97 protein-coding genes, 2 tRNA genes and 4 pseudogenes (1 of these 103 cut by a window edge) are annotated in these 109109 nt (G+C 53.1%); 70 read left to right on the forward strand and 33 right to left on the reverse strand.

The features are described from left to right. The 9 genes from HYD27_RS08780 to HYD27_RS08820 all read right to left on the reverse strand — a co-directional run. A protein-coding gene (locus HYD27_RS08780) for a nucleoside recognition domain-containing protein (protein ID WP_219213768.1) crosses the window boundary here: on the reverse strand, positions 1–863 show its 5' portion. Its footprint begins 547 nt before the window's first position; the window shows 863 of its 1410 coding nt (coding positions 1–863); it begins with the start codon at positions 861–863; its stop codon lies beyond the left edge, outside the window. After that, the gene (locus HYD27_RS08785) at positions 841–1572 is read right to left on the reverse strand and encodes a FeoB small GTPase domain-containing protein (protein ID WP_219213772.1); all 732 of its coding nucleotides are present in this window, start codon (positions 1570–1572) and stop codon (positions 841–843) included. The genes HYD27_RS08780 and HYD27_RS08785 overlap by 23 nt, the downstream gene beginning before the upstream one ends. Continuing rightward, positions 1569–1823: a FeoA family protein gene (locus HYD27_RS08790; RefSeq protein WP_219213775.1), complete on the reverse strand. Its 255-nt coding sequence runs from the start codon at positions 1821–1823 to the stop codon at positions 1569–1571. Before HYD27_RS08790 ends, HYD27_RS08785 begins: the two co-directional genes overlap by 4 nt. Before the next feature lie 341 nt (positions 1824–2164). After that, positions 2165–3262 (reverse strand): GerAB/ArcD/ProY family transporter, encoded by a 1098-nt coding sequence (locus tag HYD27_RS08795; RefSeq protein ID WP_219213778.1) that lies wholly within the window; start codon positions 3260–3262, stop codon positions 2165–2167. Positions 3263–3269: 7 nt separating this feature from the next. Continuing rightward, a complete protein-coding gene (locus tag HYD27_RS08800) occupies positions 3270–3503 on the reverse strand; it encodes a hypothetical protein (RefSeq protein WP_219213781.1) in 234 nt (77 codons plus the stop codon). Between the two features lie 12 nt (positions 3504–3515). Further along, a complete protein-coding gene (locus HYD27_RS08805; protein ID WP_219213784.1) occupies positions 3516–4748 on the reverse strand; it encodes a Ger(x)C family spore germination protein in 1233 nt (410 codons plus the stop codon). Then, entirely contained in the window at positions 4745–5848 is a 1104-nt protein-coding gene (locus tag HYD27_RS08810; protein WP_219213787.1) for a GerAB/ArcD/ProY family transporter, read from the reverse strand. The genes HYD27_RS08805 and HYD27_RS08810 overlap by 4 nt, the downstream gene beginning before the upstream one ends. Beyond that, the gene (locus HYD27_RS08815) at positions 5845–7467 is read right to left on the reverse strand and encodes a spore germination protein (protein WP_219213789.1); all 1623 of its coding nucleotides are present in this window, start codon (positions 7465–7467) and stop codon (positions 5845–5847) included. The genes HYD27_RS08810 and HYD27_RS08815 overlap by 4 nt, the downstream gene beginning before the upstream one ends. Positions 7468–7707: 240 nt before the next feature. Further along, positions 7708–7920, reverse strand: a complete 213-nt coding sequence (locus tag HYD27_RS08820) for an ATP-binding protein (protein ID WP_309242038.1) — start codon at positions 7918–7920, stop codon at positions 7708–7710. A 495-nt stretch (positions 7921–8415) separates the two neighbouring features. On the opposite strand from HYD27_RS08820, the gene HYD27_RS08825 reads away from it, so the two are divergent. The 3 genes from HYD27_RS08825 to HYD27_RS08835 all read left to right on the forward strand — a co-directional run bounded on the left by HYD27_RS08825 (position 8416) and on the right by HYD27_RS08835 (position 10515). Next, positions 8416–9006, forward strand: a complete 591-nt coding sequence (locus tag HYD27_RS08825; protein WP_219213794.1) for a histidine phosphatase family protein — start codon at positions 8416–8418, stop codon at positions 9004–9006. Between the two features lie 43 nt (positions 9007–9049). Beyond that, on the forward strand, positions 9050–9316 hold the full coding sequence (locus tag HYD27_RS08830; RefSeq protein WP_309242039.1) for a hypothetical protein: 267 nt from the start codon (positions 9050–9052) through the stop codon (positions 9314–9316). Between the two features lie 290 nt (positions 9317–9606). Further along, entirely contained in the window at positions 9607–10515 is a 909-nt protein-coding gene (locus HYD27_RS08835) for a GGDEF domain-containing protein (RefSeq protein ID WP_219213796.1), read from the forward strand. 35 nt (positions 10516–10550) lie between these two features. Here the strand turns inward: HYD27_RS08835 and HYD27_RS08840 are convergent, their stop codons facing one another. The 3 genes from HYD27_RS08840 to HYD27_RS08850 all read right to left on the reverse strand — a co-directional run bounded on the left by HYD27_RS08840 (position 10551) and on the right by HYD27_RS08850 (position 13317). After that, positions 10551–11798, reverse strand: coding sequence for an SLC45 family MFS transporter (locus HYD27_RS08840; RefSeq protein WP_219213798.1), 1248 nt, complete (start codon positions 11796–11798; stop codon positions 10551–10553). Positions 11799–11802: 4 nt separating this feature from the next. Then, positions 11803–12540 (reverse strand): glycerophosphodiester phosphodiesterase, encoded by a 738-nt coding sequence (locus tag HYD27_RS08845; RefSeq protein ID WP_219213800.1) that lies wholly within the window; start codon positions 12538–12540, stop codon positions 11803–11805. A 177-nt stretch (positions 12541–12717) separates the two neighbouring features. Then, complete coding sequence (locus tag HYD27_RS08850) at positions 12718–13317, reverse strand: hypothetical protein (RefSeq protein ID WP_219213802.1); 600 nt, start codon at positions 13315–13317, stop codon at positions 12718–12720. A 268-nt stretch (positions 13318–13585) separates the two neighbouring features. On the opposite strand from HYD27_RS08850, the gene HYD27_RS08855 reads away from it, so the two are divergent. From HYD27_RS08855 to HYD27_RS08875, 5 genes are all read left to right on the forward strand, one after another. Further along, positions 13586–14038, forward strand: a complete 453-nt coding sequence (locus tag HYD27_RS08855) for a NanQ anomerase/TabA/YiaL family protein (RefSeq protein WP_219213804.1) — start codon at positions 13586–13588, stop codon at positions 14036–14038. Between the two features lie 223 nt (positions 14039–14261). Further along, positions 14262–15209, forward strand: a complete 948-nt coding sequence (locus HYD27_RS08860; protein WP_219213806.1) for an AraC family transcriptional regulator — start codon at positions 14262–14264, stop codon at positions 15207–15209. 5 nt (positions 15210–15214) lie between these two features. Then, positions 15215–16291 carry a Gfo/Idh/MocA family protein gene (locus tag HYD27_RS08865; RefSeq protein ID WP_219213808.1) on the forward strand — a complete coding sequence of 359 codons (1077 nt, stop codon included), beginning with the start codon at positions 15215–15217 and terminating at the stop codon, positions 16289–16291. 284 nt (positions 16292–16575) lie between these two features. Further along, positions 16576–17307, forward strand: a complete 732-nt coding sequence (locus HYD27_RS08870; protein WP_219213810.1) for a ThuA domain-containing protein — start codon at positions 16576–16578, stop codon at positions 17305–17307. Beyond that, positions 17308–18276 (forward strand): sugar phosphate isomerase/epimerase family protein, encoded by a 969-nt coding sequence (locus tag HYD27_RS08875; protein ID WP_219213812.1) that lies wholly within the window; start codon positions 17308–17310, stop codon positions 18274–18276. It abuts the gene before it with no gap. Positions 18277–19092: 816 nt separating this feature from the next. Here HYD27_RS08875 and HYD27_RS08880 read toward each other — a convergent pair. Further along, complete coding sequence (locus HYD27_RS08880; RefSeq protein ID WP_219213816.1) at positions 19093–19602, reverse strand: GNAT family N-acetyltransferase; 510 nt, start codon at positions 19600–19602, stop codon at positions 19093–19095. Positions 19603–19885: 283 nt separating this feature from the next. Between HYD27_RS08880 and HYD27_RS08885 the strand changes: the two genes are divergently transcribed. The 9 genes from HYD27_RS08885 (at position 19886) to HYD27_RS08925 (ending at position 30198) form a co-directional block, all read left to right on the forward strand. Continuing rightward, on the forward strand, positions 19886–21727 hold the full coding sequence (locus HYD27_RS08885) for a cache domain-containing sensor histidine kinase (RefSeq protein WP_219213819.1): 1842 nt from the start codon (positions 19886–19888) through the stop codon (positions 21725–21727). Beyond that, positions 21727–22911: a response regulator transcription factor gene (locus HYD27_RS08890; RefSeq protein ID WP_219213822.1), complete on the forward strand. Its 1185-nt coding sequence runs from the start codon at positions 21727–21729 to the stop codon at positions 22909–22911. Before HYD27_RS08885 ends, HYD27_RS08890 begins: the two co-directional genes overlap by 1 nt. Before the next feature lie 239 nt (positions 22912–23150). Continuing rightward, positions 23151–24440 (forward strand): ABC transporter substrate-binding protein, encoded by a 1290-nt coding sequence (locus HYD27_RS08895; RefSeq protein WP_219213824.1) that lies wholly within the window; start codon positions 23151–23153, stop codon positions 24438–24440. Between the two features lie 140 nt (positions 24441–24580). Then, positions 24581–25462: a carbohydrate ABC transporter permease gene (locus HYD27_RS08900; protein ID WP_219213827.1), complete on the forward strand. Its 882-nt coding sequence runs from the start codon at positions 24581–24583 to the stop codon at positions 25460–25462. Further along, complete coding sequence (locus HYD27_RS08905; RefSeq protein ID WP_219213831.1) at positions 25459–26277, forward strand: carbohydrate ABC transporter permease; 819 nt, start codon at positions 25459–25461, stop codon at positions 26275–26277. Before HYD27_RS08900 ends, HYD27_RS08905 begins: the two co-directional genes overlap by 4 nt. Positions 26278–26375: 98 nt before the next feature. Beyond that, positions 26376–27092, forward strand: a complete 717-nt coding sequence (locus HYD27_RS08910; RefSeq protein ID WP_219213834.1) for an N-acetylmannosamine-6-phosphate 2-epimerase — start codon at positions 26376–26378, stop codon at positions 27090–27092. Beyond that, a complete protein-coding gene (locus HYD27_RS08915; protein WP_219213837.1) occupies positions 27089–27988 on the forward strand; it encodes an ROK family protein in 900 nt (299 codons plus the stop codon). The genes HYD27_RS08910 and HYD27_RS08915 overlap by 4 nt, the downstream gene beginning before the upstream one ends. A 3-nt stretch (positions 27989–27991) precedes the next feature. Further along, positions 27992–28687 (forward strand): copper homeostasis protein CutC, encoded by a 696-nt coding sequence (locus HYD27_RS08920; RefSeq protein WP_219213840.1) that lies wholly within the window; start codon positions 27992–27994, stop codon positions 28685–28687. 5 nt (positions 28688–28692) lie between these two features. After that, on the forward strand, positions 28693–30198 hold the full coding sequence (locus HYD27_RS08925) for an alpha-L-fucosidase (RefSeq protein WP_219213843.1): 1506 nt from the start codon (positions 28693–28695) through the stop codon (positions 30196–30198). A gap of 234 nt (positions 30199–30432) precedes the next feature. On the opposite strand, the gene HYD27_RS08930 is transcribed toward HYD27_RS08925, so the two are convergent. Next, positions 30433–32103: a helix-turn-helix domain-containing protein gene (locus tag HYD27_RS08930; protein WP_219213846.1), complete on the reverse strand. Its 1671-nt coding sequence runs from the start codon at positions 32101–32103 to the stop codon at positions 30433–30435. Positions 32104–32346: 243 nt separating this feature from the next. Then, entirely contained in the window at positions 32347–33372 is a 1026-nt protein-coding gene (locus HYD27_RS08935) for an ABC transporter substrate-binding protein (protein ID WP_219213849.1), read from the reverse strand. 370 nt (positions 33373–33742) lie between these two features. On the opposite strand from HYD27_RS08935, the gene HYD27_RS08940 reads away from it, so the two are divergent. From HYD27_RS08940 to HYD27_RS08950, 3 genes are all read left to right on the forward strand, one after another. Further along, positions 33743–37102, forward strand: a complete 3360-nt coding sequence (locus HYD27_RS08940; RefSeq protein ID WP_219213852.1) for an Ig-like domain-containing protein — start codon at positions 33743–33745, stop codon at positions 37100–37102. 291 nt (positions 37103–37393) lie between these two features. Beyond that, positions 37394–38449: an SPFH domain-containing protein gene (locus tag HYD27_RS08945; protein ID WP_219213855.1), complete on the forward strand. Its 1056-nt coding sequence runs from the start codon at positions 37394–37396 to the stop codon at positions 38447–38449. Then, a complete protein-coding gene (locus HYD27_RS08950) occupies positions 38446–39573 on the forward strand; it encodes a diacylglycerol kinase catalytic domain-containing protein (protein ID WP_219213857.1) in 1128 nt (375 codons plus the stop codon). Before HYD27_RS08945 ends, HYD27_RS08950 begins: the two co-directional genes overlap by 4 nt. Positions 39574–39998: 425 nt before the next feature. On the opposite strand, the gene HYD27_RS08955 is transcribed toward HYD27_RS08950, so the two are convergent. Beyond that, positions 39999–40697, reverse strand: coding sequence for a hypothetical protein (locus HYD27_RS08955; RefSeq protein WP_219213860.1), 699 nt, complete (start codon positions 40695–40697; stop codon positions 39999–40001). Between the two features lie 243 nt (positions 40698–40940). On the opposite strand from HYD27_RS08955, the gene HYD27_RS08960 reads away from it, so the two are divergent. The 9 genes from HYD27_RS08960 (at position 40941) to HYD27_RS09000 (ending at position 46628) form a co-directional block, all read left to right on the forward strand. After that, positions 40941–41849, forward strand: coding sequence for a L,D-transpeptidase family protein (locus tag HYD27_RS08960; RefSeq protein ID WP_219213863.1), 909 nt, complete (start codon positions 40941–40943; stop codon positions 41847–41849). Between the two features lie 211 nt (positions 41850–42060). Next, positions 42061–42543, forward strand: a complete 483-nt coding sequence (locus tag HYD27_RS08965; protein ID WP_219213867.1) for a DUF4362 domain-containing protein — start codon at positions 42061–42063, stop codon at positions 42541–42543. 283 nt (positions 42544–42826) lie between these two features. Next, entirely contained in the window at positions 42827–43423 is a 597-nt protein-coding gene (locus HYD27_RS08970) for a P-loop NTPase family protein (RefSeq protein ID WP_219213870.1), read from the forward strand. After that, positions 43416–43724, forward strand: coding sequence for a hypothetical protein (locus tag HYD27_RS08975; RefSeq protein WP_219213873.1), 309 nt, complete (start codon positions 43416–43418; stop codon positions 43722–43724). Before HYD27_RS08970 ends, HYD27_RS08975 begins: the two co-directional genes overlap by 8 nt. 458 nt (positions 43725–44182) lie before the next feature. Continuing rightward, positions 44183–44611, forward strand: coding sequence for a hypothetical protein (locus tag HYD27_RS08980; RefSeq protein ID WP_219213876.1), 429 nt, complete (start codon positions 44183–44185; stop codon positions 44609–44611). A 291-nt stretch (positions 44612–44902) separates the two neighbouring features. Then, on the forward strand, positions 44903–45166 hold the full coding sequence (locus tag HYD27_RS08985; protein ID WP_219213879.1) for a hypothetical protein: 264 nt from the start codon (positions 44903–44905) through the stop codon (positions 45164–45166). 131 nt (positions 45167–45297) lie between these two features. Beyond that, complete coding sequence (locus HYD27_RS08990; protein WP_219213883.1) at positions 45298–45891, forward strand: histidine phosphatase family protein; 594 nt, start codon at positions 45298–45300, stop codon at positions 45889–45891. 165 nt (positions 45892–46056) lie between these two features. Further along, positions 46057–46440: a cobalamin-dependent protein gene (locus tag HYD27_RS08995; RefSeq protein ID WP_219213886.1), complete on the forward strand. Its 384-nt coding sequence runs from the start codon at positions 46057–46059 to the stop codon at positions 46438–46440. Then, complete coding sequence (locus HYD27_RS09000; protein ID WP_219213889.1) at positions 46437–46628, forward strand: hypothetical protein; 192 nt, start codon at positions 46437–46439, stop codon at positions 46626–46628. The genes HYD27_RS08995 and HYD27_RS09000 overlap by 4 nt, the downstream gene beginning before the upstream one ends. Before the next feature lie 508 nt (positions 46629–47136). Here the strand turns inward: HYD27_RS09000 and HYD27_RS09005 are convergent. Then, positions 47137–47937, reverse strand: coding sequence for a TatD family hydrolase (locus tag HYD27_RS09005; RefSeq protein ID WP_219213892.1), 801 nt, complete (start codon positions 47935–47937; stop codon positions 47137–47139). Positions 47938–47976: 39 nt separating this feature from the next. Then, the gene (locus tag HYD27_RS09010; RefSeq protein ID WP_219213896.1) at positions 47977–49101 is read right to left on the reverse strand and encodes a stalk domain-containing protein; all 1125 of its coding nucleotides are present in this window, start codon (positions 49099–49101) and stop codon (positions 47977–47979) included. A gap of 223 nt (positions 49102–49324) precedes the next feature. On the opposite strand from HYD27_RS09010, the pseudogene HYD27_RS09015 reads away from it, so the two are divergent. Then, positions 49325–49579, forward strand: a pseudogene (locus tag HYD27_RS09015) (O-methyltransferase); the annotation flags it as partial. A gap of 224 nt (positions 49580–49803) precedes the next feature. Beyond that, positions 49804–49983, forward strand: a complete 180-nt coding sequence (locus tag HYD27_RS09020) for an aspartyl-phosphate phosphatase Spo0E family protein (RefSeq protein WP_219213899.1) — start codon at positions 49804–49806, stop codon at positions 49981–49983. On the opposite strand, the pseudogene HYD27_RS09025 reads toward HYD27_RS09020, so the two are convergent. Beyond that, positions 49957–50202, reverse strand: a pseudogene (locus HYD27_RS09025) (TetR-like C-terminal domain-containing protein); the annotation flags it as partial. The gene HYD27_RS09020 and the pseudogene HYD27_RS09025 overlap by 27 nt on opposite strands. Before the next feature lie 2 nt (positions 50203–50204). On the opposite strand from HYD27_RS09025, the pseudogene HYD27_RS09030 reads away from it, so the two are divergent. The 18 genes and pseudogenes from HYD27_RS09030 to HYD27_RS09115 form a co-directional block, all read left to right on the forward strand. Further along, a pseudogene (locus HYD27_RS09030) lies at positions 50205–50363 on the forward strand (MFS transporter); the annotation flags it as partial. A 332-nt stretch (positions 50364–50695) separates the two neighbouring features. Beyond that, positions 50696–51427, forward strand: a complete 732-nt coding sequence (locus tag HYD27_RS09035) for a PqqD family peptide modification chaperone (protein ID WP_219213903.1) — start codon at positions 50696–50698, stop codon at positions 51425–51427. Positions 51428–51583: 156 nt separating this feature from the next. Continuing rightward, complete coding sequence (locus tag HYD27_RS09040; RefSeq protein WP_219213906.1) at positions 51584–52651, forward strand: radical SAM/SPASM domain-containing protein; 1068 nt, start codon at positions 51584–51586, stop codon at positions 52649–52651. Positions 52652–52725: 74 nt separating this feature from the next. Continuing rightward, positions 52726–52869, forward strand: a complete 144-nt coding sequence (locus tag HYD27_RS09045) for a hypothetical protein (RefSeq protein WP_219213910.1) — start codon at positions 52726–52728, stop codon at positions 52867–52869. Between the two features lie 99 nt (positions 52870–52968). Next, the gene (locus HYD27_RS09050) at positions 52969–54621 is read left to right on the forward strand and encodes an ABC transporter ATP-binding protein (RefSeq protein WP_219213913.1); all 1653 of its coding nucleotides are present in this window, start codon (positions 52969–52971) and stop codon (positions 54619–54621) included. A gap of 2 nt (positions 54622–54623) precedes the next feature. Continuing rightward, positions 54624–54908 carry a DUF1648 domain-containing protein gene (locus HYD27_RS09055; protein WP_219213917.1) on the forward strand — a complete coding sequence of 95 codons (285 nt, stop codon included), beginning with the start codon at positions 54624–54626 and terminating at the stop codon, positions 54906–54908. 54 nt (positions 54909–54962) lie between these two features. Then, the gene (locus tag HYD27_RS09060) at positions 54963–56510 is read left to right on the forward strand and encodes an ABC transporter permease (protein ID WP_219213919.1); all 1548 of its coding nucleotides are present in this window, start codon (positions 54963–54965) and stop codon (positions 56508–56510) included. A gap of 57 nt (positions 56511–56567) precedes the next feature. Continuing rightward, positions 56568–57290 (forward strand): ABC transporter ATP-binding protein, encoded by a 723-nt coding sequence (locus tag HYD27_RS09065; RefSeq protein WP_219213921.1) that lies wholly within the window; start codon positions 56568–56570, stop codon positions 57288–57290. A gap of 263 nt (positions 57291–57553) precedes the next feature. After that, positions 57554–58639, forward strand: coding sequence for a LolA family protein (locus HYD27_RS09070; RefSeq protein WP_219213925.1), 1086 nt, complete (start codon positions 57554–57556; stop codon positions 58637–58639). A gap of 225 nt (positions 58640–58864) precedes the next feature. Next, positions 58865–60046, forward strand: coding sequence for an alanine racemase (gene alr, locus HYD27_RS09075; RefSeq protein WP_219213928.1), 1182 nt, complete (start codon positions 58865–58867; stop codon positions 60044–60046). 212 nt (positions 60047–60258) lie between these two features. After that, positions 60259–60540 carry a CopG family ribbon-helix-helix protein gene (locus tag HYD27_RS09080; RefSeq protein WP_025708964.1) on the forward strand — a complete coding sequence of 94 codons (282 nt, stop codon included), beginning with the start codon at positions 60259–60261 and terminating at the stop codon, positions 60538–60540. 3 nt (positions 60541–60543) lie between these two features. After that, complete coding sequence (locus tag HYD27_RS09085; protein ID WP_019913013.1) at positions 60544–60894, forward strand: type II toxin-antitoxin system PemK/MazF family toxin; 351 nt, start codon at positions 60544–60546, stop codon at positions 60892–60894. Between the two features lie 210 nt (positions 60895–61104). Further along, a complete protein-coding gene (locus tag HYD27_RS09090) occupies positions 61105–61662 on the forward strand; it encodes a TetR/AcrR family transcriptional regulator (protein ID WP_219213932.1) in 558 nt (185 codons plus the stop codon). A gap of 150 nt (positions 61663–61812) precedes the next feature. Then, the gene (locus tag HYD27_RS09095; protein WP_375373904.1) at positions 61813–63027 is read left to right on the forward strand and encodes an MFS transporter; all 1215 of its coding nucleotides are present in this window, start codon (positions 61813–61815) and stop codon (positions 63025–63027) included. Between the two features lie 150 nt (positions 63028–63177). Next, entirely contained in the window at positions 63178–65343 is a 2166-nt protein-coding gene (locus tag HYD27_RS09100; RefSeq protein ID WP_219214027.1) for a Tex family protein, read from the forward strand. 208 nt (positions 65344–65551) lie between these two features. Beyond that, a complete protein-coding gene (locus HYD27_RS09105; protein WP_219213938.1) occupies positions 65552–66019 on the forward strand; it encodes a hypothetical protein in 468 nt (155 codons plus the stop codon). Between the two features lie 164 nt (positions 66020–66183). Next, entirely contained in the window at positions 66184–67479 is a 1296-nt protein-coding gene (locus HYD27_RS09110; protein ID WP_219213942.1) for a GntP family permease, read from the forward strand. A gap of 35 nt (positions 67480–67514) precedes the next feature. Next, positions 67515–68663 (forward strand): glycerate kinase family protein, encoded by a 1149-nt coding sequence (locus tag HYD27_RS09115; RefSeq protein WP_219213944.1) that lies wholly within the window; start codon positions 67515–67517, stop codon positions 68661–68663. Positions 68664–68711: 48 nt separating this feature from the next. Here HYD27_RS09115 and HYD27_RS09120 read toward each other — a convergent pair whose 3' ends face one another. Next, positions 68712–69737, reverse strand: coding sequence for a CdaR family transcriptional regulator (locus tag HYD27_RS09120; RefSeq protein ID WP_219213946.1), 1026 nt, complete (start codon positions 69735–69737; stop codon positions 68712–68714). Positions 69738–69957: 220 nt separating this feature from the next. Between HYD27_RS09120 and HYD27_RS09125 the strand changes: the two genes are divergently transcribed. Then, complete coding sequence (locus HYD27_RS09125) at positions 69958–70686, forward strand: hypothetical protein (RefSeq protein WP_219213948.1); 729 nt, start codon at positions 69958–69960, stop codon at positions 70684–70686. 251 nt (positions 70687–70937) lie between these two features. Here the strand turns inward: HYD27_RS09125 and HYD27_RS09130 are convergent, their stop codons facing one another. From HYD27_RS09130 to HYD27_RS09140, 3 genes and pseudogenes are all read right to left on the reverse strand, one after another. Beyond that, positions 70938–71147 (reverse strand): hypothetical protein, encoded by a 210-nt coding sequence (locus HYD27_RS09130; RefSeq protein ID WP_219213950.1) that lies wholly within the window; start codon positions 71145–71147, stop codon positions 70938–70940. 295 nt (positions 71148–71442) lie between these two features. Further along, positions 71443–72420, reverse strand: coding sequence for an S-layer homology domain-containing protein (locus HYD27_RS09135; RefSeq protein ID WP_219213951.1), 978 nt, complete (start codon positions 72418–72420; stop codon positions 71443–71445). Between the two features lie 83 nt (positions 72421–72503). Then, positions 72504–72853, reverse strand: a pseudogene (locus HYD27_RS09140) (SDR family oxidoreductase); the annotation flags it as partial. Between the two features lie 255 nt (positions 72854–73108). Between HYD27_RS09140 and HYD27_RS09145 the strand changes: the two are divergent. Next, a complete protein-coding gene (locus HYD27_RS09145; RefSeq protein ID WP_219213954.1) occupies positions 73109–75088 on the forward strand; it encodes a GTP-binding protein in 1980 nt (659 codons plus the stop codon). Between the two features lie 812 nt (positions 75089–75900). Here the strand turns inward: HYD27_RS09145 and HYD27_RS09150 are convergent. Then, a complete protein-coding gene (locus tag HYD27_RS09150) occupies positions 75901–77529 on the reverse strand; it encodes a response regulator (RefSeq protein ID WP_219213955.1) in 1629 nt (542 codons plus the stop codon). Beyond that, positions 77501–79342 carry a cache domain-containing sensor histidine kinase gene (locus tag HYD27_RS09155; RefSeq protein WP_219213959.1) on the reverse strand — a complete coding sequence of 614 codons (1842 nt, stop codon included), beginning with the start codon at positions 79340–79342 and terminating at the stop codon, positions 77501–77503. The genes HYD27_RS09150 and HYD27_RS09155 overlap by 29 nt, the downstream gene beginning before the upstream one ends. Before the next feature lie 66 nt (positions 79343–79408). Here HYD27_RS09155 and HYD27_RS09160 point away from each other — a divergent pair, with 66 nt between their 5' ends. From HYD27_RS09160 to HYD27_RS09210, 11 genes are all read left to right on the forward strand, one after another. Further along, complete coding sequence (locus HYD27_RS09160) at positions 79409–80845, forward strand: ABC transporter substrate-binding protein (protein ID WP_219213961.1); 1437 nt, start codon at positions 79409–79411, stop codon at positions 80843–80845. A gap of 107 nt (positions 80846–80952) precedes the next feature. Continuing rightward, complete coding sequence (locus HYD27_RS09165) at positions 80953–82482, forward strand: ABC transporter substrate-binding protein (RefSeq protein WP_219213963.1); 1530 nt, start codon at positions 80953–80955, stop codon at positions 82480–82482. 30 nt (positions 82483–82512) lie between these two features. Further along, the gene (locus HYD27_RS09170; protein WP_219213964.1) at positions 82513–84552 is read left to right on the forward strand and encodes an MGH1-like glycoside hydrolase domain-containing protein; all 2040 of its coding nucleotides are present in this window, start codon (positions 82513–82515) and stop codon (positions 84550–84552) included. Positions 84553–84735: 183 nt separating this feature from the next. Next, a complete protein-coding gene (locus HYD27_RS09175; RefSeq protein WP_228745051.1) occupies positions 84736–85659 on the forward strand; it encodes an ABC transporter permease in 924 nt (307 codons plus the stop codon). 12 nt (positions 85660–85671) lie between these two features. Continuing rightward, positions 85672–86625: a carbohydrate ABC transporter permease gene (locus HYD27_RS09180; protein WP_219213966.1), complete on the forward strand. Its 954-nt coding sequence runs from the start codon at positions 85672–85674 to the stop codon at positions 86623–86625. Positions 86626–86849: 224 nt separating this feature from the next. Further along, the gene (locus HYD27_RS09185; protein ID WP_219213968.1) at positions 86850–91880 is read left to right on the forward strand and encodes a sugar-binding protein; all 5031 of its coding nucleotides are present in this window, start codon (positions 86850–86852) and stop codon (positions 91878–91880) included. 309 nt (positions 91881–92189) lie between these two features. Further along, positions 92190–92834 carry a carboxylesterase family protein gene (locus HYD27_RS09190; RefSeq protein WP_219213971.1) on the forward strand — a complete coding sequence of 215 codons (645 nt, stop codon included), beginning with the start codon at positions 92190–92192 and terminating at the stop codon, positions 92832–92834. Between the two features lie 14 nt (positions 92835–92848). Then, a complete protein-coding gene (locus HYD27_RS09195) occupies positions 92849–94141 on the forward strand; it encodes a Gfo/Idh/MocA family oxidoreductase (RefSeq protein WP_219213973.1) in 1293 nt (430 codons plus the stop codon). A 36-nt stretch (positions 94142–94177) separates the two neighbouring features. Next, complete coding sequence (locus HYD27_RS09200) at positions 94178–95926, forward strand: amylo-alpha-1,6-glucosidase (RefSeq protein WP_219213975.1); 1749 nt, start codon at positions 94178–94180, stop codon at positions 95924–95926. After that, positions 95923–96822, forward strand: coding sequence for a glycyl-radical enzyme activating protein (locus HYD27_RS09205; RefSeq protein WP_219213977.1), 900 nt, complete (start codon positions 95923–95925; stop codon positions 96820–96822). The genes HYD27_RS09200 and HYD27_RS09205 overlap by 4 nt, the downstream gene beginning before the upstream one ends. A 13-nt stretch (positions 96823–96835) precedes the next feature. Then, positions 96836–99043 (forward strand): pyruvate formate lyase family protein, encoded by a 2208-nt coding sequence (locus tag HYD27_RS09210; protein ID WP_219213979.1) that lies wholly within the window; start codon positions 96836–96838, stop codon positions 99041–99043. A 715-nt stretch (positions 99044–99758) separates the two neighbouring features. On the opposite strand, the gene HYD27_RS09215 is transcribed toward HYD27_RS09210, so the two are convergent. Beyond that, entirely contained in the window at positions 99759–100766 is a 1008-nt protein-coding gene (locus tag HYD27_RS09215; RefSeq protein ID WP_219213981.1) for an S-layer homology domain-containing protein, read from the reverse strand. An 879-nt stretch (positions 100767–101645) separates the two neighbouring features. Then, on the reverse strand, positions 101646–102605 hold the full coding sequence (locus tag HYD27_RS09220) for an S-layer homology domain-containing protein (protein WP_219213983.1): 960 nt from the start codon (positions 102603–102605) through the stop codon (positions 101646–101648). Positions 102606–102746: 141 nt separating this feature from the next. Between HYD27_RS09220 and HYD27_RS09225 the strand changes: the two genes are divergently transcribed. Further along, complete coding sequence (locus HYD27_RS09225; RefSeq protein WP_219213986.1) at positions 102747–103115, forward strand: hypothetical protein; 369 nt, start codon at positions 102747–102749, stop codon at positions 103113–103115. A gap of 264 nt (positions 103116–103379) precedes the next feature. Here HYD27_RS09225 and HYD27_RS09230 read toward each other — a convergent pair whose 3' ends face one another. Further along, positions 103380–103664: a hypothetical protein gene (locus tag HYD27_RS09230; RefSeq protein WP_219213988.1), complete on the reverse strand. Its 285-nt coding sequence runs from the start codon at positions 103662–103664 to the stop codon at positions 103380–103382. Between the two features lie 144 nt (positions 103665–103808). Between HYD27_RS09230 and HYD27_RS09235 the strand changes: the two genes are divergently transcribed. Next, complete coding sequence (locus tag HYD27_RS09235; protein WP_219213990.1) at positions 103809–103982, forward strand: Arc family DNA-binding protein; 174 nt, start codon at positions 103809–103811, stop codon at positions 103980–103982. A 253-nt stretch (positions 103983–104235) separates the two neighbouring features. Here HYD27_RS09235 and HYD27_RS09240 read toward each other — a convergent pair whose 3' ends face one another. Next, on the reverse strand, positions 104236–104808 hold the full coding sequence (locus HYD27_RS09240) for a CGNR zinc finger domain-containing protein (protein ID WP_219213992.1): 573 nt from the start codon (positions 104806–104808) through the stop codon (positions 104236–104238). Between the two features lie 270 nt (positions 104809–105078). Between HYD27_RS09240 and HYD27_RS09245 the strand changes: the two genes are divergently transcribed. Then, a complete protein-coding gene (locus HYD27_RS09245) occupies positions 105079–105573 on the forward strand; it encodes a DinB family protein (protein WP_219213994.1) in 495 nt (164 codons plus the stop codon). Positions 105574–105714: 141 nt separating this feature from the next. Beyond that, on the forward strand, positions 105715–105885 hold the full coding sequence (locus HYD27_RS09250) for a hypothetical protein (protein WP_219213996.1): 171 nt from the start codon (positions 105715–105717) through the stop codon (positions 105883–105885). Between the two features lie 81 nt (positions 105886–105966). On the opposite strand, the gene cmpA is transcribed toward HYD27_RS09250, so the two are convergent. Beyond that, positions 105967–106104, reverse strand: coding sequence for a cortex morphogenetic protein CmpA (cmpA, locus tag HYD27_RS09255; protein ID WP_219213998.1), 138 nt, complete (start codon positions 106102–106104; stop codon positions 105967–105969). Positions 106105–106191: 87 nt separating this feature from the next. Beyond that, positions 106192–106551 (reverse strand): hydrolase/acyltransferase, encoded by a 360-nt coding sequence (locus HYD27_RS09260; protein ID WP_219214001.1) that lies wholly within the window; start codon positions 106549–106551, stop codon positions 106192–106194. A 119-nt stretch (positions 106552–106670) separates the two neighbouring features. Here HYD27_RS09260 and HYD27_RS09265 point away from each other — a divergent pair, with 119 nt between their 5' ends. Next, positions 106671–107156 carry a SprT family protein gene (locus tag HYD27_RS09265; protein WP_219214031.1) on the forward strand — a complete coding sequence of 162 codons (486 nt, stop codon included), beginning with the start codon at positions 106671–106673 and terminating at the stop codon, positions 107154–107156. 17 nt (positions 107157–107173) lie between these two features. Here the strand turns inward: HYD27_RS09265 and HYD27_RS09270 are convergent, their stop codons facing one another. Together HYD27_RS09270 and HYD27_RS09275 are read right to left on the reverse strand one after the other, a co-directional pair. Next, complete coding sequence (locus HYD27_RS09270) at positions 107174–107818, reverse strand: pentapeptide repeat-containing protein (protein WP_219214003.1); 645 nt, start codon at positions 107816–107818, stop codon at positions 107174–107176. Positions 107819–107851: 33 nt separating this feature from the next. Continuing rightward, positions 107852–108280: an Lrp/AsnC family transcriptional regulator gene (locus tag HYD27_RS09275; RefSeq protein ID WP_219214006.1), complete on the reverse strand. Its 429-nt coding sequence runs from the start codon at positions 108278–108280 to the stop codon at positions 107852–107854. A 189-nt stretch (positions 108281–108469) separates the two neighbouring features. On the opposite strand from HYD27_RS09275, the gene HYD27_RS09280 reads away from it, so the two are divergent. The 3 genes from HYD27_RS09280 (at position 108470) to HYD27_RS09290 (ending at position 108997) form a co-directional block, all read left to right on the forward strand. Continuing rightward, complete coding sequence (locus HYD27_RS09280) at positions 108470–108700, forward strand: MBL fold metallo-hydrolase (protein WP_219214008.1); 231 nt, start codon at positions 108470–108472, stop codon at positions 108698–108700. A gap of 125 nt (positions 108701–108825) precedes the next feature. Continuing rightward, positions 108826–108901 (forward strand) — tRNA-Asn (locus HYD27_RS09285). A gap of 7 nt (positions 108902–108908) precedes the next feature. Next, positions 108909–108997 (forward strand) — tRNA-Ser (locus tag HYD27_RS09290). Positions 108998–109109 lie beyond the last annotated feature (112 nt).

Raw genomic sequence — 109109 nt, forward strand, 5'->3', positions numbered from 1 at the left:
AGCTCCAGGGTGTAATGAGTAGGTACGCCGCGCAGCGCCGTCTTGGACATGACCCAGGAGACAGTCAGGGTGACAATAATGCCGACCAGGACAATGCCCATCAGCACCAGTGCTGTCGATAAGGTGCGCAGCGCACCCGCTGCGGCTCCGCCGACCATAAAAAGGGATGAGAGCAGAATCAGCGCTGGCCAGCGGCCGTTGCAGGGCACGAAGTTATTGGTCAGAATAGCAAGCATCCGTTCACGGGGCGATTCAATAATGCGGGTGGAGAGAATGGCGGCGGCATTGCAGCCGAAGCCCATCGACATGGTCAAGGCCTGCTTGCCGTGGCCGCCGGATTTTTTGAACAGACGGTCCATGTTGAAGGCCACGCGCGGCAGATAGCCGAAATTCTCCAGCAGCGCGAACACCGGGAAGAAAATCATCATTGGCGGCAGCATGACGCTGATGACCCAGGAGGTTCCACGGTACAGCCCCAGCACAAGCACGCCGTGCAGCCACGCCGGGGCGCCCAACGCCCCGAAGCCCGCAGTCAGATAGCCTTCGGTCCATCCAAAGAGGGAGGCAAGCCAGCCCGAGGGATAGTTGGCGCCGGCAATCGTAATCCAGAACACCAGGCCGAGGCCGGCGAGCATAATGGGGAATCCCCATATCTTGGAGGTGACGATGTTATCCAGCTTATAGGTGCCGGCAAGCTTCTTTTGGTCCTTGTAGGTGACCGCATCGCGGCAGATATCGGCGGACACCCCGTAAATGCCGCTGACAATCTCATCCCGGATCGCGCCTTTGTCCGCCAGCCTCTTCGCTGCTGACAGCAGGGAATCCAGCGCGTCCGTTCCTTTAATGACATGCGGTGACTCCATGGCCCACGGCCTCCTTCGCTGATGAAATAGGCTTGCGCCCCATATGGGCCTTAAGCGGGTTGAGCAGGCTGTCATCTCCATCCAGCAGGCGCAGGGCAATCCAGCGTGCCGGATATCCCGGGCCAACCGTCTGTTCGATCATAGGTGTCAGTTCGGCAATGCCCTGTTCAATTTCGGTACTATAGCTGATACGGAGCGGCTGCGCGGCAAAAGCGCCGGTGGCGACACGCTCGATCTGGTCCAGAAGAGCTTCAATGCCGATTTTGCCCCTGGCGGAGATGGCCACAACCGGAACGCCGAGCCGTTCCGCTATGGCTTCCAGATTGATGCCGATCCCCAGTCTGCGTGCTTCATCAATCAGGTTGATGCAGACCACGGTCCGCCCGGTGATCTCCAGCACCTGCAGCGCGAGGTTGAGATTGCGCTCCAGCGAAGTTGCATCCAGCACGACCAGCGTGACATCCGGCTCCTCAAAAATGATATAATCTCTGGCCGCCTCTTCGTCGGCGGAATTGGAGTACAGCGAATAGGTGCCTGGAAGATCGACTGCGCGGTAGGTGTGGCTGTTGCGGGTGAACCGGCCTTCGGCGGTGATGACGGTTTTACCCGCCCAGTTGCCCGTGTGCTGACGAAGTCCGGTAAGCAGGTTGAAAAGCGTGCTTTTACCCGTATTGGGGTTGCCTGCAAAAGCAACAGTGAATTGGCTCATTTCTCCCCGCCTCCAATCAAGGTTCCGTAGATCCGTTCGCTTTCTTCCCGCCGCAGCGCAATTGTTGTATTACTGACCCGGAAGGCTGTAGGATCTCCAAGCGGGCTGCGCCGGAGCACCTCAACAGCATTGCCGGCAACAAAGCCCAGATCCAGAAGTCTTCTCCGCAGCACCCCCTGCACCTCGATGCCGCTGATTACCAGCTTGCTGCCGTTTACCGCCTCAGACAATGGAATAAGAGCACCAGCCATAACATCTCCTGCTTTCATATTGAATAAGTATATATTGTGCATTGGTGATAGATTGTTGTAGTGTGCCACAATAGTAGTATACGTAAATCAATTTGTCCTTGCGACAAAAAAGTTTCCTTAGGGGAAGAAGAATTGTTGCTTCCAGTACATTCATTGTTTTCTTCCTTCCTGCCGGAAACGTGGGCGTTCCCCCGGCTTCAAGGTGCGGTATGTGCACTGCCGGCCTTTCGGGAGGCGCAGCCGTTTCCGTTTCTGTTTCCGAGCTTTCAGGATGGGCTTAAGGCGTGCTATGGTTTCACCTTAGCATTACCTTACAGCGTTGTTCAGGTTATGTTCGTACACTAAGTGGCGGACCGCTTGAACCTGTCGCGGAGCAGGATGGAAATGGCCAGCAGCAAAGGGATCGCCACCTGGAATATCGGGTCGATCTTCAGGCTGGGTCCCAGACCTACAGCAATATGCTGCGTATAGTCCCTCTCCAGAAAGGAAGCGCCGTAAATAACAGCACCCACCGGGAACACCCACCATTTCGCAGGCTTTCCGGTCAGCTCGGCCATCGCCTTCACAGAACTGAAGTAGAACAGCATCATCTTGATCAGCAGACCGATGAAGAGCTGGATCGTGACCAGAATGTCCAGGCGTTCGATGAACCTCAGATTGGATAAGGTCCGCACTGTTTTTAAAAAGGGCAGCTGGCTGATTCCGGCAATGGTGGGTCCAAGGACGGCAACATTAAGCGCGTTCATGAAGATAAGAAATATACTGATCAGAATATAGGCGGATATTGTATTTTTCACCGGAACGCCAGGCTTCTCCCATAAGGACCACAGCATCAGGAATACAATCATCTGTCCGAAGGGAAAGGAGACAATATCCGGCAGCGCAGCATCTATTATCGGTCTTAATCCGCCCTCAAAGACAGGCGCCAGACGGTTGAAATCAAGGGAGCCCATTATTCCGAGCAGCAATACAAGCACGGCATAGAAGGAAAGCACCAGCGGCAGCAGCACCTCCGGAAGGCGGAAGACGACTTCGGCCCCTTTCCAGATGGCGTACAGCGCAATACCGACAAAAATCAGCATTGTGATGGACATCGGGGAATTCGGCAGCATGGTGAGCGCCGTCAGCTCCCCTAAATCACGGACATTGCGCATCGATTCATAAGCGAAATACAGGCTGTAAACTCCGCCAACAACAGAGCCTGCATAACGTCCGAAATGGAACTTAAGCATGCCGATGAGGTCGCTATGGAGCGAACGGTGCTGAATCCACATCAGCAGCATAAGCAGGATAAAGCCTGCCGCCGAGCCGGTACACATGGCCAGCCAGGAATCCTGCTTGGCCTTGCCGCCCAGCAGGAACAGCGGTGTGCTGCCGATCTCAAACAGCATGATCATGAAGGAGATTTGCAGGGCAGACACCTGCTCCTTTTTTTGCATGACGGGATCAACCTCCTAACCACTTGATAATTGCTCTGCCCGCAGGCTGAAAGAACGCCGTGTATAAGGTGGACACGCCAAGGTGCGGAGTTCTTGTAATCCCGCAAAGGTGGACATAGACACAGTAGGCCAGGATGCAGCCGAACCACAGCCTGTGCAGTTTTCGCCCCTTGCCCTGCAGCAAGGCGCAGCCCCGCCAGAAAGCGAGGAGATAGAGCCCGAGAATCACAGCTATATTCATAGACAAGCTCCTTTATTTCTCCAAAACAGAATCGAAGGATTTATTGCTGAGTCCTGTCCGTTCAATCTCCATCGAAACATGGGGCCGTATTTCAATCTCCTGGAACACGCTGTCCCAGCTCTTGTCCTTCTGGATCTGCTGCCAGCGGTTGCGGTCGCTGCGGTGGATTCTCACCGCGAAGCCCGTGACATCTGCGCCCAGCTTCCTGACTTCCTTCCAGGAATTGTTCACCAGCTCCAGCACCTGCTGCTCAATGGCATTCTCCATCTCCGTAATTGAAGCCCGCTCGTTCAAATCCATGATACTGCCCAGTTCCGTTAATACACCGCTTCCTTTGATATCAATATCGATGACATAATGGTCCTTCTCCCACTTGGGATGAACGGCGGTGCTGGATTTCTGGAGAATGAAAGAGGCATCCGGCTTGTCGCCGGATTTGGGCTTGGAAGGGAAGGAGATGGTGGCCAATTTAATTTTGTCCGTCATGAATGACAAGCCCAAAGCCTGCTTTTGACTCAGCCAGCCAACCAGCTTTTCACCCTTCAGTACGCCAAGCCTCCCCAGAGCCAGCCGGGTCCGCAGATCTGTGCGTCCGGTTTCTTCCGTCTCATCCATGATTTCCGGTCCGGTAAGGAGGATTTCCGGAAGGATCGCACTGCCCGATTCGGAGGAGAGGGCCATCGCCAGCTCGAACATCCGTATGCCGGGATAATAGGAGATCAGCCGGGCCTCCTGTTCTATCATCAGCTGAATGCCGGAGCCCTGGTTTTTGGTCAGCTGCATAAGCTGGTCCAGAATATTGCCGGCTTCGCCTTTGGTAATAAATACATAGACCGTTTCCCGGCTGTCCTGCTTGCGCAGGAACATATCGATCAATTGATTAATACCGTGTCTGGCCAAGCTTTCGCCGAGAACGGTAATTCGGGAATGGGAGAAAAACATTTCGCGTGTGCTCGTCAGGTTGGTCCGTTCAATGGCTTCCATAATCGTTTTTCCTTTAACGGTAAAGGTGACGAACGGAGGCGAGCTGGTGCTGCCGCCCCCGCTGCCCCCCATACCGCTGGCTCCGGAAGAGGGGTTGATGACCTGGTAGGTGGCCTTCCAGCGGTTATCCTCCCAGTCATAGGCCGAACCGGAGGTAATGCCAAGCTCGCTCAGTTCGCGGTCATCCCAGCAGCCGGACAGCAGCGCCGACAAAAAGGGGAGACAGAGCAGACAGGAGAGAATTTTTTTGCGAATATTCATGTTCCCCATCCTTTCCGCTTGGTTTTGGATTTCTTGAACCGGTCCAGAACGATTGCTCCCAAAGGGACGAGCACATTGAAGAGGAAGAAGGTAAGAAAACGCCCTTCCTTGTTGTAGAGGTTCAATTTCTCTGTGCTCTGCCAGGTGAACAGGCACTCCAGAACAATAAGCAGACCCAGGGCACCGATGAAGGGCCGGCTGCTGCTGATCCGGAAGGTCTGCTTGAAGCACTCCACGGTAGCAAACAGGAAGATTGACAGCTTCAGGTAGATGGACAAGACCCAGTAGGAGATGAAGAGAATGTCCAGCTTCTCAATAAATCTTCCGATATGAACAATCCCGACGGCAGCAAATCCGGGATAGGAGCTGAGCTTGATAAAGTCAGGGCCAAACACCATGAGCGCGGTAATCAGCGAAAACATCATCAGCACGGAAACAAAAATCAGGCCGGTCCAGCCGATTAGGCGGGCTTTCTGCGGATATTGAAGGTAAGGAGCCAGGAACAGCAGCACTGCAACCTCGGACATCCAGGTGGTTGGTGTAATGCTGGCGAGTGTCAGCTCGACCAGCGAGTGGTCGAACATCGGCAGCAGCCGGTGCACATTCATCTCATTGGACAGGCCGAACACATATAGAGGTACAAAAAATAGATAGAGCAATATGACCAGGCTGTTCACCCGGGCAATGGCTTCCAAGCCCTGTCTTACCATATAAATGGTAATAAACAGGATCAGCATGCATAGTACCGAGACCGGGGTATTGACCAGCACATTGTCCTTCAGGAAGTTGGCGAATTCACGCAGAATTGTGGCGGTGGTGTCCAGGTAGAACTGCAGCATGAAGAGGCCGAGGACCGTGGCGACGACGGGCGAGCTTTTCTCGCCGATCCACACCAGAAACGGAGCGCCATTGGTGCAGCGTACAGCGCTGCCGACAACGGCTGCGATGAGAACTCCGAAAAAGGTGGACAGCAGGATAGCCAGCGGCGCATCCTGCTCCGCATAGTTGCTGATGATTACCGGAAGCACAACGGTGGCCGTTGGCAGGATTGTATTGACAACCAGCATGGCTGCCTGGGTGGTGCCGATTTTCCCGTTCATTCCGGACCCTCCCCTTGCGGTTTTTGAGGTGCGGCTGCTTGCTGGCTTTTCTCTTCCACCGGCTTGGGCTTTTGATCCGCTCCCTGGCGGCGCGTTTCTTTGCCCAGATTGGTCTTGGGACGCACGGCCATGCTCCAAAGCGGAATGCGGATAAAGATATCCTTAAGATAACGCGGAATCATTGGAGCTACAGGAGACAGGTACGGCACACCAAAGGAACGCAGTCCGGCCATATGAATCAGCAGCACCATGAGAAAGGACATAATCCCGAACAGGCCCAGGGTTGCGGCGATGAACATCATGACAAACCGGATGAGCCGGATGGAGTTGGCGATCGCCAGCGACGGAATAACGAAGTTGGAGATTGCCGTAAAAGAAACGACGATAACCATAGCGGCGGAGACCAGCCCGGCTTGCACGGCAGCCTGTCCGAGCACCAGTGCGCCCACGATGGAAATCGCCGGTCCGATGGTGCGCGGCATGCGCACCCCGGCTTCGCGCAGCACGTCGAAGGTCAGCTCCATGAGAAGCGCCTCTGCAAGCGCCGGCAGCGGCACCCCTTCCCGCTGGGCGGCGAGGCTGATCAGCAGAGTGGTTGGCAGCATTTCCTGGTGGAAGGTGGTGACGGCGATATACAAGGCAGGCAGCAGCATTGATACAAAAAAGGCACTGTAGCGGATGAGCCGCAGAAAAGAGGAAATATCATAACGCTGGTAGTAGTCTTCGCTGGACTGGAAAAAGTTGAAGAATGTGGACGGCGCCAGCAGGGCAAAGGGCGTACCGTCAATAATGATTCCGATTTGCCCTTCCAGAATGCCCCCGGCCATGGCATCCGGACGCTCGGTGTTCTGAATGGTGGGAAAGGGAGTCAGCCCGCCGTCCTGGATGAATTCCTCAATATAGTTGCTCTCCAGGATGCTGTCCGTGTTGATCGCATTCAGCCGGCGGCGGATTTCCGTCAGCACCTGCACGCTGGCGAGGCCGTCCAGATAGACCAGGGCCACTCCGGTCTGGGTACGCTGCCCTATTTTGTATTCTTCAATGCGCAGATCGGAGGTTTTCAGTCTGCGCCGCAGCATGGAGGTGCCTGTCCGCAGACTTTCGGTGAAGCCCTCCTTGGGACCGCGGATGACACCCTGTGAGGTCGGCTCGTTGACGCTGCGCTTCTCCCAGCCGGAGGTATCGGCAGCCAGCGCGGTCCGGATGCCGTCGAACAGGATCAGGGTGTAGCCGTCGAACAGCATCGGAAAGAGGGCTTCCAGCGTCCGGCCCTCCTTGACACCGCCGATGGGCAGCATTTGATCCTTGATCATGCTGAAGGCGTCTGCGGCGGTGATGAATTCACTCTTCAGCGTGACCGTTTCCAGCAAGGGCTGCAGCACGGCCTGATTGACCGCATCGGCATTAACCAGGCCGTCAATATATACAAAAGCCAGTGCCAGCGAGCTTAAAGACTCATTGGTGAATCTCCGGATAACGACATCCGAGCTTTGGCCGATCCGTTTGCCGAGCTCCTGCAAATTCAGCTCCAGTGAAAGATCAAGAGGAAGCGGCGCAGGCACGGATTGTTCTATGGGATCACTGTTTTTATTGCCGCTCCTACGCTGATTATTGGACATCGTAACGCCTCCGTTCTGCTGGAATCTGGATTCTTTGGCGTTATTATCCCCGGGACCCTTATTCCTATTCTGGCTGTATAAGTGCATGGGCTGTCTGGAAATCATGATGCGGACTGAGGTTTATGTTAGGGAAGCTTCCCCGTTTCATCGTCTGAAGTGCCGCCAAGAGCGGTATGGATGCTTATTGGATTCCATGAAAAAAGGTTCATCCCCAGCATCGGCGGCTGGAGGCGACTTATGTCAGGGTAGGATTGGGCCGGGCTGCTTCGCCAGCCTCCCGGGTCCGGCCGCTCCGCGAAAAGTAATACTTACCGTGATTCCCTCTCCGGGCCGGGATTTCAGGCTGACCTTGTGGCCGGGGAGGCTGCAAATCTCCCGGGCCAGATACAGGCCCATGCCGGCCGATTCATGGTACTGCCGCCCGCGCTCACCGGTGAAATAAGGCTTGAACACCCGCTTCAAATCTTCGGGGTAATGCCGATGCCCTGATTTGTAATCTCAAGAAGGATATCTGTGCAGCCTCAATGCCTCCGGTCAGCCTTGCTAAGTGGGAAAAAGTAGCACTAATTCAATTCATTTGGCTCACAGATAGACATTTAGTGGGAAAAAGTAACGCTAATTCTGCTGAAAACAGCCGCACCGGGGCAAATCGGCTGGAATTAAGTGTCCAAAATCCCACTAACGTCTTTTGCAGCCACGCTTCCGGTGGATTAGGTTTACTTTTTCCACTCCGCTTCCTTTCTCCATTCACCTCGTTATGTTTCAAGAATATTCTGCTTTCCAAATGTAATTCATCTAAGCGGTTATTCCCGTCTGAATTCCCCGCAGCGGTTCAGCAACCTTAACGGGATAAGGGCTGTCGCATGGGCATGCAGCAGCTGCGGCGATGGTTTATAATCAACTAAATGGCTGAAGTTACATCCATATAACATGAAGGCGGGTAGCATTATGACAACCATAGGTTTGATTCGGCACGGCAGCACCGCGTGGAATAAGGAAGGGCGGATACAGGGGCATACCAATAATCCGCTTGATGAGGAAGGGCTGCGCCAGGCGGCGGCCATTGCCGAGCGGCTGCACGGGGAGAAGTGGGATTACATTTATTCAAGCGACTTGCTGAGAGCGGTACAGACAGCAGAGGTGATTTCGGAGCGGCTGGGTATCCCGATTGCAGGACTGGTACCCGGAATCAGGGAGATGAGCGGCGGCCTGATTGAAGGCACCACGGAAATTGAACGTGCAGCGCGCTGGGGCAGCGAATGGAGAAGTATGGATATGAAGCTGGAAAGCGACGAATCAGGCCAGCACCGCGGCAGCCGGGCGATCGAAGAAATTGCCTCACGGCACCCGGGCAAAAGAATCCTCGCCGTCAGCCACGGCGCAATTCTGCGCAGCAGCCTGAGAAGACTGGTCCCCGGGCTGGATGTGAGCGAGCTGCTTAAAAACACCTCGATCACCCATATCGTCAAGGACGGCAGCGGCTGGACCTGTGCGCTGTACAACTGCGTGGCGCATATGAACGCTGAGAGGTCTGAGTAAAAGAGAGGGCCGGATTCGGCAGTCACGGCTGGAAGGCTGGAGAGTGTCCAATAACGGCAGAAATGCCGTTGTTGAGGCGGAAAAGTCCAGCATGCCCATCAATAACAGCAAAATTACCGTTGTTGAGGTGAAAAAGTCCAGCGAGCCCATCAATAACGGCAGAAATACCGTTGTTGAGGTGAAAAAGTCCAGCGAGCCCATCAATAACGGCAGAAATACCGTTGTTGAGGTGAAAAAGTCCAGCGAGCCCATCAATAACGGCAAAATTACCGTTATTGAAGCGAGGATGTCCAGCGTTGCCCCTCGATAACGGCAAAACTGCCGTTAAATCGGTCATGCACGTCAGGCGTGCGGCAGCCGCCTGCACCGAACCGGGCGGCGCAGGCGGACCATCCGTCCTTTCCAGGACGGATTTTTTATGTGCGTCAGCTGGGTCTTAGAGGAAAGGGGAAGCCTGCCAATAATAAGCTTAATGCTTAATTTAACCGCTTTTTTCAGGCTGATTCCGCACTGGTGTTCAGATTATGTTCAGTGTATTATTGTACAGTGAAGCTTCAAAGCGGGAAACTATTCACAGGCAAAAGGGAGGGCAAATGAACGATGGAAGCCCAAAATTATATGCTGTCCGTATCCTCGGTGCTCATTGCAGCATTGACCGTCTATAGTATTTTCAGTCTGCAGCGTAAATTGGGCGGCAAAAATCAAAAAGCCCGCGCTGTGTGCGCGGTTCTCATGATTTTTATTGCGGGAACCGGACTGTGCGTCATGCACCTGCTGGGCTTGCAGTCCCTCCCGGGAGGCGCAGCTAATGAAGACAGCGTGTTTCTCCCGCTTGCCCTTTATGCCCTGACGCTGGCGGGCATGATGTATCTGTTCTCCAGGCTGCGCCAGCTGCTGGCGGACCGGGAACAGCTGAAGGAGCTGGCCTACCGGGATTCAATGACCGGTCTTTTGAACAAGAACGGCCTGGATCATTTCTGGGATCACTGCAAGCCAAATGAGCAGCTCGCGGTGCTGTTTCTGGATCTGAACCGCTTCAAGGCCATCAACGATACGCTTGGCCATCATGTGGGCGATTTGCTGCTGCAGGCTGTCGGTACCACACTGAGTCAATTTTCGCGCAAAGGCAAACGGCATATTTTCCGCATTGGCGGGGACGAATTCGTGATTATCGCCAAGCGCTGCAGCCACAGGGAAGCCGAACAGCTCGCGCTGCGCATTTTGGAGAAAACGACCCGGAATTACAAGCTGGAGAAGCATGAACTCTTTGTTTCAGCCAGCATCGGCATCACCATGAGCCATGGCAGGATCGACCGCCACCGGCTGCTGAAGGAGGCCGATTCAGCTATGTACAGCGCCAAGCAGCTGGGGAGCGGCCGTTATTCCGTACATAAGCAGGAGCGAAATACAGGTCTGGCCAAGCCGGCTGGCAGTGCCGGAAGCCTGATCAAGAGAGGCAGCTCCAGTCCGGATGAACCCGGAACTAAGCAGAAGTCCATGCGGGCATGAGCAGCGGCCGGCTTGATCCTTACAGCTAAGCTTTTTTAGAGTGAGTCCTGTTCACTGCTCCGGAAGCGGCCCTTCATCAGCAGCAGGCATACCAGGGCAAAGGCCATACTGACGGTTGCGGCATAGAACAGAATGGAGTAATCCGTAAGATCAATCAGCAGTCCCAGCAGGGGGGGAGACGTTATGGCGGCAAGCGACGAGACCAGATAATAGATTCCCGTCCGTGTGCCGATGCTTTCTTCGTTTCCTGTAGCGACTACGTAGGGATAGGAATTAATATTGATGCAGGCCCAAAACATTCCGCCAAGCAGCAGCAAGCCGCGCAGCAGAAGCACATTCTCCGCCAGCCCCACCAGGGCAAATACCGCCATCAGCCCGCATACTCCGAGAATTATGATGTTTTTCTTCCCGATCTGTCCGCCCAGCCAGCCGCTGGGAATCGCAAAGATTACAAATGCCAGGGAAAAGAAGGCCAGTGAGAACGAAGCCGCCTGTTCACTGAGCCCCAGGTGATGCTTGCCGTACAGGGTGAACAGCGTTTCCACGCCCTGATAAGCCACAAACCAGAAAAATATCGCCGCCAGCAGCCAAACCGTTGTCCGGTCCAGCTGTTTTTTGAGGGAGATTCTTGCGGGCCTGCCAGGGGGAACAATTCCTCCTTCCGGCAAAAGCTCTCTCTCACTACCGGAACCTGCCTCGGCATCCGCTGCCGTTGTATTCACCCCATCCCGGTCCTCCTTAATGAATCGCGAAACCACAAACAGACAGAGCAGGGTGATCAGGCCGGCCGCCGCAAAGGGCAGCGCAGGACTCATATTATAGAGATACGACCCTGCGCCAAAAGCCAGAATAGACCCTGCTCCGCCCATGAAGTTGATCAATCCGTTGGCTCTGGTCCGCTTGGGCTCCGGTGTAATATCCGGCATCAGTGCAACGGTAGGCGAACTGTACAGGCTCATGGCAAGATTCATCAGCATCATGAACAGGAGCAGGGTGAACAGTCCGCTGTGGAACGGAATCAGCATAGTCAGCACGGCAGCCAGCGGCATGCCAATCATCAAATAAGGCATTCTGCGCCCGAAGCGGGTTGCAGTCCGGTCACTGCGGTTGCCGATCCACGGCTGCAGAAACAGCGCAAAATAGTTGTCGATGGTCATCATGAAGCTGATCAAGGCCACGCTGTGCACATATTTTTCCAGGAAAAAAGGAACAAACGCGTTGTACAAGCTCCACGTAATGCTGATGCTGAAAAAGCCGAAGCCGAGCAGCCAGACTTTTTTCACTCCATCACACTCCCTTGTTAGCCAGCAGTGCGGCGAGCACATCCGGGTAATCGGTAATAATGCCCGCGACCCCGGCTTCAATTAAGCTTTTCATGCGCTCGGGCTCATTTACGGTCCAAGGATGGTAGACGATGCCATGCTCTGCCGCTTCTGATACAAATTCCGGCAGCACGGCGTAATGATAGGCATGCAGCGCATCCGCCCGCAGGGAAGCCGCATAATCCCATGGGCGGTACAAGCCTTCTCCATATAAAATACCGGTGCGGATCTCCGGTGCCAGCGACTTGCAGTAAGCGAGTGAATAATGATTGAAGCTCGACAGTACAATCCGTTCGCTCATGCCGTAGGCCCGCACAGCGGCGATGACCTTTTCCTCCATGCCGGGGTAGAGATACATGCCGTTCTTCAGCTCAATATTGAGAATCGTATCCCGTCCCTGCAGCAAGTCCAGCAGTTCCTCCAGAACAGGAATGCGTTCCCCCGCAAATCCGGCGCCAAACCAGGCCCCCGCGTCCACCTCCAGCACTTCACTCAGCGCATGGTCCTTCACGTACCCGCTGCCGTCCGTAGTGCGGTTCAAAGCTTCGTCATGAATGAGGACCAGCTCTCCGTCACGGGTCATCTGCACATCTGTTTCGATGCCGGTAGCGCCAAGCTCCAGACTCTTGCGGAATGCCGCCATCGTATTCTCCGGGCATACCGCGGATGCGCCGCGATGTGCAAAGTTAATAATGCTGTTCATCTTGTTCAACCCTTTCGCTTAATTGGCCTTGTGCGCCCGAACAGGCGCGGGCTTCACTCTTTCATATTCCACATCACAGCAAGAAACCCTGTCCGCGATTGGCGGAAGGGCGCTGACTTAACAATTTTAACACGGTGCTGATGTTTCCAAAACCTGCACAGGAACCGGACTCATCGCTCAGGCCGACACAATCCCGCGGATCATTTCGTGAACCTGCTCAGCTGCGGAGAAGGCTCGGGTATAGGCGGAATCGTTTTTTTTGGCCGGTGCAAGCCCCGGGAGGAACGGAATGGAGAGAACGGGAGTGTCGGTGTTGCTGAGATAAATCTTCAGCGTAAGCTCATTGACTTCCTCGGCATTGTCAGTGTTCCCGTCAGCCAGTGCCGCCTCTGATTGGGCAGTCATGCCCCGGGTCTGCTGCACCGCGCTGGTGGTGATCCGGCTGGTTTTGCTGACTTTGGTGAGTGTCAGCGCATTTTCTACTATTTCCGAGCCCAGAATGTTCTCGAAAGGATACATGGCTGGTTCCGGTGCCTCCCGGCTGCCCGGGTTAAAGCTGCCGACCGCTATGTTCCTGCCTTTTTCATCCAGAGCGATGATATGGGAATTGTCCGGAGTGATATACTGTGCCGGGAATTTGTAATGGAAGGATGAGAAGCCATAGGCTGGCTTGTTCCGGGTGGACGAGGATGAAGACTGTTGTATTTGCAGTACTGCGGCTGCCAGCAGCAATGAAACACCCAATACGGCGAACATGTACATCAGGAAAATGAGCATTAGGCCGCCTCCTAAAAGTTTTGTAAGCGCTTGCTCCCAGGTTCTGCATCGTGCAAAACTTACTTCGAAAGCATACGCTAAGTTTTGTAAGCGCTGCTCCCAGGTTCTGCATCGTGCAAAACTCGTTACGGAAGCATACGCCTCCAATAGTAATAGATATGCTCAAGGTACGTGAACAAATACATAGACCGCACCCGCGGTGATCATATATTATTTTTCTATTCCGCGGCTTGGGGAACAGATCAGAGATTATAGGGGGAGATCGGCGATGATTGTGGATACACTGGGACATTTGCTGGAGAATAAGTCAGCTTACGGGGAGAAGATTCAGAGAGGGCTGCAGTTTCTGCACGATACCGATTTCGCCGGGCAGGCGGCGGGACGCCATGAGGTGAACGATGAGATGTTCTATTTCATCAACGGATATGAAACGAAGGCGGCCGGGGAGTGCTTCTGGGAAGCGCACCGGGTGAACCTGGATCTGCATTATATTCTCGAAGGCACGGAGAAGATTGGCTACGCCGCTATCGAACAGCTTGAGGTCAAAGACGGATACAGTGCCGAGAAGGATGCTATTTTCTTCACCGGGGCTGTGGAATCGGCAGTAACTGCCGGCCCTGGAGCACTTGTGGTCTGCTATCCTCAGGACGGGCATATGACGGGGATTGCGGCTGGGCAGGTTGAGAGTGTGCGGAAGGTCGTTTTGAAGATTAAGCTTTGATTAAATATATAAAAAGAGCTAAGTTCTCTAACGGTATTGTGTAGTAACTTCTTTTTGAATAGATAACTCAAAGGAGCCGGGAGGCTCCTTATTTTTATATTAATTTTGTATAATGAATCTGTCCGTTTCAGGTTTAAGGACGATAATAATAGTAGACCTGAATTTTGCATAATACCACCTATCGGTTATAAGCAGTCAATCACCCGGACAAGGAGCCGCACTTATGAGTATATATCTCGAATTTCCGGATGTGGATAAGCATTTTCCCTTCCGCAGTCTGGTTTGTGGAGGAGATACGCTGTGTTATCCGCATTGGCACAAGGAAATCGAAATCATCTATGTTACTAAGGGAAGACTAAATCTGGGAATAAATGATACGCCTATCCGTATGGAGCAGGGCGAGGTTCAGTTTATCAACGGCGGGGATGTGCATTATTTTCTCGCTTCGCCCGAAAGCCAGCGGGTGGTGATCCAGTTTGACCTGAATCTGTTTCAGGAGGTTGCGTCCCTGGAGGACAGCGGCTATTCGCTTCGGGATGTATTTACGGAAATGGAGCATTCCAGCTCGGCATGGCCTGAGGCGGTAACCGGAAGGATGATCTCCCTGATTGAGAGCATCTATGAGGAGGATACCCAGCGCCGGGAAGGGTGTGCCTATCTGATTAAGGCAAGAATGCTCGAGCTGCTGACCGTTATTTTGCGGGAGGTGCCGAAGAGCAGAATCAAGCGGCAGCCTAAGTTCTCGGAGGATACGCTGACTCAATCCAGAGAAACGCTGGAGCGCCTGGAGCGGATCTTTGCCTATGTGGAGCAGCATTACCGCAAGGCGATTACGCTGAATGAGGTGGCCCGCTACATGGGCTTCAGCCCGTATTATTTCACCAAGCTGTTCAAGCGGAATACCGGGATGACCTTTGTCGCTTTTTTGAATGAATACCGCCTGAACAAAGCAAAGTGGATTCTGTTGAATGAGGATCTGCCGATGTCCGCTGTGGCGGAAGCCGCCGGGTTTGGCAGTGTGAAGACCTTTCACCATTTTTTCAAGGATGCAACGGGGATTTCCCCGCTGAAATACCATAAGACAATATTCAGGAATAATACAGCAAGAATACAGGAAGAAAGCGCTGGGGCGGATTTGTATGATAGAGATATCAAAACTGGTGGAGGTTAGAGAGAATGACGTTAACAGTAGGAATTATCGGCTGCGGCGGAATTGCGAACGGCAAGCATATGCCCGCATTGCACAAGGTGGAAGGTGCGGTAATGGTGGCGTTCTGCGATATCGTGCCTGAACGTGCCGAGAAGGCAAGAGCAGAGTTCGGAAATGAAAGCGCTGCGGTTTACACAGACTATAAAGAGCTGCTTAAGGATGCAAGTATAGATGTGATTCATGTATGTACGCCGAACATTTCCCATGCGGAGATTTCCATCGCAGCCATGGAGGCCGGCAAGCATGTAATGTGCGAGAAGCCTATGGCGAAGACAACCGCGGAAGCGCAGGCGATGATTGACGCAGCAAAACGCACGGGCAAGAAGCTGACGATCGGGTATCAGAACCGCTTCAGACCGGACTCGGCTTACCTGCATACCGTATGTGAGAACAACGGGCTGGGAGAAATCTATTATGCCAAAGCCAAGGCCATCCGCCGCCGCGCGGTTCCAACCTGGGGGGTGTTCCTGGATGAGGAAGCGCAGGGCGGCGGGCCGCTGATCGACATCGGTACCCATGCCCTGGACCTTACCCTGTGGATGATGGACAATTACAAGCCCAAATATGCTGTGGGCAATGCTTATCACAAGCTGTCCGGCCGCAAAAATGCCGCAAATGCCTGGGGTCCTTGGGACCCGGAGAAATTTACGGTGGAGGATTCCGCCATCGGGTTCATTACGATGGAGAACGGAGCGACCATTGTCCTTGAGGCGAGCTGGGCGCTGAACACCCTGGATGTGGGCGAAGCCAGAACCGTGCTCTGCGGCACGGAAGGCGGAGCGGATATGGAGAAGGGCCTGCGCATTAATGGGGAAGAGTATGGCAAAACCTATGAGAAGCATATTGGCCTGGATGCAGCCGGTGTGGACTTCTACGACGGTGCGGGCGATGATCCGGCAGTGGCGGAAGCCAAGCAGTGGATTGGCAGTATTGTGAATGATACGGAGCCGGTCGTGAAGCCGGAGCAGGCGCTGGTGGTTACCCGCATACTGGAGGCTATTTACAAATCGTCGGAAACGGGAATGCCTGTATTTTTTAAATAAGCAGCTTGAGCTTGGAACATTAACAAAAGGTACAAGTGCTGGCGGCCAAGTATGGATACTTACGGAGCGGCAGCGACGCCCGAGAGCTATCCGCAGGAAAGCCGGCACTCTCAGCATGGGCTTGGATTTCAACCGTGGACAACGGTTCTAATCTGGAAATGTATACCTAACAGCGGCGGGAAGTCCTAACCTTCACCGCAGCCATGATCAAGGTCAAGGCCGATTGTTTCAATCAAAGGTTCAGTTTATATAATAAAAACAAAAGTACCAGGAGCGTGTGCATAGTGACCAGAGTAACCGTATGGAATGAATATCGTCATGAACGGCAGGAAGAGCGGATCCGTGAGATATATCCGCAGGGCATCCATGCCCAGCTGGCTTCCTTTCTAAGCCAAGCCGGAATGGATACGGCAACGGCAACGCTGGATGAGCCGGAGCATGGATTGACGGAGGAAGTGCTGAATAACACCGATGTGCTGGTATGGTGGGGGCATATGGCCCATCAGGAGGTGAGCGACGAGATCGTGAACCGGGTTCACCGGCGGGTGCTGCAGGGAATGGGGCTGGTCGTGCTGCATTCGGGGCATATGTCCAAAATCTTCATGAAGCTGATGGGCACGGGCTGTGATCTGAAATGGCGTGAAGCCGGAGAAAAAGAACGCCTGTGGGTCATGGAACCGAGCCACCCGATTGCCGAAGGCATTGGCGAGTATATTGATCTGGAGCAGGAGGAGATGTATGGAGCGCATTTCGATGTTCCGGCTCCGGAGTCGCTGGTTTTTGTCGGCTGGTTCGAAGGCGGGAATGTGTTCCCGAGCGGATCGACCTACCGGCGCGGCAGCGGAAAGATTTTTTATTTCCAGCCCGGGCATGAATCTTACCCGACTTATTACAATAAAGAGATTCAACAGGTAATCATCAACGGCGTGAACTGGTGTGCGGGGGCGAAGCGGGATTATCCTGTGTACGGACATTCTGCGGCGCTTGAGCCGATTAGAGAAAAGGTGGGAGTATAGATGAAATTAGGAGTATTTGATCCCGTATTTGGAAGCCTCAGCCTGGATGAGATGCTGGATAAAATCGCTGCCGCCGGCCTGAACGCGGTGGAAATCGGCTCCGGAGGCAATCCCGGCAACCCCCACTGTCCTACGGATGAGCTGCTGGCGAGTGAAGCGGCCCGTGAGGCGTATTTGGAAAAGTTCACGAAACGCGGCATTATGATCAGCGCCTTCAGCTGCCATAACAACCCGATTTCGCCGGACAGGGAGGAGGCGCGCCAGGGGGATGAAATCCTGCGCAAATCCATTAAACTGGCATCGCTGATGGGTGTTGCCGTGGTCAACACCTTCTCGGGCACTGCCGGAGACAGCGAGGAGGCCAAAGCGCCGAACTGGCCGGTCACGCCCTGGCCTACCGTGTACAGCGATATCCTGACCTGGCAGTGGGAGCAGAAGCTGATCCCTTACTGGAAGGAAATCGCCCAGCTCGCCGAAGAGCATGGGGTGAAGATTGGCATTGAGCTGCACGGCGGCTTCCTGTGCCATACGCCTTATACCATTCTCAAGCTGAGAGAAGCCACCGGTCCGGCAATTGGCGCCAATCTTGATCCCAGCCATCTGTGGTGGCAGGGCATTGAGCCTGTGGGTGCGATCAAAATTCTTGGCAAGGCCGGAGCAATTCACCATTTTCATGCCAAGGATACGTATCTGGATCAGGATAATATCAACATGTACGGCTTGACGGATATGCAGCCTTATGGCGATGTGCAGACCCGGGCGTGGACCTTCCGCTCTGTCGGCTGCGGCCACAGCCTGTCCGAATGGTCGGATATTATGAGTGCGCTTCGCACCTACGGCTATGATTATGTCGTAAGCATTGAGCACGAAGATCCGCTTATGTCCGTGGATGAAGGCTTCTTCCGCGCAGTGACCAACCTGCAGTCGATCCTGATCCGCGAGCAGCCGCTGGATATGTGGTGGGCGTAAGCTAATGGCGGCTGAATAGCTGAAAATATGCACAAGGCCTCACGGTCTGCTATTTCGCAGACCGTGAGGCCTTGTGTTTTGAAGTATGGCCCCCCTTTTAACATGCAGCATGCTCGCCTTTGGGAGCTCTAAGTGGAAAAAGTCCCACTAATTCTCAGCCAGTTTCCCCTCGGAGAATGTTAGGTGGAAAAAGTAGCACTAATTCAGCTGAAATCAGCATATTTCGCTGTTTACAGTAAGATTAAGTATACAAAATCCCACTAAACCTCGTTTATAGCGCGAAATCTTAGAATTAGGTTTACTTTTTCCCACTAACCTTTTCTTTGCACTATGGTGATAATCTGCGGTGCTGCGCTGGAGCGGGATAGATGAGTACAGATGAGTGTAGAGGGATGGAGCACACACACTGACACACACCTACTCACGCGCATACTCACACAGATACTCTTACAGACACATACTTACTCACACACTCACACAGCAACAAGCCAGACTCACACACACACCTACTCACGCACATACCCACTCATATACTCACTCATATACCCACTCATATACTCACCTACTCACTCACCTATTCACACAGATACTCTTTCATATACACACACAGACACATACTTACTCACACACTCACACAGCCACACAGCCACAAGCCACACTCACACACACACCTACTCACTCACCTATTCACACAGATATTCATTCATATATACGCACACATATACTCATTCACCCACCCACCCACATACCGCGTACCTACCCACACAACTTACTCACTTACCCGTCCTTTCCCCTCTTAACTCCTACCCTCTTGTGCTACTGATACCTGTAATAAATCACGGTGGCGGACATTTCGCCATCGCCGGAGACGACATAGTTCGGGATTTTGCCGGCTTCCACAAATCCGCGCGACTGGTAGAGCAGGTTGGAAGGATCGCCCTCGCGCGTATCCAGCACCAGAAGTGTCCGGCCATCTGCCGCCGCTGCCTGCTCTGCGGTGTCCATCAGCATGCGGGCAATCCCTTTGCGGCGGTGCTCCGGATGCACCATCAGCTTGGCGATTTCCGCCCGGTGCGGGGCGTTCGGCTTAGATACAAGATGGAGCTGTACCGTGCCGGCAATGGTGTCCTTCTCGGTTGCCGCCCAGAGCAGGACGCCCGGAGCCGGCACCCTTTGCCAGTAGGCTGAAGCCTCCTCAACCGCCATCGGAGGCAGGAAGCCGATAGAGGCGCCGTCCTCTACCACATCTATAATAAGTTTGTTTAACTGCTGCACAAGCTCCGGTTGTAATTCCTCCAGCCGCATAATGGCAATTTTCCGGCTCATTGGCAATACTTCCTTTCGTGTACAAGTTCCTCTCTAAGCAGCTATGAGAAATGCTGCAATAATTTCATTATATCTATGTAATGAAAGTTTACAATTCAAAAAAATAAAATGATATTTCTATGGTATATCTATGTTAAATATAAAGCCTTATCTGCCAAGGGTTTCACAATTTTGATGTTCCATGGTACGGGCTGATGTGAAAAATTAACGGTTCATTTTCCCATGCAACGCGGCGCATAATCTATTATACTAAATGAAAATTTGCCCGGAGGAAGTGAAGCGGATGATGCGGCGTTGGAACAACTTAACTTATCAGAGCAAGCTGCTGCTCGCCTTCTTCCTGCTAGGGATTATCCCGTCCATAGTGATAGGGACGATGGCATACCTGAAATCCGTGGACACGCTGGAGTCACGGGTGAACGAGGATTTGGGCGTCATTGCCGGACAGCTGAACGAGGCAATCCGGCGGCAGGTGGAGGATGTGGACCGCTTCAGCACCTTTCCGTATTTTACGCCGGAGATCTTTCAGATACTGAATCAGCCCTATGTCCCCCGTGACCAATGGGGCTACCGGGAGCTTGAAACCCAGCAGCAGTTCGCCAAGCTGCTTGTAACCTACCCTTCGATTTTCTCCACGATTCAAGGTCTGATCTTCTACAGCACCAAAGGCAATGTGTACGGCTACCGGGTCAGCGACCGGTCCTCCATCAATGAAGCAGTCAGTCCGGCGGATGAGGAATGGTATAAGGAAACACTCAGCAGAGGCGGGGGGATAGCCATCTCCGGGCTGCGCCAGGAGAGGCAGTTCAACAGTGCGCCGTTTGCGACCATTACAGCGTCCCGGCTGCTGCTGAATGATGATTTTAGTCCCGCGGGGGTTGTGGCGGTCGACATCCGCCCCGATTTCATGGATAAGATTGTCCGCTCCTTCCAGCTCAAGAGCATGCATGTCATGGTGGCGGATGAGAAGGGGGAGCTGATCTATTCCACACGGACTGCCGATAATCAGCGGTTCCTCAGTGCGGCGGCAGAGCAGTCTGCCCAAAAGGGCACGATGCGCGGGGTGATTACAGTCCCTGAACTGGGAGGCGGCCTTGCGGCGGCTACCGGGGTATACGCCCACAGCGAATATTTGGGCTGGACCAGCTATCTGCTGATTGACCGCGAGGAACTGCTGGGTGACGCCAACGTTATCCGCAATTTTACGATTGTGCTGGTGGTGATATCTACGGCGGCTGCCGCGATTCTGTCCCTGCTGCTGGCCCGGAGCCTGTCCCGGCCAATCCGCAGCCTGATCTCTTCAATGCGCGATGTGGAGCGGGGGCTGTTCGTGGCTCCGGCTGCCCCGCCCGTCAAAGGTGAAATCGGGCAGCTGCATCTCAGCTATGTCACGATGGTGAAGCGGCTGGATATGCTGATTCAATCGATTGAAGAGAAGGAGCGGCAGAAGCGGGAGGCGGAGCTGTATGCGCTAAGGGCGCGGATTGCGCCTCATTTTCTGTACAATACGATCAACTCGATCCGCATGCTTGCCGTTCTGCAGCAGTCCGATGGGATAGCCAGGCTGCTGCAGTCACTGAACAAGCTGCTTCATGCCAACATGAAGCTGGACAGCGAGCTGGTGCCGCTGGCGGCGGAGCTGGAGCTGCTGCATCATTATGTGCGGCTTATGGAGCTGCGGTATACGAACCGGTTTCAGGTGGAGTGGACAATCGAAGAGCATACGGAGCAGGCCATGGTTCCGCCGATGATTCTGCAGCCGCTGATGGAAAATGCGATTTTTCACGGCTCCTTCGATGTGGATGGCCCGCTGTTGATTGAAGTCGGCGTTTCTTTTGCCGGGAATGGCGAGGAGCTGCTGATCACCATTGCTGATAACGGGCCTGGCATAGCGCCTGAGGTCCTGAATGTTCTAAATGGGGCAACCCTTCAGAATGCCGCCGGGCATTCCAGCAAAAGCATAGGTGTAGCCAACGTGCGTGACCGCATCCGCTTAAGATTTGGCCCCCCGTATACACTTCTGCTGGTGAGTGAGCCGGACCAGGGAACCCGGGCCGAGCTGTATCTGCCCTTTGAACCGGAGGATAGGGGAACAGCCCCTGCCGTGAATGGAGGAATGAATTGATGTGGAACCTGCTTGTGGTGGAAGATGAGACGATTGTGAGGCTGGGGCTGCGGTATATGCTGGACTGGGACGGACTGGGAATCAGCTGGAAGGCTGAGGCGGCAAATGGCCAGGAAGCCCTCAAGGCGCTGGCCCATGAGGACATCCATATCGTCATGACGGATATCCGCATGCCCGGAATGGACGGACTGGAGCTGGCGCGCAGGATTAAGGAGCAGTACAGCGGGGTGCAGATCATATTCTTCAGCAGCTTCGAGGATTTCCCTTATGTCAAAGAAGCGGTCCGCATTGGGGTGGTCGATTATTTGCATAAGCCGACGATGGATGCCGAAGAGATTGCTGCGGCCCTGAAAAAAGCGACGGCTGCTCTGGAGCAGCTTCATCAGGAACCTGTTCCGCAGGCGTATACGGACAAGGACCGCGACCATCTGGTGCAGCTGCTGCTGGAGGCGGAGGTGCTTCCGCCGGATTGGGCTGAGCGCTGGCAGCGTTTGGGGCTGGAGGCCATTTACGGGCAGGGGTATCAGCTGGCGGTGCTGCGTATGGCGGAGAATGAGACGGCGGAGCCGCAGACCGCACTGGCCCGGTTTATGTCCTTCCGCTATTTTTTGGAGGAGTACACCTCCAGGGAGTGGGGCGGGATTCTGCTCAGCCGTGAGCATAAAGAGCTGGTGTGGCTGCTGCCGCTGGACGGAGGCAAGGCGGAGGCCGGGGCAATGCAGGCATATCTGGACCAACTGGAGCAGAGCTTGTTCAAAATGCTCGGAATCCGCCTGGCCTACTCGTACAGCATGATTCACCGAAGGGCTGAAGAGCTGCCGGAAGCCTACAGGGGCGCTGCGTCCCGCGAGCCGGTGAGCGGCGGGAAGCTCAGCGGAATTATCCGCCTGGCTACAGCCTATATTGACGAGCATTTGCTGGAGGATGTGACCCTGGCCCGCACGGCGGAGCAGATTCATGTCAGCGTCAGCCATCTGAGCCGCCTGTTCCTCAAGGAGACCGGACAGCATTTCAACGAATATGTGACCGCCAAAAAAATGCTGCTGGCCCGCAAGCTGCTGCGTGACAGCAACCGGAAGGTGTACGAGGTGGCGGAGGAGCTGGGTTACGCCAACCCGCATTATTTCAGCAAGCTGTTCAAAGATGACACGGGGCTGACACCGCTGGAATTCCGCAATCAATAGGGGAAGCTGCTTCGCGCGCAACGGAGAAAATTAAAGCTTTGGGGAATAGCCAACGTGCTGCAAAGCAAAAAAGTTATGGAAAAAGCAGATTTCGTCTAGTTCCGAGACCCCTAAGCGAAGGAAGGCGTTAAATTAAGCAATTAATAGCTGCAAAGCAGCAAATTGCACTGATAGTTTACCTGACACAAAAAGGGTACGATAAGCTCATGAAATTCACTTTATGTCAGGGAGGCTAACATATGAGAAAAAAAGGCGGGTTCTGGTGGTTGTCGGTATTGTGTCTTGGATTGTTGGTCATTCTTGCAGGCTGCGGCAGCAACAACGCGGCGATAAATAGCGACTCCGGTGCAGCGGCAACAGATGGCAATGCTGCGGCGGGCGAGAAGGAACCGGTGGTGCTGAAGCTGACGACATGGAATCCGATCAGCCAGACGGTCGTTGATAAATTCCAGGAGAAATACCCGTACATCACGATAGAGCACGACAAGGTATACGATCAGTTCCGCGAAATTATCCGTACGCGGATCGTCTCCCAGGCAGATATGGATATGCTCTGGCTGTTCCCCAACCAGGTAGCTGAATTCTCCAAGGAGAATGTGCTGATGGATATCACCGGCAGCCCTTGGCTCAGCAACTACCTCGAAGCAGCGGTGAAGCTGGGTACTGTGGACGGCAAAACCTACGGCGTTCCATACAACAGCCAGCCGATCGTCATGTTCTACAACAAAACCCTGTTCGACTCTCTCGGGCTCGCTATTCCCACGAATTGGGAAGAGCTGATGGATGTGAGTGAAAAGATCAAAGCCGGCGGCACCGCGCCAATGGTCATCGGCAGCAAGGACGGCTGGGCGACACAGTTCATTACCACCTCCCAGTTTGGCTTGTACCAGCATGACAATCCGGATGTCTTCGCACAGCTGGCAAGCGGCGATAAAAAGTGGACCGATCCGGAATTTACGGGCTATTTTGACGGCATGAAGGAGCTTGCGGATAAAGGCTATCTGCTGGAAAATTCCGTCGGCCTAAGCTACGACCAGGTAGCGCAGGTATTCAAAGAAGGCAAGGCGGCCATGTGGCCGATGGGTGAATGGGGCTACAGCGAAAACTTCGATGCCGACTTCTCCGACTTCGAGCTGGGTGCCTTCCCGATTCCGGTCAACCGCGGTGACCAGCCGCTGGTAACGAACCTTGTCTCCGACAACCTGCTGGTTGGCGTATCGTGGAGCAAGCACCAGGAAGAAATCAAGCTGTTCATGGAATTTGTCGCTGATCCGGAAATGGCCAAGATCTGGTCGGATGAAACGAAGCAGGCCGTAACGGTAAAAGGCGGAACCTCGGAAACCTACAGCCCGCTGGCTGCCTCCCTCCAGCCGCTGATCGACGCCAGTGAAGCGCAAATCTTCCCGAGCATGACTTCCTCCATCGAGCCGGTAATGTTCCCGATCTTCCAGCAGATTCTGCTGAAGCAGGATGTGGATACGGGCAAGCTGCTGGAGCAAATGCAAACGGCGCAGGATAAAGACATCTAACTCTTGCGCGCAAGGCGGCATTTTACACCAAATAGAAACCACTGAAGAGAATAAGCGAAAGCTCAGAATAAGGATGTTGCTGTCTTTCGCTTAGGTTTCTTTTTTTTTACCCAATTTGGGGTAAGGGATGGAGGCAAACCATGAAATTCATGAATTTCCGCAATTATGTGCTGTTTATTGCCCCGGCGCTGCTGATTTATCTGCTGTTTTTTGCCGGACCGATCTTCAGCGGCTTGTATTATGGCTTCACCGATTGGAACGGGTTCTCGTTCAAGGCCGACTGGGTCGGGCTGGAGAACTTCCGCGAGGCCTTCCGCGATCCGCTCTTGCTGACTGCGCTGAAGAATATGGCGATTCTCTCTGTTGTGGTCATTGTGCTGCAGCATACCGCTTCCATCCTGCTGGCAGTGCTGCTGGACCAGAAGCTGAAGGGCATTGTGTGGATGCGGGCGATTATTTTCTTTCCCGTTATTCTGAACACTGTCGTTATCGGCTACGTGTGGAGCTACATGTACGCGCCGATGGTCGGGTTTCTGCCGAAGTTTTTTGCCGCAGTCGGGCTGGATGGTCTGGCAGCGCTGGACTGGCTCGGTGATCCCCGCCTGGCGATTTATGCAATTGCACTCGTGATGGTCTGGCAGTATACAGGCTACTCGATGATGATTTATTTGGCTGGACTACAATCCGTATCGGGTGAAATATATGAGGCTTCAAGCATTGACGGCGCAGGTCCGTGGAACAAGTTCTGGAGAGTGACTCTGCCGCTGCTGATTCCATCAATTATCGTGAACACCGTTCTATCGGTAATCGGCTGTATGAAAATGTTCGAGCATGTCTTCATCATGACGCAAGGCGGACCGGCGAACTCCACACAGACCTTTGGCATTATGATCTACCAGTATGCCTTCAAAACCTCGCAAATGGGCTACGGCACCGCGATGGCGATGATTCTGTCGGTGATGATTCTTGCGGTAACCTTTGTGCAGATCAAGCTGCTCAGCCGTCTGGAGGTGGCGAATTGACAACTACACTGCAGAAAACCTCAATCTATACCGTGCTGATTATCGCGCTCATTATCGTACTCGTGCCGATGGCGGTTATGGTCTCCGTCTCGCTGCAGACGCCATCGACGATTAATCCGCTCAGTCTTCCGAAGGACCCGCAGTGGAGCAATTACACGGAAGCGTTCCGCACGGGGAACCTGCTGCCGTATTTCGGGAACAGCATTCTGGTGCTGGTGATGACCACTGCCGCTGCAATTGGCGTTTCTGTACTGGCCGCATACGGCCTGCATCACGGCAAACGCTACAAATCGGAGGCGATGTCAACCTTTTTCCTGATGGGGCTTATACTTCCGGCTTTTTCCGGAACGATTCCGGCCTTTCTGGTCCTGCGGCAGGTCCATCTGCTGAACACGCATATCGGACTGTCCCTGATCCAGATTGCCTCCGGTCTGGCGCTGCCGATCTTTCTCTATGTGAATTTCTTCAAGACCGTGCCAAGCGAGATTGAAGAGGCCGCACTGGTTGACGGCTGCGGACCCTGGCGGACGTTCATCCGGATTATATTTCCGCTGACGCTGCCGATTACGGCAACCTGCATTATTGTGGTGGCGATCAACTCCTGGAATGACTTTTTTAATCCGCTGGTCTACTTGTCATCGCCGGAAATGCGGACTCTGCCTGTCGGCCTGATGGCCTTCAAAAGCCAATACAATACGAACTGGCCGCAAATGTTCGCCGGAGCCGCGCTGGTGGCCCTGCCGATCATCATCCTGTACTTGTTCGTGCAGCGTTTTATTATCAAAGGGCTGGTAGGCGGCGCTGTCAAAGGATAGGCAGGCTGCTGTAAAATAAAACTATGCTGTATAAGATAACAATGAAAATCAGCAGAAGGCAAAAGTGACAGATTAACTTATATAGAGGTGAAAAGTGGATGAACAAGGAAGCGGACAGCGTAATTCCCTATCAGGGGCTAGTGGTTTCCTGCCAGGCGCTGCAGGATGAGCCGCTGTATGGAAGCCATCATATGGTTGCCATGGCCATGGCGGCGAAGGAAGCCGGAGCCGCAGGCATCCGCGCAGGCGGGCTGGCGGATATCAAGGCCATCAAGGAGGCCGCGGGTCTGCCGCTGATCGGACTGGTGAAAATACAGCATGAAAACAGCGAGGTCTACATTACGCCAACGCTTGAGGATGCGCTGGCCATACATGCAGCCGGAGCGGATATTGTGGCGGTGGACGGTACGGGCCGCCTCCGTCCGGATGGGCGGACGCTTGCCGAAACCATCGCCGGTCTGAAGCGCGCGGGAGCCGCCGTGATGGCGGACATCGCCACCTTTGAAGAAGGAATGCTGGCTGCGGAGTGGGGAGCCGACTATGTCTCGACCACGCTGTGCGGCTATACCCGCGAAACAGCCGGAACGCCGCTGCCGAATCTTGATCTGCTGGAGCGGCTGGCTGCTGTGCTCGATATTCCCGTCGTTGCCGAGGGCGGGATTTCCGAACCCCGGCAGGCGGCTGATGCGCTGCGGCTGGGAGCCGCGTTCGTCGTGGTCGGCTCGGCCATCACCCGGCCGCAGTGGATTGCTGCCCGCTATGTGCAGGCGATGCGGGGGCCGGTTTCCGGGGGAAGCGGGGAGGCGGAACGGTGAGCGGGTATTATATTGGCGCCGACATCGGCGGAACGGGCATTAAGGCGGCATTAATCGATGAGGGCGGAGACATTATCGCCCGCCGGAGTACACCCACACCCGTCAGCGAAGGGGCGAAGGGTATCCTGCATGCCCTGAAGGGCATGCTTGCTGCTCTGATGGCGGACGGGCCGGAGGTGAGCGGCATCGGCATCGGCACTGCCGGACGGGTGGACCCGGAGGAAGGAGTGGTGCTGTACGCGACCGACAATCTTCCCGGCTGGACGGGGATGAGGCTTGCGGCGGAGATTGAAGCCGGGCTCGGGCTTCCCGCCGCCGTGCTGAACGATGCGAACGCCGCTGCACTGGGCGAAGGCTGGCTGGGTGCAGCTTCGGGGCTTGCGGATTACGCGATGCTGACACTCGGCACCGGCGTAGGCGGAGCCCTCGTTCACAGGGAGGAGCCGGTTTCCGGCAAGCAGGGAGCCGCCGGTGAATTCGGCCATATGGTCCTCTACCCGGGCGGAATTCCCTGCAGCTGCGGCCAGAGGGGGTGCGCCGAGCATTACCTGTCGGGCCGCGCGCTGAACCGTCTGGCGGCCGGCGCGGACGGGAGCTGGGACAGCCACCGGCTGCTTGCCGCCTTTGCCGCAGGCGACCCTCGGGCGGCTGCGGTTATGGATGTGTATCTGAACGATTTGAGTTTGACTGTGCACAATATCCAGTCGTTTTTTGATCCGGGGGCCATTATCCTTGGCGGAGGCGTCGCCGAATCCCACCCGCTTTGGCGGGCGGCCTGGATGGATAGATTGGCCGAAGCGTCACCGTTGTCCTTTAATGTGCTGCCTGCCAGTCTGGGCAATGAGGCCGGAATGATCGGTGCGGCGCGGACGATCATGATGAGGGGGAGAAAGTAGAAGATGCTGCTGGAGGTCATAGCTACGACAGTGAAGGACGCTGTCATTGCCGAGCGTTACGGGGCGGACCGGATCGAGCTGATCACCGGTATCCGGGAGGGCGGACTTACGCCCAGCCTCGGGCTGATTGAAGGTGTGCGGGAAGCGGTCGGCATTCCGGTAAGAGTGATGGTGCGGCCGCATGCCCGCTCCTTCCGTTACGATGAGGCCGACACGCAGACGATGCTGCGGGACATCCGCCATATTGCCGCCGTAGGCGGATTATCCCTTGTCATGGGGATGCTCCGTCCGGACGGGGCGGTTGATGAAGAACTGCTTAAGCGGCTGCTGCAGGCCGCGGACGGGCTTGAGGTTACTTTTCACCGGGCGTTTGACGAGGCTGAGGACCAGATTGCGGCATTGGAGATAATCAAGCGGTACCCGCAGATTACCGATGTTCTGACCTCCGGCGGGCAGAATACCGCACCGGAGGGGGCAGAGCGGATCGCCGTGCTTGAGCGGCTGTCCTCAATGTCCCCCGTCAGCATCCTTGCGGGCAGCGGCCTAACTGCTGATGGGCTCAGGGATTTCGTCATACGGACAGCCGTAAGCCGGGTGCATTTCGGCTCCGCCGTAAGAGAAGACGGAGATCCGCTGAAGCCCGTTGATCCGGCAAGGCTGCAGGCGGTCCGCAGCATTCTGAATTCAGGAAAGAGGTGAGCGTCTTGTCAAAGTCAAAGCTGCACGAATTGCGCAAGGAGAAGAAGCTGGAGATCCAAAGCACTGTGGACAACGGGCCGTTCCGGGCCGATTGGCAGTCGCTGGGCGCCTATTCCGTTCCCCGCTGGTATGAGGATGCAAAGTTCGGGATTTTTATCCATTGGGGGGTCTATTCCGTGCCCGCCTTCGGGACAGAATGGTACGCGCGCAATATGTATAGAGAAGGCACGGAGGTGTATGAGCATCATCTTAAGACCTACGGTCCTCCGGACGAATTCGGCTATAAGGATTTCATTCCCGAATTCACGGCGGATAAATTCGATGCCGAGGAGTGGGCGGCCTTGTTCAAACGGGCGGGTGCAGCGTTTGTGGTGCCTGTCGCCGAGCATCATGACGGCTTCGCCATGTATGACTGTCCATATTCGGAATGGACCGCTGCCAAAATGGGTCCCAAAAGAGATGTGATCGGCGAGCTGGCAGCTGCCGTCCGGCGCCATTATATGACCTTTGGCGTATCGAGCCACCGGGCAGAGAATTGGTGGTATTACAATGGCGGCCGGCAGCTTCCTTCCGATGTGCAGGACCTCAAATATGCCGACCTGTACGGTCCGGCTCAGCCCTGCTATGGCGATCCTGCCTATCCGCTGCCGATTCTGCCGCCGAATGAGGAGTTTCTCGACGATTGGCTGGTCCGTACCTGCGATCTGATTGACCGTTACGGCCCGCAGCTGGTCTATTTTGACTGGTGGATTGAACAGCCTGTTTTCAAGCCCTATCTGCAAAAGCTGGCCGCTTACTACTACAACAAGGCTGCCGAATGGGGCCGGGGTGCCGTCATCAACTACAAGTTCGACGCCTTCGCGGAAGGGACTGCCGTGTATGATATGGAACGCGGACAGCTGGCTGACATCAATCCGGCACTGTGGCAGACCTGTACTTCCGTCGGGGAAACCGCCTGGTGCCATATTGCCGACCACAAATACAAGACCTCGGGAGCAATTCTGGGCGATCTGGTGGACATCGTCAGCAAAAATGGTGTGATGCTGCTGAATGTGGGGCCGCGTGCGGACGGCACGATTCCCGAAGAGGAGCAGCGGCTGCTGCTGGAGGTGGGAGACTGGCTGGAGGTCAACGGCGAAGCGATTTACGGCACCCGCCCATGGAAGGTATACGGCGAAGGGCCGACGCAGGTGGTCAGCGGCACGTTCAATGATACGAAGCGCAGCCCGTTCACCCCGCAGGATGTGCGCTTCACCGCCCGGGGTGAGCAACTGCTCTACGCGGCTATTATGGGCTGGCCGGAGGATGGAATTTCCGTAATCGAAACCTTGGGCAGCCGCTCCAAGCTGCTCGCGGGCGAAATTCTGAAGGTGGAGCTGCTGGGCAGCGCAGAAGAGCTGAAGTGGAGCCGCGAAGGTGAAGGGTTAACCGTGCAGCTGCCGGACAGCGTGCGGGAGCGCGGCATCTCCGTGCTGCGGATCGAGCATGCCGCACCTGAAACGGCCAGATAAAACGCCGGAACACAGCGGCCGAGCGCAGAGACTCATGGTTTCTGAAAAAGTTCGCAGTGGAAGGCTCCTTAATACCCGGTGAGACGCTATCTGCTGTATTTCGTGCAATAGTCTTGGAGGCGAAAAGCGGTCGGCCGCAATACGTCTGAATTACTTGAACTAGCGGGTGCTGACCCGGTCATGGCTTGCCCCGAATGGCTGCAACTCTAACGGACACTGGCCGCTTCTGAGTGCTCAGGCACCGCCCTGCTGCCCGCGGAGCAGCTTCGGCAGCAGGGTCAGCAGCCGCTCCCGGGTCAGCGCATCTCCGGAGTTCCATTTGGCTCCGTCGAGCAGGTAGGCCTGTCCCTGCCGCACGGCGGGCAGGCTGCTCCAGAGCGGACTCTGCATCAGCTGCCTCATGGCTGCCCGGGAGTCCCCGCGCTGCGGGATGAGCATGAAGACGCGGTCTCCCGCATAGCTGTGCAGCTTCGCCGGATCAACCTCGGCGAAGCCTCGCTTCTGATCAAGAATGGCCTGAATCTCCTCTGTCGGCTGCAAGCCGCCGGGAGCATACAGGGCGGTGGAGAATCCCGACATGCCCATGGCGAACAGATGATTGCCGTGTTCAAAGTATAAGGCGGACGCGGTTTCACCCGGCTGGAGCATCTCGCTGTAAAGACGCTGCCACATGGCAGAGTTTTTGGCGTGGAACGTCTCCAGCCAGGCTTCGGCTTCACGCTGCTTGCCCAGCCAGCTTCCGAGAGTCCTCATGCGGGAGCTCAGCGGCGCAAAGGAATCGAAGGTGAGCGTGGGAGCGATGCCGCAGACGCGTGTATACACCTGTTCATCCGCATTCGCGACAATGATCAGGTCGGGGCTTAACGAATCTGTCAGCTTAGGATCGAGCGGAAAGCCGACATTGGCCAGCTTTTTGATCCGGTGGCTGTAAACGCTGTTTCTTGCAAAGGCTTCGTCTCCGCCGACTGGCTTCACACCCAGCGCAAGCAGGTCTCCAAGCGTTTCGCCGTGGTAGATGATACGCCTCGGCCTCTCGGGAATGTCAACGGTATGCCCCGTCCAGTCCTTGACCGTGATCTTCCGCCGCTGCAATTGCGCATATTGGCCGGGCGTGATCCCCGTTTTCTGACGGAAACGGCGGCTGAAATAATACTCATCGGAAAAGCCCGCCAGCCGGGCGATTTCCCGCAGCGGCTCAGCGGATTCCAGGAGAAGCGTTTTGGAGTGGCTGATGCGCAGGTCCGCCAGGTAATCAAGCGGCCGTTTGCCGGTCAGCTTTTGAAAAATCGGCGTGTACTGCCAGAGCGAGACATTGGCCTGTTCCGCCAGCTGCTTCACGGTGATGCTGTCCATATAGTGCTCCTGCAAATATTGAATCGTGCCTTCTACGGATTGCGCGGGGCTTGGCAGCTGCCGGGAAGAATAATTATGCTCCAAAAGCAGCAGCAGCAGTTCCTGGAATCTCAGCTGCTGCCGGAAATACAGCACGTCATCCTCCCGGCAGTTTCTGTTCACAAGGAGATCTTCCGCGAACCGGATTACCCTCGTAAAGGGGTGAACAATCAATTGCCGCCTGCCCGGCAGAAGCTCTTGTATGTAGGGTCCGGAAGGAGTGCCGGCTTGAATGGCTGAGAATGAGATCAGATAATAATACAATGACATTTCGGGATTCTCTGTGCTGCAGGAGTCTCCGGGAGCCAGCAGCCAGCACTTGTCTGCGGTCAACGGGACAGACTCGCCGTTGATGTTGAGCAAGCCGCTGCCGCCCGTAAAAATGAGAAGCGTATGATGCTGCAAAATCCGCGGCGCAGAGCAGGAACCGGCGGCCTCGACGATCAGCTGCGTATCCGCCAGTTGAAACAGCAGGGAGCGAAATGGAGCCGGGCTCGTGTTGGACTGTCGCAATGGCGGTTCCCCCTTCCTTTATATTGAGAACGATTATCAGTAAATTATATTGTACCGAAAACAAAGCAGCTTATCAACAGGCGTTGATAAGCTGCTTTGTTCCGGGGATGGAGCTGCATACGCAGGCCGCCGCATGTTTCATGCTGTATGCAGCCGCCGCCTGCCTTCGCTATTCCCGGAACCGATTCCCGCAAGGTCCGATCCGGACTGCAAACTGTCCTTACCGGGAAGTGAAGGCCCTGCTTATTCAGCAGACGGGTCCAGCAGGCGGGGGATTTCACCCAGCAGCCATTCTCTTGTTGTTGCGTCGCTGGAGGTTTTCATAATGTCCTGTGTGTAGACCAGCCCGTTCTTGACAGCGGGAAGGCTCTGCCATACTTTGCTCTGCATCAGCTTCTCGGTGGATTGCTTCGCTTCATCGGCTACAGGGGTAAGGATGAAGATCCGGTCTCCCGCGTACTCTCCTATGACCTCCATGGATACCTCCCGGAAGCCAGTCCCTTCATCCAGCAGCTTTTGAATACCAGGAGTGGCCTTGAAGCCATTCTCACTGTAGAGCACCTGTGAAAGTCCGGTTGCCGCCATTACAAACAGCCGGTCACCCGGGTAATAAGTGAAGACGGCGGCAGTTTCGCCGGGCTTCATGCCCGATGCCTTAAGCTGCGCCCACATCGCTTCTTCGCTTGTTTTATATTGCGCCAGCCAAGCCTCCGCTTCTTTCGTTTTACCGAGAATGCCGCCGATCTCCAGCATCCGCTCCTGGAGCGGGGCAAAGGTGTCGAGGATAATCGTCGGTGCGATTTTGGACAGGGCCTCGAAATCGGCTTCATCCGTCCCCGCATAGATGATCAGATCGGGCTGAAGCTCCAGCGTCTTTTCCAGATTGATCGGGAAGCCGACATCCTCCACGCCTTGCAGCCTGTCTTCAAAGACCTGGCCTTCACCCATCGAGGTTGGATAGCCTACGGCCTGAACGCCCAGCGCGAGCAGGTCGCCATAGGTTTCTCCCGAATAGATCACACGCTCAGGGCTTACGGGAATTTCCACAGTATGGCCTCTGTAATCTGTGTAAGTGCGTGTAGACGCAGTATCAGAGGTGCTGCCGGAAGCTTCAGCAGAAGGGGCCGCGCTCACGGCTGCACTGTTTCCGGCATTGGTTGCGGCAGCATTCCCGGCTTCTTGTTCTTCTGAATTGCCGCAGGCGAGCAGCATGGTGCCCATCAGGAAGATGACGCAGAATACGGCGACAGGCTGTTTTGTTAATCTCATAAAATCTTGCCCCCCAGAAAATATATGATGACTACCAATAATGATAATCATTCTCGTTTAACTGAAATTATCATAAAATAAAGTGCCCCGTTACTCAATGGACAAAATGCAAAGCAGGATTTGTTTTTGTGCAAACTGCAGTTTTTCATCGTGAAATTTTTTTTGGACACGTTCAGAATAGATTCAGTTTAGGTTGTTATGATGCTTTCAGCATGTTGATCCCCCGGGAGGGGGAGGGTCTGTCCTCGAGCAAATATATTGATTTTTTATCGTTGTTATAAGAATTAAAATGGGACTTTTGTACCTGATTTTATAGCCGGTAAATGTCGATAAGAGAATGAAATCATAATCCGGCTAGGAGGGTAAAAGATTGAAGAAAACCAGCTATAACCGATTTTTTGCGATGGTGATGTCAATGCTTCTGGTATTCGGCAACGGAGGCCTGGCGCTGGCGGCAACGACCGTTACGGCCTCCAAAATCGTATTGAGCGCGAATGAGCTTTCGCTTGCCATCGAAGACACTCAAGCCTTGACGGCTACGGCGGTCTATTCGGACAGCACTTCGGGGGATGTTACCGTAAACAGTGACTGGTCCAGTGACAAGCCCTCTGTCGCTTCTGTCTATAACGGCATAGTTACCGCAAAGGCGGAAGGGACTGCAACGATCGTGGCCGTATATACATACAGCGACGGGACGAAGTTCTCCCAGGCGGCCACGGTTACCGTGACCAAGAAGGTCAAGGCCTTGACGCAGAACGTTCAGAGCCTGGATCTCCGCAAGGGCGAGACGGGAAGCGTAATTCTTACGGCAACCTTTTCCGACAATGCCACCGATGCCACTGTGGCGGATAAGGCCGTATGGAGCACCAGCGATGCAGCGGTTGCTACTGTCGTCAACGGTACAGTCAAAGGGGTTTCCTCCGGTACTGCTGTCATTACAGGCGTATACGGCAAAAAAACCGTTACCGTTACAGTGAACGTAGAGGTCGCCAAGCGGATTGCCGTGGACCAGCCGGAGCTTGCGCTTTTGCTGAATGACAGCTCACCGGTTGTGCTGACGGCCGTCTTTGCGGACGGCACACAGGAGAATGTAACCTCCCTTGCCGTCTGGTCCTCCAGCGATGAGGAAGTTGCGGATGTGCTCAAAGGTGTCATTACCGGGTACAAGCAGGGAACGGCGGTCATTACAGCCAAATACGGCACCAAGACCACAACCGTTCAGGTGACTGTGGATCAGACGAGCAAGCTTACGGTGGACGATCAGAGCGTTTTTTTGAAGCCGGAGGAAGCCCAGCAGCTGAAGCTCACAGCGGTGTATCCTGACGGAACCGCCAAAGATGTGACAAGCACGGCCATCTGGAGTTCCAGCGATTCCGGCATTGCTTATGTATACAAAGGCAAGGTGTACGGCTATACGGCCGGAACGGCCACGGTCACCGGAACCTACGGCGATAAATCGGCAGTGGTGGATGTAGATGTCGCGGTAGCGCGGTATCTCGACTTAAGCGACGAATCGCTCAGCCTGAAGACAAGCTCAACCCGTGCGCTGACGCTTACAGCAACCTATGCGGACGGCAGCACGGAGGATGTAACCTCCCAGGCAGTCTGGAGCTCCAGCAATGAGCTTGTGGCCTATGTCAAAAAAGGAGCCGTCACCACCTACAAGCTGGCGGGAACGGCTACCCTCAGTGCAGCTTACGGCACGCTGGAGACTGCACTTGAGGTTGAAGTCGGGGCTGTGAACAAGCTTGTTGCCAGTGAAGAGAGCGTGTTCCTGCAACCGGAGGATACGAAGCAGCTTACACTGACTGCCGTTGCCGGGGACGGATCATCGTCCGATGTGACAAGCAGTGCGGCGTGGACCACCAGCGATAAGAGCGTTGCTCTGGTCAGCAAGGGGCTGATCACCGGCTATTCTGTGGGAACGGCCACGATTACCGGTACTTATAACGGTGTAGCAGCCACGGTTACAGTGGATGTCGGGACGGCGAGGCATCTTGCCCTGAGTGCGACCAGCCTGAATCTTGCGGTGAATGCCTCCAAGACGCTGGCGCTGACGGCGACTTTTGCGGATGGAGCTACGGCGGATGTGACCGGCAAGGCGGTCTGGAGCTCCAGTGATGAAGCGGTGGCTTTTGTGGCTAAGGGGATAATTACTGCCTATGCGGAAGGTACGGTAACGATTACGGCAAGCTACGGCTCGAAGACCGTAACATTGACCACGGCTGTAGGCAAAAGCAACAAGCTCAGCGTGGATGATGACACTGTCTTCCTGAGACTCAACAAAACGCAGCAGCTGGTGCTCACCGCGCTGGACGCGGACGGCGCCTCCAGTGTGGTTACGGATGACGCGGTATGGAGCACGGCGGATGAGAATACCGCAACTGTAACGAAGGGCCTCATTACCGGCTATAAAACGGGTGCAACTACAGTAACAGCAGTATACGGGGGCAAAACCGTGACGATTACAGTGAATGTCGAAACGGCGTCCCGGCTGAATCTGACCATCAGCAAGCTGAACCTCGGTTTGGATCAGAGCAAGGCTGTAACGGTAATGGCCAGCTACGGGGACGGCACCTCGCAGGATGTGACCGAAGACGCGGTGTGGAGCTCGGACCATGCGGATGTGGCAGATGTTAGCAGCGGCACCATTACCGCATATGCTACGGGCAGCGCAGTGATCACCGCCTCCTACGGCGGCAAATCCGCGGCTATCACGGTAACGGCGGGAACCCCGAACAAGCTGACGCTGCAGGCCAAAACCGTCGAGCTTCAGGAGGATGAGACCTACCAGGTGACAGCAACCGGACAATACAGCGATGGCAGCGACAAGACCTTGACGGATGAGGTGGAATGGAGCACCAGCGATGCGAAGATTGCCAGCGTTGAAGACGGGCTGATTACCGGAGTGGACGCGGGTACGGCGGTGATTACAGCCAAAGCGGGTACAGTGACAGCGACCATTACCGTCAATGTCGGCCTGGTGGACGAGCTTGCCGCAAATGCGAGCCTGATCACGATGGCGGCGGCGGATAAAGAGCAGATCACCCTGACGGCTACCGATTCCGCAGGCGTGGAGACGGATGTGACCGCAGATGCGGATTGGACCACTTCCAAGGCGACGGTCGCCACGGTCAAAAAGGGATTGGTAACCGGCGTGCTGAAGGGCAAAGCGACCATCACCGCGTCTTACGGTGGCCAGCAAACAAGCATTAATATTGAGGTGGACCAAGTATCGAAGATCGAAGCTTCGGCCATTAGCCTGGCGATGAAATCCGGCGGTACCTCCAAGGTAACCGTAACGATCACATACAGTGACGGCAAAACGAAGGATGTTACGGACAAGGCAGAGTGGAAAAGCGGCAGCTACAAAATTGTCACGGTGACCAAAGGGACAGTCAAAGCGGTCGCTTACGGCAAGTCCTACGTGAGTGCGGCATACGGCGGCAAAACCGTTAAGGTGCCGGTCACGGTGGATGTGCTGAAATATCTGGAGATCAGCCAGATGAACCTGACGCTGACGGCGGGCCAGTCCGTACAGCTGACGGCTACGGCTACCTTTGAGGACGGCAGTGAAGCCGATGTGTCCAAAAGTGCAGTGTGGTCATCAAGCAAGGAGCTGGTGGCAACCGGAAAGAACGGCCTTATTAAGGCGAACAGCAAAGGCTCGGCCAACATTTCCGTGAAATACGGCGGCAAGACCGTCAAGATTAAGGTTACTGTGAAATAGGTGTGCAATTCCCGGCGATGATTACTCTACATTAAAATAAGAGGTTAAAAAAATAAGAGGATAACCTTGGGGAATATACCAGTGTAAATAACCTCTTCAAGTCTATTGCCTGCACCGCATTCCATGGAGAATGCGGTGTTTTTTATAAAGATAAGAATGCATATGTTTTCGGGGTCCCCTCAAAGTACCTGAGCCACCTTGTTATTAACACCTTGATAATATCAAAAACATGTGTTAATCTTATGTTAATAACAAATTGTTAATAACATAAGCTGACAGGAGGTAATGACCATGTTCGGATTCAGATTCGTGAAATTCCAGCCCAGTGATTATGTGCTCAAAGTGAAGAACGGCAAGGTTGTGCGTGAGGGAGTGGGGCTTTCCTTTCATTATTATGCGCCTACGACTTCGGTCGTTGTGGTTCCGGTATCCTCCATTGATGTTCCGTTCATGTTCGAAGAAATTACGAATGATTACCAGACAGTGACTGTACAGGGACAGCTGACCTACCGGATCGTCGACTACCGCAAGACCACACAGATTCTCAACTACACCTACAATTTGCGGAAAAATACGTATCTGTCCGACGATCCCGGCAAGCTGGCGCAGCGCGTAATCAATATTGCCAAGGTGCTGACCAAGAAACAGCTGGAGCAGCTGCCGCTGCGCGAAGCGATCCAGTCCAGCGAACGCCTGGCCAAGACCATTACCCAGGAAATTGAACGGAACGCGGAGATTGAGAAGCTGGGCATCGAGCTGATGGGCCTGTCGATACTGGCCATTGTTCCGAATAAAGAAACACTGCGCGCCCTGGAGGCGCAGGCCAGGGAAGAGATTCTGCGCAGCGCCGACAACGCGCTGTATGAACGCCGCAATGCGTCCATAGAACAGGAGCGCCGGGTGAAGGAGAATGAGCTGAACACGGAGATCGCCGTGGAGACGAAGAAGAAGCAGATCCGCGAAACCCAGCTGGACGCCGAGCGTTCGGTGAAGCAGAAGCAGAATGCGATGAAGGAGGAGCAGCTTACCTTCGATACAGCGCTTGAAGAGAAGAAGCAGGAGCTGGTCGAACTGGCTGTAGCCAACCAGAGAGCCGAAGCGGATGCCAAGGCCTACGAGCTGTCGGCAGTGATGAATTCGCTCCAGGGCGTAGCGCCCGGTGTGCTCCAGGCTTTGACCAACGTCGGCATGAAGCCGGATAAGCTGATTGCGATCGCCTTCCAGGAGCTGGCGGAGAATGCAGGCAAAATTGGGCAGCTGAATATCTCGCCCGATCTGCTTCAGGGACTGATGGCCGGTTCGGCCGGAAACGGTGCGGGCACTCCGAGGGGAGGCGGGGGACGATGAGCGGAACCCGGAGCTCAGAGAACAAAATCATCCTGATCAAGCGCAGGACCCGTCTTGAAGAGCTGGTGGTCCGCTACAATACGATCCAGCAGGCGCAGTTCTACATTGAACGGCTGGGTGCGGATTTCAGCGATTATATCAGCGAGGATCTGCTCTACCGCAAGGCGGTGGAGACAGCTGTCATCGAGCTGGGTGCGGCGGGCCGGGTGCAGCTGCTGGAGCGGCAGCATGTGCCGAATTTTATCTTTGGGGATCAGGATACGGTAGTCGTGCTGGGACAGGACGGTCTTGTAGCCAATACGCTAAAATACTTGCACGGGCAGCCGCTGATCGGGGTCAATCCCGATCCGCAGCGCTGGGATGGCGTGCTGCTGCCGTTCACCGTCAAGGACCTGCGGCTTGTGGTGCCGGAGGTGTTCCGGGGGCAGCGCCGGGTGCGTGAGGTTACGCTTGCCAAAGCGGAGCTTAACGACGGGCAAAGCCTCTATGGCGTCAATGACTTGTTCATCGGCCGCAAAACCCATGTGTCAGCCCGCTATCAGGTGGAGCTGAACGGTGTCACCGAGCAGCAGTCCTCCAGCGGCATTATCGTATCCACCGGCATGGGCTCCACCGGCTGGCTCAAAAGCGTGCTCGCCGGAGCCGCGGGAATCGCCCGCAGCGCGGCGCAGCTGCAGGCGGACGCTGCGGCAGGCGGGGCGCGGGGGAATGCAGCTTCTGCGGCAGGCGGGGCGCAAGCGGCAGCCGCGGCCGCGGGTTCTGCCACGGCTGCGGGAAGAGGCGGCCGCCCGGCAGTAACAGGCGCAGCGGCCGGGGAGGTAACCGGAGCACCGGCAGGGACATACACTGCGGTGCAGCCAACCGCTGCCGGGGTGGAGCAGCGGCTTCCTTGGGATCATCCGAACCTGTACTTTACGGTTCGGGAGCCTTTTCCCAGCCGGACTACCTCGGCCGGGCTGGTCTTCGGACAGATCGGCGTCAGCCGACTGCTGAAGATCACCTCGCAGATGCCGGAGGACGGCGTCATCTTCAGTGACGGCGTCGAGAGCGATTTCCTGGAGTTCAACTCCGGCGTGGAAGCGACAATCTGCCTCGCCGAGAAGCGGGGACGGCTGGTGGTGTAATGTATGTATGAGCCGGGCGATATTCTCTGTAACACCTCCACATCGTATGTTTCGGTGACGGAAACAACGGCAGAAATGCCTTTAATTCCGCCCGGGTAGCCACAGGAGTGCGAAATAAAAGCAGAAATGCCTTTAATTCCGCCCGGGTAGCCTCAGGAATGCGAAATAAAAGCAGAAATGCCTTTAATTTCGCCCGGGTAGCCTCAGGAATGCGAAATAAAAGCAGAAATACCTTTAATTTCGCCCGGGTAGCCTCAGGAATGCGAAATAAAAGCAGAAATACCTTTAATTCCGCCCGGGTGGGCCAGGCAGTGGAACGACGATCAAACCAACTAACCGCCTGTGCTGCACAGAGCAACTGGTTATTAAAAGAGAAACGCTCTCCACCGCAGGATCTTCTGCAGCGGAGAGCGTTTTTTGGCTGATTACTGTTGGAAGCTGCGTCCCTGGTTCATAGGAGAGCCGTTGGATGCGCCGGAGAAGGCAGATGTATGCAGCGGCTGCGAATTGAATGTCGAATTCAATGGACTATGCTGCAAATGCACTGGCTGTTGTCCGTAGGACGGATTGAAGGAAGAGTTGCTGGCCGGGCTGTAGCCTTGACCCGCGTTACCCAGGTGGCTGCCTTGGGCTCCGCTGTTTATCCCTTGCATCCCGGAGTTATTGAAGCCGGATGCCCCGATATGTCCTCCTTGTGCTCTCAAAGTTCCAACCTGGCCGCCGGTACTGAAGCTCTGGCCACCAACATTGGAGCTCTGGCTTCCGGCATTGAAGCCTTGACCGGCATTAAAGCCCTGGCTGACGGGATTGATGCTGTGCACTCCTGTATTGTAGGCCGGAACCGTCGGATTGTAGTTGGTGGTCTGGGAATTTTGCTCGATCTGTCTGATTACTTGTGAGACCTGCTGCAACTGCTGCATTGCAGTCTGATGGCCCTGGAGCGCCTGCTGGATCATCTGAATGGCCTTTTGGCTGTGCTGGCTCAGTTCTTCAAGCTTGGCAGCATGCTGTTGTTCTTGCTGGAGCAGCTGCTGATAATTCTGTGTGCCTTGCTGCGTCTCGGTCATCAGCTGCTGAATGATTTGTTCACCTTGATTGATCTGGCTGGAAATGTTTGAATTCAAAATGTTTGCCTCCTTGGCAGATTCGGTTTTGTAATGCGCCTTTATTATCTCTGAGGAAAGTGCTGAATATTCATGGAATCCCGTTGCCCTTGCCGGCGGTTACGATTTTGTTACAGCTGCTTCAAACGTTCAGTGAACGAGCTGTCAGAGATAGGTACAGGCAGCTTTGCAACTTTTGCGGCCTTTATCCGTCTATGTAGAAAAGGGTTTCCATAATCAACCATAACCTGGAGGTGGGGCAGCATGAATCAGCATGGTCATTTTTTTGGACACAAGTCCATTTGGTCACGAAGCTTAACGGTATCACTGATGTTTACACTTCTGCTTACGTTTTGCTTCACAGGAGCGGCTCCGGCTTCGGCGGCGGCATCCTCAGACCTGATCATTGTGAACAAAAAAACGAATACCCTCGGTTATTTCAGCGGCGGCAAGCTGGTCCGGACCTTTCCGGTTGCTACAGGAAAAACCAAGAGTCTCACGCCTGAAGGCAGCTTCAAAATTGTCGTCAAGATTAAAAACAGGCCTTATTATAAGGAAAATATTCCCGGAGGCGATCCGGCGAATCCGCTCGGCGACCGTTGGCTGGGATTGGAAGTGAATGGCACAAAGGGGACAACGTATGCGATCCACGGCAATAACAATGAATCCTCCATCGGCAAATATGTCAGTGCCGGCTGCATCCGGATGCATAATGAAGATATTCACTGGCTGTACCCGCAAATTGCGAAGAACACAACGGTGGTGGTTACCTCTTCAGCACTCAGCTTGGAGAGCATTGCTGCCAAAAGCGGATATTCTCTCAGCTCCACGATGTTTGCGGGAACCTTCATTATTAATGGCAAACCGATTAAGCTTAAGGATGATTTCATTCTGGAGAATTCACGTGTCTTTGTTCCATTGAGAGAGACTGTAGCCTTGCTGGGAGGCACGTTGAAGCTGGATGCGGGAAGCGGCAATCTGATCATCACCATAGGCAACCGCATTGTGACGCATAAGCCGCTGTCCTCTCAAGCTGTCGCTCAGGGCAAAACGGTATCCATAATCGCTTCAAAAAATGTGAATAACCGTCTGTATCTGCCGCTCGGCAGCCTGACAGAGCTGTTTGGCCTTCCGTTCCAATGGAACGCGAAGGACAAGGCGGTCATCCTGTAGACGCCTTCAGCTTTTGTGGAATATCTGACCGCAGCAGGCAAAGAGCCTGCTGCTTTTTTTGAAGATAAGAATTTATATGTTTTGGGGTCCCCGCAAAGTACCTGAGTCATCATCGAAGCCAAGGCCACTTTGTGGGGTTGTTTTGAATAGCAGGAATTACAGGATAGGATATTGAAGCTTATAAAATAAGGTAAGGGAAGAAGGGGATTGGATGAAAAGCATACGTACTGCCTGCTGTTTCGTGATTGGCAGTGTTCTGCTGGCGTCCTGCAGCAGTCCTTCCTATGGTCCCGGAGAGGCGGCGAAGCGCGGAGACATTGTGGATCACTATGGAAACTTCACGAATCTGGAGAGACTGGACACATTTCTCGAAAACGTGCAGAAGCAAAACAAAGACCGGGTAAGGGTTACGCAGTATACAATTGAGGGCGATCCAATTTTCCATAATCTAACCTATGACGGCACAGATATTAAATACAAATTCGACAACTCCCAAGACGCCTTCGGAAGGACTGAGATCAGGACCAGCACCTGCAAGGGCATTGACAAGGCCGACAATTCTACAGTTTATGGGAGCCGGAAAATTGAGATGGTTGAATATAGTCTGGTCGATTGTTCTGGTGCCAACTCCGAGCTGGCGGAAGCGTTCAGGGTAGCTGTACCACAGGACCGTACGAAGAAAGGGAGTGAATAATTCAATGCCCGCTTTAGCCCGCCGCGGTTTGATGCCTGAGGATTTGGAGACGATCAGCAGCTTCGCCCAAAGTCCCGAAGAAATGTTCTACGTCAGCCCCAAATTTGATTATCCGTTGACACCGGAGCAGATTCTAACTGCCACAATACCAATACCAGAGCGCTGCTGTTCTATTGCAAACATGGATTTATCCCGTGCGGCTATAAGGTTATACCGAATGAGAAGGGAAGAAGGATAGTAGCCATTGAAATGCAGCGCACACTATAAAAGGGAGGAAACGGCCTTGCCGTTTCTTGTTAGGGGAGGGTTTGCGATCAGAATCCGGATTATTGGCGGCTGCGGGAGCGGGAAATCCTACACGGCCAGGGCGTTGTCCAAGCGTTATGGCATCCCGTGCTATGAGACCGACAATTTTGTATGGGACAGAAGTGCAGCCAACCGGCGGAACACACCGGAGGCGAGGGATGCGCAATGTGCAGAAACCGCGGCTTTAAGCTCATGGATCATCGAAGGGGTGCATTATAAATGGGGAAGCGAGAGCTTCCGGCAGGCAGACCTTATTGTGTTAATCAGACCCAACCGGCTGGTACAGGATCTGCGGGTGATCCGGAGATTCATCAAAACAAGGCTTGGCCTGGAGCAGGGGAATTACAAGCAATCGTTCAGGAGCCTGTATGAGATGCTGTTTAAATGGAACAGGGATTATGCGCGGGTGGAGATGCCCGGAATTATGGAACTGACGGAGGAATACGCGCACAAGCGGATGGTTGTCACCGGTAATCAAGATCCTGAGCGGTGCATCGGCCGTTATATCGGGCAGATTCAGGCTGGAGAGCATGTTTTTTATACAAAAGAGGGGGGGAGGCGGCGTTATGAGTAAGCTTGCGGCGTTTATCCTGGAAATGCTGAGAATGTTAATTATGCTGGTACTGACACTCCTTCTTCTGGGGGGGCTGGAGAATGCCGTTTTTAAGCGCTTGTACGGCTGGACGATAGATCCCGGGAGCGCTGCGGCGGGTAACCTCATTTTGTTTTTTGTGCTGTACCGCAACTATTGGCAGTTCAGGGGCTGGTTTAAATCGGACAAAAATCAGCAGCTGGGGCGGCGCCTGACTTTGAGCCTGGTCAGCCTTTCACTGCTGCTGATTTTGCTGCCTTTTGCTGTACCGCTGCTTATGTGACTGGCGGAATGGGCGATATTGAATATAATCGAGACAGATGAAACGGACCTTGAGCTGATGGCGGAAGATGCGGAGCTGCAGAGGATGATCCGGGAGCTGCGGCAGATCTGAGGCAGTCCGCTGTCTTTCAGCAGAGATGTGATAGTGCGGTAAGTGCTAAGTGGAAAAAGTAAAACTAATTAGAGCTATTTGGCTCCTAAACGATAAATAATGGGAAAAAGTAGAACTAATCGGACCGGATCATACCAAATGTGGAAAATGTACCTGAAATAAGGGTAGAAAATCCCACTAACTACCGGTTACTGTAACGATTTTTGCAGATTAGTTCTACTATTGCCAGCTAGCGGTAATGGACAGCGCAACAAAACCAAAAAATTACATATACCCCGCAGGATAATAGGATATTTTGGCGAAATGGATAGATTAATACAGTCAAAATATGAGGGAGGCACTCTCTAATGCGGGTTAAGGGAATCAAAATGATGGTAATGCTGCTGCTTCTGTTCAGTCTGGCAGTCCCGGTTCAGTCCGCTTCGGCGGCGTCCAAAAGCATCAAGGTCAAAGTGACCCTGGTCAGTGCGGAACTGACGGAGAATAATCATGTGGGCAATGAATGGTATACGGCAGCATATATTAATGATAAAGAGATCAGTGAAGGCTCCTCTGTAGTGCTTACCCTGAAATCAACGGAAAGTGTGAAGCTGAAGGCATACGCGGAAGAGCAGGACAAAATCCCGGATTCGGCATCAGCCGCCGCTTCCATCAAAGCCTCAGCCGTTACCAAAACCATCAGCAAAGCCGTCAAAGTGACGGTAGTCGAAAACCGGGGGCGCTACTCCGGAAATACAGCCACTTGGAAATTCACCTTTAAAGTGCAGAAGCAATAGCGATGCACCCTAGCGTTACGACTTGGAGCATAATGAGGGCATATTTCCGGTCCGGCGGGAATGATGGAAGAGGCGAAGCAGGCATGAAAGGATATTTTGACGGCGCAATGCTTTTGAAAGTCAGAGTTGCAGTCTTTTAGCAGACCAGGATTGCTGCAGAAATCCAATTGGATTTAGAGCCAATCCCCCTGCGCCCTTTTGCTGCCGCGCAGCCGGAGGGCGCTTTTTACTGTCCATCCGGCACATATCCGCCGCTGCAACCTTTACCTGTTATCGTCCGTCTGCGCCCACATGACCGGCCGTATTTTCGGCATCCAGACCACCATTCTTGGCGTGGTGATGATAACGGCGCCGCTCCTGGGAGGCTTGCTTGTTCAGCTGGCCGGACCCGGCCGCATCTTCGTTGCTTTTGGCATCGTGCAAGTGGCGCTTGGACTGGTTGGCGTACTCTTTGGGCGGCTGCTCTGGCCTGTGGCTGAGCCACAGCCTGCTGAGGCTTCGGCACCTCCCCGGCTCTCTGAACGTACGGCTGTACATTTGGAGCAGCACAGTTAGTATTTATATGCCGCACTTCATCCTTCAATGGAGGAAACGGGAACAGTCAGGCGAATGTGTAAAGAGGGCCAGAGTTTTTTGGGCTGAAGCTAGACAAGTGCGGTTGGCACTAGATACCCTGGGAAGTCCGGATGACAACTTTTGTGTATATGGTAAGGCATGGCGACTCGCCAAAAACCTCAGGGGATGAACGGTCGCGCGGCCTGTCGGCCCAAGGGGAAAAGGACGCGCGGAGAGTAACGGAACGGTTGCGGAACGAAGGCATACATGCACTGTACAGCAGTCCTTATGCCCGGGCAGCCGATACGATTGCCGGACTGTCCGGGGTGCTTGGCAAAGAGGTCCGGCCCGTTGAGGATTTGAAGGAGAGACGCTGGACGGAAGATGACCGTTCGCTGAAGGATGACGAATTGTACCCTTATCTGGAGAATATGTTTGCTGATCCGGACTTTGTGCTTCAAGGCGGGACGGAGTCGGGCCGTGCGTGCAAAGCCCGGGCTGTACTTGCACTGCAGGAAATTCTGCGGAAGCACCTAGGCGGGCGTATCGTTATCGGTACCCATGCCATGGTAATGGCGTTGATGATGGGACATTTTGCGGACGGATATGGATTTGATTTTTTGATGCAGACCACCAAACCGGATATTTACAGGATGGAAATTACAGATGGGCAGCTTGTTCATGTGGAGAGACTGCTGCTTAACGATGATGTGCAAATTCCCTAAATCTGAATGCAGGCAGGTGACGTATGCGAAAAAGCATTCTGCTGATCCAGCCGGAGAACCAAAAGATCAATCACTTCCGGCGGAAGCAATTCAACAATTTCGTGCAGATTACGATGCCCTATTTAGCCGGGTTTCATAGATGAAGCGAAGTACAGGATTATCCTTGTGGATGAGTACCGGCAAAAGATTCCCTACGGCCGGAAGTTCGACCTGGTGGCGATCACGGTGAATACGCCGAACAGCGGGCATTGCTACAGAATGGCAGAGCGGTTCCAGGCCCTGGGGGCAAAGGTGGTGATGGGCGGTCCCCATGCCACGCTGCTGCCGGAGGAGGTGTCGAAGCACTGCGATATTATTGTTATTGGAGAGGCGGAGGCTACCTGGCCTCAACTCTTGGAGGGCTTTTATGCCGGGGAGGTCCAGGAGGAGTACCGTTCAGAGGACATTCCCGGGCTGGCGAACCTGCCGTTGCCCCGCTGGGATCTGTTAAAAAGAAACCCGCTGATGAAAGGCGCGGTCATCTCCATGCGGGGTTGTTTGCCCGGATGAAGCAGGAGCAGCGTCTGCTGAATGAGGATTGGAGTCTCTGCAACGGCAAAACCGATGTGGTATTTCAACCCCGGGGAATGACCTCCGGGCAGCTGTATGAGGGCTATCTCGAATTCCGCAGGCGCTTCTATTCGCTGCCTTCCTTCATCCGCCGGATGCGCGTGCCCGCGAACCCATCCCGTCTATAATTTTGTAATAAACCTTGGCTACCGGCTGGCAATTAGGCGCAGCTATATAGATTGACCTTGTAATTTTTCTATTTAGGACTGGTCGTAATTCCAGAGAGTGCTTGGACTTCCCGCCGCTGCCCGTCTGCAGATTTCTTGATGTATAGTTCGCGGTGGAAATCCGCAGACAAAGGCAGACGCTCCGCTCCTGCAGTCTCCAAATTCCCTTCCGCCGCTTTTTCGCCAGCCGTAATTAGTGGTAAAAAGGACCCTTAAGGTAGCGCATTCGGAGACTGGATCATCCCTAGTGGGAAAAAGTACAACTAATTCGCCTGAAATCACCTTGTATGGGGGAGATGGCCTCCAATAAGTGTACAAAATCCCACTAAAGCCTGTTAAAGCCGGGATTCCAGCCCATTAGTGTTACTTTTTCCACTTCGCTTTTCGTTCCCTATGAACCTCCTTGCGTTCCATCCGCTTGTTCAGGTTCTCCGGTTCAATTCATATAGTTCCGAATCTCAATCCTCTCCTAACCAATAGCGCCACCCGTTTGAAGCTGATAGAAGCGGGCCGTATTGGCGGTCAGCATGGCCTCCGCCTGGGCGGCGGAGTATCCCTGCAGCGCTCCCCATGCAGCTGCAACGTCGTGAATCATCGCCGGATGAGTAGGACGTCCGGCAAAAGGGCCTTCGAACGGCCAAGGTCCGTCCGTCTCGGCCATAACCAGCCCTGGCGGATAGCGCCGGGCCAGCTCCTGAATCTCCGGCTCATAGACAATATCCGGCGTGAAGGAGATATGGTAGCCCCGTTCAATCATGCGGACCACCGCTTCCTCCGGTCCTTTGAACCAATGGAAATGCGCCCGGGTAATGCCATGCTTCTCCAGCAGGTCGCAGGCTGCCAGGGCATCCTCATGGACGGCATGCAGCACCACCGGCTTGTCCAGACGTGCAGCCAGAGCAAGCTGGGCATCCAGGACCCGGATATAAGGCTCCATCTCAAAAGCCTGCCCGCGTGCCAGCGCTTCGGCCCGTGAATAATAGGGCAGCCCGATTTCACCTACGGCAACCATGGCCTCTGCATGCCGGCTGATCCAATCCAGCAGCGCTTCCAGCGCGGATTCCGGCGGCAGCGCCTGTTCGGGATGGAAGCCGAAGGCAGGTTTTACCTGACCCGGGTACTGTGCGGCGATTGCCAACGTGCGGATACAGGAATCCAGGTTCATCGATACCGCAACCAGCGATTTAATATCCTGTCCCGGCAGCCCCGGCAGCATCTTCTTCAGCTCTGCCTCTGCATACTGTTCAAGGTGAATATGGGCATCGATCATCGGTATTACGCTCCTTTGCACCCGGGTGCCTATGGTCTTTTAATTCTCCACATACTTCTGAGTGGTATCATGGGGTTCGAATTTGAGCGAGTCCAGAACCAGGCCCGCACCGCCGGGCTTATAGTCCAGCATTAGCGTGCCCATGCTTTCCTGCATGCCAACATTTACACTGGTCTCCGCCTTCAGCTTGCCATTCGCCACAGTATAATAGGTAACCCCTCCAATTCCTGCCCGTGTACCGAAATACTTCAGGCCGCCATCCGCAGCACGGCCCGGAAGCCTCAGCGCAATCTTTGAAGGAGAGCTTCCGGCAAGCTCCAGCCGGAGCAGCACATCGTCATGCTCCAGCGAAATGCTGGAGGTTACGGCAGCAGAGGCTGCTTGTTCCCCGGCAGGAACCGTAAGCTCCTTCCATTGCTCCGGCTTGACTGCATGGACCTCCTGCTGCATCAATCCGGTTCCGTAGCCCAGTGTGAACACCACCGTGGCTTCCGGCAATCCGTCGTTGTCGATATCTGCATAGTAGAGCTCCGGCGGATATGCGGCAAGTCTGGGAGCTTCCCATTTGAAGCTGTGCTTCTTGCCGTCTACTTCAAGAATAAACCCTTTATACGTATTTCCGTCCTTGAGGGCGGTAAAAAGCTTGACCCTGGAATTGCCGGCGGCCACCGCAAGCGGTTCTTTGGGAACACGCACCGTAGTGCTGAGACTGCCCGGTTCAACCGACACTGTATTCTCTCCGGCCTGCAGCGTCGTTTCAGCGCCGGTCAGCTGAGACAGCGTATTGGCCGGGAAATACACATGCCCCTCTTTCAAAATGACGGCCGCCTCCAGCCTATCTTCATAACCGCCGTCAGTCTGTGTGTATTGAACCAGGATGGCGGAGCTGCCGGGCGAAAGGACCGTCCGGGAACCGGCATCGGAGAATGTCAGCTTCTTGTGCACATTATCCCACTTCAGCTCACCTGGATAGTATTCCAGCAGGGCTCTTGCCGGAACATACAAAACACCTCCGGAATAAAAGGGATGAAGCTGAGGGAGAACGGGTTGTCCGTCTACCGACAGCGAGAGCGGCGCAGCGGCGGATATCGAATCTATGGATGGACCTGCTGCGCAGCCGGCGATGAGCAGGGCGAGGGCGGAAGCGGTCAGTAATTTTTTCACAGAATAACCTCCAGAGTCTAAAAGTACCAATCCATTCAAGTATACTGTAATTTACCCGCTCCGGGGACACGATCCGTTAACAATAAGAAGACAGCTCTGTTACGTTTGTGCAGATATGCTACAGCCCGGGCGGGAAGCTGCGGCAGATTTCAATAAATTGCTGCAGAGCCGCCGGCAGGGATTCATTGCTGCGTGTACAGATGGCAATATTATTGCTTAGCCGGATGCGGATAAGCCGAACAATCCGCATTACCTGAAGTGGGCGCTGAAGCTGGCCCGTCCGGGGGCGGTGATTGTAGCCGACAATGTGGTGCGTGAAGGTGAGGTTATTCAGGCGGGCAGTACGGATGACCGTGTCCAAGGCATTCGCCAATTCATCGATCTGCTGTCCGCCGAGCCGAGAATAGAGGCAACTGCAATACAGACGGTGGGCGGCAAGGGATACGATGGATTCGTGATTGGCATTGTCACTGCATGACAATAACCCGCAGAGCAGGATGGATGAGCTGTCCTTGCTTGCGGGGATATTGCGGTGAAGCCTGCTGAAGGAAACTGCCTCCCCGGCAGCTTCAGCGTCATTTCCAAACAACCACTGGAAAGGTATATTCTTGCGTTTTAGCGGTTTTTCATACAGTGCTGCCTTTTGCCTTACAGCCTAATATTTCACATAACCCTCTAAAATACCTAAGGGAGGTTATGTTGATGAAGAAGCTGGAAGTCATTCAGAAGCGCATCGAAGCGGAGCGCAGGAAGCTGAATGAGATGGAAACAACCTATGGGCTGCTGCATCCGAAGGTGATCAAGCAATCCATGAAGCTGGACGACTTAATTAATGAATATACCCGAGAGGAATCACTACGCTCTGACCCCTTCAAAAGCTAGCGACACCAGCTTTTCAATAAATTCCCCATTCAGCGTGTCTCCTGTTATCAGCAGCCGGTAGAATATCGGTCCATACACTAGATCAATGCTGCAATTCACATCGAGAGCCTTGGTGAGCTCGCCCCTGGTGATTCCGCGCTCCATCAGCTGTCTTGCTTCTTGGCGGCGCGGTGCAAAAAATCTCGTCCGGTAAGCCTCCGCAAGGCCTGCATCGGATTGTCTCCTGCGGACTTATCGCAGCCAACTTGTATTATGCCCAAACCCTGGTGGGACCGATCAGTGAAGCTACTCATCTTTCCTCCGGAGCAGCAGGGCTGATTGTGACGCTTACCCAGATAGGCTATGTCATTGGCCTGCTGTTCGTGGTGCCGCTAAGCGATAACCTATAATCATATCCTCAGCAGGAAATAGATCCCAGTATTTCAAATAAAATATTATCTTTTGAAGGCGAAAATTAAAAATATCGACATTAATAACTAAAAAAATACAATAAAGCATGAACTGTATTAATATATTTCTATAATTACTATTTTATAGAATATGGGAAGGGGGGAGACAGGTGGAATACGTTACTCCGTATATCGCAGCTGTAAATGAGGATGCGGCTTGAACGATCCTACATATTTGTTCAGTGTTTCTTATGTTATCGACCTTACAGTGGTTGTAGCTTTTGTAGTTATTTCATGATATTTATGCGGAGAGGACTAAGCTTATGTATCTAAAAAACACCAGCATCGTTGACGAGGAAAGATACCAGTCTGCAAAGCCTGTTTTCAATAACAGTTCAATCTCGTTTCTGCGGCATGAGAAATCAGGTTTTGTGAGCTGTCATTCCAACAGCATGCCTCAAATGAAGGAAATTGTAATTAATCCGACTGCCTTGAAGATTCTGGAGTTTTGCAATGGCGAACGGACAACCGGAGAGATTATTTCAGAGGTTGTCGCCTGCTTCAAAAATGCAAATGCTGCACAGGTTGACGTGGACTTGAAGAATGTACTATTGGAATATTCCAAATTCGGTTTACTTAATTGGGGAGAAGCGGGGAATCCATTTATGAATAGCTTAGTAAGAGAGCTCGAGGCAGGTTATACCGTTCATTTGGCTGAGGAAGAGGATTTGAAACAGCTCATTGAATTTTTTAAATCCTCTCCTGAAAGCGTGAACACAGATGTGCTGGAGTACTTGAACCCTGTACGGGATTGGCTCGAATATACCAATGAGCTATCCTACCGGAATAAGCTGTTTAATTATGCAGAGGAGTTTTTCTTGGTCAAAAACGCCGAAAAGAAATTGGAAGGCGTAGTATCCATTCTCCTGCCGACGCAGAAAAAATCCACCACCTCAGTATTTGGAGTCATCCGGATCGAAGAACGTTTCTTTGACGGAACAGTATCGATGATCAAGGATATTCTGAAAGAGGTTGCCGTCAATAACGTAACCTAAATTAAATATCAGAGCATATTGAACAACGTTGAGCATGAAGCGATATCCCATAGGCTTAAGAATCTGGAATTCCGCAATGAAGGTCTTTTGGCCAATGAGCTGGAGAACGATAGCATTGAAGTCTTCAGTTATATCTACTAATAAGGAGGGGAGAACATGAATTCTTCCGGCTCTCTGTTCAGCACGGCCAGTATATTGAAGGGACCGCATCAGGTTGCTTTTGATATCACGAACAAATGTAATCTGAGATGCCTCCACTGCTATAACAACAGCGGTGAGAACATCGTTTCGACAGAGGAATTAACCGACGATGAGGTTATGGAGTTTGTACGCGATGTCGGCAAGATGGAGCTGTTTAACTTCTGCTTCTGCGGAGGAGAAACGTTGCTGAGGAAAGACCTGATCTGCAGGGCCTCCGCAGAATTGAAATCGCTAGGTGTTGTCAATATTTCTATGGTGACCAATGGAATGCTGCTGAATGAAAAGACAGCCCTCCAATTAAAAGAAAGCGGCGTCAATCGTATCCAGATCAGCCTTGACGGCGCGAAGCCCAGTTCCCATGACCGGCTGAGAAACAAACAGGGTGTATATGACAAGGTCATATCCGCTCTTAAAACCGTTAAAAAGCTAGAAATGAAGTGCTCGGTTGCCTTTACTCCAACTTCATTCAATCTGGAAGAAATTGAAGAGGTGCATTCCATTCTGAGCGAGATTGGCATTGACGGAGAACTGCGTGTGCAGCCTCTGATGCTGCTCGGAAGAGCAGACGGGAATGAGAATTACATCAATGTGAGCAAGTGGGAGTACCGGAAGCTGGTGAAGGAAATTAACCGGATTAACAGCAATAAGGTTGCTCCTGAGATCAACTGGGGGGACCCTGTAGATCATTTGATCCGCTTCCGCACCACTACAGCTAATGAGTGTGTAAATCACTGCAACGTCCGGGCCAATGGAGATATCGTAGTTTCGGCTTATTTACCGCTGGTGGTAGGCAATGTGAGAAAGCACAGCTTTACTGAGTACTGGGATCATGGATTGGGGAGTGTCTGGCAGAATTCCATTCCTGTTGAAATCGCAAAGACGATTGTATGCATTGATGATATGAACAAAAAGAATGAAGGCATACCGACCGTCTGGCAGGATAAGGATATCTATATTGATTTGATAGACAGCGATTTGAACGATCTTAACAACCTCAGACCAAAGAATGAAATCACATGTTAGTTTCAACATATATATCAGCAATTGATACTATGTTGTTTCTATAAAATAATCCAGTTGCAGAGGAGGTGAAAATGATGGAATATACTCGTCCAAGTGTGACTCCATTAGGCGGTGATATGGAAACCCAAGGAACCTGGCTGTGGACTGAAACCGTAGTAGCCGGTGTTGCTTATGCCATTATTGCCGTAGTATTGACTGCAATTGATATTACTCCATAATATTGTTTGAGTTTGTTTAGGGCAGGCATACATAAGGATTAAGATCGTCTGACTGCCCTAGACAATACTATAAAATCTACAAGAAGGGCTAATAATTCTGTGAAAAAATATAAATTTCTGTTAAGATTTTCTACAGGGAGCATAAAACTCCTGGTGGCCGGATTTTTAATGTACCTGATCTTTTTTTTGGTGAATTCCGTATCCCCCTTTCTCACCAGATATTTGATTGACAATGCTTTCAACAGTGACAATGCAGACAAGCTACTAAATTTTATTGTCCTTTCTCTCATTGTGCTGATTACGTTATGCGTGTCCGGCATACTGTCCAATTATTGGATTGCCCGCACGATGAACCGGATCAACAACAGAATGAAATCAGCAATGATCAAGAAGCTACAAGGCTATGATGAGGCTTTTTTTCGGAACAATAAAAGCGGAGATATCAACTTCCGGGTTCTGAATGATGTGGATTCTGTAGTAGGTTTTTATGGCATAACCTTTATAACCATTCCAATTGATGTTATTGTTCTGCTGGTTTTGGGAAGCGTCCTAGTGAAATGGAGCCTCTTGCTGAGCGTGATAGTCTATGGCTTGCTTTTGTTCCAGCTGTTGGTTGTTACGAAAATTCGGACAAGAGTATTGAAATATTATAAGCGCCAGAAGGAGAGCTATCAGGATTTGTCGGGTTTTGTAATTGAGTTTTTCAGAAATCTCAATCTTTTGAAAGGTATCAATATGCAGAAAAAAATGACTCAGCATGCAGACCTGAAGTTGGATCATCTGGAAAAGCTCAATGTCAGAACCTCCGTTGTATCCAATTTAATGAGTTCAACCTCGATACTCATCAATAATGCATGGGTTTTTTTAATTTTATGGGTCGGAGGTCAGGCAGTTATCGAGGGTACAATGACCGTAGGCACATTGATGGCGTTTCTTATGATTACAGGCATGTTGTATCCTCGGATAGATTCTATGGTCACCAATTATATCAAGCTCCAGGATATAGCCATTAGTTTGGGCCGGGTGCTGGAATACTATAATTATGATACAAGAGATTCGGGTCATCGTCGCCATCTTCCGTTAATTATGGGAGAAGGAGAAGTTATTGTGCATAATCTCAGCTACAGTTATGCGGATGAGCTGACTCTCAGTCAGCTGAACTTCCATATCCAGCCTAAGGCGGTAACTGTGATTGCAGGACGCAACGGTTCAGGAAAGACCACGCTGTGCAAATTGCTGGCAGGCTTTTTCGATCCGGGCAGCGGAAGTATTCAAATTGACGGTCAAGATTTGAGCGAGGTACAGGTCGAAGATATAAGAAGCCATATTATGTATCAGCCCCAGGATCAGTTTTTAATGAGCGGTACTATTCTGGACAATATTGTTTGCGGTGATGAAAGCTATGATCTGGATGAGATCAATCAGGCTATCCACAAAGCCAGAGTAGCGGAATTCATTCAGACACTGCCGGATGGATTGAATACCTATATCGGGGAGATCAGCAGCAGTGTTTCCGGCGGACAAGCACAGCGGATTGCGTTAGCCAGGCTGTTCTACAGAAGACCCAAAATCATTATTCTTGATGAGCCTACTTCGTTTATTGATGTTGCAGGCAAAACGTTGTTCAATGAGCTGGTAACAGATTTAAAAGAATATTCTACTATTGTGATAGTGAGCCACGATTTGGGAATAATCGGTCATGCAGACCATATAATTAATCTGGATGAAATCAAAATGGAGGAGATTAGTTGAATATGAGGAAAAATATGGATGTTTATGCAACTGCAGGATTAATACTGATTACACTGATTATCAATGTGATCGCTTATCCGCACCTGCCGGATAAAGTGGGAATTCATATGCAGTCGGGTGAAATAGACAGCTATCTATCCAAGGCCGGGTTTGTAGCCCTCTTGCCGGGAATCCAGATTATTGCATCAGTCATCACCAAGCTGACACGCAAATCAACCGTTACACTTATTTTGCTGAATGTCATTGCTTTGGGGCTTGATGCCTTCCTGATTTTTAAGAATATCTAGTTAGAAGAATCGGGTGTATTGATGAAGAAAATAAGGCATTTAGTCAGAATACAGATGAGGAATCATGCATTCTACGAGAAGCTGGACCGCAAGAACAGCATATGGATGATAGGATTGCTGATCGTTACCGCCTTGTCTCTGCTGATCTTTGTTTTTGGCCCTAACCTCCAAGAGTTTTACAGTCAGGTCTATACGCTGGGATTGGAGGAACAGTTCTTTTTAGTAATTCTGCTGCTGTTGATCAGCATTTTGTTGATTTTTGGAATGATTCATATTTTAACGTTATTCTATTTCTCCAAAGATATTGAGGCGCTGCTTCCATTGCCGCTGAGGCCTATACATATTCTGGCTTCTAAATTTATTGTAGTCCTAACAGGACAATACATTGTATTTTTCATTGGAATTGGCATTGCAGCCGTGTTATATGGAATCCAGCATCAGCCTGGTTTTCTGTTTTATTTGAACGCCTGTATGATTGTGATATTTTTGCCGCTCCCTTTTATCGCTGTTATTTCTCTCTTTTGCTTTGTGCTGATGCGTGTTCTGAATCTGAGCAAGTACAAGGAGATCGTACAGATTGCAGCTTCAGTGGTCATACTAGTTACGCCCTTTCTGATTAGAAGATTATTCAATCTCAGTACGTTAAGCCGCAAGGATTACTGGTTCAGTGATGCTCTTCGGGTAGTTTCGCGAAGCTTCTTTCATTATCAGTCGCCTGTCTATCTGCTGATTATCGCGAGTACATCTCTTGTGGCCCTTCTTCTTTTTGCTGTTGCGGGAGAAAAGCTGTATTTCAAAGGGGTTATAGGCAATAATGAAGGCTCCGGGAAGGGAAGCAGGACACCGATTGAAGCTTCAGAGAAAATCAAGGTGGCTTACGCCTATATCAGAAATGAGATCAGAAGCTACCTGCGGACCCCGGTTTTTGTGATTAACTGCATTCTCAAAAATTCATTATGGACATTGGTTCTTCTGGTTGTGTTAGGCTCGCAATGGAGCACAATCAAGTTGGTTTTTCCATACATTGAAGGGATTACAGACAGCTTGAACGGAAGAATAATATTTATGATCCTGGCAGTGATCTATCTCCAAGTGGGACAGAATTATTCGTCGGCGATCGCATTCTCCAAAGACGGTACAAGAATAATGAACAGCAAATACATTCCTGTCGGTTATCCGCAGCAGATTATGTACCGGGTGCTTGCCAGTGCCGCAGTACTGATTGTCCCGTCTATGATTCTATTGATCGTTGCGCTCACGATGCTGCAAATACCGCTCCTGGCCTCAATTACTGCGGTACTGCTGATGATTCCCGCGTCACTGTCCGGTGCGATGCTGGGTGTATTGGCGGATATTCATAATCCCAAGCTGTTTTGGGACAGTGAGGCCGGGTTAGTGAAGAATAACTGGAATATCTTTAGCGGAACCCTGTTTGCTATAGGCATGTTTATTCTGCTTGTATTAATCTCCAGATTCTATAACCCTTCCTTCGTGTCAGCGGTCTTGATATGTCTGCTGGGATCATGTGCAATCAATATCTGTCTGTATGCGCTGATTAGAAGGACGGGCGAGGCGAAGGTTCAGGCTATGCTTGATTCATGAAAGGGATTCGAACGGAAATTATATCCTCACGCCAGTTACAATTTTGAAGGAGATATTATGATCGAATTTGATAATGTGTTCAAAAGCTACCAGGATTCATCATATGTGCTCGAGAATTTGAGCCTGAGCATTATGCCCGGAGAATTGTTCGGGTTTCTGGGGCCCAATGGTGCGGGCAAAACCACCACATTGCGGATGCTGACCGGTATCGCCAAGCCTGATCAAGGGGAAATCCGCATCAACGGATGGAATATCGCGACGCATCCACTCCAGGCCAAAAAGCAATTCGGCTTTGTTCCCGATAACCACGATCTTTTTCTGCGGGTTAAAGGCATGTTGTACTTGAACTTTATGGCAGATATCTACGAAGTATCGGGACCGGAGCGTAAAAAAATCATCCATGATCTGGCGGAACGATTTGAGATGACCGACCATTTGAACCAGCAGATCCGCTCTTATTCCCATGGCATGAAGCAGAAAATATCTATTATAGGAGCTTTGCTGCATAGTCCGAAGGTTCTGATTCTCGATGAGCCGATGACGGGGCTGGACCCCAAAGCAACCTATGAATTGAAGAAAATGATGCAGGAGCATACCGCGCAAGGGAACAGCGTGCTGTTCTCCACGCATGTGCTTGAGGTGGCAGAGAATCTGTGCGACAAAGTGGCTGTGCTGAACAAGGGAAGAATGTTGTTCTCCGGGACTGTTGATGAGATGAGGGAGACCTTTCATTCCAACGAGTCGCTGGAGGAAATGTTCCTGGAAATTACCCGGAGTTGACCGATTCCCGGTTTCCCCTGGTCAGCGGCGCTCTTTGTTGACGGAGTGGCGATGCAGAGTGGTCCGGGCTCATGGGTTAGCGTTTTAATTATATCCTCCTCTATAACATTGCAAGCCCGCACCAGGCGCGGGCTTTTGGTGCTCCCTGCTGTACCGCGCAGTGATCTATCCACGCTTGTCATGCCCGTCTGCATATTGCAGGCAAGTCCCTCATAGACATGTACTAATCAATGCTTTTCAAAACAGGTTAAGGGGATGATGTCATGCGCCGGATAACATGGGTACTCGCGATCATTATGAGCGTGGCCCTGGTGCTCGCGGGATGCGGGAAGAAGGACGCCGCTTCCGTGGTCAAGGATTTGAACAATGTGTCTGACAAGCTGGAGAGCAAGCAGGGGGCTTACCAGGGGTCGGGCACGATGACGCTGTACACCGGCGAGCAGCCGCAGGAGTATAAGGTGGAGGTATGGTACAAGAATCCTTCCTACTACCGGATCAGCCTGTCGAACGTCCAGAAGGACGTTACGCAAATCGTGCTGCGCAATGATGAGGGCGTATTCGTGCTGACGCCAAGCCTCGGCAAAAGCTTCCGCTTCCAAAGCGACTGGCCGGACAATCAAGGCCAGGTCTACCTGTACCAGACGCTGGTCCGGGGGATTGTCTCCGACAACAACCGCCAGTTTGCGGAGGACGGAGACAACTACGTGTTCGAGGTAGCGGCGAATTATCAGAGCAGCGCGCTGGTCCGCCAGAAAATCTGGCTCGCCAAGAAGACCTATGAGCCGAAGCAGGTGCAGGTCTCCGATTCAGAAGCCAAGGTTGTGGTGAACGTGAAGTTCGACAGCTTCAAATTCGATCCGGACTTTACCAAGGATTCTTTTGATATGCAAAAGAATATGACTGCCGGCAATGCATCCGAAAGCACGGTGGCGGAAGTCGATGAGAACGGCAATCCGGTCATTTCACAAGACAACAGCGAGCAGGCAGAGCAGCCGGCGGCTGCCGAGCTGGGGGACTTCGGAATTATCGAACCGGGATATATTCCTGCCGGTGTGCAGCTTAAAGACTCCAACAAAATTGAGGACAGCAAGGATCATTCCGTGCTCCTCCGTTACGACGGAACCTACCAGTACACGATTATGGAATCCCGTCCGCTGGACCGTGCCGTCTCGCTGGCACCGGGCAGTGTGATTGATCTTGGCTTCACAGTGGGCCTTCTCAGCGGCGACGAACAGCAGACATTAACCTGGATGAGCGATGGCGTGGAATACCGGATCACCAGCGCAAATCTTCCTGTGAGCGAAATGATGCAGATTGCCGCTTCTATGGAGGAACAATCGGGTAAGTAAATATCAGTAGGCGGATACTGCGTATTGTGGAAGTCTTTCCTCTACATGCGGTGTCCGCTTTTTTCAAATTTACGGGTGATGACAGACCTATGGAAATTCTGCCAAAAGATAGCCCTTTGCTTACATTGACAGCCGCCTTCCATTAGCATTACCATTGACAGTAAGACTGAAATCAATGAATGCTGAAGAGATGTTTTACTACTACGATTAGAAGGTGACCCTGAAGTGCAAGCAAGCTATCGACCTACAGTAGCCGAGATTAATCTCGATGATCTGCGTGCCAATTACGAGGCCTTCCGCAAGGCTCTGCCTGCGGAAACCAAGTTTATGGGATGCGTCAAAGGAAATGCGTACGGCCATGGGGCCGTGGAAGTGACTCGGGAGCTGGAACGACTCGGAGCGGATTATGTGAGCGTTGCTTTTCTGGATGAGGCATTGGAGTTGCGTCAGGCGGGAATACTAATTCCTATTCTGGTGCTGGGCTACACCTCTCCTGAAGGGATAGCCGTTGCCTGGAAGAACCATGTAACCGTAACACTGTTCACACCGGAGGTGCTGGAGGCGGTAAGACAGCTTCCGGTAGATCCGGGGCACCGGCTGAGGGTGCACATCAAGATTGACAGCGGGATGGGCAGGCTGGGGCTTTTGCCAGCCGACGCACCCGATTTCATCGCTGGAGTGCATTCCGTAGCGCAGGCGGAGCTGGAGGGCATGTTCACACATTTTGCCAAAGCAGACGAAAAAGACAAAAGCTATACACTGATGCAGCACCGACGGTTCATGAGCGTGGCCGAAACGCTTCGGGACAGAAACATCCACATCCCGATCATACATACGGGCAATAGCGCTACGGCCATTGATACACCTCTTCTATCCAGTAACATGGTGCGTGTAGGCATAAGCTTGTACGGTTTCTATCCCTCGGCAGAGGTGAACCGCGAGCTGGTGGCTTTACACCCGGTAATGACGCTGAAGACGCAGGCGGTTTATGTCAAAACCCTGCCGCCCGATTGGGGCATCAGCTACGGCACCCGGTACTTTACAGACAGCGAAGAGATCATTGCGACGCTTCCTGTAGGGTACGCTGACGGATATTCCCGCATGCTAACCGGCAAAGCGGAGGTGCTAATACGCGGACGCCGCGTTCCTGTCGTCGGAACGATCTGCATGGACCAGTGTATGGTAACGCTCAAATCTTTCGCTGAAGAAGCGGAACAAATCAAAGCTGGCGAAGAGGTTGTACTCATCGGCCGCCAGGGCGCCGTGTCTATCACGGCAGATGAACTGGCACTCCATCTTGGAACGATTCACTACGAGGTAATCTGTATGCTGGCCCACCGGGTGCCGCGTGTGTATGTACGCGAAGGCACTGCTCCGAACCTGGTGAACCCCTTGCTGCAGACCTAATATCCTGACCGTGTAACTGATGCAGGAACGCAATTGAAGGAAAATGCCGTGTCGGCCAGCATGACTTATGGTCTATACGAACCGCCGTTTCTAGTTTATAATGGAATGCAGCATACTTGATATACTGGCGGCATATATTCCTTGTATAAAATTCCTTGTATATTGTAACACTGGAACACAAGGGCAGAAGGTTTGTGGGGGTGGAAGAGAAGGTGGCCAATTTGCAGAACACCAAAAGGATCATGATCAGCTTGCCCGATCATCTCTTGCAGGAAGTGGATGGAATCGTCCAATTGGAGAACTCCAACCGGAGTGAATTGATCAGGCAGGCCATGAAGCTGTATCTAAGCGAACGGAGGAAACGGACCATCCGCGATTCGATGCAGCGTGGCTATATGGAAATGGCTAAAATCAATTTGACCATGGCATGCGAGGCGTTTCTCGCGGAGGAAGATGCAGACAGTACTCTTGGCCGCTTAGTAAGCGGGGTGTAGATATTGATCGTTAAACGCGGCGACGTTTTTTTTGCCGACCTTTCGCCGGTGGTGGGTTCAGAACAAGGCGGAGTACGGCCGGTACTGGTCATTCAGAACGACATTGGCAATCGCTTCAGCCCGACAGTCATTGTGGCGGCCATCACTGCCCAGATCCAGAAGGCAAAGCTGCCGACGCATGTGGAAATTGATGCGGCTGCTCACGGGTTTGACCGGGATTCAGTGATTCTGCTGGAACAGGTTCGGACAATTGACAAACAACGCTTAACCGATAAGATCACCCACCTGGACGACGAAACGATGAAGCTGGTGGATGATTCGCTGCAAATCAGCCTGGGACTGATTGATTTTTGAATCAGGCTGACCATAGATCACCTATAATGCATTAAGAGGCGCACTCGGGATATCCCGGTGTGCCTCTTTGATTATACAGGCATTTAGTTCAGCGGGTAATGCCTTCACTATGAGAAGCTTCTGTGCTACAATTAGACCGGACGGTCGGTTTAGAAGGAGGCGGTCAGGATTAAAGGACGTTCTGGCGGAGAAGAGACGAAGAAACGGATTGTGCAGACGGCCTCACAGCTGTTTGTTCAAAAAGGATACGCTGCTGTAACCATGAATGAGGTCTGTTCGGCGGCCAAGGTCAGCAAAGGGAGCCTGTATCACCATTTTCCCAGCAAGGATGAGCTTTTTCTGTACGTGGTGGAGGACGATACGGAGCAGTGGCTTTTGCAGTGGGCAGAGAAGAGAAGCAGCATCAGCGGTGTTGAGGAGCGCTTCTATGCATTGGGCGAGCATTATGCGAATGATTTCCAGAATCCGCTGATCCGGGCACTTGAGGAATATGCCCGTTCCCGGCCCCATTCCGCTGAGGTTCATGAGCGTCTTGCGAAGCTCTACGAATCTGCGTCCGAAGCCTGCCGCGATCTTCTGCAGGAAGGAATGGGCTCCGGATATCTGATCAGGGGCGATCTGGACCATTATGTCATCGTTGTGAGCGGCCTTCTCGAAGGTGTCAGCAGAGTCAGCGAAATTATGGCGTCCGCCAAATCTCCGGAGGACATCATGCAATATTACCGTGAAGCGATAGGGCTGCTGCTGCAGGGAATCCGTGCCCGGTAGGGTTATGGGAGGGAACTACGAGCTTCCATTTCCCCCTGCCGGATAGCTTCATACTGCGTATAATTAGACCGGATGGTCGGTCTTATTGGCTTTTTATATATTTAATTAAGGGAATATCAAAGAAGACCGGGTTCTGGAATTACGGAGGTTATTAAAATGACATTATTGCTTAGAAACCGGGGCGCTATGCTGCTCCTTATGCTGAATATATTTCTGGCGTTTACAGGGATCGGACTGGTTGTCCCGATTATGCCTACTTACATGAATGAGCTGCAGATCGGAGGCAGTGTCGTCGGGCTGCTGGTGGCGGCCTTCTCTCTGACCCAGCTGCTCCTTTCACCCTTTGCGGGCGGGCTGTCCGACAGGATGGGCCGGAAAAAAATCATCGTCATCGGGCTGGTTGTATTTGCGCTGTCGGAGCTGTTATTCGGCCTCGCCCAGTCAAGCTGGCTGTTGTTCGCGGCGAGAATGCTGGGAGGGGCCGGAGCGGCGATGATTATGCCTGCGGTCATGGCGTATGTGGCGGATACCACCTCCATGGAGGAACGGGCTAAAGGCATGGGGCTGATCAATGCGGCCATTACCACCGGCTTTATCATCGGACCGGGGCTTGGCGGCTATCTGGCTGAGCTTGGCATTCGTGTTCCATTCTTCGCTGCTGCCGGGGCTGCGGCACTGGTAGCCGTGGTGACCGCTGCCGTATTGCCTGAATCGCGTTCAACCGCCCAGCTTGCCAATGCCAAGTCCATTCAGGGAAATAAAGACAGTCTTATCGCCCAATTGGTGCGTTCTTACCGGGAGCCTTATTTCTTCGGTCTGCTGATTGTATTTGTGCTGTCCTTTGGACTGGCCAATTATGAAACGGTATTCGGGTTGTTTGTGGACCATAAGTTTGGATTCACACCCAAGGATATTGCCTTTGTGCTGACCTTTGGCTCGATTTCGGGAGCGGTGATTCAGGTTACGGCTTTCAGCTGGATTCTGAAGCGTTTTGGAGAAAATAAGGTCATTTCGGCCTCGCTGCTTGCCGCGGGACTGTTCATTTTCCTGACCTTGCTTGTGCAGGGCTATTGGGCGATAGTCACTGTCACCTTTATTGTGTTTCTCGCCATGGATATTCTGCGTCCTGCTGTCGGCACCCAGCTCTCCAAAATGGCCGTGGAATCACAGCAGGGCTTCGTGATGGGCATGAACTCGGCGTATACCAGTCTCGGCAATATTGCCGGACCGGTTGTTGCCGGCGTCCTGTTTGACCTGGATATTAACTTTCCGTATGCCGTGGCTTCCCTTGTACTTGTCCTGTGCTTCCTGCTGTCGCTTGCCTCAAGAAAGCGGATGGGCCGTCCCGGTCTGCAGGTAAAATGATGAGCGGCTGCGTTTTCTGCGGATTTTGGCGGCAAGCCAATCTGTGATACTATTTTAGGGTAGGGTTGATATGAACACAGATCGTGTACGGAAAGAGGGATTTCATTGACAGCAGATACGAATATTCCGGCCAAAGCGGCTGAAGAGGCGCTGGCCCGGCAGGAGCAGGAGACGATCACACAGGCGATTGCCAGGGAGCTGGGCATTAGTCTGAAGCAGGTGCGGACAACGGCGGGTCTGCTTGATGAAGGGAACACAATTCCCTTCATTGCCCGCTACCGCAAGGAAATGACCGGTGAGCTGGACGAGAATGCGCTGCGCGATATAGAAGAGCGGCTGGGCTATCTGCGCAATCTGGGGGACCGCAAAAAGGATGTGCTCCGCAGCATTGAGGAGCAGGGCAAGCTGACGGAGGAGCTGCAGGAGCAGATTCTGAAGGCGGTCAAGCTGCAGGAGGTAGAGGATCTCTACCGTCCGTACCGCCAGAAACGCAAGACGCGTGCCAGCGCCGCCAAGGAGAAGGGGCTGGAGCCGCTCGCGGATTGGGTGCTGGAGCAGCGCCGCCAGGGCGATCCGCTTGAGGAAGCCGTGAAGTATATCGATTCCGGTAAAGGCGTGGAAAGCGCAGAGCTGGCGCTTCAGGGCGCGATGGATATCATTGCCGAGAATATTGCCGATGATCCGGCCATCCGCTCCTGGGTCCGCCAGTATACTGCCAGCCAGGGCGTGCTGGTCTCGGAAGCGAGGGATGCGGAGCAGGAGAGCGTCTACGAGAACTATTATAATTACCGTGAACCGGTACATAAAATGCCGCCGCACCGCATTCTCGCCATTAACCGCGGCGAACGGGAGAATGTGCTGAAGGTCGGCATAGAGGTGACTGCCGACAAGATTCATGCTTTTATCTCGCGGAAGCTGATCAAGGGGCCGTCTCCGGTCAGGGAACTGCTGGAAGCGGTGACCGAGGATGCCTACAAGCGGCTGATCGCGCCTTCCGTGGAGCGCGAGGTGCGCGGGGAGATGACGGAAAAGGGGGAAACGCAAGCGATTTCCATCTTCTCCGGAAATCTGCGCAGCCTGCTGCTGCAGCCGCCGGTCAAGGGACGGAGCGTTCTCGGCGTCGACCCGGCTTACCGCACCGGCTGCAAGCTGGCCGTGGTGGACGATACCGGCAAGCTGCTGGAGGTAGCGGTCACTTATCCGACGCCGCCGAACAACAAGAAGAAAGAGGCGGCGGCGAAGTTCAAAGAGCTGATTGCCAAATATGGCATCCAGCTCATTGTAATCGGCAACGGCACCGGCTCGCGGGAGACGGAGCAGTTCACCGCCGAGGTGATCGCAGAGATCGGCGAGCCGGGGCTGGCGTACCTCATTGTCAATGAGGCCGGAGCCAGTGTGTATTCCGCCTCCAAGCTCGCGCAGGAGGAGTTCCCGGACCTGGATGTGGCGGAGCGCAGCGCCGCCTCCATCGCCCGCCGCGTGCAGGACCCGCTCGCGGAGCTGGTGAAGATCGACCCGAAGGCGATCGGTGTCGGGCAGTACCAGCATGACGTATCCCAGAAGCATCTGGAGGAAAGTCTTAAGGGCGTCGTCGAATCGGCGGTTAACCATGTCGGTGTCGATGTCAATACGGCTTCCGCTTCGCTGCTGTCCTATGTCGCCGGAGTCAATGCGACCATTGCGAAGAATATTGTGAAGTTCCGCGAGGAGAACGGCAAGTTCACCACGCGCAAGCAGCTGCAGAAAGTGCCGCGTCTTGGTGCCAAATCCTACGAGCAGTGCATCGGCTTCCTGCGAATTCCCGGCGGAGACAACACGCTGGACCGGACGCCGATCCATCCCGAGTCTTATCCGGTCGTCGACCGCCTGTTCCGGGAGCTGGGGCTGGATGTGGCCTCGCTCGGCAGCAAGGAGGTTGCCTCGCAGCTTGAAGCCCAGGACGCCGCAGAGCTGGCTGTGAAGCTGGAAGTTGGCGTGCCTACGCTGCGCGACATCCTCGAGAGCCTGCAGCGTCCGGGCCGCGATCCGCGCGAGGAACTGCCGCTGCCGATCTTCCGCACCGATGTGCTGAAGATCGAAGACCTGGTTCCCGGCATGGAGATGCAGGGAACCGTGCGCAACGTGATCGATTTCGGCGCCTTCGTCGATATCGGCATCAAGAACGACGGGCTGGTGCATATTTCCCAGCTCAGCGGCAGCTACGTGAAGCATCCGATGGATGTGGTCTCCGTGGGAGACAACGTCACCGTATGGGTGATGGGCGTCGACCTGAAGAAAGGCCGGGTCAGCCTGACCATGCGTCCGCCGCGCGGATAATGCCGGAAGCGCGGAGTATGTAAGCCCTCTGACCTGGGTTACCGGGCAGAGGGCTTTTTGGAAAGATAAGAATTTATATGTTTCACGCTAAAAATTAGCCTTATCTTGCTCGCTGAAACGGATACCGTCCTTAATAAGGACGGCTTAGCCGTTTCCACTTGTCCACAACAAACTATCTTTGCCTCTAAATTCGCCCGGAGCAGGCCATGTGCAGGAATCAGAGGTAAAAGTGCCTCTGATTCCGCCCGGAGCAGGCCATGTGCAGGAATCAGAGGTAAAAGTGCCTCTGATTCCGCCCTCAGCAGGCCATGTGCAGAAATCAGAGGTAAAAGTGCCTCTGATTCCGCCCGGAGCAGGCCATGTGCAGGAATCAGAGGTAAAAGTGCCTCTGATTCCGCCCTCAGCAGGCCATGTGCAGAAATCAGAGGTAAAAGTGCCTCTGATTCCGCCCGGAGCAGGCCATGTGCAGGAATCAGAGGTAAAAGTGCCTCTGATTCCGCCCGGAGCAGGCCATGTGCTAATGCCCATCCGGAGCTTGGATGTCGTCAGCAGCCATGCTGCCCTGGCTCTGTATCACTCTGCCGGTTTTTGCACAGAAAGCGAAGAAATCAGATATGGCATGGAGCTTGGGCAGCAAGGTGTCCGGCGGCGCCATTTCACGCGCTCCAGGCCCTAAACCGCGGTATTGAACCACCCGTAAATCCAGCCTGGGGCTGTACAAGCGGGTGTTTTTCTTTTGGTCAACTGCACAATACATTTCGTCCGATCATCAATATTCTTTTATGTAAGGCAGCCGTTATACTGAAAGCGTGTTCAACAAGAGCTATGGGAGGCTGTACAATGGAAGGGTTAACAATAGGTTGGTACGGGGCGCTGGCGGGACTGGCAATCGCGATCATTCTGATCCTGAGAAAGCTGAATCCGGTCTATGCATTATTTCTCGGGGCCATCGTGGGTGCGCTGATTGGCGGTGCCAATCTGGAACAGACGGTGAGTGTACTTGTAAGCGGTACGCAAAGTGTCATGGGAACAGTCCTGCGCGTGCTTGCCGCCGGGGTGCTGGCAGGGGTGATGATGGAGTCGGGGGCAGCCGAGACGATAGCCCAGGCAATCGTGAAAAAGTTTGGCGGCAGCAAGGCCATTCTTGCACTGGCGCTGGCAACGATGATTATTACAGCCGTAGGGGTATTCATACCCGTAGCTGTACTGATAGTGGCGCCGATTGCTTTATCTGTAGGCAATAAAATGGGAATCTCCAAAGTGGCGCTGCTGCTCGCACTCTCCGGCGGCGGGAAGGCGGGGAATATCATCTCGCCCAATCCCAATACCATCGCCGCAGCGCGGGGGTTCGAGCTTGATCTGAGCAATGTGATGCTGGCCGGCTTCATTCCGGCAGTATGCGGATTAATTGTAACCGTTATTATAGCCTCTCTGCTGAAAAATAAAGGTGTAAAAGTGCTTGACGGGGATGCAGTGTACAATGAAATCGATGCTTCCAAATATCCGCCGCTGGGCAAGGCCATCGTGGCCCCCCTCGTTGCGGTCATCCTGCTGATGATCAATCCGATCGGTTCGCTCACCGGCGTAGAGGTGCTGTCCAAGATCAAGGTGGATGCGCTGTACATTCTGCCGATTGCCGGGATTATTGGCCTCCTGGCCATGGGCCAGGGCAGCAAAATTCTGGAATTTACTTCGTCCGGTCTGAATAAAATGACTGCCACGGTGCTGATTCTGATCGGGGCCGGCGGAATTGCCGGACTGATCGCCGCTTCTGACCTATCCGTCCAGATTGTGGGCCTGATTGAGGCGGCGGGGATTTCGGGAACCTTCCTGGCACCGATTTCCGGTATTCTGATGGCGGCGGCTACAGGCTCCACCTCGACAGGCGTAATTCTGGCGACAGGCTCATTCGGGCAAGCGGTTCTGGATATGGGAACGGCGCCCCTTGCCGCAGCGGTAATGGTGCATACCGGGGCTACGGTCATCGACTCCTTGCCGCAGGGGAATTACTTCCATGTCACGGCCGACAGCATGAAAATGTCGATTAAGCAGCGGATGGGGCTGATCCCCTATGAAGCGGTTGTAGGCGGGACGATGACCATTGCGGCGACGATCATATATGGATTTTTGTTCTAGCTGCAGCTTCTAAATATTGGATATGGGGTGAGGATATGAGAGAGAAAGAGAAAACATTTGTACTGGCACCGGATTCCTTCAAACAGAGCATGAGCGCCAAAGAAGTCTGCATTGCCATGGAAAAGGGCTTGCGGAAAGTCTATCCGGCAGCTAATTATATTCATGTGCCGATGGCGGACGGCGGGGAAGGAACCGTCCAGTCACTGGTTGATGCCTCGGGCGGGGAGCTTCATTACAAAGAGGTGACCGGACCGCTCGGGCAAAGGGTTACAGCCCAATACGGCATACTTGGCGGCGGGCAGACGGCGGCGATTGAGATGGCCTCCGCAAGCGGTATCCATCTGGTAACCCGGGAAACCCGGAACCCCCTGATTACAACCACCTACGGTACCGGCGAATTGATCCGTGAGTGCCTGGACAGGGGCATCCGCAGGATTATTATCGGTATCGGAGGCAGTGCGACGAATGACGGCGGTGCGGGCATGGCAGAGGCGCTTGGGGCCCAATTTCTGGATGAGGCAGGAGCGGTGCTTCCCCGCGGCGGCGGCAGCCTGGGCAGCCTGGCAAGCATAGATATTACGGAGCTGGACGAGCGGCTCCGGCATGTTCAATTGATTGTCGCCTGCGATGTGACGAACCCGCTGTGCGGTGAGCACGGCGCTTCCCGGGTGTTCGGCCCGCAAAAGGGAGCTACCCCGGAGATGGTGCAGGCGCTGGACGCCAATCTGGCCCATTATGCCGGGATTGTGAAGCGGCAGCTGCACAAGGATGTTCGGGATCTGCCCGGTGCGGGTGCTGCCGGAGGATTGGGGGCGGGACTGCTGATCTTTACCCGGGCTGTGCTGCAGAAGGGCATTGAGATTGTAATAGAATATACCGGTTTGAAGGAAAAGCTCGCCGGCGCCGATGTCGTCTTCACAGGCGAAGGCGGGATCGACTTCCAGACGAAGTTCGGGAAGGCGCCCTACGGTGTCGCCCGTGCTGCCAAGGCCGGCGGATCAAAGGTTATCGCCATCGCCGGTTATCTCGGAGAGGGGATTGATGCCCTGTATGAGGAAGGCTTCACAGCCATCTTCGGCATCGTTCCCGGAGCCTCTGAACTCGAGAAGCTGCTGGCCGAGGGGCCGCAGAATGTTGAGCGGACCTGTGAGAATATTGCCAGAATCCTGAAGATAAGCGAATAGTGTAAAAGCGGCGGCCCTGGAGAGTTTTCTTCAGGGCCGCCTGATGTGCTACTTATAAAGCGCAAGCAGGCCTTGTGTCAGCTCGAACAGCTGCAGCAGATTGCGCGGGTCTTTGCCGGTCAGGGCCTGAATCCGTTTCAAGCGGTATTGCAGTGTATTGCGGTGTATATTGAGCGCTTCGGCTGTGTGGGAGACGCTGCAGTTATGGTTAATGAAGCTTCTAAGCGTCTCCGTCATATCGGCAGCGTCCTCCAGCTTGGCGGCGGTGTTCACCGGTGACAGCGTGGCGTGGCTCAGCTTCACCAGAAATTCGGCATCTGCAAAAGCGATAACCTGTGAAGCCGGCCTCAGCGCCAGCAGAACATTCATCGCCGATTTGGCCTGCCGGTAGCTTTCCGCAATGTTCGCTTCCTGCTTGCCGGCTGCGATCAGCACCCGGGGCTGGTCCTGAAGAAGCTGGCGGATCAGCGGTCCGGGGTCGGCTGAATTCTGCAAGACCAGCAGCTGAGTGTCCTCATCAATGGCAAAGCTTGGGTAGTGCAGCAGCAGCTTGCCCGGCTTCTTCCCGGCACTGTAATGCTTGATGTACAGTACGACGGTTTTCAGGAGCAGGTCGATTTGATACGCCGCCGCTTCTTTCCTCAGCTTTTGGGAGTATGTCCCCTGATGGTTCAGCAGCAGCTCCAGGAAGGCTTTTTTGCGATTCGCTTCATGGGCCAGTGTCTCCAGGCTAATGCGCTGCTCGATAAGCAGGGAGACGGTGGTTCTGACAATATTGCAAAAGGGGCGGACCTCGTCCGGATTCCCGGAAATCCCGATGACGCCGACGCGCGTATGGCCGATGACTATCGGCTCGTTGGTGCCTTTTTTCTCAAAGCGGCTGTCCTCCCAGACCTCAACCATTTTGCCGGTGGACAGCGCCTTGACTGCTCCCTGATGGACCGTGCCGACCCGTTCCCTCCGGCCGCTGCCGATAATAATGCCGTCTGCATTCATGATGTTAATATTATAGGGGATGTCTGTCATCATTTTATCCACGATCTCCTGGGCCTGACTCTCGGATAGCTGGAACAAATCAAGATCCTCCTTCGTTAAATGGGTAAATAAGGTTAAGCATGTCCGTCGTAACGGACCATACAGCCCCGTTCTGCGGTTTGTGCAACTGAACAAAAGTATAGCGGATTCTCCCGCCGTTGTCAGCGGGACTTGTCATTCAAGGCCTTCCCTTCGCTCTGCAACCTTATCCAGCTGCGCAGCGTCAGAATTAGAAAGGGGAAGCATGAGGAGGGATGTCATGATTACTGTCAACATATTCGGGCGCTCTGCCCTGGCCGCTGTACTGCTTGTCCTGGCCGCCTGCAATGCAGCGCCTGAAGCAGCTCCGGAGGCTACACTGGCACCGGAGCAGACCCAGGAGCAGACACAAGCGCCGCAATCGCCAAGCCCGTCGCCGGTTCCTTCGGAACCTGCGGAAGCCGAACCGTCCCAGGCTCCGGAAGCACCGGAGGAAGGCATGCCGCCAACAGCTATGGAGGCAGCCGCTACGGTAGTCAGAGCATTGCAGCAGGGGAATATGGAGACGCTTGCGTCGTGGGCGCATAGGGACAAAGGCATCCGTTTTTCACCCTATGCCTATGTTAATACGGAAGCTGACCTTGTATTCGGCAGGGATGAGCTGAAGGGCCTGATGCAGGACTCCGGGGATTATGTATGGGGCGAATTTGCGGGGTCGGGGGAGAGCATCAAGCTGAGCTTTGCGGAATACTTCAAGCGGTTTGTATACGATGCCGACTTTTTGAATGATGCCGAAACGGCCTTGAATAAAGGGCTGGGGCATGGAACAACGCTCAATAATATCAACGAGGTATATCCCAAGGACAGCTACGACTTCGTTGAATATTACATCGACGGCGTAGATCCTGCCTATGAAGGCATGGACTGGCGCAGCCTGCGGCTGGTCTTTGAGAAAATCGGCGATGATCGCGCGCTGGTAGGCATTGTCCATGATGAGTGGACGCCGTAACGGGAGAACGCCGCAGATAACAGAGCTGCAGGTAAACGAGACGCTGCCGGCTCTTTCGGTTGCGTTAAAAGGCAGACGGGCGAAGCCTTACCGGTTGCGTAAAAGGCAGACAAACGAAGCCAGCACCTGCGGTTGCGTATAAGTCAGACAAGCGAAGCCGCTCCTGCGGTTGCGTAGCTCTTCCAACATTTTCATCGGAATTTGTGACCCAGCGGGTCATGAATATTTCAAATTAAATCGTTTTATTAATCTCATTGGATAGTGTAAACTTCTAAGGCAGTAATTTCCGCTTCCCCAAAAATATCCTTGCCAAGCCCTGGGGAGGTAAGTGGAAAAAGTAACACTAATTCAGCCGCTTTCGCCATTTCCAAAGAATGAAGTGGAAAAAGTAGCACTAAAAATTTTGCAGCACACGGATTAGGGCTTATTTTGATGAATTCCGATAAATTAAGCGTATTCATTCCACTTGGATCTTTAGACTGAATGATAACTGCAAAATTAGATGTAGAAAATAGAAAATCAACTTAGCATCCTCCACCGGCATCAAATGTTACTCCAGCCTGAATGAGATTAGCCCGCAGGGGCTGCCGAAATAACAACGCATTCTAAAAGCTTCCTTTTGCCGTTATTTTATTCATAAATACAGCAGCCGGTGCCGCTCCATCAAGCGCAAAGGGGCTGTGCTCCTATAGCGGAAGCACAACCCCTTGCGTTCAGGCCGGTTGAATTTCATTCCCGATTCTTCCGAATCAAGGCTTACATGGCGCTGGAGCCGGAAGATGAAGGATTGGCGGTCAGGGACTGGGCGGTAGCGGTGTAGCCTTCCGGCAGATACGTAACTGCAGTGCCTTTGGAAATGACCATCGGGTACATTTTGCCGGGGGCGGGCTGGGTCACGCTGAAATAGATTACCGCTGTTTTGTCCGGGCCGAATTCAATGCGGTCAATCTTCAGTCCGTAGCCCGGATTCGGCAGATCGTTGACGGTCAGTGTGGCTTTGTTTACGCCATCGCCGGCTTTTTCCAGAGTTACGGAGCCTGCGTACAGATTGGAAGGGGCCGTGTTGCTGTCATCCGGAGTAATTACCGTTCTGGCAAACTCGGCCGCATCATAGATTAAGGCAGCCGCTTCCGAGCGGGTAACCGCCTCATTGGGACGGAAGGTATTGTTCTTCTCCAGCGTCACCAGACGGGTGTTCACCAGAATCTGCAGGCTGTTCATCTCTGCATTAGACAGCTTGGCGCCATCCGTGATGTCGGCGTACATCAGCGTCACCGGGAAATTCCCCTTGCTCTGCAAAGCCTGGGTCAGCAAATGCGCGAATTGGATGCGGCTCATCGGAGCATTCGGATCAGCCGACTTGTCCAGGGACAGACCATTTTGCTGTGCAATCAGGAAAGAGGATGCATACCAGGCCTTATCGTTTACTTTGTCAAAATAACTGCTGGCCGCAGGTGAACTGCTCCCGCTGGACGGCTTCGGGGACAGCTGCAGGCCGCTGACGATAAATTGAATGCCTTGGGCAAAGGTAACCTTCGACTTTGGCGCAAATCTGTCCGCACTCACTCCGTTAACGACTCCTTCTTTATGCAATGCATTGATTTTGGACTCGGCAGGGTCTCCCTTTAAATCGGAGAAAGCAAAAGCCGATGCTCCAAAAGACACGCTTGCCGCCAGAATGCCGCACGCAATAGTCATTTTTTTCGCGCGCATCCGGAAAGATTGTTTGTTCATTGTACCTCACCTCTTATCCTCTTAGATGGCCAAATGCACCGAAAGGTTGCAGCCGCGCGCAAAATAAATGGTGGGTGTAGAATTTATCCGCGCAGCAGCGACTCCGCACCGTCCACAATAACCTCGGTACCGGTAACATGGAACGATTCATCTGAAGCCAGGAACAGCACCAGATTAGCGACCTGCTCCGGCTTGCCGGGCGCATTCTCCAGCGGGTGCTTGCCGTCCGGGAATTCCACGGGGATTTTCACTTCCTCCAGGTCGTCGCTTTTATAGGTATTATCGCCAAGGTTGGTGTCAATTGAACCGGGACAGACGGCATTTACGCGAATGGCATATTGCGCCAGCTCCAAGGCGGCCATTTTCATAAAAGCGGTCTGTCCTGCCTCGAGGTCGAATAAGCCGACGCCCCGAAGTTGGAGAATACCCGGTTATCTGTCATATTCCATTCCTCCCGGAGTTTTGTAAGCATAGTCTTCCTTGAACAGCTTCGTGCAAAAACACGCTTCGGAAGCATATGCTAAAGCTTCAGTAACTTAATACCCTGTCCCCCCGGGATGAACCAGCCTGCTGCTTCCTGCGGAGGCAGTTCATGCCGGGTAAGGATTGAAGAGAAGCGCCAGTTCGCTGTACACTTAGGGATGACAGCGCTACGATCTTAAATTCAATTCATGACAGGAGAACATAGATGATTCAGCAGCAGGGGAAGGAACGGATCAATGTGGGAATTTTTGCCCATGTCGATGCGGGGAAGACCACAACAACCGAGCATATTCTGTATGAGAGCGGCCGCATCAAGGCGGTGGGCAGCGTGGACAGCGGGACAGCGTTGACCGATTCCCTGGAAGTGGAGCGGCAGCGGGGAATTTCCGTGCGTGCCGCCCTGGCATCATTCGGATGGCGGGGCGTGCAGGTGAACCTTGTCGACACACCGGGGCATGTCGATTTTCTGTCCGAGGTGGAGCGCAGCCTGCGGGTGATGGACTGTGCGGTGCTCATTCTCTCCGCGGTTGAAGGGGTGCAGGCCCAGAGTGAGATGATCTGGAATGCGCTGCGCAGGCTGGGGATACCCACGATTATTTTTCTGAACAAAATGGACCGGGTCGGCGCGGACCCTGAAGCTGTGCTGGCCCAGGCCCGCACTTACCTGTCCGGCGATATCCTTCCGGTCCAGCAGGCGCTTGGCCAGGGTCAGGAATATGCCGGTGCCGTGGATCTGTGGGCAGAAGACGCAGATACTGCGGCGCGGACGGAGCTGCTGGAAGCACTTGCCGAACGGGACGAGGAATTGCTGGATTTGTACATGTCAGGCGCTCCGATTGACAGGGCAGCCTGGAAGAGACAGCTGGCCGCAAAAGCAGCCGCGGGCAGCCTATATCCGCTCGTCTACGGCGTTGCAGCGAGAGGCATGGGCATTACGCAGCTGCTGGATGCGATGACCGATTACTTTCCCCGTGCCGGAGGGAATCCGGAATTGCCGGTGTCCGGCATCGTGTACAACATTCAGCGGGACAGGAGCATGGGCCGCATGGCCTTCGTCCGCCTGTACCAGGGGACGATCCGCAACCGCGATATCATCCTGAATTATTCGCAGGACGTTCAGGGCAAGGTGACGCAGATCCGCAAGGTCGAGGGCGGACGCACGGAGGATGTCGGAGCGCTGGAGGCCGGAGATATCGCCGTGGTCTATGGGTTGTCCGGTGTAAGAATCGGCGATGTGCTGGGTCTCCCGGAGGCGATCCCCCCGGAAGCGAAGCTGGCTGTGCCGCTGCTCACCGTGCGTGTGCATTGGGCTGCGGGGGTGGACGAGCATCAGGTTATCGGAGCCTTCCAGGAGCTGGCCGACGAAGACCCGCTGCTCGATACCCAGTGGCTGCAGGATGAGCGGGAGCTGCACATCAGGGTCATGGGTCCGATTCAGCTGGAGATTCTGGACAGTGTGCTGGAGAGCCGTTACGGCCTGAAGGTCACCTTCGGCCGGCCGTCGGTCGTTTACAAGGAAACGCCAAGCCGCGCAGGCGAAGGCTATGTCGCCTACCTGATGCCCAAGCCGTGCTGGGCGATCCTGCGGTTCAAGATTGAGCCGGGTCTGCCGGGCAGCGGCCTCTGTTATGAATCGCTGGTCCGCAGCTCCGACCTGCTGCCGCAGTATCAGAATGAAACCGCCCGCCGGGTGCCGGAGGCGCTGATGCAGGGTCTGTACGGCTGGGAGGTGACGGACCTGAAGGTGACGCTGACCGAGGGGCAGCATCATGTGTGGCATACGCATCCGCTGGATTTTGCGGTGGCTGCGCCGATGGCCATCATGGACGGCCTGAACCGGACCGGCACCACGCTGCTGGAGCCGATTCTCCAGGTCCGCATCGTCGTTCCCGAAGAGAACGGCGGCCGCGTCATGAACGACCTCGTGCAGATGCGCGGTACCTTCGAGCCGCCTGTCCTGCAGGGCGGGCGGATGATTATCGAAGGACGGCTGCCGCTGGCAACGTCGCTGGATTATCCCGTGAGCTTAAGCTCCTACACGAAGGGGCGCAGCACATTCACTTCCTTTTTTGCCGGCTACGAGGAATGCCCGCCGGATGTCAGAGCGGAGCGCACCCGCCGGGGCGTCAATCCGCTCGACCAGGCCAGATATATCCTCAGCGTGCGCAAGGCGCTGCAGGGGTAAGGGACTGGAGCTTGTTTGCATGTAAGAAAAGCCGCCGGGAGGCTTGGCTCCGCCGGACGGCTTTTTTAAAAGATAAGAATTTATATGTTTTGGGGTCCCCGCAAAGTACCTGAGTCATCATCGAAGCCAAGGCCCCGCTTTGCGGGGTTATTTTGAAAAGATAAGATTTTATCCTGAATTTCGAAAATAAGTATCCACAAACCCTCTAAAAAGCTCTATGCGAAGGGATTTCTTGCTACAAACAGCTTGCACCCAATGGGTGAAGGAAAAAGAGGGGCTATCCCTTGTCCGATCTGGATGGGTTCCATTCACTTTCGGAATTCAGGATGAATTGAACCGGAGAGCCTGAACAAGCTGATGAAAGGCAAGGAGATTCATAAGGAACGAAAGCGAAGTGGAAAAAGTAACACTAATGGGCTGGAATCCTGGCTTGAACGGGCTTTAGTGGGATTTTGTACACCTAATGGAGGCCCGCTCCCCCCATATGCCTGATTTCAGCCGGATTAGGTGTACTTTTTCCCACTAGGGATGATCCAGGATCCGAATGCGGTGGATTAGTTATCCTTTTTACCACTAAAATGGCTGCTCTTTGGATGAATGGTTCAAGTTCCATCTTAATGCAGGCGAATTCCTCTGCAAGGGAGAGAACCGGATCGATTAGGGTTCCTTTTTCCCGCTAACGCAAGCGAAAAAGCAGCTGGGGGAATATGAAGTGACCTTTTCCACCTGGCTTCCCGCCTGGCTTTAGCAGGAAGCCTTACACCTGAAATGCAAACAGCTGCGCAGCCCGGTCAGGGACGGCGCAGCCGTTTTCACTTGTCCGTTGATGTTAACAGGGAGCGGTATTTCTGCGGGTGCATCCCGGCATATTTCTTGAACACCGTGCTGAAATACGTGGCATTTTCGTATCCGACCATTTCGGCGACCTCCAAAATTTTCAGGTCCAAATCCTTCAACAGCTCTTTTGCGGCGTCCATTCGAACCTTCGTGATATATTCGGTAATATTCTCGCCTGTTTCCTGCTTGAAGATGAGGCTGATGTAGTTCGGAGACAGGTAGACTTCTTCGGACAGCCGCGCGACAGTAAGATTTTCCATGTATCCTTTTGCGATGATATCTTTGATTTTGTTAATCATGTGGCTGTTCTTCTGATTGTGCTTCAGTGCAAAGAAGCCGGTCAATTTGCTGAAGAATTCATGCATGGTTTCCCGGAGACCGGAAACGTCGCGTTTGCTGTACACTTCACTGAACATGGAGGGGAAATCGTCGATGATCAGATCCAGGTTTTGACCCAGCTCAAATACCGTTTTGGATGCCAGGTTGATGAGCTCGATACAGATGCTCTGCACATATCCTACCGGCGTGCTGCGGTTGGAGCAGACAAGCTCGAAAATGCCGTTAAGCTTACCGGCCACCTCCTCCTGCTGCCCCATCTTCATGTAATTGAACAGCTTGGCCTGTTCTTCGTAAACCAGGGGGAATTCCCATCCGGCCCGCTCCGTTTTGAAATCACTGATCTGCAGCACGGAGTTTTTGCCGGTGAAAAATTTATATTCGATGGCCGAGCAGGCCTCGTAATAAGTATGATAGAGCTCAAGAATGTCCGTAACCGGATTGCCGATGCCAACGGAAATGTCGATTTTCAGGAAGCGGTTGATGCAGTCAATGATAGTCTGGCAGAGGTCCAGAAGCTGGTGACTGTCCATAGCCGCCTGGCTGGAAATCACGACAAACTCATTTTCGTTCATCACGAAAGTTACGCTGTTCCCGCTCCGGCCCGCAATTTCTTCCATAATATTGAAAATGGAGAAGCTGAGCAGCTGCTTGTATTCTTCGTTATAGCGCTCAATGGCTTTGTCGTAATGATCGATCTGAAATACGGCCACCCGCCATGAGCCGGTCATTTCCAGGGGCAATTCAAAAAAGGCCAGCTTGTCCCTCACTTCCTGCTCGCTTTTGTACATCCCCTGCAGCAGATTGGCCAGGAATTTCTCGCGCAGCGTAGGGAGGTTCTCCTGCAGCTGCTGCTTTAGCCTTTGCTCATGCTCATCACGGTTCCGTTCCATAGTGATGGAAGCGACTACTTTATTTACGGTATCCTGCAGCTCAGGAATCTTGATCGGCTTCAAAATATAACCGTCGGCATGCAGATGCAAGGCGGTTTTCACATAGTTGAAATCCTGCACGCCACTGATAATGATGATCCGGACCTGCTCATGGAGCTCCTTCAGCTTCATGGCGGTCTCCAGACCATCCATCATCGGCATCCGTATATCTGTCAGCAGAATATCCGGCTTCAGCTTCCGGCACAGCTCAAGCGCCTCCTGGCCGTCTGCGGCTACCGCCGCGATCTCGACATTCAGCTCTTCCCAAGGAACGATATCTCTCAATCCTTCCCTCACATTGTCTTCGTCATCGGCTATGATCATCTTGAGTGTCATATTCCAGTCCCTCCAAGGTTGTTATGCAAGGAAATTTTACGGTCGCCGTCACGCCCGGGCCTTCATGAAGGCTGTATTGCAAGCCGGACACCGGACCGAACACTTGCTTAATCCGCTGGTTTACATTTTTCAGGCCAAATGAGTTGCTGCTGCTGTCGCTCAGCAGCATTTCGTTCAGCTCATCGATATTCGCTCCGATGCCGTTGTCGCTGATATCAATGACGATCCAGTCCTCCTCTTTACGGGCGCGGATGGCGATGCTTCCGTTTCCGCGCCGTTTCTCGATCCCGTGGACCAGCGAATTTTCCACGAGCGGCTGCAGGATGAGCTTGACGGAGTAATGCCCGTACACTTCGGGCTCAACCTCAATGGCATATTCCAGCCGTTCCTTAAAGCGGATTTTCTGGATCGTAAGGTAGCTTTCAACCTGCTTAATTTCATCTTCAATCGGAATGATGGTACGGCCTTTGCTTAGGCTGTAGCGGAAAAAGTCGGACAATGAGGTTACCATCTGACTGATTTCGGGAACCCGGTGGCGCAGGGCGATCCAGTTGATGGAATCGAGTGTATTGTACAGGAAATGCGGGTTGATCTGCGCTTGAAGCGCTTTCAAATCTGCCTCCTTTTTCTTGACTTCGCTGATGTATAACTTATTGATCAGCTCCTTGATTTGCTTTATCATTTTATTGTATTGGCTGAACAAGTACGTGAACTCGTCTTTGCGCTTGTAATGGATCACCAGGTCGAAGTTGCCTTCCTGCGCGAAAGACATGGATTTGATGAATTTGCGGATTGGACTGGTTATATTGTTGGACAGGACCAGTGCGATCAAGAAAGCGAGCACCATGCACAAGGCCATCACCAGGTACATGACTCTGCGGATGGCGACAAGCTTCCCGTTGAGGTCGCTGATTGGCGAGACGGAGATGACCGTCCAGTTGAAAGCGTCGATCTTTTGATACGATACCAGCATGGCTTTTTTCTCGATGCTTTCCTCGAAAGAGCCGCTGCGGCTTTGCTGGCTGTCCAGTTTTTGAAAATAGGGTTCGGAAGACAAATTGCTGCGCAGGAGCGAGGCATCCGGACTAATAATTATATTATCCTTGTTGTCGACAATAAGAATCCGGCTGTTGGCCGACGGCTTCAACTGATTCAGGATGGCCGTGAAATTGCTGATGTCCGTCTCCACCGTAAGCAGGCCCACATATGGAATGGTGACATTGTTTAAGCCGAATAATCTTTTGGCAAGCATGATCGTGCCTGTGAAATCTTCTGCAGAGTCCTGTATGGCGTGCGGCCCGACGATGGTATAGCGGGATTTCTGGGGAAGTCCGGTATACCACTCCTCTCTTTCAATCTGGCTGAGGGCAGATACATTACGGGAAAAATTATAAAGCTGGTATTCGGGTCTGTCCAGCATATACAGCTTCGGCACATACCGCATGTCGCGGTCGCCGGACAAATCGTAGCTGCTGATGATTTTCTCCAGGCTCATCAATTCATTTACAACGGCCACCTGGTCGTTCGGACGGTCTGCAGACAGAATGTCGACCATTTCGGAATTCAGATAGATGGAGTCCGCCAGCCCGTCCATTTCTTCGAATTTATTGAGGAGCATGATTTCTACCATATTCAGGTTTTTTTGCACGGCGGTATTGATGTTCTCCGTGATCGTCCGGTAGGATTCGTTATAAATGGTAACAGAGATAATGGAGGTAGGCAGGATGACCAGAAATAAAAAATATAGCATCAGCCTGTATTTGAGACTAACATTGTTGAATGGAAGGCGGCTGGCGGCAAGTTTTCGAAGCATGAGCAAGTCTCCCTTAGGACAGGTTACGAACTGCTAGACATCATTATAAAGGAAGGAACCCCAAAAATGAATAAAAGGTTTCATTACAAGACACAAAAGCTGCTTCTGGCCGGCCTGCTGGCTATTTCCTTGCCGGGCTGCAGGGGAGGCAGCGGCAGCGGCGGCCTGCCGGAAACGGATCAGCAGGCGGCTGCCGATCCGGCCGTCCATTTAACGCTGGCCGTCCGGACATATTCGGATGACAAGACTCTGGAAAACCTGATCAGCCGGTTCAACGGCAGCCATCCCGGTTACGAGGTGGAAGTGTTGAATCTGCCCAAAGACCAATACGATAATTTTCTCAACATGCGCATGACCTCCGGTGAAGGACCGGATTTGTTTCAAATCGGAACAGGCTGGCTGACCACCTATATCTATAAGAACTGGCTGCTGGATTTATCGGAGGCCGTGGATGAAACGTTTACGAAGGATTTTCCCGAATGGGCCGCCGGTTACACAAGGAACAACAATCACTTTTATGCCATTCCTTCCAGCACGATGACCTTACGGCTGATTTATAACAAGGATTTGCTGAAATATGCGGGCTTGGACCCGGATGCGCCTCCAACAACCTGGCAGGAATTAAGGCAGGCCGCCAATCAAATTACGATTGCCGGAACGGGATACCGGAAATACGGGTTTGCCCTTCCGGCCGGGGAGGATGAAACCTTCCAGAAGGCCCTGGAAATAAGCAGCACTTACAGCGGGCTTTACTACTATAATTTTGCTGCCGGCAAATATGATTTTAATGTCTACCTGCCCTGGTTCAATACCATGCTGGCCATGAAGAAAGAGGGGGGGCTGTTTCCGGGGGAAACTTCACTGCAAAGCGATACCGCTTTGACGCAATTCGCCGAAGGGAATATCGGAATGATGCTGGTGTCCAATCATGATTATGCCCTGCTCAGCCGGATGAAGCCGTTGACGTTTGACTGGGGAATTGCCATGCCGCCGCTGCGGGAGACATTGGACCACGGGAAAGGCAAGCTGATGGAATTTCCGGAGCCGCCCTTTGCCATTAATGCGTATACCCCGCACAAGCAGGAAGCGGTCGAGCTATGGAAGTTTCTCCTGTCCTCCGAATTCCTCGGGGAGCTGTACAGGCAGGGCGGCGCCATACCGACGCTAGCGGGGGTTACCGACGACCCGCAGTACCAGGCCGGGCTGCCCAAGTTCAGCGCTTTTCTTCCGAATGCGGAGGAATCCCCTTATCCAAGGGAGCCCAAGTTTATTTTGCAGAATACTCCAAGCCCCTTCGCTGCAAAAAATGTGGGGGATACCGCCCGCATGAAGGCCTACAGAGAAATTCTGCAGGGCATCCATTCGCCGGCTGAAGTGCTCCATAACCTGACAGTTCAATACAATAATTCGTTAAATGATGCAGTGGTTAAGCAGCTGATCAGCCTGCAGGATTTTGTGAACCCGGCCTTTGACCCGCGGAAGCCCCTAAAAGAAACGCAATAGAAAATTAAAGGCTGTCGTAGATTATTTTATTCAGTTTCAATTTGTAAGCGCCTACAATAAAACCTGTAAAGCCAAGTCTGGCATCAACAATTAGAGGGGGCATCCAAATGAAACACAGGAAGAAGAGTACGCGGGTGCTGTCCGCAGCCCTGTTAGTGACTTTTACGGCACTTGCGGGCTGCGGCGGCAACAGCAATAATGCGAATGTTGAGCCGTCTTCCGCCGCCACAAGCAGTGCGGCTGAAACGGCACCGGTGACTGAGGCGCTTCCGCCGGCTGAATTGTCTATCTATTATCCGGGTACGGAGCAGAAAGACAAGGCATTGGTGGAAGAGGAGCTGAACAAACTGCTCAAGGACAAAATCAATGCGACCGTCAAGATCAATGCGGTCGATTGGGGGAACTGGTCCCAGAAGATCAATTTGATGTCGGCTTCCGGTGAACCGTTTGATCTTGCTTTTACAGCCGGTTGGGATAACTTCAACGGCAACGTGGCCAAAGGCGCGTTTCTCGACATGACGCCGCTGATCGACCAGTATGCCAAAGAAACAAAGGCGCAAATAGATCCGCTGCTTCTGTCAGGTACGGCCGTAAACGGAAAAACGTATGCGATTCCGACAGAGAAGGAAATGGCCAGCGAGTTTGGGATCGTGCTCAACAAGGAGCTGGTCGACAAATACAAGCTTGATATCAGCACCATCAAGTCGCTTAAGGATTTAGGGCCCATGCTGCAAACGATCAAGGAAAATGAGCCCGATATGATCCCGATGTGGGGCGGCAAAAATAACGTCACCCTGATTCCTTACGAAATGATTGGCAACTCGGCTGTTCCCGGCGCAATCCGCATGGACGGTTCGACAACGGTTGTGAACCAATGGGAAGCGCCGGAAATGCTGGAGATGTTAAAGCTGATGAAGGAGTGGAACGGAAAAGGTTATTTCCAGAATGATCCGGCTACGCAAAAAGACAATGCTCCGCCCAACAAAGCCGGGACTATCTTTGCCCAGTGGCAGCAGCTTACTCCGGGTAAAGACGCTCAGCTTAGCCAGCAATACGGGCATCAGCTGGTACAGGTCGTGCTGACGGAGCCTTATACGGCAAGCGGTGATCTGAGCGGCGCCATGACCGCCATTTCCAGAACCTCCAATAATCCTGAGCGCGCCATGATGCTGATCAATCTGCTGCATACCGATGCCGAGATTCTCAACACGCTGGTTATGGGTGTGGAAGGCAAGCATTACACGAAGGTCAACGATACGACCATTAAGGTTCCGGACGGAATGACGGCCGGACAGACCGGATATTCGCCGGGCAACAATTACATGTTCGGCAACCAGTTCCTCAACTACCTGTGGGATAATGAAGACCCGCAAAAATGGGAGAAGTACCAGGAATTCAACGCATCTGCCACGCCTTCCGCAATCGTTGGCTTTATGTATGATTCCGAGCCTGTAAAAAATGAAGAAGCGGCGATTGTAAACATTTATAACTCTTATATCGACGGTCTGAGCACAGGTGTGCTGGATTACGAGAAAATATTGCCGGAATTCATCGACAAGATGAAAAAAGCCGGACTCGATAAAGTCATTGCCGAGAAGCAGAAGCAGATTGATGCGTTTCTGGGCAGCAAGCAGTAATTTTATACCCATGGAAGGCTGGTAGCACCTATGGCATATGAATTGCAGGAATTTGCGCTGGACTTGCGGAAAAGCACGGCGCCGCCCAATTATATCGCGGTAAACAGCGGTTATGCGACAGTTGCGCCCCGGGCGGACACCGTTATGGGCGTGCAGGGCTGCTGGTCGCCGCCTTTTGCGGCAGGGGATGCCGCCTTGCAGGTGCAAATTGTGGCGGAGGGGCATTTGATCGAGGACACGGGCAATATGGGAAAAGGCGATTGCGGCCTGCTGCTTGCCGGCTCCGAATGGCGTCCCGACCGGCTTGCGCGAACCGGAACCTATCATTATTTTGTTCACGGACAGCTGCTCTCCCTTGCGGTGCAAAGCGAGCTGTCTCCATTCGCCGACCGCCCGGGGTTCATGCTTGGCGTGAGCGTGAGGAACAGGACGAACCGCAAGCTGGAGGTTGCGCTTAACCCGGTTCTTGCGCCGGGTTGTCCCGGCTTTGTTCCGCTGGACCAATGGGATTTCGGCTTTCCGCCTAAGGGGGAGCCGGCCGGGTATGCGGAGGAAGCGGTGTGGGAGAACGGCAAGGTCAGACTTTCGCTGCTGGCGGATACCGGAGCCGGCTTTGAATTGGAGCCGGATCAGGAGCGGACGGTACATTTCGGCGTCATCCTGTCGCGTCCGGGAGAAGCCGTTCACCGCAGCGGAGCTTCCCCCGCCAAGTGGGGGAAATCCGCCGCGTCGTTCTGGCAAGAGCGCCTGGAGGAGGCCGGCCGGCAGATTCCGACCCTGCGGAGCGATATTCCGGGGCTGGAGAATTACTACCGCCGTGCGCTGCTAAGCGGCCTGGTATGCTTGTGGTATAAGCCGGAATTTGCCATCCGGCCCTTTCCGGCCGTGGCCGGCATGGAAGGAGCGGGGATTTGCGCTTATCCGTGGGATACGGGCGGCTATGCGGCCCAAACGCTTAATTTGCTGTTTGGCAAGGAGAAATCCATCGAGCTCCTGCGCCTGATGGTAGACAGCGGCATCGACCGCCATTCGCGGTTTGCCCCCGACGGTACAGGCTTGGACGGGGCGTACAGCTACAGTCTTTGGTCATTCTACAACCTTGCCTGGTGCGCTATGAAGCAGCATGGAATCATTGCAGAGCTGTTCCCGGTTATGCGGGATCTGCTGCTGAAGGATGAAGAGCGGCTGCCGCATTGGGGCGAATTACTGGATTACGGGGACCAGCGTAACCTGCTGGAAATGCGCAGCGCCGCCCATCAGCATGTAGTGTCCAGCCCGAATGCGGAGCGTGCCTGGTGTTATGACCGCCTGGCCGACTTGGCGGCTGGGCTTGGACTGGAAGGGGCGGCGGAGTGGCGCGGGCAGGCGGAGCGGATTCGGGCGGCCATCCGCGCGCAGCTGTGGGATGCCGGCAAAGGCTGGTTCAAGTGCATTTATCCGAGCGGCCATGTGGAATATGTCTATACTATACAGGCCTACGATTCCCTGCGGATGGGGGTCTGCACGCCGGAAATGGAGGCGGACCTGCTGAGCCATCTGCGGGAAGGCGCTTTCCTCGGAGAATACGGGATCAGCAGCATTTCCGCAGAAGATGAATTGCATTACGAATTAAATGATCCCGATTGGTCGGGCGGGGGCAGCTATACAGGCGAAGGGCCCGTGCTGGCGCAGACGCTGTGGGAGATCGGCCAGCCCGGGCTGGCGTGGGACGTTCTGCAACGCCTGTTCTGGATGGGCGCACTGCTGCCGTATTTCCCGCAGGAGCACTACAGCGACCGCCCGATGGCGCCTTCCCACAAGCGGGCCAATATTATCGCCGGGCTTGCCGGGGTGGAGGCTGTCCTGTTTGGCCTGGCCGGCTTTGAGCCGCAGCTGAACGGGGAGCTGTGGGTGTCTCCGCAGCCGCCTGAACAAGGCAGCATCACGATCACCGGCTATCCGCACCGGAATCTGCGTGTGGATGTGAGGCTTTCTCCGGGAGCGTGCGAAATTGTATGCGATGGTCAAACGGTGTATCGGGGTGAGCCAAAACGGGTGCTGGTGTGCCAGGCAGACCGGATTGAAAGATAATCAACGGATAGAGCATTATGGCCTGCAGGCATCGCCGACGTATCATACTCGGCGGTGCCTGCAGTCGTTAACGGCGCCGGAAAGTCAGATAGAAATTTTAATGCCGGCATAGATAATTTTATTCAACTCCTGCCGGAAGGCTTTTACAATAATAGAAGAAATGATAACAAAGGAGTGGGCTTTATGGGGAGTACCTCGGGATTCCTGCGTAAATTAATCAAATACCGGGCTTTGTTCCTAATGATCCTGCCGCCGATGGCCGTTCTGGTTATCAATAATTATATCCCGATGTTCGGAGTTATTGTCGCGTTCAAAAACTATAACTTTGTCGATGGGATTCTGGGAAGTCCATGGGCCGGCGTCAGTAATTTCAAGTATTTATTTCAGACGGAGGATGCCTGGATAGCAACCCGCAATACGCTGCTTTACAATGGGCTGTTTATTGTTTTGAATACGGTCGGGGCGATTTTTCTTGCAGTAGCCTTGAATGAGCTTAGAAACCGCCGCCTGGCCAAGTTTTTTCAGAGCAGCCTGCTGTTTCCGTATTTTTTATCCTTTGTCGTCGTCAGCTACATTGCTTATGCCTTTCTAGGCGGATACGGATATATCAATAAGGCTGTTCTGGAGCCGCTTGGCTTCTCCGGTATTTCCTGGTATACGGAACCTAAATACTGGACAGTGATCCTGCCGCTCGTCAATCTCTGGAAAAATGTCGGTTACTTCATGGTAGTGTACCTGGCCGCCATCGTCGGGATTGATCAGGAATACTATGAAGCGGCCGTCATTGACGGGGCTTCCAAATGGCAGCAAATCCGCGGCATCACCCTTCCGTTAATGGCACCGGTGATCATCGTTATGGTGATCCTGCAAATCGGTAAAATTTTCAGCGCGGATTTCGGCTTGTTCTACCAGGTGCCGCTCAATACGGGGGCCTTATATTCAACAACAAACGTTATTGACTCTTTCGTCTACCGTTCCCTGCTGGTCAGCGGAAATGTCGGCATGTCGGCCGCAGCGGGCTTTTACCAGGCATCGGTAGGGATCGTTCTGGTGCTGCTGACCAATTACATTGTGCGTAAAATAAGCAGGGAAAACGCGCTTTACTAAGGAGAGAAAGAAATGAGTACATCTGTCGAGATTGTGCCGAAGGCCTATGAGCAGGGCGGCAAAACGAAAACATCCGGTTACGGCAACCAGGTTTCGCGGCCGGCCAATATCCTGCTGGTTGCCATGTTCACGGTAATCAGCATCGCTTGCCTGTATCCGCTGCTGCTGGTCATTTCGGTCTCATTTACGGACGAGCAAACGATAATTACGCAAGGATACAATATCTTTCCAAAAGTGTTCTCAACCTATTCCTACCGGTATTTATTTGAGGATGCCGAAAAAATTTTCCGCGGATACGGCGTTTCGATCCTGGTCACGGTCATCGGTACGTTAGGCAGTCTGCTGCTGACCTCGCTGCTTGCCTATCCGATATCCCGCAGGGATATGCCGCTGCGGAATGCCATTGCCTTTGCCGTCTTTTTCACCATGCTGTTCAGCGGCGGTCTTGTCCCCTGGTACCTGACCTATTCGGCGATCGGACTCAAGAATACCGTCTGGGTATTGGTGATGGTCCACCTGGTTTCGCCATTTAATGTCATCATTATGCGAACCTTCTTTGCGAATACGATCCCTGTCTCGCTGATAGAATCGGCGAAGATCGACGGAGGCGGAGAATTCCGGACCTTCGCGCAGATTGTCCTGCCATTGTCCTTGCCCGTTCTGGCTACCATCGGCTTGTTTCAAACCCTGGTCTACTGGAATGATTGGTTCACGAGCTCCATATTCATCAGCGACAACAATTGGGTCAGCCTGCAGTACCTGATGTACAAGGTCAGCTACAATATTCAATATTTGAATTCCGGCATGGTGGACAGCGCGGTGGCCGGCAGTGAGGCGGCCAAAATTCCGACGGAAACCGTACGCATGGCCATGGCGATTGTCGGGATTGGACCGATCATCTTCGCCTATCCGTTTTTGCAGAAATATTTTGTTAAAGGTTTGACGGTCGGCGCTGTAAAAGGCTGAAGAAGCTATCGGAGATGTGCGGCAATTACAGGTTTAGCGACACATTTGAGGCTCACTTCGGATGTGTCGTTTTTGATGCCGGGATTATTGCGAATGTTCAAAGAAATTGAAAGGTTATTATAGAAAATTTAATTCACCAATTATTTGAAAGCGCTTACGATTAAGCGGGAAACAAATTCATGCAAATAATTTGTCTCCATCAAAAATGAAGGAGGATGAGAGGTTTGAAGACTAAAGCAAAAGCGCCAAAGTTGTTCCGCAGAGCGGGCGGTATTCTGCTCACCGCAGCCTTGGTAATGTCCGTCTATCCCGCATGGCCGGCAAAGGCCGGGGCGGCAAGCCCCGTGTATGACCTTACGGTCTCGGACACCGATCAGCAGACGGTCAAAGGCTGGGGCGTGTTCCCGTCGTGGAACCGTGCCGACTGGAACCGTAATTTCATTGACAAGACAGGCGCGCAGCAGGCACTGTTTCAGGATTTGGGCGCCAGCATGTTCCGGATCATGATCCCTGCTGTCGCGGGGGACGGCGATGGAAACCTGATCGGCGCCAAAATGCAGGAAATCTACGACTTGGTTGACGTTGCGGAGAATCATGGGATGCACGACTATATTATATCTGTATGGTCCCCTCCGGTAGGAATGAAAACCATCCCGACCGTCAACGGCTGGACGGGAACCGAGCATGTGCGGCTCCGCACCGACAAGGAGGATGCCTATACTTCCTATCTGGTTGATGCCATTCAGTGGCTGACCGCCGAAGGCGCGAGTGTGCCCCAAGCGCTGAGCTTTCAAAATGAACCGCTCTCGCAAATCATCAGCGAATGGTGTTATTGGGGAGGAGACAACGGGGTGCAGTACCAGCGGGTCGCGAAGCTGCTCCGCTCCAAATTGGATGCTGCGGGCCTTAACAGCATTCAGATTCTGGGCCCCGAAGGAGCCACCTACCATGAAAATGAGCTTCTGCTCGGTCAGGATTTCTCCGCACTGACCCAGGACACGGAACTGGACAATGCGATTGCCGGCCTGACCTCCCACAGTTATTTTTCCAAGGGCTACGACAACACGGGAGTATATCAGGACTATTTGGACGCCTTGAATCATTTTCCGGAGAAGGACCGTTGGCAGACCGAATACAGCACCTTGATTTCGGGCATTTCCGAGATGGATATGGCGATTAACGTCTCCCAGCGGCTGGCGAGCGATATGGCCTTTATCCGGAACAATTACTGGTTCTGGTGGCTGGGCTGGGCCAACGGCAGGCACCCGACGGACGTAGGGGAGGTGCTGCTGGACGGGGATGGTTATACCGTAACCAAGTCCAAGGCATTTTACGTGCTGAGCAAAATTTTCAGCAATGTGCCGGTCGGCTCAACAGTGAGACGCATCAACGCCGATCCGGCTTCCGGGCTGACCACGGATGATTCGGTTTGGATGGACGGGGTCGCTTTTGTGAGCGGCAGCCAGACGACCGCGCTGGTCGTAAATCCGGCGGATCAGGCCAAAACGGTAAATATAAAAGGCTTAACGGGAATGACCGCAAACGTCTATCAGACTGCCCCCGATATTGCGCTGGGGCAGGATATGAGGCTGGCCGCCTCACGGAACATTCAAGGCGGAACGGCTTCGGTCATCGAGCTGCCGGCCAAAAGCGTTTCTGTCGTAGTCACCTCCGGCACGGATACGGCTCCGCCGCATGTAACCTTTGACCAATCCGGCAGTTCTTCGGCGCCTGACGCATCCTACGCGGTAAGGGAACCTCAGTTCACGGTGTCCGGCCATCTGGATGAGCCGGGAACGCTGCTTATTAATGGGGTACCGGTTACAGTAGGCAATGATCTCAGCTTCAGCAAGGATATAACGCTGCAATCCGGCATGAACACGATCACTGCTGCAGCCACGGATACGCTGGGGAATGCGGGCAATCCGGTACAGCTGAATATCCGGTATGATCCAGGCTATTTGGGGCTGTCGCTGGACCAGAGCGGCGTGATATACGTCCGGCAAGAGAACTACATTGTAACGGGACGGACGAACGGAAGCGCCACGGTGAAGATCAAACAGGAATTTGACGGTGCGACGGTGAGTGAGAACACCTATAGTGTCGGCACGCCGACCCCTCATGAGAATGGGGATTTGATCCGGCAGATCTTTAACGACAACTATGTCAAGGCAGGCATTCTAGCCGGCGGCCTGACTACAAATGCGCAAGCCGTCCGGGATGCCGACACCGTATTTACGCCGGAAGAAGGCCTGTATTCGTTAAGATTGAAATTAAACAATCCGGCAGGGTTTTCCCGTATTAATTTCGACTTTGTAAATACGGCGTACATGGGCGTGACGGAAGATTATGCGGCTGTCCGGGATAGGGCTGCCCTTCAGTTCTGGGTCTATACCAAAACCAAACAGGATAGCTTCTCCGCTGTTTTGGAATCGGATAACAACGGTACCGCTGTGGAAGCCCGCGTTCCGCTGGTAAACTATATCGCCGCAGCCGATTACGGGAATAAATGGGTGCAGGTGACGATACCCTTAACCGATTTTGATGCCGCCGCCCACTATAATCCGGCAACCAACCAGACGCTTGCCCTGCCGATTGCCTGGGACAAAATAAAGGGAATCGGATTTTCCAACGAAGCCGCCGTGTATTATGATCCCCATGTAGACGACATCAAACTGGTTTACGACAATCAGCCATCCGAACCGCCGGTGCCGCAGCCCACGGATTTCAGCGCAGGGCTGAAGCTGCTCGTCGGCGATAATACGGTTACCGCTTCGGCGTACAATGAGCTGAACCAGCAAGCGGCGCCTTCCGTCGTCCATGTGGTCTATGACCCGGACCCTCCCGTCATTACGGTGCCTTCTACGGGGGCGACTGCGGGAACCAGCTATGTGCTGAACGGAAGCGTCAATGAACCCGCAACGGTTAAGGTCAACGGAATTACCGTCACTCTGAAGAGCGACAATTCATTTACAGCTGTCGTGCCGGTTGTCAAAGGGGAGAATGCCATCATCGTTGTGGCGGAGGATCTGGCACACAATGTTTCTGAGGCTGTAGTAAACGTAACCAGTGATCCGGTAGACGACGGTTCGCTGACTCCCGGCGTTACTTACGGGAACGCTGCGGAAGCTGCGCCATCCATTGACGGAAATCTGACGGAAGCCGGCTGGAGCATCAATAACCGGGTGGAAAAAATGATAACCGGCACCTCCGATAATAATGTAAGCTTCGGCACGATGTGGGATGCCGGCTATCTGTATGTCGGAGTGAAGGTACTGGATGCCGATTTGAAAAATGACTCTGATCCGGACAAAACGTACCAGGACGATTCGGTGGAAATTTATATCGACGGCGACAACAGCCGCAGCTCCACCTACGGTCCGGACGATCATCAAATTACGCTCGGCTGGCATGACAGCCAGATTGCCGTCATCGGAGCCATGACCGGCGTCCAATTCGCCCAGCAGGATATCGACGGCGGATTTACGGTCGAGATGGCCATCCCGTGGAGCGGCATAGGTATCCCAGCGCCACATACCGGGTCCGTGATCGGCTTTGACGTAGCCTATAACGATGATGACGGACATAATGGAGGCAACCGCGAAAGCCAATTGATGTGGCGGGGCAACGGGGATAACTGGCTCAGCACATCCGCTTTTGGAAGCTTGTATTTGAACGATGGGAAAAATGTGACAGTCGCTCTTGAACCGTCCGGAGCTTTAACGACGGACGGCATGCTGAACGAACCTTATTGGGCCCTGCGCAGCAGGGTAACCAAGAATATCACCGGTACGTCGAATAACAGCGTGAGATACGGCGTACTTGGAGATACGCAGAATCTGTACGTTGGCATAGAGGTTCTTGACGCCGAACTCAGAAATGACTCGGCGCAATCCTATCAGGATGACTCCGTAGAGATTTATATTGACGCTGACAACAACCAGGGCACCGTGTATGATGCCTATGACCATCAAATCACGCTCGGTTGGCATGACAGCCAAATTTCCATGATTGGAACCCTGCCCAATGTCCAATATGCCCAGCGGGATATCAGCGGAGGGTATACGGTGGAGATGGCCATTCCGTGGGCCTCGCTGAATATCACGCCGGCCCGGGACATTACGCTGGGATTTGATGTCGGGATCAACGACGATGACGGAAATAACGGCGGAAACCGCGAAAGCCAGCTGATGTGGAACGGAACAGGGAACAATTGGCAGGACACTTCGGAGTTCGGCCATTTGCTGGTACACAATTTAAGCCTGCCTTTGCCGGATGTTACCGTACCGGAGCCGGAAGGCTTGGCGGTCTTTACGGACAACGCTGCAGACCTGAGCAAATTGTACGCGAAGACAGCGCATATTGTGAACGCTTCCGGCCATCCGGAGAATTTCAACAATGATGCGGAGCGGATGACGCACAACATCGATAACCCGGCAGAGCCGGAATATGTGATTTATCAATCGCCTGCCGGAGATATTTATTCCTTTGATATTACGACCGGACTCTACTCCACTACGCCGCAGTTTGCCATATACGGCTCTGCGGACAACGTGACCTATACGAGGATTACGGCAAAACCGGCGCTCATTGGCGGTGCAAACGGCTACTCCGTATTCAGCAATACAGCAGGCAGTCTTCCGGCGGGAACCAGGTATTTGAAGATTGTGTTCCCGGGAATGGCAAACTGGATGGAGCAGTTAATGGACGTATCCTTCAAGTACTTTGACGAACCCTCCGGACCTCCCGAGGATGAGGTTAAAGCGGAATTCACGGACGATGGCGTTGACTTGACGAAATTGTATGACAAATCCGCCCATATCGTAAATGTACAAGGCGGGCAACTGGATAAATATGCGGGAGACAACGACCGGATCATTCACAGCAATGACGATATTATGGAGCCTGAATTTGTGACCTACAAGTCTCCGGATGCGGACATCTATTCGTTCGATTTTAATGTAACCGCATGGGTTGGACTGCCTTCTACAGTCGGCTTCGAGGTGTATGGTTCCGGAGACGGCGTAAGCTTTGCCAAACTGCCCGTCGCTCCGGTGATGCTGAGCACTTCATCCGGCTACAACACGCTTAGCATCAGAATGGACAAGCCGGCCAGGGGCATCCGGTATTTGAAAATTGTGTTCCCCTACGGAGATCCGGCGTGCGACAACTGGACCAGTACGATCAACAGAGTGAAGTTTACCTACGGAGTTGCATCGGCCAGCCTGAATGGCGGCGGCAATGAAGAGATCTAGAGCGTCCCGATTCTAACGGAGTATTCATGAAAATTAAAGCGAAGGTATGCTGAAAAATGGGGTGTCCTCACAGGAGCTTCGGCGTTTTTAAGCCCGGGTTCTGCTGATGGCCCCCTTTTTTTGCGGCATCTCGGCTTGAAGGATCCAATATATTTCTCCGGCTGCGGGTGCCAAGGAACATGGATAGAAATTTTAAAGCCAGAAGTGTTTTTTTAATTAAGGTATTGGCAGACCCCCGCTATAATGAAACTGCCGGCAAGAATTAGGGAATCAGGTGATGGGATGGAGAGAATTGCCCGAGAGGTAAAAATGGAAATTACGCGCAGCTTTAAAATGAACTACCGCTTGTATCTGCCCCGGGATTACAAGAGGGATGAAGCTGCAGCCTGGCCTTTGGTTGTGTTCCTCCACGGGGCGGGCGAGAGGGGCGATGATCCGCAGCGGCTGGGAATGCACGGCATTCCGAAGGAAGCGGACGAAGGCAGGGAGTTTCCTTTTCTGATCCTGGCCCCTCAATGTCCGGACTCTTCCGTCTGGATCATGCAGCACGATCAGGTCATGGAGCTCACAAGCAGGATTTGCCGGGAATACCGCGTAGACCCGCGGCGGATTTATTTAACGGGAATCAGCATGGGCGGCTTCGGAACATGGGAGATTGCCATGTCGTATCCCGAGGTGTTTGCAGCGATTGTTCCCGTATGCGGCGGAGGCATGTCATGGAGAGCGGATCAGCTGCTGTCCACCCCTGTCTGGACGTTTCATGGCGGGAAAGATGACGTTGTTCCTATCGTCTACACGGAAGAGATGGTGAGAGCGCTGAAGGCGTCAGGGAACCCGGTTCAGTATACCGTTTATCCCGGAGCCGGACATGACTGCTGGACGGAAGTGTACCGGAGGGAGGACCTTTACGAATGGCTGCTTGAGCAGCGCCTGCCGAAAAAACTACTAATATAAAAGGGTGAATAGAGATGAATGGGAAAAAGAAGTTTGTCCAGGTTGGAACCGGCGGAAGATCCGAATTGTTTTATTCGGCGATTGCGGCGGACTTTAAAGAAACCTCGGAGCTGGTTGCATTTTGTGATCCGAATCAAACCCGGATGGATTACGCCAATAAGCTGCTTACGGAGAAATATGGTTATCCGGCGGTACGCACTTACAAAACCGGGGAATTTGATCAAATGATCGAGACGGAGAAGCCGGATGCCGTGATCATTACCAGCATGGACCGCACACATCACCGCTATATCATCCGCGCCATGGAGCTCGGCTGCGATGTTGTAACGGAAAAACCGATGACGGTCGATGAGAAGAAATGCCAGGACATTCTCGATGCCGTTGAACGCACGGGACGGAATGTACGCGTGACGTTCAACTACCGGTATGCCCCCCATCATACGAAGGCCAGGGAGCTGATCGAAGACGGAGTCATCGGGAAGGTAAGCTCGGTCCATTTCGAATGGCTGCTGAACACCCGGCACGGGGCGGATTATTTCCGCAGATGGCACCGCGACAAACGGAACAGCGGCGGATTGCTGGTGCACAAATCGACGCATCATTTCGACCTCGTCAACTTCTGGATCGGCTCCCAGCCGGAGACGGTGTTTGCTTTTGGCGATCTGATGTTCTATGGAAAGGAAAACGCAGAGAGCAGGGGCGAGACCCGGTTTTATGAACGGGCAACGGGAAATCCGCTTGCGCAAGACGACCCGTTCGCTCTGCACTTGGACCAGAACGAGAACCTGAAGGCCATGTACCTGGATGCGGAGCATGAGGACGGTTACCGCCGCGATCAAAGCGTATTTGGCGACGGAATCAGCATTGAGGATACGATGGGGGTTATCGTCCGCTACAAAAATAATGCGATTATGACGTACTCCTTGAATGCCTATATGCCGTGGGAAGGATACAGAATCGCCTTTAACGGCACCAAGGGAAGAATTGAAATGTCCGTCGTCGAGCAGTCGTACGTCAACTCAGGCGGTGAAAAAGCGCAGGAGGGCGCCATATTGGGGCAAAAAATCACGGTATTCCCAATGTTCGGGGCTCCTTATGAGGTGAAGGTTGATGATGGGGTCGGCGGTCACGGAGGCGGAGATACGGTCATGCTTAACGATATTTTCGGAACGCCGGTCTATGACCGCTTCCACCGGGCAGCCAATCATATCGACGGAGCGCGGTCGATCCTGACAGGCATCGCCGCGAACCGGGCCATCCGCACCGGCCAGCCGGTGAAGGTCAGTGACCTTGTAACCTTCAAATGAAGCCGCAGTCCAGAGTTCTATATGGAGGTTAAGCCCATGAAGTTACCGAATATTTGGGGACCGGGAAATTTATTTGCCTTTTCGGGCCTGGACGGCCCCTGCACTTACAGCGATAGTCTGGTTGGTGCCTTATGCGGGGACCGGATCGGCGTAATATTTTATACGCAAATCAAAAGTCAGCTGTCGCTGGTGCTGAAGCAAATTAAAGATATCGATTATACGGTGGTCGCTTCCGATATGGTGCAAGCTCATTTTACGGGGGTCAACGGAGAGAAGTACCCGTTTACCATGCTCTTCTATGCGCAGGATACCGTCATTGGACAGACGACCGAATCGGCTTTGCCGGTTATTTTTTTCGAAGAGGCTGCGGATGCCGCTCCCGAGACCACGGAAAGTGTCCGTGTGTACAATTGCGGTGATGAATATATCGCTTTTGCCGTCAACCGCGGGGAACCGCTCGTTTCCTTTGCTTATGCGGTCAGCCGCGTCAGCGGGCAGGATGCGGCAGACAAGGCCGCACAGGCGATGAAGGCGGATATTCATGTGGAGGCGGCCAGGAAGCTGGACTTTTTTGCCCGGCTCCCTGAAGCCAAGACAAATAATGAGGACACGGAAAGATTGTATTATAAATGCTTTTCGACAATGAAATCGCAGGTATACACCCCGGAAGGGAAGTTCCGCTCCAGGTGGACGACACCCGACCGGCTTCCCCACAAACGGCTGTGGCTCTGGGATTCGGTGTTCCATTCCCTCGGGAATAAGCATATTTCGGCCGGGCTGGCTTACGACAGCATCAAGGCGGTTTTCGATACACAGCAGGAGGACGGATTTATCCCGCACATGTCTTCACCGTTCGAAAGCTCCGAAGTTACACAGCCGCCGGTCATTGCGTGGGGACTTTATGAGCTGTACCGGCATTCCGGAAACCTGCGGATATTGGAGGAATGCTATGAGGGCTTGAGGAAATACCTGATGTGGAACAAGCGGCACCGCGACCGCAACGCCAATTGGCTGTTCGAATGGAAGGTCGAGGAAGACAATGCCCATTGCCGCTGCGATGAATGCGGGATGGATAACTCTCCGCGGTTTGACGATGTGCAGGCCATGGACTGCATCGACTTTTCCTGCTTTATGGCGAATGAGGCCAGGATGATGGCCAAGATAGCCTCCGTTTTGGGGCGGAATGAAGATGCTGAATTTTGGCAGGAATGCTATGGCAAGATCAAGGCGGCTGTGAACGGATATTTGTGGAATGATCAGGACCGGTTCTACTATGACAGGCTGGTGCAAGGCGGGGAATGGAAAAAGGTGAAGGCGGTTTCCTCCTTCCTGCCGTTGTTTGCGGGGATATGCGGGCCGGATCAGGCGGAAGCGCTCGTGCGGCATCTGGAGGACCCCGGCTCGTTCGGGACGGAGCTTCCGATCCCCAGCATTTCGCTGGATGACCCGACCTTCGGAACCGACATGTGGCGCGGCCCGGTGTGGATCAATTACAACTATATGATTTCCCGTGGCTTGCAGGAGTATGGCTACCGCGAACTGGCGCAGCGCATTATTCAGAAAACGGTGGACGTCCTGACGTTCTGGTATGCGCATGACGGAGTGGTTTACGAGTTCTACGACAGTACGGACAGGGTCTCGCCCAGCCATCTGAACCGCAAAAGCAAAAGCCTGAAGCCCTACCAGTTTCAGGTCCGCATGCAGAGCATCAGGGATTACGGCTGGAGCTGCACACTGCTGCCGGCGATGATTCTGGAAAGCGAAGCGGATGGTGATTCCCATTGAAGGGGACAGTTACCGATATTCAGCGGTTTTCTCTGCATGACGGGCCGGGGATACGAACTACTGTGTTTATGAAAGGCTGCAATTTGAGCTGCGCCTGGTGCCATAATCCGGAAACGATCCGGTCTGGTCCGGAGCTGCTCTATTATGGTTCAAACTGCATTCATTGCGGGGAATGTGCGAAGGTCTGTCCTGCGAAGGCGCACCGCCTGGAGGAAGGCCGGCATGTTTTTGACCGCTCCTTATGCGGGTCCTGCGGGAGATGTGCCGGGGTTTGTTTTTCCGGGGCATGCCTCTTGTCGGGCAAGATTATGGAAGTGGAGGAAGTCCTGGAGGAAGTTATGCAGGATGAGGCGTATTACCACCGTTCGGGCGGGGGAATTACGGTGTCCGGCGGCGAGGCGTTTATGCAGGCCGGGTTCGTGGCGGAGCTGCTGAAGCGCTGCCGCGGGCAGGGCATTCATACGGCTGTCGAGACAAACCTGTCCTTTCCCTGGGAACGGATGGAGGCGGCGCTTGTGCACACGGATCTGGTTATGCTGGATATTAAGCATTGGGACACGCAGGAGCACCGGAAATGGACGAACCTGGGGAACGAGAGGGTACTGGATAATATCCGGCGCCTGACCGGGGCTGAGATCCCCTATATCGTGCGGACTCCGGTCATTCCCGGCGTCAACGATTCCGCGGAATGCATATCTTCGATTTGCCGGTTTCTGGTTCGGGAAGGGAAGGCGGAACATTACGAGCTGCTGCGGTTCAATCCGTTTGGCGGGGCAAAGTACCAAGCGCTGGAAAAGCACGATGCCTTTGCCGGCGCCGCCGTTCCGGATGATGCCATAATGTTGAGCCTGAACGGGATCATCCGGGACTTCGGACTGGCTGCTGCAATCGGTTAAAGGGGGGCTTTCCATGAAAGATACCATCATTCGGGAATACCTGAACCAGCTGGATATAGAGCATGAATTAAGCTTTGCAGAACGGATTATGCTTTTGCGGGAACGGAAGCTGTCCCAAACCAAATGCAAGGTGGAGCGGGAAGGCGGACTTGACGAAGACGATTACGGCAGAATCGTGCCTCCGGACGGATTTGGCTGGCAGATCCTTCCGAATCATCCGGACGGGTCCTTCTATGGATATGAGGGATGGACGGAGAATTTCTGCAGTCTGCTGGAGAGGCATCCGCTGTACTTGGACCCTTTGGATGCCATGGCGGGGAAATGGATGTTCTTCCTGTCGAGAATGAAAGGCCCGATCTGGAAGCCGGAATTGGATGCTTCCCATTTGAAGCCTCTTCAAGAGAAATACGATATTATCAGCGGAATTGGGCTGGACGCCCATTTTGCACCGGATTACCGCATCGGCCTGGAGCTGGGCTGGGGCGGACTGCTGGAGAAGCTGAAAGCCTTCGGAGCCCTTCATGAGGATGAGCCGCAGAAGGCAAGGTTTTACGATTCGGAGGTGAAGACCGTCCGTGCTATTCAGGACTGGATACGGCGGACCTCTTCACTGGCCGCGGAGCTGGCTGCCATCGAGCGGCACCCGCAGCTGAGGCGCAATCTTCAGGACCTTCACGAAGTGAACGAATGGATTGCGGTGAAGCCTCCCCGGACGCTGCGGGAGGTCTGCCAGTGGATCTGCTGGTTCAATATGGCTTCTCGGACATATAACCGGGATGGTGCAGGCGGCCAGCTGGATGAACTATTGCGGCCTTATTTCGAACGGGATGTCTCGGAGGGGCGGATCACGGAGGAGGAAGCCCGCTTCTATATTGCCTGTCTTCTGCTCAATGATCCCCATTATTACCAGCTTGGAGGCCCGGACCGTCACGGGAAGGATATGACCAGCCGCGTATCCTATGTGATTCTCGAAGCGGCCGCAATGATCAACACATCCTGCAATTTGACGATACGGGTTCATGACGGGCTGGATGCGGAATTTTTCCGCAAATCGGTTGAATGCTTGCTGGCTAACGGGAACGGCTGGCCGCGTTACTCCGGAGACCGGGCATTGGTGGAAGGGTTCGTCCGTGCCGGTTATCCGCAGGAGCTGGCCCGGGAGCGGATCGCAGTCGGCTGCAATTGGATGTCTCTGCCGGGACTGGAATACACCATGAACGATCTGGTGAAGGTCAATGTTGCCAAGGTCTTCGAGATTGCCTTCTGCGAAACGGCTGCTTCCGGTTCCGCAGAGCCTTCCCTGGAGCGGCTGCTGGAGTGCTTCCGGCAGCATTTGAAGCAGGCGGTGGAGACCGCCGCGGACGGCATCGCGTTCCAGCTCGCCCATCAGGCGGAGAACGAGCCGGAGCTGGTACTGAATCTGCTGTCCCACGGACCTGCCGAAAGGGGACTGGATGTGTCGGCGGGAGGCGCGCGGTATTATAACATGGCCATTGACGGCGCGGGTCTGGCCACCGTGGCGGATTCCCTGGCGGCGATTGAGCAGCGGGTCGTGAAGGAGAAGCGCCTCACCTGGAAGCAATTGGCCCTCTGGATGAAGGCTGATTATAAAGGGACCGGCGGGGAATACGTGCGTCTGATGATGAAGGCCAGCGGGCGGTACGGCCAAGGTAATTCAGCAGGGGACCGCTGGGGAGTGGAGATATCCGGAATGTTTAGCGAATTGGTCCGAGCGCAGATGGACCGTTATCCTGTCCAGTTTATCCCGGGCTGGTTCTCCTGGGCCAACACGCTCGGGCTGGGGAAGGCGGTTGGCGCTACCCCCGATGGGCGCAGAGCCGGGGAAGCCATCAACCACGGGGCCAACCCTGCCCCTGGCTTCCGCAAGGACGGGGCAGTGACCGCAATGTCCAACATTGTTGCCTCGGTTCAGCCCGGCTACGGCAATACGGCACCCCTGCAGCTTGAGCTGGACCCTCATCTGGCCAACGCCCCAGGCGGCGTCGACAAGATCGCGGCGTATATCCGCTCCATTTTTGATCTCGGGGCCACGCTGCTCAATATCAATCTGATCAGCAGGGAAAAAGTGCTGGAGGCCCACCGTGACCCGGGCCTGCATCCCGATCTGATCGTCCGTGTCACCGGCTTCACCGCCTATTTCTCCATGCTGTCCCCGGAATTCCGGCAGCTGGTCGTAGACCGGATGCTCGAAGCCCGGTAATGGCAATTTTCGTGATTTTAAGCTCCTTATGTGGGAGCGTGGCTTGAAATCGGCTGCCGGAAGCCGCGGCTTATTTGACATTTGTCGCTCCTTATGTGGGAGCGTGGCTTGCAGAGAAGCTTCGGCCCGGGTAGGTCGCTCCGTATGGTTGCGCTTTGCAGGAGGAACAACCGGAATCGTGGGTGCAGGAAAGTGGAGTACAATGAAGTGAAGTGGAATTAGTGAACTTAAATGGTCAGAAAAGCTGGCGGTAGAGGGAATAGTGGTAAAAAGGTAACCTAATTTCAGCGTATTTCCTTGCAAAGGGGCGAAATGGATGGATTAAGTATCCTTTTTCCCACTAACACTTTCGAAACAGGGGAGGTGGGGAGAATTAGGTTCACTTTTTCCACTTGGGCTTACCGCCAGGTTTCAGCTGCCCGCCTTACACCTGAAATTTCTAACAGCTACGCTGTCCAATGAAGGATGGCATAGCTGTTTTGTTCTTTACCTCGCTCACTATGTAGGAGCGTGAAATGAAATTTTTATGGGTTGATATTCATGATACCCGCACTATTCGCCGCTCCCTATGTGGGAGCGTGGACTTGAAATATTTAGCGTGCAGCAAATTGCATCACATAGGCCGAATCCGAAAAGAACAGATCAAGCTCCCACGCTGGCGGGATATGATCTGTTCTGTGCTTCAGTTTCTTTTAACTTTACGTTCACCGTACGGCTATAATTTACTGGATATTGGATCGGAGGCTGGCTGCAGCCAACGCGAACCCATTACAGGCTCTGCTGTGGCAGTGTAGCCTTCGGGCAGATACGTGACTACCGTCCCTTTGGTGATGACTTGCGGGTACATCATATCCGGGTCGGGCAAAGTGACTTTGAAGTAGATCACTGCGTTTGTAGCACTGGTGAATTCAATACTTTCTACCTCCAGGCCGTATCCGGGGTTGGGCAGATTGCCGACGGTAATGGTGGCTTTGTTGACGCCTTCAGCGGCTTTTTCCAGGACGACATCCGAAATGTAGTTATTGACCGGAACCGGCTCCGGCTCGGAAGGCTCAATTTCTGTTTCGCCCTGGTTGATTGTCCGTGCGGCAAATTCAGCGGCATCATGAACCATGACAGCGGCTTCGGAGCGGGTGATGATGTCTGCCGGGCGGAATTTGCCGTTATCCAGCGTAATAATCTTCGTATTCAGCAGAATTTGCAGGCTGTTCATCATGTCCTGGGAGAGCTTGTCGCCATCATCGACCATTACATACATCTCGGTGTAGGCAAAATCACCCTTGCTCTGCAAGGCTTCCGTCAACAAATGCGCGAACTCGGCGCGGGTCATCGTAGCATTCGGATTGAGATTCTGCGCCAGAGTGAGGCCGTTCTGCTTGGCAATCAGGAACGAGGAAGCATACCAGGCGTTGTCTTTTACATTGTCAAAAAGAGCGCTGGCCGTAGAAGAGCCGCTACTCCCCGGCTGTGGCGAAAGCACCAGTCCTTTGACTAGGAATTGTACGCCTTGAGCCAGAGTCACTTTAGCGTCGGGGGCAAAGGTGCCGCTGGTTACACCATTGATAACGCCTGCATCATACAGTGCATTGATTTTGGTTTCGGCAGCATTTCCCTTCAGGTCGGAAAAAGCAAAAGCAAATGCCCCGAAAGATAAGCTGGCAGCCAGGATTCCGCACGCGATGCTTATTTTTTTTGCGCGCTTTATTAGATTTGGTTGTCTCATGTACATCACCTCTACCTACTTAGATGGTTTATAGAAGGAAAATGTTGCACTTGGTAATAAAAATACTATATAGATTGAACCGGAGAAGTTGAAGGCTCATGAAACGTAATGAGGTGAACAAGGAACGAAGCGAAGTGGAAACAGTAAATCTACTTCTCCGGAATCATGGCTGCAAAGCAATATCATCTGAACCTGAAAAGTTAAGCGGGTCCATCCAGCTGTTATGCTGTTCGAAGCTCTACCCAATGAAAGCTTAGGGCAGTTCTATCCTGCAATTTCGAATGTGGAGGCAGTGAGGAAAGCGATTGGGGATTTCTAAGGTATAGCGGGGCGTTTAGGGAAGTTAAACAGCGGGAATCTGAAAATTTTGCGGCTGTTATGAGAGCGGAGAGTCCAGTGCTATTGCGCGGCCAGAGGAACCCGGGAGCTGCTGGAAAACAACAATTTTCTGCTTGCTACGTAATATCGTACAATATAATGGAATAGTCTATCTATCAGGGGACGAAACAATGATTAAGGTTGATTTGCAATTGAGAAAATCGCCTTAGCGGCCTTAGAGAGGTAGTGCGAATGTATAGCGCCCATGAAATCCCCGGGTCCTTCGCACCGGATTTATTACATTATTTGTATAAAGTATCGAGACCGAAGTTGCTGCCGGTTCGTATTCAGCGTAATAAAGTGGATTTAAAAGGAATTGAAATTTTGTGCTGTTTTTAAGTGCAGAATCGCTGTCGCTCCCTATGTGGGAGCGTGGACTTGAAATATTTAGCGTGCAACAAATTGCATCACATAGGCAGAATCCAAAAAGAACAGATCAAGCTCCCACGCTGGCGGGATATGATCTGTTCTGTGCTTTTATGTTCACCGTGTGGCTATAATTTACTGGACATTGGCGCTCGACTGCAACCAACGCGAACCCATCACAGGCTCTGCTGTGGCAGTGTAGCCTTCGGGCAGATACGTGTCTACCGTCCCTTTGGTGATGACTTGCGGGTACATCATATCCGGGTCGGGCAAGGTGATTTTGAAGTAGATCACTGCATTTGTGGCACTGGTGAATTCAATGCGCTCTACCTCCAGGCCGTATCCGGGGTTGGGCAGATTGCCGACGGTAATGGTGGCTTTGTTGACGCCTTCAGCAGCTTTTTCCAAAACGACATCCGAAATATAGTTATTGACCGGAACCGGCTCCGGCTCGGAAGGCTCAATCTCCGTATCGTTCTGGTTAATCACCCGTGCGGCAAATTCAGCGGCATCATGAACCATGACAGCGGCTTCGGAGCGGGTGATGATGTCTGCCGGGCGGAATTTGCCGTTATCCAGCGTAATGATCTTTGTATTCAGCAGAATTTGCAGGCTGTTCATGACTTCTGAAGAGAGCTTATCGCCATCGTCGACCACTACATACATTTTGGTAACCGGAAAATTACCCTTGCTCTGCAAGGCTTCCGTCAACAGATGCGCGAACTCCGCGCGGGTCATCGTAGTATTCGGATTGAGATTCTGCGCCAGAGTGAGGCCGTTTTGCTTGGCTATCAGGAACGAGGAAGCATACCAGGCGTTGTCTTTTACATTGTCAAAAAGAGCGCTGGCCGTAGAAGAACTGCTGCCACTCGCCTGTGGCGGAAGCTCCAGTCCTTTGACTAGGAATTGTACGCCTTGAGCCAGAGTCACTTTAGCGTTGGGGGCAAAGGTGCCGCTGGTTACACCATTGATAACGCCTGCATCATACAGTGCATTGATTTTGGTTTCGGCAGGATTTCCCTTCAGGTCGGAAAAAGCAAAAGCAGATGCCCCGAACGATAAGCTGGCAGCCAGGATTCCGCACGCGATGCTCATTTTTTTTGCGCGCTTTATTAGATTTGGTTGTCTCATTGTGCATCACCTCTATCTACTTAGATGGTTTATGGAGGATAAATGTTGCACTTGGTAGAGAAAAAATACTATCCTGATTAATTTATCTATATAATGAGATACCTTATGGTTTTGTTTGCAGTTGCTTTTGGAATGGTGCTGAGCACTTATATTCGGACCAAAGAAATTCAGACCGATGTTCAGAAAATCAAAGAAAAACTGGGCATCGCAGACGAAGGTGAACCGGTTGTGAGCAACGAAGCAATAGAAGCGGGGCTGGAAAGCGCAGTTGTTGAACGATCAAGGGAAGACGCTGGAGTAGCTGTGCGGGGAAACCTGATTTCGAATGTGGAGGCAGCGAGGAAAGCGATTGGGGATTTCTCAGGTATGGCGGGCTTTAGGGAAGTTAAACAGCGGGAATCCGGAAATTTTGCGGCTGTTTATGAGGGAGGAGAGTGCAAGTGTCTTAGAGCAAGAGGACAAGCCAGCTTTTAGCATGCTTGAGGCAATGTCTCTGGGAGAGTTTGAACTATGCCTCCAAAAAGATAGGTTAGGACGTTGTAAGGTTAAATGTAAATTGCAGAGAAACAACGGGATTAGTGAGTATCGTGCTGAAATCGTTGCTGAACAAGGCATCGACACGGAGGATATTAGAAAACTGATATACTATTTCAAGAAGATGGCGAGAATAAGGTAGTAGGCGTCATAAATTTGAATTAATTGTTTTCACGAATCATAGAAGGCGAAACTAAAACAAACTTATCGGCGCGATTCACCAGATAGTTTGTTTAGATTCATGCCATCTTTTAGTCCTTGTTTATACATTAACGTTTCCGCAATGCATTGGAGTAGAGTAGTGCTTGTATCATAATTCTGAAGAATCAATTTGCATTCTTGAGGAAGTAGGGATACCAACTCTACGAAAGTATCATTACATTCTGATATTAATTGTTTATATTCATCCGAATTAGACAAAATTGAGTGGGCTGCATACTCCATATGAATGGAAAGAAATTGGTCAAAAGCTTGTTCTAGATTTGCCATAGAGGTTCCCCCGATGAGAAGAAAATAGAGATCAAGTATAAATAAAATTATATAGTGACACCACTTAGATGTCAATGTGAATCTATAAGCGTTTATTTCACAATGATACAATAATGCCATCACTTTTTAGGGAGTACAAAACATATGGCAACTGATAAAAGAGTGTTTACACTACGCTTAAAAGATGAAAATTTCAGTAAAATCAAATTTATTGCTGATAAGAATAAGCGATCTATTGCTATGCAGATCGAATATTTAATCGAACAACATATAGAACAATTTGAAAAGGAAAAGGGAATTATCAGGACGGAAGAATAAGTTAGCTTTTCTTAGAGAATATTTATTAATTGGAGTAATTGTCTTTCGTGCACTCCGGTAAAGTGCGAACCTGAAGCTCACACGAAATCCCTAGGAGGTTCGCACTTTTACTGCCCTGAGCCCTTATATGGTAAGAGATACAGGGCTACCTGTCGCTCCCCGTGCGGGAGCTGGATTGAAATTTGTAAATTTTTAAATGAGTAGGAAACTTCGAACTCGTCGCTCCTTACATAGAGCATCTTCACACCATCCATTATTCCGGGGAATTCCCCTCAATATCCGCCTTCTTGCGTGCCCGGAAGCGGCGGACCTTCATCAGGTTGCCGCAGAGCTTGTCGTCGCAGTAGCGCTTGGAGCGGTTGCGGGTTTCGTCGTAATAGACCCACTGGCAATCGGGATTTTCGCAGATGCGGAAGCGGGAGGTTTCTTTTTCAAGCAACGCTGCGGCAAAAGAAGACGCTATCTCCGCCATCACTTGCGCCCAATCGGCACGCTGCGGCAGGAGGACAATCTGCGCTGCGCCTTCTTCGCTCCACAGGATCTGTCTTACCTCAGATCCCCCAGCCATATATTCATTCAACTGCTCCAGCAGCGCCCGGTTCGGTGTATGACCCTGCACCAGCTTCTGCACCTCAGCCCACATGAAGCCCCTTAGCTGCTGCAATTGCTTCAGCTCCGCAGGCTTCAGCGGCAATTCTGCCTGCAATGCATGCTGCTCCAGCCAGGTGGCGAGCCATTCCGGTTCCATGAGCTTGTCCTTGTCCTTGCTGCGGTCGCCTGTCCGCCAATCCCGCCAATAGCTGTTCATGAAATCGTCCCACAGCACGGTTAATCGCTCCTTCGGTCAAGTCATCTTTCCATTGATTGTAACAGTTAAACTGCATATTTGCCAGTTACTTGATCTGCGGCGGAGAATATGCTATCTTGTCATTGTAACCATTATTTAAGTCGTTAAGTCGTTACTCAACTTGAAGTGAGCTTTGTGCGGTGACGCTTCCGGATGCGTATGCTGGCAAAAGTAAGGCGACTTTTCAGAAAAGCTGGTTACTAATTGAATCTAAGAAACCTGCGGCCACAAAAATTTAGGAGGTAAAGCATGCAGAATAAGATCAGTGATGTTTTGCTGCAAAATTGGGATTATGCGATGGATATCGAGGATTGGGCTCCGCCGCTGAGTGTTGCGCTCGAAGGGGTGAACAGCGGGCAGGCTGCCTGGAAGCCGCAGGGGGAAGCGGGCAATTCCATCTGGGAGACGGTCAACCACTTAACCTACTACAAGGAGCGTCTGCTGAACAAGCTGAAGGGATTGCCGCAGCTGCCGGATGCAGAGAGCAATGATGCAACTTTTACAGTTACAGACAGCGGCGAGGCAGCGTGGGAGCAGGCGGTAGCCAAGCTGAAGAAGATACATGCTTCTCTGCGGGAAGTGATTGAGGCCCTGGAAGAAGGAGCTTATGATTGGGGCGGCTCGGGACATGCTCCGGGCGAAGAAGTGATGAGTCTGATTCTGCATGATTCCTACCATACCGGACAGATAGTGCTGGTCCGCAAGCTGCAGGGCTCCTGGCCGTCGAACCGCAGCTTCAGCTAGAAGACAACAGTCTGAAACAGAAAGCCGCATTTCCGCTTCTCCTTGCAACCGGGGGGGAGACCCGGAGCTGCGGCTATTTGTTTCAAGCGGGAGCGGGGAGGGGTAATGGATGCTATCTGCGAGAGACGGAAGGAGAGATTGATGATGGAACCGAATTACAAGGACAGAAGTGTTGAAGTAGAGCGTACCGAGGTACACAAGAAGTCGGATTCCAGCGTTGTCGCATCCACGTTTATTAAATATGCCGCCTATATTATTATAATTTTTGGAATCCTGTTTTTCCTGGTCAAATACGTCTTTCCGATGTTCTAGGCAACTCATTGACAACAGCAGCACATATACACAAAACCCATCCTCCGCATTAACGGGGATGGGTTTTGTTGTACAGGTCTGCTATACTTCCCGCTTCATGGAGTCACGGGATTCGGCGGAATTGCGGTAAAAAAACCAGCATTCGTTCAGCAGCTTGATCTGACGGCGGTCTTTTTTGGAATAAGCCTTCATGAGCTGATGGCAGAGCCACTGCGGCAAGAGTACCCCTCCTCTGGCGTGCTAACGTAAGATAGCATATGGGGGAAGCCGCCCAAAGGTGCAGCGGCAGGCCGGATTTCCGGTTATCTAGTGTACGCCTTCTTCTTCCTCTTCGTACCACTGCTCAAGCTGGGCCTGAAGCGCGCGGATTTCTGTCAGCAGTGAGATGAGCGGATAGTTGCTCTCCTGAATGGAAGCAAAAGCATTCTCCAGCCGGTTAATATATGCCAGTCCGGATTCCAGCGAATGATCCTCGCGCAGCAGCTCCAGGGAATCACACTCCGCAATAGCTATTGGCAGATCCGGCACGTTGTCCGCTGTCAGCTTATCGATTTCTTTATTGAGGCGAAGATTGAGGGCGCTTAGCTGATAAGCATATTCCTCCGGCATTTCCACGAACTGCAATTCCTGATGCTGCTGCAAAATTACATAACGCATTTTCGGCATAAGTCATTCTCCCTCCGTACTTGTCTTCCTTCTTGACAGTGTAGCCTATGGGCAAGTTACAATTCAAGTAGAGATATGAATTCCTGTGGAGAGGACTTGTGAGAGAAACGATGACAAGAATGAGCAATGAAGAGCTGCAGCAGTGGATCGAGCAGGTGTCGCAGGACAGCTTCGGTGTCCCTTTCCGGCACAAAGCCAGCTTTAACAGCCGGCTCAGCACAACAGGCGGAAGATATTTTATCAAAAGCCATAACATAGAGATCAACCCGATGCAGCTGGAAATGTTCGGGCGTGAAGAGACCGAGCGGATCATCAAGCATGAGCTGTGCCATTACCATCTGCACCTGGCGAAGCGGGGATATATGCACCGGGATGCCGATTTCAAGAAGCTGCTCGCCATGGTCGGCGGCAGCCGCTTTTGCCAGACCCTGCCCGGAGCAAAAGCGCGAAAGCCGCTGCCTTACCGGTATAAGCTTGTCTGCACTGCCTGTGCCACGGAGTACCCGCGCAAGCGCAAGGCCGATCCGAAGCGCTACCGCTGCGGCAACTGCGCCGGCAAGCTCAAGCTGATCGCACTGGAAGAAGGCAAAGGCAAAGCCACATAACCCCCAATTCGGCTGCCTTAATCTGCCTTGATGACCAGGCCCAGCAGTCCGGCGAAGGAAGCGGCCTGGTCTGCGGAGATGATACAGCCCGCGAGATCTTCAATATCGACATTCAGACCGGAGAACCGGCAATCGCTGAGGTCGATTTCTTTTAGCCTGCAGCCCGCCATGATAGCCTGATCGATCTCGCATTTGGAGAAATCCACCTGGTGCATGGCCGCCTGATAATAATCGCTGCTGTTCAGCCGGCAGTCCACAAAAGCCACGCCTTTAAATTTGCCGAAGCGGAAGCTGGCGAAATCCCCGATAGAGTCCACAATACGCACATTCTGAAACCGCCCTCTGCCGAAGTCTGCTCCAATCAGCTTACAGTTCCGAAACTCCGTCCGGTGCACAAAAGCATCGGCAAAATTCACATTCGACAGATCGCAATTTTCAAAAATCACATCCGTCAGCTCGATCGCGTTCAATGTGGATTCGGTAATCGTCACATTTCTGAAAATCACTTTATCGAACGACACCCTCGCCGCTTCCTGATATTCAATAACGCAATCGCTGATGAGGCAACGGCTTAGCTCCTCCTTCGAATGAAGGGTATGTACTTGCTGCGGCGGCAGGGAGTTTTCTTCAGAGATTTTGGGCGGATCAATCTTGCTCTTCATCTTTACCTCCACGTGATTTATTTAGTGCCGGTTCTATTTAAGCTGGCCTATTCCGAGATTGACCCGGTAATTGCCGAACTCCAGCAGCTGGTCCAGAAAGGCATTCAGCTCCTCCTGGTCCCTGGCGCGCACCCGCATCCAATAACAGCCCTCTCCGCTCACACGGTGCAGCTCGGCCACAGCTTCATGCTCCTGTGCGAATTTTTGAAAAGGCGGGTGGGTTTTGTTGGAGCTGAGGAACACCGTAATGAAGGCGTGAAGGTTCAGCCTAAGCTTCTGCGGATTCCAGCGGACAGTGTAGCCTTCGATAATTTCCAGCTCCCGCATTCTGCGGATTCGTGCGCCGGCAGCCTGCCCTGTCAGGTGTATTTTCTCCCCAATTTCCTTATGGGTCAAACGAGTATCTTCTATTATATAGTGTAGGATTCTGTAGTCTGTATTATCTATTGTGTAGTTTTCCATTTTAACTAAAATTCCTTTCCGGGTGAAAGCAGAAATGTTGAATTTCTTTCGCCGCACAATGTATTCAGAACGAGGGGTCGCCTATACTTAGATTGTAGCAGAAGTCAGGGTGGATGAAAGGGGGGGTATGATGAAAATTCAGCTTATCCGCAATGCAGCCTTATGGCTGGAATATGGGGGGAATCGGAGGTGATCATCGTCAATGCAGGCGGAGCGCAATTTGTGACCGGAGGGCATATTACAATGAATGAGCAGGATATTGTTGAGCTGTGCCGTTATGCACCGGCTGCATCTGTGATTGCCGTGCATATGGAGGCCATTAACCATTGCCTGCTCACCCGTGAACAGCTTGCGGGCCGGCTGGAGCAGGAGGGACTGCTGGAGCAAGTCAGGATTCCGGGGGATGGGGAATGGTGTTAACGCTGGGAAAGTGCCGCAGGAATTACCGGAATCTGCTGCCCCTGCTGAAAGCGATCCCAAAGTGGTGCGTTACGCTTGACTAGTCTACAAAATCATGATAAATTATTCCTTGTTCATGTGAATGTTCCCTGATAGCTCAGTTGGTAGAGCACTCGACTGTTAATCGAGTTGTCACAGGTTCGAGTCCTGTTCGGGGAGCCATTTTCTTGGAGAGATACCCAAGTGGCTATAAGGGGACCCTCTGCTAAGGGGTTAGACTGCGTAAGCGGTGCGAGGGTTCGAATCCCTCTCTCTCCGTTCTGAATATACTTCCCTGTTAGGGATGAGAACCCTTAGCGGTTCGTTGGAGCATAAGCTTCGTTAGGATTGCATCGCAATCTCTCGCGAAGCGAGAGTATCCCTCTCTCTC

Source organism: Paenibacillus sp. S150, from assembly GCF_019352175.1.
Lineage (GTDB): Bacteria > Bacillota > Bacilli > Paenibacillales > Paenibacillaceae > Paenibacillus_AQ.

Excerpts from the sequence above, each read along its gene's own strand:
- HYD27_RS09135 (WP_219213951.1), bottom strand. The coding sequence starts at position 72,420 with ATGAACAAACAATCTTTCCGGATGCGCGCGAAAAAAATGACTATTGCG.
- HYD27_RS09245 (WP_219213994.1), top strand. The coding sequence starts at position 105,079 with ATGCAGAATAAGATCAGTGATGTTTTGCTGCAAAATTGGGATTATGCG.
- HYD27_RS08805 (WP_219213784.1), bottom strand. The coding sequence starts at position 4,748 with ATGAATATTCGCAAAAAAATTCTCTCCTGTCTGCTCTGTCTCCCCTTT.
- HYD27_RS09065 (WP_219213921.1), top strand. The coding sequence starts at position 56,568 with ATGATCGAATTTGATAATGTGTTCAAAAGCTACCAGGATTCATCATAT.
- HYD27_RS08795 (WP_219213778.1), bottom strand. The coding sequence starts at position 3,262 with ATGCAAAAAAAGGAGCAGGTGTCTGCCCTGCAAATCTCCTTCATGATC.
- HYD27_RS08985 (WP_219213879.1), top strand. The coding sequence starts at position 44,903 with ATGACCGGCCGTATTTTCGGCATCCAGACCACCATTCTTGGCGTGGTG.
- HYD27_RS09115 (WP_219213944.1), top strand. The coding sequence starts at position 67,515 with ATGAGAGAGAAAGAGAAAACATTTGTACTGGCACCGGATTCCTTCAAA.
- HYD27_RS09275 (WP_219214006.1), bottom strand. The coding sequence starts at position 108,280 with ATGGAAAACTACACAATAGATAATACAGACTACAGAATCCTACACTAT.
- HYD27_RS09210 (WP_219213979.1), top strand. The coding sequence starts at position 96,836 with ATGAAAGATACCATCATTCGGGAATACCTGAACCAGCTGGATATAGAG.
- HYD27_RS08845 (WP_219213800.1), bottom strand. The coding sequence starts at position 12,540 with ATGAACAGCATTATTAACTTTGCACATCGCGGCGCATCCGCGGTATGC.
- HYD27_RS09180 (WP_219213966.1), top strand. The coding sequence starts at position 85,672 with ATGAGTACATCTGTCGAGATTGTGCCGAAGGCCTATGAGCAGGGCGGC.
- HYD27_RS08855 (WP_219213804.1), top strand. The coding sequence starts at position 13,586 with ATGATTGTGGATACACTGGGACATTTGCTGGAGAATAAGTCAGCTTAC.
- HYD27_RS08880 (WP_219213816.1), bottom strand. The coding sequence starts at position 19,602 with ATGAGCCGGAAAATTGCCATTATGCGGCTGGAGGAATTACAACCGGAG.
- HYD27_RS09220 (WP_219213983.1), bottom strand. The coding sequence starts at position 102,605 with ATGAGCATCGCGTGCGGAATCCTGGCTGCCAGCTTATCGTTCGGGGCA.
- HYD27_RS08860 (WP_219213806.1), top strand. The coding sequence starts at position 14,262 with ATGAGTATATATCTCGAATTTCCGGATGTGGATAAGCATTTTCCCTTC.
- HYD27_RS08965 (WP_219213867.1), top strand. The coding sequence starts at position 42,061 with ATGAAAAGCATACGTACTGCCTGCTGTTTCGTGATTGGCAGTGTTCTG.
- HYD27_RS09235 (WP_219213990.1), top strand. The coding sequence starts at position 103,809 with ATGGCAACTGATAAAAGAGTGTTTACACTACGCTTAAAAGATGAAAAT.
- HYD27_RS09130 (WP_219213950.1), bottom strand. The coding sequence starts at position 71,147 with ATGAATACGCTTAATTTATCGGAATTCATCAAAATAAGCCCTAATCCG.
- HYD27_RS08920 (WP_219213840.1), top strand. The coding sequence starts at position 27,992 with ATGCTGCTGGAGGTCATAGCTACGACAGTGAAGGACGCTGTCATTGCC.
- HYD27_RS08990 (WP_219213883.1), top strand. The coding sequence starts at position 45,298 with ATGACAACTTTTGTGTATATGGTAAGGCATGGCGACTCGCCAAAAACC.
- HYD27_RS08885 (WP_219213819.1), top strand. The coding sequence starts at position 19,886 with ATGATGCGGCGTTGGAACAACTTAACTTATCAGAGCAAGCTGCTGCTC.
- HYD27_RS08890 (WP_219213822.1), top strand. The coding sequence starts at position 21,727 with ATGTGGAACCTGCTTGTGGTGGAAGATGAGACGATTGTGAGGCTGGGG.
- HYD27_RS08895 (WP_219213824.1), top strand. The coding sequence starts at position 23,151 with ATGAGAAAAAAAGGCGGGTTCTGGTGGTTGTCGGTATTGTGTCTTGGA.
- HYD27_RS08850 (WP_219213802.1), bottom strand. The coding sequence starts at position 13,317 with ATGCTCATTTTCCTGATGTACATGTTCGCCGTATTGGGTGTTTCATTG.
- HYD27_RS09200 (WP_219213975.1), top strand. The coding sequence starts at position 94,178 with ATGAAGTTACCGAATATTTGGGGACCGGGAAATTTATTTGCCTTTTCG.
- HYD27_RS09155 (WP_219213959.1), bottom strand. The coding sequence starts at position 79,342 with ATGCTTCGAAAACTTGCCGCCAGCCGCCTTCCATTCAACAATGTTAGT.
- HYD27_RS09260 (WP_219214001.1), bottom strand. The coding sequence starts at position 106,551 with ATGCCGAAAATGCGTTATGTAATTTTGCAGCAGCATCAGGAATTGCAG.
- HYD27_RS08945 (WP_219213855.1), top strand. The coding sequence starts at position 37,394 with ATGTTCGGATTCAGATTCGTGAAATTCCAGCCCAGTGATTATGTGCTC.
- HYD27_RS08980 (WP_219213876.1), top strand. The coding sequence starts at position 44,183 with ATGCGGGTTAAGGGAATCAAAATGATGGTAATGCTGCTGCTTCTGTTC.
- HYD27_RS08865 (WP_219213808.1), top strand. The coding sequence starts at position 15,215 with ATGACGTTAACAGTAGGAATTATCGGCTGCGGCGGAATTGCGAACGGC.
- HYD27_RS09125 (WP_219213948.1), top strand. The coding sequence starts at position 69,958 with ATGATTACTGTCAACATATTCGGGCGCTCTGCCCTGGCCGCTGTACTG.
- HYD27_RS08910 (WP_219213834.1), top strand. The coding sequence starts at position 26,376 with ATGAACAAGGAAGCGGACAGCGTAATTCCCTATCAGGGGCTAGTGGTT.
- HYD27_RS09160 (WP_219213961.1), top strand. The coding sequence starts at position 79,409 with ATGAATAAAAGGTTTCATTACAAGACACAAAAGCTGCTTCTGGCCGGC.
- HYD27_RS09035 (WP_219213903.1), top strand. The coding sequence starts at position 50,696 with ATGTATCTAAAAAACACCAGCATCGTTGACGAGGAAAGATACCAGTCT.
- HYD27_RS08935 (WP_219213849.1), bottom strand. The coding sequence starts at position 33,372 with ATGAGATTAACAAAACAGCCTGTCGCCGTATTCTGCGTCATCTTCCTG.
- HYD27_RS09000 (WP_219213889.1), top strand. The coding sequence starts at position 46,437 with ATGAAGCAGGAGCAGCGTCTGCTGAATGAGGATTGGAGTCTCTGCAAC.
- HYD27_RS08815 (WP_219213789.1), bottom strand. The coding sequence starts at position 7,467 with ATGTCCAATAATCAGCGTAGGAGCGGCAATAAAAACAGTGATCCCATA.
- HYD27_RS09195 (WP_219213973.1), top strand. The coding sequence starts at position 92,849 with ATGAATGGGAAAAAGAAGTTTGTCCAGGTTGGAACCGGCGGAAGATCC.
- HYD27_RS08975 (WP_219213873.1), top strand. The coding sequence starts at position 43,416 with ATGAGTAAGCTTGCGGCGTTTATCCTGGAAATGCTGAGAATGTTAATT.
- HYD27_RS09190 (WP_219213971.1), top strand. The coding sequence starts at position 92,190 with ATGGAAATTACGCGCAGCTTTAAAATGAACTACCGCTTGTATCTGCCC.
- HYD27_RS09060 (WP_219213919.1), top strand. The coding sequence starts at position 54,963 with ATGAGGAATCATGCATTCTACGAGAAGCTGGACCGCAAGAACAGCATA.
- HYD27_RS08790 (WP_219213775.1), bottom strand. The coding sequence starts at position 1,823 with ATGGCTGGTGCTCTTATTCCATTGTCTGAGGCGGTAAACGGCAGCAAG.
- HYD27_RS09055 (WP_219213917.1), top strand. The coding sequence starts at position 54,624 with ATGAGGAAAAATATGGATGTTTATGCAACTGCAGGATTAATACTGATT.
- HYD27_RS09145 (WP_219213954.1), top strand. The coding sequence starts at position 73,109 with ATGATTCAGCAGCAGGGGAAGGAACGGATCAATGTGGGAATTTTTGCC.
- HYD27_RS08785 (WP_219213772.1), bottom strand. The coding sequence starts at position 1,572 with ATGAGCCAATTCACTGTTGCTTTTGCAGGCAACCCCAATACGGGTAAA.
- HYD27_RS08950 (WP_219213857.1), top strand. The coding sequence starts at position 38,446 with ATGAGCGGAACCCGGAGCTCAGAGAACAAAATCATCCTGATCAAGCGC.
- HYD27_RS08835 (WP_219213796.1), top strand. The coding sequence starts at position 9,607 with ATGGAAGCCCAAAATTATATGCTGTCCGTATCCTCGGTGCTCATTGCA.
- HYD27_RS08825 (WP_219213794.1), top strand. The coding sequence starts at position 8,416 with ATGACAACCATAGGTTTGATTCGGCACGGCAGCACCGCGTGGAATAAG.
- HYD27_RS09150 (WP_219213955.1), bottom strand. The coding sequence starts at position 77,529 with ATGACACTCAAGATGATCATAGCCGATGACGAAGACAATGTGAGGGAA.
- HYD27_RS09005 (WP_219213892.1), bottom strand. The coding sequence starts at position 47,937 with ATGATCGATGCCCATATTCACCTTGAACAGTATGCAGAGGCAGAGCTG.
- HYD27_RS09225 (WP_219213986.1), top strand. The coding sequence starts at position 102,747 with ATGGTTTTGTTTGCAGTTGCTTTTGGAATGGTGCTGAGCACTTATATT.
- HYD27_RS08800 (WP_219213781.1), bottom strand. The coding sequence starts at position 3,503 with ATGAATATAGCTGTGATTCTCGGGCTCTATCTCCTCGCTTTCTGGCGG.
- HYD27_RS09170 (WP_219213964.1), top strand. The coding sequence starts at position 82,513 with ATGGCATATGAATTGCAGGAATTTGCGCTGGACTTGCGGAAAAGCACG.
- HYD27_RS09175 (WP_228745051.1), top strand. The coding sequence starts at position 84,736 with ATGGGGAGTACCTCGGGATTCCTGCGTAAATTAATCAAATACCGGGCT.
- HYD27_RS09230 (WP_219213988.1), bottom strand. The coding sequence starts at position 103,664 with ATGGCAAATCTAGAACAAGCTTTTGACCAATTTCTTTCCATTCATATG.
- HYD27_RS09040 (WP_219213906.1), top strand. The coding sequence starts at position 51,584 with ATGAATTCTTCCGGCTCTCTGTTCAGCACGGCCAGTATATTGAAGGGA.
- HYD27_RS08810 (WP_219213787.1), bottom strand. The coding sequence starts at position 5,848 with ATGAACGGGAAAATCGGCACCACCCAGGCAGCCATGCTGGTTGTCAAT.
- HYD27_RS09270 (WP_219214003.1), bottom strand. The coding sequence starts at position 107,818 with ATGAAGAGCAAGATTGATCCGCCCAAAATCTCTGAAGAAAACTCCCTG.
- HYD27_RS09250 (WP_219213996.1), top strand. The coding sequence starts at position 105,715 with ATGATGGAACCGAATTACAAGGACAGAAGTGTTGAAGTAGAGCGTACC.
- HYD27_RS08960 (WP_219213863.1), top strand. The coding sequence starts at position 40,941 with ATGAATCAGCATGGTCATTTTTTTGGACACAAGTCCATTTGGTCACGA.
- HYD27_RS08875 (WP_219213812.1), top strand. The coding sequence starts at position 17,308 with ATGAAATTAGGAGTATTTGATCCCGTATTTGGAAGCCTCAGCCTGGAT.
- HYD27_RS09045 (WP_219213910.1), top strand. The coding sequence starts at position 52,726 with ATGGAATATACTCGTCCAAGTGTGACTCCATTAGGCGGTGATATGGAA.
- HYD27_RS09265 (WP_219214031.1), top strand. The coding sequence starts at position 106,671 with ATGAGCAATGAAGAGCTGCAGCAGTGGATCGAGCAGGTGTCGCAGGAC.
- HYD27_RS09165 (WP_219213963.1), top strand. The coding sequence starts at position 80,953 with ATGAAACACAGGAAGAAGAGTACGCGGGTGCTGTCCGCAGCCCTGTTA.
- HYD27_RS09110 (WP_219213942.1), top strand. The coding sequence starts at position 66,184 with ATGGAAGGGTTAACAATAGGTTGGTACGGGGCGCTGGCGGGACTGGCA.
- HYD27_RS09215 (WP_219213981.1), bottom strand. The coding sequence starts at position 100,766 with ATGAGACAACCAAATCTAATAAAGCGCGCAAAAAAAATAAGCATCGCG.
- HYD27_RS09070 (WP_219213925.1), top strand. The coding sequence starts at position 57,554 with ATGCGCCGGATAACATGGGTACTCGCGATCATTATGAGCGTGGCCCTG.
- HYD27_RS08900 (WP_219213827.1), top strand. The coding sequence starts at position 24,581 with ATGAAATTCATGAATTTCCGCAATTATGTGCTGTTTATTGCCCCGGCG.
- HYD27_RS09020 (WP_219213899.1), top strand. The coding sequence starts at position 49,804 with ATGAAGAAGCTGGAAGTCATTCAGAAGCGCATCGAAGCGGAGCGCAGG.